This is a genomic window from Roseivirga sp. (assembly GCF_965216855.1).
GTDB lineage: Bacteria > Bacteroidota > Bacteroidia > Cytophagales > Cyclobacteriaceae > Roseivirga.
Genome location: NZ_OZ244204.1, coordinates 1,495,933 through 1,611,275, shown reverse-complemented (window position 1 = coordinate 1,611,275; position 115,343 = coordinate 1,495,933). Strand labels below are relative to the sequence as shown.

The 115,343-nt window shown below is 43.9% G+C and carries 91 protein-coding genes (2 of these 91 only partly in view); 51 read left to right on the top strand and 40 right to left on the bottom strand.

Annotated elements, in window-relative coordinates; all coding sequences use genetic code 11:
- The 11 genes from ACOOEY_RS07260 to ACOOEY_RS07210 all read left to right on the top strand — a co-directional run.
- Positions 1 to 1,098, top strand: partial view of a ComEC/Rec2 family competence protein gene (locus tag ACOOEY_RS07260; protein ID WP_420388007.1) — the 3' portion only. Its footprint begins 963 nt before the window's first position; 1,098 of the gene's 2,061 nt are visible here — the last part of the coding sequence; its start codon lies beyond the left edge, outside the window; it ends in the stop codon at positions 1,096 to 1,098.
- On the top strand, positions 1,095 to 1,868 hold the full coding sequence (locus ACOOEY_RS07255; protein WP_420388643.1) for an enoyl-CoA hydratase/isomerase family protein: 774 nt from the start codon (positions 1,095 to 1,097) through the stop codon (positions 1,866 to 1,868). Before ACOOEY_RS07260 ends, ACOOEY_RS07255 begins: the two co-directional genes overlap by 4 nt.
- A gap of 20 nt (positions 1,869 to 1,888) precedes the next feature.
- Complete coding sequence (locus ACOOEY_RS07250; protein ID WP_420388006.1) at positions 1,889 to 2,341, top strand: hypothetical protein; 453 nt, start codon at positions 1,889 to 1,891, stop codon at positions 2,339 to 2,341.
- A gap of 65 nt (positions 2,342 to 2,406) precedes the next feature.
- On the top strand, positions 2,407 to 4,341 hold the full coding sequence (locus tag ACOOEY_RS07245; protein WP_420388005.1) for a RecQ family ATP-dependent DNA helicase: 1,935 nt from the start codon (positions 2,407 to 2,409) through the stop codon (positions 4,339 to 4,341).
- A gap of 36 nt (positions 4,342 to 4,377) precedes the next feature.
- Complete coding sequence (locus tag ACOOEY_RS07240) at positions 4,378 to 4,962, top strand: hypothetical protein (protein ID WP_420388004.1); 585 nt, start codon at positions 4,378 to 4,380, stop codon at positions 4,960 to 4,962.
- Positions 4,963 to 4,973: 11 nt separating this feature from the next.
- The gene (locus ACOOEY_RS07235; protein WP_420388003.1) at positions 4,974 to 5,339 is read left to right on the top strand and encodes a carboxypeptidase-like regulatory domain-containing protein; all 366 of its coding nucleotides are present in this window, start codon (positions 4,974 to 4,976) and stop codon (positions 5,337 to 5,339) included.
- Positions 5,317 to 5,895 carry an NUDIX hydrolase gene (locus tag ACOOEY_RS07230; RefSeq protein WP_420388002.1) on the top strand — a complete coding sequence of 193 codons (579 nt, stop codon included), beginning with the start codon at positions 5,317 to 5,319 and terminating at the stop codon, positions 5,893 to 5,895. Before ACOOEY_RS07235 ends, ACOOEY_RS07230 begins: the two co-directional genes overlap by 23 nt.
- 37 nt (positions 5,896 to 5,932) lie before the next feature.
- Entirely contained in the window at positions 5,933 to 8,764 is a 2,832-nt protein-coding gene (locus ACOOEY_RS07225; RefSeq protein WP_420388001.1) for a FlgD immunoglobulin-like domain containing protein, read from the top strand.
- 51 nt (positions 8,765 to 8,815) lie between these two features.
- Positions 8,816 to 9,535 (top strand): tetratricopeptide repeat protein, encoded by a 720-nt coding sequence (locus ACOOEY_RS07220; protein WP_420388000.1) that lies wholly within the window; start codon positions 8,816 to 8,818, stop codon positions 9,533 to 9,535.
- Positions 9,523 to 10,500 (top strand): L-threonylcarbamoyladenylate synthase, encoded by a 978-nt coding sequence (locus ACOOEY_RS07215; protein WP_420387999.1) that lies wholly within the window; start codon positions 9,523 to 9,525, stop codon positions 10,498 to 10,500. The genes ACOOEY_RS07220 and ACOOEY_RS07215 overlap by 13 nt, the downstream gene beginning before the upstream one ends.
- 3 nt (positions 10,501 to 10,503) lie before the next feature.
- Positions 10,504 to 11,691, top strand: coding sequence for a phosphoglycerate kinase (locus ACOOEY_RS07210; RefSeq protein WP_420387998.1), 1,188 nt, complete (start codon positions 10,504 to 10,506; stop codon positions 11,689 to 11,691).
- A 92-nt stretch (positions 11,692 to 11,783) separates the two neighbouring features.
- Here the strand turns inward: ACOOEY_RS07210 and ACOOEY_RS07205 are convergent, their stop codons facing one another.
- Complete coding sequence (locus ACOOEY_RS07205; protein ID WP_420387997.1) at positions 11,784 to 17,117, bottom strand: gliding motility-associated C-terminal domain-containing protein; 5,334 nt, start codon at positions 17,115 to 17,117, stop codon at positions 11,784 to 11,786.
- Between the two features lie 213 nt (positions 17,118 to 17,330).
- Here ACOOEY_RS07205 and ACOOEY_RS07200 point away from each other — a divergent pair, with 213 nt between their 5' ends.
- Both ACOOEY_RS07200 and ACOOEY_RS07195 read left to right on the top strand, forming a co-directional pair.
- Complete coding sequence (locus ACOOEY_RS07200) at positions 17,331 to 18,365, top strand: type IX secretion system membrane protein PorP/SprF (protein ID WP_420387996.1); 1,035 nt, start codon at positions 17,331 to 17,333, stop codon at positions 18,363 to 18,365.
- Between the two features lie 14 nt (positions 18,366 to 18,379).
- Positions 18,380 to 19,627: a M48 family metallopeptidase gene (locus ACOOEY_RS07195; RefSeq protein ID WP_420387995.1), complete on the top strand. Its 1,248-nt coding sequence runs from the start codon at positions 18,380 to 18,382 to the stop codon at positions 19,625 to 19,627.
- Here the strand turns inward: ACOOEY_RS07195 and ACOOEY_RS07190 are convergent.
- Genes ACOOEY_RS07190 through ACOOEY_RS07180 form a run of 3 tightly spaced genes read right to left on the bottom strand, consistent with a single transcriptional unit; the run spans position 19,614 to position 23,483 of the window.
- The gene (locus tag ACOOEY_RS07190; protein ID WP_420387994.1) at positions 19,614 to 20,645 is read right to left on the bottom strand and encodes an NAD(P)H-dependent glycerol-3-phosphate dehydrogenase; all 1,032 of its coding nucleotides are present in this window, start codon (positions 20,643 to 20,645) and stop codon (positions 19,614 to 19,616) included. The genes ACOOEY_RS07195 and ACOOEY_RS07190 overlap by 14 nt on opposite strands.
- The gene (locus ACOOEY_RS07185) at positions 20,638 to 22,332 is read right to left on the bottom strand and encodes a 1-acyl-sn-glycerol-3-phosphate acyltransferase (protein ID WP_420388642.1); all 1,695 of its coding nucleotides are present in this window, start codon (positions 22,330 to 22,332) and stop codon (positions 20,638 to 20,640) included. The genes ACOOEY_RS07190 and ACOOEY_RS07185 overlap by 8 nt, the downstream gene beginning before the upstream one ends.
- Before the next feature lie 50 nt (positions 22,333 to 22,382).
- Entirely contained in the window at positions 22,383 to 23,483 is a 1,101-nt protein-coding gene (locus tag ACOOEY_RS07180) for an aminotransferase class I/II-fold pyridoxal phosphate-dependent enzyme (RefSeq protein ID WP_420387993.1), read from the bottom strand.
- A gap of 63 nt (positions 23,484 to 23,546) precedes the next feature.
- Here ACOOEY_RS07180 and ACOOEY_RS07175 point away from each other — a divergent pair, with 63 nt between their 5' ends.
- On the top strand, positions 23,547 to 24,512 hold the full coding sequence (locus ACOOEY_RS07175) for a lipid A-modifier LpxR family protein (protein ID WP_420387992.1): 966 nt from the start codon (positions 23,547 to 23,549) through the stop codon (positions 24,510 to 24,512).
- Here the strand turns inward: ACOOEY_RS07175 and ACOOEY_RS07170 are convergent.
- Complete coding sequence (locus ACOOEY_RS07170; RefSeq protein WP_420387991.1) at positions 24,502 to 25,353, bottom strand: alpha/beta hydrolase family protein; 852 nt, start codon at positions 25,351 to 25,353, stop codon at positions 24,502 to 24,504. The genes ACOOEY_RS07175 and ACOOEY_RS07170 overlap by 11 nt on opposite strands.
- Before the next feature lie 74 nt (positions 25,354 to 25,427).
- Here ACOOEY_RS07170 and ACOOEY_RS07165 point away from each other — a divergent pair, with 74 nt between their 5' ends.
- The 16 genes from ACOOEY_RS07165 (at position 25,428) to ftsZ (ending at position 43,072) form a co-directional block, all read left to right on the top strand.
- Positions 25,428 to 26,402, top strand: a complete 975-nt coding sequence (locus ACOOEY_RS07165; RefSeq protein ID WP_420387990.1) for a polyprenyl synthetase family protein — start codon at positions 25,428 to 25,430, stop codon at positions 26,400 to 26,402.
- Between the two features lie 471 nt (positions 26,403 to 26,873).
- On the top strand, positions 26,874 to 27,320 hold the full coding sequence (gene mraZ, locus ACOOEY_RS07160) for a division/cell wall cluster transcriptional repressor MraZ (RefSeq protein ID WP_420387989.1): 447 nt from the start codon (positions 26,874 to 26,876) through the stop codon (positions 27,318 to 27,320).
- Between the two features lie 6 nt (positions 27,321 to 27,326).
- The gene (gene rsmH / locus ACOOEY_RS07155) at positions 27,327 to 28,256 is read left to right on the top strand and encodes a 16S rRNA (cytosine(1402)-N(4))-methyltransferase RsmH (protein ID WP_420387988.1); all 930 of its coding nucleotides are present in this window, start codon (positions 27,327 to 27,329) and stop codon (positions 28,254 to 28,256) included.
- The gene (locus tag ACOOEY_RS07150; protein ID WP_420387987.1) at positions 28,237 to 28,614 is read left to right on the top strand and encodes an FtsL-like putative cell division protein; all 378 of its coding nucleotides are present in this window, start codon (positions 28,237 to 28,239) and stop codon (positions 28,612 to 28,614) included. The genes rsmH and ACOOEY_RS07150 overlap by 20 nt, the downstream gene beginning before the upstream one ends.
- Positions 28,604 to 30,709 carry a penicillin-binding protein gene (locus ACOOEY_RS07145; RefSeq protein ID WP_420387986.1) on the top strand — a complete coding sequence of 702 codons (2,106 nt, stop codon included), beginning with the start codon at positions 28,604 to 28,606 and terminating at the stop codon, positions 30,707 to 30,709. Before ACOOEY_RS07150 ends, ACOOEY_RS07145 begins: the two co-directional genes overlap by 11 nt.
- On the top strand, positions 30,709 to 32,175 hold the full coding sequence (locus tag ACOOEY_RS07140) for a UDP-N-acetylmuramoyl-L-alanyl-D-glutamate--2,6-diaminopimelate ligase (RefSeq protein WP_420387985.1): 1,467 nt from the start codon (positions 30,709 to 30,711) through the stop codon (positions 32,173 to 32,175). The genes ACOOEY_RS07145 and ACOOEY_RS07140 overlap by 1 nt, the downstream gene beginning before the upstream one ends.
- A 138-nt stretch (positions 32,176 to 32,313) precedes the next feature.
- Positions 32,314 to 33,528 (top strand): phospho-N-acetylmuramoyl-pentapeptide-transferase, encoded by a 1,215-nt coding sequence (gene mraY / locus ACOOEY_RS07135; protein ID WP_420387984.1) that lies wholly within the window; start codon positions 32,314 to 32,316, stop codon positions 33,526 to 33,528.
- Positions 33,529 to 33,530: 2 nt separating this feature from the next.
- A complete protein-coding gene (gene murD / locus ACOOEY_RS07130; protein WP_420387983.1) occupies positions 33,531 to 34,868 on the top strand; it encodes a UDP-N-acetylmuramoyl-L-alanine--D-glutamate ligase in 1,338 nt (445 codons plus the stop codon).
- A 49-nt stretch (positions 34,869 to 34,917) separates the two neighbouring features.
- Positions 34,918 to 35,295 (top strand): four helix bundle protein, encoded by a 378-nt coding sequence (locus tag ACOOEY_RS07125; RefSeq protein WP_420387982.1) that lies wholly within the window; start codon positions 34,918 to 34,920, stop codon positions 35,293 to 35,295.
- A complete protein-coding gene (locus ACOOEY_RS07120) occupies positions 35,292 to 36,449 on the top strand; it encodes an FtsW/RodA/SpoVE family cell cycle protein (RefSeq protein WP_420387981.1) in 1,158 nt (385 codons plus the stop codon). The genes ACOOEY_RS07125 and ACOOEY_RS07120 overlap by 4 nt, the downstream gene beginning before the upstream one ends.
- Position 36,450: 1 nt before the next feature.
- The gene (murG, locus tag ACOOEY_RS07115; RefSeq protein WP_420388641.1) at positions 36,451 to 37,563 is read left to right on the top strand and encodes an undecaprenyldiphospho-muramoylpentapeptide beta-N-acetylglucosaminyltransferase; all 1,113 of its coding nucleotides are present in this window, start codon (positions 36,451 to 36,453) and stop codon (positions 37,561 to 37,563) included.
- Positions 37,560 to 38,933: a UDP-N-acetylmuramate--L-alanine ligase gene (murC, locus tag ACOOEY_RS07110; RefSeq protein WP_420387980.1), complete on the top strand. Its 1,374-nt coding sequence runs from the start codon at positions 37,560 to 37,562 to the stop codon at positions 38,931 to 38,933. The genes murG and murC overlap by 4 nt, the downstream gene beginning before the upstream one ends.
- Positions 38,930 to 39,697, top strand: coding sequence for a cell division protein FtsQ/DivIB (locus tag ACOOEY_RS07105; protein ID WP_420387979.1), 768 nt, complete (start codon positions 38,930 to 38,932; stop codon positions 39,695 to 39,697). Before murC ends, ACOOEY_RS07105 begins: the two co-directional genes overlap by 4 nt.
- Before the next feature lie 8 nt (positions 39,698 to 39,705).
- Complete coding sequence (ftsA, locus tag ACOOEY_RS07100; RefSeq protein WP_420387978.1) at positions 39,706 to 41,016, top strand: cell division protein FtsA; 1,311 nt, start codon at positions 39,706 to 39,708, stop codon at positions 41,014 to 41,016.
- Positions 41,017 to 41,084: 68 nt separating this feature from the next.
- A complete protein-coding gene (locus ACOOEY_RS07095; RefSeq protein ID WP_420387977.1) occupies positions 41,085 to 41,441 on the top strand; it encodes a four helix bundle protein in 357 nt (118 codons plus the stop codon).
- Positions 41,442 to 41,509: 68 nt separating this feature from the next.
- Positions 41,510 to 43,072, top strand: a complete 1,563-nt coding sequence (gene ftsZ / locus ACOOEY_RS07090; protein WP_420387976.1) for a cell division protein FtsZ — start codon at positions 41,510 to 41,512, stop codon at positions 43,070 to 43,072.
- 286 nt (positions 43,073 to 43,358) lie between these two features.
- On the opposite strand, the gene ACOOEY_RS07085 is transcribed toward ftsZ, so the two are convergent.
- The 3 genes from ACOOEY_RS07085 to ACOOEY_RS07075 form a co-directional block, all read right to left on the bottom strand.
- Positions 43,359 to 44,441, bottom strand: a complete 1,083-nt coding sequence (locus tag ACOOEY_RS07085) for a DUF4221 family protein (protein ID WP_420387975.1) — start codon at positions 44,439 to 44,441, stop codon at positions 43,359 to 43,361.
- 160 nt (positions 44,442 to 44,601) lie between these two features.
- On the bottom strand, positions 44,602 to 44,826 hold the full coding sequence (locus tag ACOOEY_RS07080; protein WP_420387974.1) for a hypothetical protein: 225 nt from the start codon (positions 44,824 to 44,826) through the stop codon (positions 44,602 to 44,604).
- 291 nt (positions 44,827 to 45,117) lie between these two features.
- Complete coding sequence (locus tag ACOOEY_RS07075) at positions 45,118 to 45,645, bottom strand: NADPH-dependent FMN reductase (RefSeq protein ID WP_420387973.1); 528 nt, start codon at positions 45,643 to 45,645, stop codon at positions 45,118 to 45,120.
- A 248-nt stretch (positions 45,646 to 45,893) separates the two neighbouring features.
- On the opposite strand from ACOOEY_RS07075, the gene ACOOEY_RS07070 reads away from it, so the two are divergent.
- From ACOOEY_RS07070 to ACOOEY_RS07050, 5 genes are all read left to right on the top strand, one after another.
- A complete protein-coding gene (locus tag ACOOEY_RS07070; RefSeq protein ID WP_420387972.1) occupies positions 45,894 to 46,712 on the top strand; it encodes a purine-nucleoside phosphorylase in 819 nt (272 codons plus the stop codon).
- A gap of 296 nt (positions 46,713 to 47,008) precedes the next feature.
- The gene (locus ACOOEY_RS07065) at positions 47,009 to 48,223 is read left to right on the top strand and encodes a DUF4856 domain-containing protein (RefSeq protein WP_420387971.1); all 1,215 of its coding nucleotides are present in this window, start codon (positions 47,009 to 47,011) and stop codon (positions 48,221 to 48,223) included.
- Positions 48,224 to 48,266: 43 nt separating this feature from the next.
- Positions 48,267 to 49,367 (top strand): imelysin family protein, encoded by a 1,101-nt coding sequence (locus tag ACOOEY_RS07060; protein WP_420387970.1) that lies wholly within the window; start codon positions 48,267 to 48,269, stop codon positions 49,365 to 49,367.
- Complete coding sequence (locus tag ACOOEY_RS07055; protein ID WP_420387969.1) at positions 49,367 to 50,734, top strand: HTTM domain-containing protein; 1,368 nt, start codon at positions 49,367 to 49,369, stop codon at positions 50,732 to 50,734. The genes ACOOEY_RS07060 and ACOOEY_RS07055 overlap by 1 nt, the downstream gene beginning before the upstream one ends.
- Positions 50,715 to 53,186, top strand: a complete 2,472-nt coding sequence (locus ACOOEY_RS07050; protein ID WP_420387968.1) for a TonB-dependent receptor domain-containing protein — start codon at positions 50,715 to 50,717, stop codon at positions 53,184 to 53,186. The genes ACOOEY_RS07055 and ACOOEY_RS07050 overlap by 20 nt, the downstream gene beginning before the upstream one ends.
- Before the next feature lie 925 nt (positions 53,187 to 54,111).
- Here ACOOEY_RS07050 and ACOOEY_RS07045 read toward each other — a convergent pair.
- The 7 genes from ACOOEY_RS07045 to ACOOEY_RS07015 form a co-directional block, all read right to left on the bottom strand.
- Entirely contained in the window at positions 54,112 to 55,173 is a 1,062-nt protein-coding gene (locus ACOOEY_RS07045; protein ID WP_420387967.1) for a hemin-degrading factor, read from the bottom strand.
- Positions 55,166 to 55,981, bottom strand: a complete 816-nt coding sequence (locus tag ACOOEY_RS07040; protein ID WP_420387966.1) for a heme ABC transporter ATP-binding protein — start codon at positions 55,979 to 55,981, stop codon at positions 55,166 to 55,168. The genes ACOOEY_RS07045 and ACOOEY_RS07040 overlap by 8 nt, the downstream gene beginning before the upstream one ends.
- A complete protein-coding gene (locus ACOOEY_RS07035) occupies positions 55,981 to 57,060 on the bottom strand; it encodes a FecCD family ABC transporter permease (protein ID WP_420387965.1) in 1,080 nt (359 codons plus the stop codon). The genes ACOOEY_RS07040 and ACOOEY_RS07035 overlap by 1 nt, the downstream gene beginning before the upstream one ends.
- Positions 57,060 to 57,893 carry a heme/hemin ABC transporter substrate-binding protein gene (locus ACOOEY_RS07030; protein ID WP_420387964.1) on the bottom strand — a complete coding sequence of 278 codons (834 nt, stop codon included), beginning with the start codon at positions 57,891 to 57,893 and terminating at the stop codon, positions 57,060 to 57,062. The genes ACOOEY_RS07035 and ACOOEY_RS07030 overlap by 1 nt, the downstream gene beginning before the upstream one ends.
- Before the next feature lie 663 nt (positions 57,894 to 58,556).
- Entirely contained in the window at positions 58,557 to 59,639 is a 1,083-nt protein-coding gene (locus ACOOEY_RS07025; RefSeq protein WP_420387963.1) for an HmuY family protein, read from the bottom strand.
- Complete coding sequence (locus ACOOEY_RS07020) at positions 59,636 to 61,915, bottom strand: TonB-dependent receptor plug domain-containing protein (RefSeq protein ID WP_420387962.1); 2,280 nt, start codon at positions 61,913 to 61,915, stop codon at positions 59,636 to 59,638. Before ACOOEY_RS07020 ends, ACOOEY_RS07025 begins: the two co-directional genes overlap by 4 nt.
- 137 nt (positions 61,916 to 62,052) lie before the next feature.
- On the bottom strand, positions 62,053 to 62,670 hold the full coding sequence (locus ACOOEY_RS07015; protein ID WP_420387961.1) for a DNA-binding response regulator: 618 nt from the start codon (positions 62,668 to 62,670) through the stop codon (positions 62,053 to 62,055).
- A 330-nt stretch (positions 62,671 to 63,000) separates the two neighbouring features.
- Between ACOOEY_RS07015 and ACOOEY_RS07010 the strand changes: the two genes are divergently transcribed.
- Entirely contained in the window at positions 63,001 to 63,690 is a 690-nt protein-coding gene (locus tag ACOOEY_RS07010; protein ID WP_420387960.1) for an SDR family oxidoreductase, read from the top strand.
- 111 nt (positions 63,691 to 63,801) lie between these two features.
- On the opposite strand, the gene ACOOEY_RS07005 is transcribed toward ACOOEY_RS07010, so the two are convergent.
- The 4 genes from ACOOEY_RS07005 to ACOOEY_RS06990 form a co-directional block, all read right to left on the bottom strand.
- Positions 63,802 to 64,758 (bottom strand): Fic family protein, encoded by a 957-nt coding sequence (locus ACOOEY_RS07005; protein WP_420387959.1) that lies wholly within the window; start codon positions 64,756 to 64,758, stop codon positions 63,802 to 63,804.
- A 207-nt stretch (positions 64,759 to 64,965) separates the two neighbouring features.
- Positions 64,966 to 65,520 carry a hypothetical protein gene (locus tag ACOOEY_RS07000; protein WP_420387958.1) on the bottom strand — a complete coding sequence of 185 codons (555 nt, stop codon included), beginning with the start codon at positions 65,518 to 65,520 and terminating at the stop codon, positions 64,966 to 64,968.
- A 354-nt stretch (positions 65,521 to 65,874) separates the two neighbouring features.
- Positions 65,875 to 66,450 carry a hypothetical protein gene (locus ACOOEY_RS06995; protein WP_420387957.1) on the bottom strand — a complete coding sequence of 192 codons (576 nt, stop codon included), beginning with the start codon at positions 66,448 to 66,450 and terminating at the stop codon, positions 65,875 to 65,877.
- An 82-nt stretch (positions 66,451 to 66,532) separates the two neighbouring features.
- Positions 66,533 to 68,623, bottom strand: a complete 2,091-nt coding sequence (locus ACOOEY_RS06990; RefSeq protein WP_420387956.1) for an ATP-binding protein — start codon at positions 68,621 to 68,623, stop codon at positions 66,533 to 66,535.
- A gap of 765 nt (positions 68,624 to 69,388) precedes the next feature.
- Between ACOOEY_RS06990 and gldA the strand changes: the two genes are divergently transcribed.
- Together gldA and gldG are read left to right on the top strand one after the other, a co-directional pair.
- The gene (gldA, locus tag ACOOEY_RS06985) at positions 69,389 to 70,288 is read left to right on the top strand and encodes a gliding motility-associated ABC transporter ATP-binding subunit GldA (RefSeq protein ID WP_420387955.1); all 900 of its coding nucleotides are present in this window, start codon (positions 69,389 to 69,391) and stop codon (positions 70,286 to 70,288) included.
- Between the two features lies 1 nt (position 70,289).
- Entirely contained in the window at positions 70,290 to 72,692 is a 2,403-nt protein-coding gene (gldG, locus tag ACOOEY_RS06980) for a gliding motility-associated ABC transporter substrate-binding protein GldG (protein WP_420387954.1), read from the top strand.
- Between the two features lie 93 nt (positions 72,693 to 72,785).
- Here the strand turns inward: gldG and ACOOEY_RS06975 are convergent, their stop codons facing one another.
- Genes ACOOEY_RS06975 through ACOOEY_RS06965 form a run of 3 tightly spaced genes read right to left on the bottom strand, consistent with a single transcriptional unit; the run spans position 72,786 to position 76,604 of the window.
- Positions 72,786 to 73,700 carry an NAD(P)-dependent oxidoreductase gene (locus tag ACOOEY_RS06975; protein ID WP_420387953.1) on the bottom strand — a complete coding sequence of 305 codons (915 nt, stop codon included), beginning with the start codon at positions 73,698 to 73,700 and terminating at the stop codon, positions 72,786 to 72,788.
- A gap of 3 nt (positions 73,701 to 73,703) precedes the next feature.
- Complete coding sequence (gene cobA / locus ACOOEY_RS06970) at positions 73,704 to 74,459, bottom strand: uroporphyrinogen-III C-methyltransferase (RefSeq protein ID WP_420387952.1); 756 nt, start codon at positions 74,457 to 74,459, stop codon at positions 73,704 to 73,706.
- A gap of 3 nt (positions 74,460 to 74,462) precedes the next feature.
- The gene (locus ACOOEY_RS06965) at positions 74,463 to 76,604 is read right to left on the bottom strand and encodes a nitrite reductase (protein WP_420387951.1); all 2,142 of its coding nucleotides are present in this window, start codon (positions 76,602 to 76,604) and stop codon (positions 74,463 to 74,465) included.
- Between the two features lie 267 nt (positions 76,605 to 76,871).
- Here ACOOEY_RS06965 and dnaN point away from each other — a divergent pair, with 267 nt between their 5' ends.
- The 4 genes from dnaN to ACOOEY_RS06945 all read left to right on the top strand — a co-directional run bounded on the left by dnaN (position 76,872) and on the right by ACOOEY_RS06945 (position 79,597).
- Positions 76,872 to 77,993 carry a DNA polymerase III subunit beta gene (gene dnaN, locus ACOOEY_RS06960; RefSeq protein ID WP_420387950.1) on the top strand — a complete coding sequence of 374 codons (1,122 nt, stop codon included), beginning with the start codon at positions 76,872 to 76,874 and terminating at the stop codon, positions 77,991 to 77,993.
- Between the two features lie 76 nt (positions 77,994 to 78,069).
- Positions 78,070 to 78,486: an RrF2 family transcriptional regulator gene (locus ACOOEY_RS06955; protein WP_420387949.1), complete on the top strand. Its 417-nt coding sequence runs from the start codon at positions 78,070 to 78,072 to the stop codon at positions 78,484 to 78,486.
- Positions 78,487 to 78,602: 116 nt separating this feature from the next.
- Positions 78,603 to 78,881 (top strand): DUF2061 domain-containing protein, encoded by a 279-nt coding sequence (locus tag ACOOEY_RS06950; RefSeq protein WP_420387948.1) that lies wholly within the window; start codon positions 78,603 to 78,605, stop codon positions 78,879 to 78,881.
- Positions 78,878 to 79,597, top strand: a complete 720-nt coding sequence (locus ACOOEY_RS06945; RefSeq protein WP_420387947.1) for a phosphoadenylyl-sulfate reductase — start codon at positions 78,878 to 78,880, stop codon at positions 79,595 to 79,597. The genes ACOOEY_RS06950 and ACOOEY_RS06945 overlap by 4 nt, the downstream gene beginning before the upstream one ends.
- Here ACOOEY_RS06945 and ACOOEY_RS06940 read toward each other — a convergent pair.
- From ACOOEY_RS06940 to ACOOEY_RS06920, 5 genes are all read right to left on the bottom strand, one after another.
- Positions 79,594 to 80,304 (bottom strand): hypothetical protein, encoded by a 711-nt coding sequence (locus ACOOEY_RS06940; protein ID WP_420387946.1) that lies wholly within the window; start codon positions 80,302 to 80,304, stop codon positions 79,594 to 79,596. The genes ACOOEY_RS06945 and ACOOEY_RS06940 overlap by 4 nt on opposite strands.
- A gap of 45 nt (positions 80,305 to 80,349) precedes the next feature.
- Positions 80,350 to 81,084: a VIT1/CCC1 transporter family protein gene (locus ACOOEY_RS06935; RefSeq protein WP_420387945.1), complete on the bottom strand. Its 735-nt coding sequence runs from the start codon at positions 81,082 to 81,084 to the stop codon at positions 80,350 to 80,352.
- A gap of 64 nt (positions 81,085 to 81,148) precedes the next feature.
- Positions 81,149 to 81,826: a hypothetical protein gene (locus ACOOEY_RS06930; protein ID WP_420387944.1), complete on the bottom strand. Its 678-nt coding sequence runs from the start codon at positions 81,824 to 81,826 to the stop codon at positions 81,149 to 81,151.
- Positions 81,827 to 81,879: 53 nt separating this feature from the next.
- A complete protein-coding gene (gene murA / locus ACOOEY_RS06925; RefSeq protein ID WP_420387943.1) occupies positions 81,880 to 83,187 on the bottom strand; it encodes a UDP-N-acetylglucosamine 1-carboxyvinyltransferase in 1,308 nt (435 codons plus the stop codon).
- On the bottom strand, positions 83,188 to 83,838 hold the full coding sequence (locus tag ACOOEY_RS06920) for a DUF4290 domain-containing protein (RefSeq protein ID WP_420387942.1): 651 nt from the start codon (positions 83,836 to 83,838) through the stop codon (positions 83,188 to 83,190).
- Between the two features lie 444 nt (positions 83,839 to 84,282).
- Here ACOOEY_RS06920 and ACOOEY_RS06915 point away from each other — a divergent pair, with 444 nt between their 5' ends.
- On the top strand, positions 84,283 to 84,921 hold the full coding sequence (locus ACOOEY_RS06915; RefSeq protein ID WP_420387941.1) for a hypothetical protein: 639 nt from the start codon (positions 84,283 to 84,285) through the stop codon (positions 84,919 to 84,921).
- A 254-nt stretch (positions 84,922 to 85,175) separates the two neighbouring features.
- Here ACOOEY_RS06915 and ACOOEY_RS06910 read toward each other — a convergent pair whose 3' ends face one another.
- Both ACOOEY_RS06910 and ACOOEY_RS06905 read right to left on the bottom strand, forming a co-directional pair.
- Positions 85,176 to 87,440: an ATP-dependent helicase gene (locus tag ACOOEY_RS06910; protein ID WP_420387940.1), complete on the bottom strand. Its 2,265-nt coding sequence runs from the start codon at positions 87,438 to 87,440 to the stop codon at positions 85,176 to 85,178.
- Positions 87,441 to 87,617: 177 nt separating this feature from the next.
- Complete coding sequence (locus ACOOEY_RS06905; protein WP_420387939.1) at positions 87,618 to 88,706, bottom strand: glycosyltransferase family 4 protein; 1,089 nt, start codon at positions 88,704 to 88,706, stop codon at positions 87,618 to 87,620.
- A gap of 113 nt (positions 88,707 to 88,819) precedes the next feature.
- On the opposite strand from ACOOEY_RS06905, the gene ACOOEY_RS06900 reads away from it, so the two are divergent.
- The 8 genes from ACOOEY_RS06900 to ACOOEY_RS06865 all read left to right on the top strand — a co-directional run bounded on the left by ACOOEY_RS06900 (position 88,820) and on the right by ACOOEY_RS06865 (position 97,282).
- A complete protein-coding gene (locus tag ACOOEY_RS06900) occupies positions 88,820 to 89,422 on the top strand; it encodes a sigma-70 family RNA polymerase sigma factor (RefSeq protein WP_420387938.1) in 603 nt (200 codons plus the stop codon).
- A gap of 8 nt (positions 89,423 to 89,430) precedes the next feature.
- Positions 89,431 to 89,724, top strand: a complete 294-nt coding sequence (locus ACOOEY_RS06895) for a hypothetical protein (RefSeq protein WP_420387937.1) — start codon at positions 89,431 to 89,433, stop codon at positions 89,722 to 89,724.
- Positions 89,725 to 89,726: 2 nt separating this feature from the next.
- The gene (gmk, locus tag ACOOEY_RS06890; protein WP_420387936.1) at positions 89,727 to 90,299 is read left to right on the top strand and encodes a guanylate kinase; all 573 of its coding nucleotides are present in this window, start codon (positions 89,727 to 89,729) and stop codon (positions 90,297 to 90,299) included.
- Positions 90,300 to 90,302: 3 nt separating this feature from the next.
- Positions 90,303 to 90,878 (top strand): nicotinate (nicotinamide) nucleotide adenylyltransferase, encoded by a 576-nt coding sequence (gene nadD / locus ACOOEY_RS06885; protein ID WP_420387935.1) that lies wholly within the window; start codon positions 90,303 to 90,305, stop codon positions 90,876 to 90,878.
- Positions 90,879 to 91,009: 131 nt separating this feature from the next.
- The gene (locus ACOOEY_RS06880) at positions 91,010 to 93,607 is read left to right on the top strand and encodes a DUF5686 and carboxypeptidase regulatory-like domain-containing protein (protein WP_420387934.1); all 2,598 of its coding nucleotides are present in this window, start codon (positions 91,010 to 91,012) and stop codon (positions 93,605 to 93,607) included.
- A gap of 86 nt (positions 93,608 to 93,693) precedes the next feature.
- Complete coding sequence (locus ACOOEY_RS06875) at positions 93,694 to 94,350, top strand: ExbD/TolR family protein (protein WP_420387933.1); 657 nt, start codon at positions 93,694 to 93,696, stop codon at positions 94,348 to 94,350.
- A gap of 80 nt (positions 94,351 to 94,430) precedes the next feature.
- Positions 94,431 to 95,045, top strand: coding sequence for a thiol:disulfide interchange protein DsbA/DsbL (locus ACOOEY_RS06870; protein WP_420387932.1), 615 nt, complete (start codon positions 94,431 to 94,433; stop codon positions 95,043 to 95,045).
- 68 nt (positions 95,046 to 95,113) lie between these two features.
- Complete coding sequence (locus ACOOEY_RS06865) at positions 95,114 to 97,282, top strand: acylase (RefSeq protein WP_420387931.1); 2,169 nt, start codon at positions 95,114 to 95,116, stop codon at positions 97,280 to 97,282.
- Between the two features lie 53 nt (positions 97,283 to 97,335).
- On the opposite strand, the gene ACOOEY_RS06860 is transcribed toward ACOOEY_RS06865, so the two are convergent.
- The 11 genes from ACOOEY_RS06860 to ACOOEY_RS06810 form a co-directional block, all read right to left on the bottom strand.
- On the bottom strand, positions 97,336 to 98,688 hold the full coding sequence (locus ACOOEY_RS06860) for a cytochrome-c peroxidase (protein WP_420387930.1): 1,353 nt from the start codon (positions 98,686 to 98,688) through the stop codon (positions 97,336 to 97,338).
- Between the two features lie 160 nt (positions 98,689 to 98,848).
- Positions 98,849 to 101,512, bottom strand: coding sequence for an ABC transporter permease (locus ACOOEY_RS06855; RefSeq protein WP_420387929.1), 2,664 nt, complete (start codon positions 101,510 to 101,512; stop codon positions 98,849 to 98,851).
- Positions 101,502 to 101,843 (bottom strand): PadR family transcriptional regulator, encoded by a 342-nt coding sequence (locus ACOOEY_RS06850; protein ID WP_420387928.1) that lies wholly within the window; start codon positions 101,841 to 101,843, stop codon positions 101,502 to 101,504. The genes ACOOEY_RS06855 and ACOOEY_RS06850 overlap by 11 nt, the downstream gene beginning before the upstream one ends.
- Positions 101,844 to 101,997: 154 nt before the next feature.
- Positions 101,998 to 104,604 carry an ABC transporter permease gene (locus tag ACOOEY_RS06845; protein ID WP_420387927.1) on the bottom strand — a complete coding sequence of 869 codons (2,607 nt, stop codon included), beginning with the start codon at positions 104,602 to 104,604 and terminating at the stop codon, positions 101,998 to 102,000.
- On the bottom strand, positions 104,597 to 107,185 hold the full coding sequence (locus ACOOEY_RS06840; protein WP_420387926.1) for an ABC transporter permease: 2,589 nt from the start codon (positions 107,183 to 107,185) through the stop codon (positions 104,597 to 104,599). Before ACOOEY_RS06840 ends, ACOOEY_RS06845 begins: the two co-directional genes overlap by 8 nt.
- 1 nt (position 107,186) lies before the next feature.
- Positions 107,187 to 107,522, bottom strand: coding sequence for a PadR family transcriptional regulator (locus tag ACOOEY_RS06835; RefSeq protein WP_420387925.1), 336 nt, complete (start codon positions 107,520 to 107,522; stop codon positions 107,187 to 107,189).
- A 146-nt stretch (positions 107,523 to 107,668) separates the two neighbouring features.
- Entirely contained in the window at positions 107,669 to 110,338 is a 2,670-nt protein-coding gene (locus ACOOEY_RS06830; protein WP_420387924.1) for an ABC transporter permease, read from the bottom strand.
- Between the two features lie 3 nt (positions 110,339 to 110,341).
- A complete protein-coding gene (locus ACOOEY_RS06825; RefSeq protein ID WP_420387923.1) occupies positions 110,342 to 110,683 on the bottom strand; it encodes a PadR family transcriptional regulator in 342 nt (113 codons plus the stop codon).
- Between the two features lie 140 nt (positions 110,684 to 110,823).
- Positions 110,824 to 113,445, bottom strand: coding sequence for an ABC transporter permease (locus ACOOEY_RS06820; RefSeq protein ID WP_420387922.1), 2,622 nt, complete (start codon positions 113,443 to 113,445; stop codon positions 110,824 to 110,826).
- Positions 113,438 to 113,782 (bottom strand): PadR family transcriptional regulator, encoded by a 345-nt coding sequence (locus tag ACOOEY_RS06815; protein WP_420387921.1) that lies wholly within the window; start codon positions 113,780 to 113,782, stop codon positions 113,438 to 113,440. Before ACOOEY_RS06815 ends, ACOOEY_RS06820 begins: the two co-directional genes overlap by 8 nt.
- Positions 113,783 to 113,912: 130 nt before the next feature.
- Positions 113,913 to 115,343: the 3' portion of an ABC transporter permease gene (locus ACOOEY_RS06810; protein WP_420387920.1), read on the bottom strand. Its footprint extends 1,197 nt past the window's final position; the window shows 1,431 of its 2,628 coding nt (coding positions 1,198-2,628); the start codon falls outside the window, past its right edge; its stop codon occupies positions 113,913 to 113,915.

Below are 115,343 nucleotides of genomic sequence, written 5' to 3'. Positions count from 1 at the left end.
TTCAGGAAAGGTAACATCTACAATACCCTGGCACTTTCTGCCCTCGCGCTCCTGATTTATAACCCTTACCTGATTATGAGTGTGGGCTTTCAGCTTTCTTTTCTGGCTGTATTTGGTATTGTTTTTCTTCAGCCGAGGCTTTATCAACTCTGGCAGCCCCGGTTCTGGTTGCTGGATAAGGCCTGGGCGATAACTTGTGTTTCTATTGCAGCTCAACTAGCTACAGCTCCTTTGAGTATGTTGTACTTTCATCAGTTTCCGAGCTACTTTCTTATTTCCAACCTCTTTATTATTCCGGCCGCATTTGCCATACTGTCCTGTGGCCTTCTGTTGCTGGCCCTTTCCTGGCTACCTGCGTTGGACTTTTGGATAGGGAAGGCATTGACGTGGTTCGTAACTCTGGTTAATCAGACAGTGGAAGGAGTGAGCCGATTCCCGGGTAGCACGATTGAAGGGATCTACTTTTCCATTGCTGATACCTGGATAATCTATGCTCTGTTACTGGCTCTTATTGCCTTTTGGGTGAACAAGAAAAAGCAAATGCTGAGGTATGCCATCGCTTTGGCCCTGGCCTTTTCTGTTTCCCAAATTTCTCATTGGAAGGAATATGTCAACACTTATGAAGTCAGTGTGCTCGATGTCTCGGGCCAGTCGGCTATTGATCTCAGGTCCGGGTTTAACTTCAGCCTAATCGCTGACTCTTCCTTTCTTGCAGATAAGGCCAGCCAGCAGTTCAATCTTTCCGGTAAGCGACTATTGGCAGGGCAGGCCGTAGACGATCAAAACCTGCCAATAGTGAAGACCAGCTTTGAATTTGGTGAGCTGGCTGTTATTCATGGTCGGTCAGTGCTTTGGTTGAATAAAAAGGTGCGCAGTAAATCAGCCTTATCCATTGTTCCTGATGTACTGGTGATTTCCCATAATGCCATTGAAAATGAAGAGGAACTGGAGGCCTTCAGCCATTCCGGCCAAATCGTTGTGGATCGCACTAACTCCTACAGGACACAAAATACTTTGATGAAACTGGCAAAGGAAAAAAGCCTCAATATGCATGTTGTCGCCTTCAATGGCTATTTTAGCAGTCTATGGAGAAAATGAACTTTGTTGAATACACAGTAAAAGATAGAATAGGCACTATTACACTCAACCGGCCTGATAAGCGCAATGCGCTGAATGAACGGGTTGTGAGTGAATTAAAACAGGCCTTTGCCAGAGCAGCCGAAGATGACTCAGTCAAGGTAATTGTATTGGCTGCCAGAGGTTCCGCTTTTTGTGCCGGTGCCGATCTTGCCTACCTGCAACAACTACAGCAAAATACTTATGAGGAAAACCTGGCCGACTCGAGTCATTTAAAGGAACTCTTCTACCAGATATATACTCATCCTAAAGTAGTCATTGCCAAAATTCAGGGACATGCCATTGCCGGAGGTTGTGGTCTGGCAACTGTTTGCGATTTCTCCTTTGCAGTTGAGGAGGCCCAATTTGGTTACACCGAAGTTCGTATCGGGTTTATTCCTGCCATTGTTAAGGTCTTCCTGTTAAGAAAAATCGGTGAAGGCAAATCCAAAGAGTTGCTTCTATCCGGTGAGTTGATCACTGCTCAGGAAGCGAAAGGCTTCGGCCTGATCAATCATGTGGTTCAGCCCGATGAGCTTGATGAAAAAGTCAGTGAGTTTGCCAGAAAGCTGGTGAAGAAGAACTCAGGTCAGTCCATGCAGTTCACCAAGCAAATGATTGCTGCGGTACAGGAAATGGGACTGGAAGAAGGACTGGATTATGCTGCTGAGCAGAATGCTAAAGCCCGTGCTTCTGAAGATTGTCAGAAGGGAATTGCAGCTTTCCTCAATAAGGAAAAGCCCAGCTGGTAAACCATTAACAAAGGTCAAAAATGGACAACACGCAAAAGAAATATGACTCCATCGAAAAGGAGTACTTTCACTTACAGTCTGTCATAGAGTCTTTCGACTCCAAATCGCTGACCATAAAGGCATGGAGTGTCTCTATTGCAGGAGCCATAGCAGGTTCCAGCGCCTTTACTGACAACAGGATGATCATTCTCTTTGCTTCATTGGTCAGTCTCATGTTCTGGCTTATCGAAGCTTCATGGAAGACTTTCCAGTATGCCCACTACAAAAGGCTTTGGGAGATCGAAGCTTTTATGAGGGAAAAGGGCGGCTCGATTGATAACCTGCAGATTGGGGCTTCCTGGAGTTCATCGTATCATTCGGGTGGATTGAAGAGATTATTCAGAGTCATGTTTTGGCACCATGTCATGTTACCGCATGGAGCCATGTTCTCATTATTACTACTGGTTTACATCCTCCTGCAATACATTTTATAGCCTAAGCTTTTACAGATTTCAATGAGTGGCATGTTGGTTAGCTTGTTTTTGATAATTTCATCTTTATGAATCAGCCGATTGACATCCTGAAGCAGTACTGGGGCTATGAAGCCTTTCGTCCTTTGCAGGAAGAAATTATTCAGGCTGTCATCAATCAGCAGGATGTACTGGCCTTGCTGCCAACAGGTGGAGGTAAGTCTATTTGCTTTCAGGTGCCTGCCATGGCCATGGAAGGTTTATGCCTGGTCATTTCCCCACTGATCGCCCTGATGAAAGATCAGGTAGCACAGCTACAGAAAAGAGGTATCTCAGCAGCAGCCCTACATGCCGGGCAAGGGAAAAGAGAAATTGATTATCTGCTGGATAATGCGGCCAACTCTGATCTTAAATTTCTTTACTGTTCACCGGAGCGGCTGAAGTCGGAGCTCTTTCTAGAGCGGATCAGGAAGGTAGTTGATAAACGAGGGGTGTGTCTGCTGGCAGTCGATGAAGCTCACTGTATTTCGCAATGGGGTTACGACTTCAGACCAGCGTACCTCGAAATTGCTCAACTCAGAACTTTGCTGCCCGAAACTCCGGTGGTGGCTTTAACGGCTACCGCCACTCCCAGAGTGCGGAAAGATATTCAGGAGAAGCTTGAGTTTAAAAATCCACAAATCTTTACCAAGAGTTTTGCCCGACCGAACCTGTCCTACTCAGTTCGTTTTGAGGAGCATAAAGAGCGAAAGCTACTGGAAGTCTTGCAGAAGGTGGGAGGCTCGGCTGTGGTCTATGTAAGTACCCGTAAACACGCCAGAGAGGTCGCCCAAATGCTGGTGCAAAATCATATATCTGCCGATTACTATCATGCCGGCCTTACTTTTCAGGAGCGATCCATTAAACAGGAAGATTGGATTCATAACAGAACCCGGGTCATTGTTTCTACCAATGCCTTTGGTATGGGAATCGATAAGCCTGATGTGAGAGTTGTGGCTCACATGGACCTGCCCGATAATCTCGAAGCCTACTATCAGGAGGCCGGAAGAGCCGGGCGTGATGAGAAAAAGGCCTTTGCTGTACTTATCTGCAATCAGCCGGATGTAGAAAGATTACGAAAGAAGACAGAGCAGTCTCTCCCTGATGTGGATACGCTAAGGGATGTTTACCAAATGCTGGGTAATTACTTCCAATTGGCCGTGGGGAGTTGGCCTCAGGAAAGCTTTGACTTCGACTTTGAGCTGTTCTCCAAACGCTTCCAAAGACATCCGCTGGAGATCTTCAATGCCCTGAAAGTTTTGCAGGAGCAAGGTCTGATTCATTTGTCCGAAGCCTTCTTCAGTCCGAGTAAACTCAGGTTCAGTATTGACCAGCGAAAGATGTATGAGTTTCAGATAGCCAATGCACAGTTCGATCCACTCATTAAGGCATTGCTCAGACTGCATGGCGGAGAGCTATATCAGAATTTAGTCACGCTTCAGGAAAATAACCTGGCGGCTTTGCTGGGCAGTTCAGTGCAGCAGCTGAGAACCAATCTAAGCCATTTGGATCAGCGTGAGGTGGTTGAGTATGTTCCTCAGAAAGAGTTGCCACAGCTCAGTTTTCTTACTCCGAAACAGGCTATTGATCAATTAGCCATTGACCAGAAGGCCCTTCAGTCTAAACGCAGGTCGAAGATGGGGAAAATGGAAGCGGTTATTTCCTATCTCCACGAAGAAGAGGTCTGCCGTACCCGTTTATTGCTGGAGTATTTCGGTGAAACCGGTTACCAGAACTGTGAGGTATGCGATAACTGCCTCAGAAGACATAAGCATGAAAAGGACGATTATCACCGCTCGCATTATAAAAAGCAATTACTTGAGTTGCTGAAAAAGGATGATGACCTCAATGAAGAGGAACTGATCAAAATACTGGACCCTTCAGACAAATCTATATTTCTGGAAGTACTCTCAGAATTGATAGATCATGGCGATTTACACTACAATGAATTCGGCTACCTAAAGCTTTCCAGAAGTCATAAATAAGTCGTTTCCTTTCTGCCTAATCCTTACCTTTGGGCCATGAGTTTTTTCGATGATGTAGTAGGGAAACTATTTGGGAAGCAAGCTTCGAAGGCCGCATATATTCATGAAATGCTGGAGCGATCTGAGAAGGAGCTGGAGGCTTATGAACTTTGGCTGGTTGGGACAGAGAAGAGTGACCTGCTTCGGGAAATCGAAAGAGGCTACTACCTCAAAAAGCAGGGCATACTTTCAGAAATCGATGTGCATTTGCTGGATAGTAAATATGCCAATGGCTTTGCGGTGAGCTATAATCAGGCTATCGGAAAAGAAAGTTTCAGAAATATTTTTGACTACCTGAAAGATAAAGTGCTGGAGAACGGGTATAAACTGGCTCAGGGTGACCGGAGAATTCTGGATAAGGAGAATCATGAAGAAACCATCGAGAAATGGTATCTGAAGCCTATTTCGGAAGACCTGGAAAGTCAACTTGTCAATCAGAGATTCGGAAACGTACTGATTGAAAAGATTGATGTAGACAGAAAGCCCAGTTATATAAAATTCATGGCAAATGTCTACCAGGATCGTCAATATACAGTAGCAGAACCTTTTCAGGATTTGCTCGATAAAGTCTTTGAATCATAAACATGAAAAACATGAGAAAGTATTTGCTAATCGCATTACTCAGTGTGGCAGCTTTCGGCTTGAAGCAGGAGGCCCAGGCCCAGATTTTTAATACCAAATTGAAAATAACCGTAGTAGATGAGTTGGGGAATGTCATGGAAGGGGCCAAGGTGACCCTTTATGCCAACGCCAACGACTATAGAAATGAAACCAATCCGGTTCAGGAAACCATGATGACCAATAAGAAAGGCATCGTTACTTTTAAAAAGCTCGACAAGAAAGAGTATTATGTCAAAGTAATTAAGGGAGATAAAACCAATGCCGGAGGAGGTGAGATTATCTCAGACCTGGAACCTAAAAAGCTGAATAAAGCCAATGTCGTTATCTCAGAACTCTGACAGAACGAAATTAAGAAATCAATTATCGGCTTATGAGCCGATGAACCAATCAGAAAAGGCATTCCGTGAAAGAATGCTTTTTTTGCTTGATCACCACGACAACTGTTTCGAAAGAAGCCTGCTACATGCTCACTTTACAGCCTCTGCCTGGATCGTTAATCCTGAGATGACCCATTGTCTGCTGACCCATCACGCTAAGCTCGACCGATGGTTGCAACTGGGAGGGCATGCCGATGGAGATGCCAATCTTCAAAATGTTTGCCTGAAAGAGGTTAGGGAAGAATCCGGTTTGACGGACATAAGACTATTCAACGGGGAAATTTTCGATATAGACATTCATTTGATTCCTGAGCGTAAGGGTATTCCGGCTCATGATCATTATGATGTTAGGTTTCTGGTCATAGCTACCTTACAAGAGGCTCTTCAATTTAACCATGAAGCGAAAGATATGAAGTGGATTGAATTGCAGGAAGTGCATAACTTAACAGAAGCCAATGACTCTATTCAGAGAATGGTAAACAAAACATTAGAATTAAGCATTATTAATAAGACTTGACTGTACTCTGAGCCAATACCAGCGTTATATTTAACCGATGAATAAAGCCAAACTCTCCTTTCTTCTACTCAGTTCAGTTGTTGTTTACGTTCTGGTTTGCACAGGCTTGTTGTTTATTCCGGCACATCAGGAGCTTCCTCAGTTGGAAAACCCTGAATCCTCTTTCTTTCAGGAAGGGAATGTGCAGTCAAGAGCAGACTATGAGGAGCAGATGATTGTCGATCCGGTCTCCGGGTCCGTGCCACAAGACATCCGAAGAAAGGAACTGACCTATGCCCGTCAGGTAGAGTTTCAAAACGAGATACTCCGTACCCGTTTTGAAAAGGCAGGTGCCTCGCAAACCCAAATGAATACCTGGAAGGGAATTGGTCCCTATAATATCGGGGGAAGAACCCGTGCCGTGGGTATGGATGTTCGTGATGAAAATATTCTATTGGCCGGAGGGGTATCCGGAGGTATCTGGAAATCTACTGATCTGGGTACTACCTGGTCGAGAAAAGGAGAGGCCGGTCAGGTGCAGGGTGTAACGGCTATTGCACAAGATACCCGACCTGGCAAAGAGGATACCTGGTATTATGGAACTGGTGAGTTGGTGGGGAATTCCGCCAGAGCACCGGGAGCACCCTTCCGCGGTGATGGTATCTTTAAGACAAATGATAATGGTGAAACCTGGCAGCCACTGGCCAGCACGCAAATCAATTCACCTGGCTCATTTGGTTCACCTTTTCAATATGTCTGGGACATTGCCACCGGGCTCAACAACGGACAGGATGAAGTTTATGCTGCTGTATTTGGGGGAATAGTGAAATCAACCGATGGAGGCCAGTCATGGACCACAGTATTAGGTGCCGATCTACTGGGAGCTCCGGCTGGTACCGATTTGAATAATATCCAGTCAGTTTTTTATACCGATGTTCATCGGGCAGCTGACGGTGTGCTTTATGCCTCATTAAGCTCTGCCACCAATGACCCGGAGGCATTGTCACCTCTGGCAGGAGTTTATCGCTCAGAAGATGGAGTTACCTGGACCAGGGTCTTGAATCTGGCCAATGTTTTCAGCCGCAGAATCATTATCACCACTTCAAGGACTAATCCGGAGATAGCCTATTTTCTGGCCGACCGGGGAAGTGCAGGTTATGGACTTTGGAGATATTCGGTCACTTCAGGAGCTATTAGTTTCTCTACCAATGTACCTGACGGTTCCAGTGATATCGAAGCCTTTGAATCACAGTCTTCTTATAATATGGCCATAGGTATTCATCCGAACGACCCGAATGTGGTTTACATCGGAGGAACCAACCTTTACCGGTCAACAGATGGCTTTTCAAGCCGTAGAAATACCACCTGGATAGGAGGTTATAACCCGAATGATGGAGAGAATGAGCCTGACCTTTATCCGGAACATCACCCTGATCAGCATGACATTCTCTTCCTGCAATCCGATCCGAATAAGATGATTTCGGCCAATGACGGAGGGCTTTTCCTAACCAACAACAACCTGGCGGATGAAGTAGAGTACACTTCACTCAACAATGGCTTTGTGACCACCCAATTCTATTCGGCCGGGTATAGCCAATACTTTGAAGATGATTTTGCCATTGGTGGTACACAGGACAATGGCTCTATTCTCACCTTTGATACTGACTTTAGTGAGGGCCCCAATGGTCTGGGGATTATCGGGGGTGATGGTGGCTTTGTAGAAACCACTCCTTTCGGTGTTTACTACTACATGTCATTCCAAAACTCTCAGATTTACAGACTGACTTTCAATGCACAGGGACAGTTAACTTCTTTCGCCAGAGTAGATCCCATTGGTGGAGGTTCTGATCCCTCGCAACCCTACCTTTTTGTGAATCCATATATTCTCGATCCAAATAATGCCAACCGCATGTACCTGGCTGGTGGAGATCATATCTGGTTCAACCGGAACCTTTCACAAATCCCTTCCGGGTCACAAACACCCACTGGGGTAAACTGGACTCGCCTGGATCGAACCGAGATTGATCAGGGAATTATTTCAGCAGTGGAGGTTTCTACCCAGCCAAGGAATATCGTGTACTACGGTACCTCTAATGGTCAGCTTTTTAAAGTCTTCAATGCACATTCAGATGTGTATGATGTCTTTGAAATAACCAGTGCTGCCTTCCCTGAAAACGCCTACATCCGCAATATTTCTGTAGACCCTACCGATGCAGACCATCTGGTGGTTTCTTTCTCCAACTACGGTGTGCCGAGTATTTTCAGAAGTACTGATGGTGGGCAAACCTTTCAGGATATCTCTGGCAATCTGGAAGAGAACCCTGATGGTTCAGGGAATGGTCCTTCCGTCAGATGGGTAACCATTGTGCCGGTTGAAGGAGGTAGTCATTATTTTGCGGCTACTAGTACAGGCTTGTATTCATCTTTGCTTATTGATGGAGGCAATACGATATGGTTCGAAGAATCTCCCGATGTCATTGGCAAGTCAGTGATTAACATGATAGACTACCGAAGGTTTGACGGTAAAATGGTAGTGGCCTCTCATGGTCATGGTATGTACACCACCCAACTGCCCAATGTTACTCCGGAAGAACCGCTGGATGTGGGATCAGACTTTGTCTTTGAAAGCCTTTACCCGAATCCATTCTCAGATCAGGTAGGTATTAAACTGGTCTTGCCGGAAACTCAGTTTGTGGTGATCCGGATTTATGATTCATCAGGAAGTCAGGTCAGGATTATAACCAGTAATCTGGGCTTTGTTGGAGAAAATGAATTCTTCTGGGATGGTACTGATGTCTATGGAAATCCCGTATCTAACGGCATTTATTTGATTCGTGTCACCTATAAAGGAAGAAGTGAAGTAAGGCGAGCTATTCTTCAACGCAATTAATCTTTCCCAACTCTTTTAGTACTGCTATCTTTACGCCCTCAAACACGAACTATGGGCAAGTACATTAGCAGAATTATTATTGGTTTTATTTTGGTTCAGGGTTTTATGGCCTGTTCTCCATCTGAAGAAGAACTGGTTGAAGAAGGAAGAAACCTGATGGCAACCGAGCAATATCCTGAAGCCGTTAAAAAACTCAATGCTGCGCTGGACAAGAACCCGGAAAACTACACGGCCCTGAATGCCAAAGGAGTGGCCCTGTTGAGGCTCGGGCAGCTGGACGAATCGATCGAAGTATTCACCACTGCCATCAATGTTGATACCACTCAGTACCAGGCTTTCTTTAACAGAGGCAATGCCTTTAGAATCCTGGGAAGAGATAATGAGGCCATGCTGGACTATGACTATGTGATTAACCTGAAACCAGATGTGGTAGACGCTTATGTAAACAGAGGAGCAATACTCTTCAAGTACAATGAATTTGACCGCGCACTCTTCGATTTTGAATTTGCGCTGAGAATGGACCCCAATAATGCGCTACTCTATTTGAACAAGGGAAAAGCTGAGTTGAGAATTAATAATTCAGATGACGCTATTTATGATCTGAAAAAGGCCATTGAAATGAATCCGGGATACGGAGAGGCTTATTACTGGTTGGGTTTGGCCGAAGTAGCTTTGAATAACAGAACTACAGGTTGTGAGTATCTGACAAAGGCTCAGGAATTAAACTTTGAGGGCGCTGCAGAGGCAGTAGCTCAAAATTGTATGCAATAGTGGCACAAATTGGTACTGACATAGTACAAGCTAAACAGTTCCTGGAAGCAGGAGAGTTAGTGGCTATTCCAACCGAGACCGTCTATGGTCTGGCGGCTAATGCCCTGAATGAAGAAGCCGTAGCCAAGATATTCAAGGCCAAGAACAGACCCTCTTTCGATCCATTGATAGTTCATGTGAATAGCCTGGAAAGGGTCAGTCAATTTGTGGAAGAAATACCAGAGCAAGCTAAAAAGCTTGTTTCCAATTACTGGCCAGGTCCGGTGACTATTCTGCTTCGGAAAAAGGCGATTGTGCCCGATTTGGTTACCTCAGGTCTTGATTCTGTGGCTGTGAGGGTTCCCTCACATCCACTTACTTTAGACTTGCTGGCCTCTCTTGAGTTTCCTTTGGCCGCTCCAAGTGCCAATCCTTTCGGTTATGTCAGTCCCACAGAGGCAGCACATGTTGAGGCGCAATTGGGCAATCAGGTGAGTTATATCCTCGATGGAGGTACCTGCCGGGTGGGAGTAGAGTCTACCATTGTTAGCTTTCTTCATGAAAAACCGCGTGTCTTAAGGTTGGGAGGCCTGGCCGTGGAAGACATAGAAGCCCTGATCGGAGAAGTAGAAGTCAATGAACATTCCAGTTCTACGCCTGCTGCACCAGGCATGTTGAAAAGCCATTACTCACCCGGTAAATCGATTGAATTGATTAATGGGTTCGACTTCACCAGGGTCAGTGATTTTTCTGAACTTGGAACCATTGTTTTTGATACAATGCTGAAAGACATTCCGGCTGAAAATCAGGTGGTTTTGTCTAAAAGTGCTAATCTCGATGAAGCTGCGAGAAATTTGTTCTCAGCCTTGAGATTGCTGGATCAAAAACCGAATATTAAAACAATACTCACAGAGTACGTGCCCAACCATGGTTTGGGACGTGCGATTAACGACAGAATAAAAAGAGCAACCGCTAATAAAGATTGACCTATGAAAACCATCAACGACTTTGATTTTTCAGGCAAGAGAGCACTCATCAGAGTGGATTTCAATGTGCCTTTAGATAGTGATTTTAATATAACAGACGATACAAGAATAAAAGCAGCCGTTCCTACTATTCAGAAAATCCTGGATGAAGGTGGTGCGGTTGTACTCATGTCTCACCTGGGACGCCCTAAAGAGGGACCAGAAGATAAGTTTTCATTGAAGCACCTGGTGGCTCATCTGTCAGAGGTTTTCGGTAGAGCTGTTAAGTTTGCTACTGACTGTATTGGTGATGAGGCGGAAGCACTTTCCTCTCAATTGCAACCGGGTGACATCCTGCTGCTGGAAAACCTGCGATTCTACAAAGAAGAGACTGCGGGTGATGAGGATTTTGCCAGGAAACTTTCGGCTCATGGTGATATTTATATCAACGATGCCTTTGGAACAGCACATAGAGCGCATGCTTCAACTTCAATCATTGCTCAGTATTTCGAAGATAAAGGTTGTGGTTTTGTAATGCAGGCTGAGCTGGATAATGCTCAGAAAGTGCTGGACAATGCACAAAAGCCTTACACGGCCATTATGGGTGGTGCGAAGATTTCTGACAAGATTCTCATCATCGAAAGGTTGTTGGAAAAAGTAGACAACCTGGTGATTGGTGGTGGTATGGCTTATACCTTCTTTAAGGCTATTGGCGGGCAAATTGGTAATTCGCTGGTAGAGGAAGATAAGCTTGATCTGGCCAATGAGTTAATCAAAAAGGCCAAAAGCCTTGGTGTAAATCTCATGTTGCCAATCGACTCCGTTATCGCAGATGCTTTCAGCAATGACGCAAATATTCAGATTTGCATGAATACTTCTATCCCTGATGGCTGGATGGGTCTTGATATCGGACCGGAAGCCGCTGAGGTATTTAGCCAAAGCATCAAGGAGTCTAAAACCATCCTTTGGAACGGTCCAATGGGAGTATTCGAAATGTCTAAGTTTGCCGCGGGCACTAAGGCCGTAGCTGATGCTATTGTTGAAGCGACCAGGGGTGGTGCTTTCTCATTGATTGGTGGAGGCGATTCAGCTGCCGCTGTGAATACCCTGGGTTATGGAAATGATGTTTCCTACGTGTCAACAGGTGGAGGTGCTTTGCTGGAATATATGGAAGGTAAGGAGTTGCCGGGAGTAGCGGCATTAGAAGCCTAGTTACAAAAGCTTAATAAGAAAGGGCTGTCTCAAAAGTCTTGCCTTCAGTTGATGTGCAAGATTAGCTTTTGAAACAGCCCTTTTTTATGCTCTTATCTGATTACCGCTACGGCACCTTTTCTTTCGAATACGCCACGTTCCGGCTCAAATCTAGAAGTGAATCTGATCACATAAGGATAAGTTCCTAACGGTACCAATTCGCCATTGAATGTACCGTCCCACTTAAATTCGAGTGTATTGCTCTGATAAATCAGCTCTCCCCAACGGGTGTAAATGAAGATTTCAAAGTTGTCTACGAAGTCATTAGGGAATACTGAGAAGGTATTGTTGGGTTCCGGGCTGCTAGGTGCAAAAGCGTTTGGCGCAATGATTTCCGGATCACAGCTTTCGATGATGGTTACGGTATCTGTTCTCACACAACCAATAGCAGTCGTCATGGTAACCACATATTCGCCAGGCCCCATCACTTCCAGTGTCTGACCTCCCTGAGGATACGGCTGACCATCGAGTGTCCATTCATAAGTGTCAAAACCTCTGCCAGCCAGGAGTACCGGGTTGTTACTTCTGGTAGCGCAGTAGTAGTCAACCTCTGGTAAGAGGCCTTCAGGAATAGCTTGTCTTCTGATGTTAATGCTTCTTTCAATAAAACAGGTTCCGTTACTGATGTTTACTGTATAAGCTCCTTCATCCGTCACCTGAATTACAGCTCCCGTTTGTGCTATCGGTTGACCATCAAGTGTCCAGGTGAAGCTATTCGGGCTTCCGGCAGTTACGTCCACAGTGAGTGTTATAGGAGCGCCATCATCACAAGCCGGGCTTGAAGACAATGTGGCTTCAATTTCATCAGGAATAGTAATAGTCGAGCTCGCATTGCCATTACAGTTCAGGTTGTCGGCATGTCTTGCTGTTACCGTGTAGGTGCCCGATTGATTAACGGTGATGCTTCTGGTAGTAGCTCCATTAGACCAGTTGTAAGTATAAGTTGAACCCGGCTGAGGGTTTTGTACTTCGGCTTCTAAAGTAATTTGCCCTTCACAGACATCGCCAGTCTGATTAATCTGAACGATGGGCTGTATGGTCAAATCTACCACGACATCTTGTGTCACATCACATGAGCCAGGTGCTGAAGCAGTCACAGTGTAAGTACCACTCTGAGGGGCACTCACTGTACCACCAGCCGCAGCAAATCCACCCGGGCCTGTCCAGCTAAAAGTAGCTCCGGCTGTGGTGGAGGTGGCGGTTAAGGTAGCTGTAGCAGCACACTCCTCAACGAAAGGTTCGGTGGTCAGATCAACAGGCTGAGGCTCATTAATGACAATACCGGTCTGGCTTTGAACACAGCCTCCACTTGAAGTAATTTCCAGGTTGTAAGTTCCAGCGCTCAATCCACTCAATTCAAAATCAAAACTGGTGGCCGGAATAGCAGCATTGACTGTTCCAGATGTTGAAGTATTATCAGTGGTGTTTGTCAATACATAAGTAATTGGGAAAACATTGGCATCCAGAGACACGGTAATAGCTCCGGTAGGATTGGTACAATCTGCATCTGTCGGAGTTACAGCACTAATCGTGAAATCCGGAGGGTCATTCTGCACCTGAATATTGGAGACTGTATTTACACAGCCACTACTGTTATCTGTGAGTGTGACGGTATAAGTATCTGCTCCCAGATTGTTGATCAACTGAGTTGTTGGTCCATTAATTGACCCCTGTGTCACAACACCTGCTGAATTACCCGTTACCGTGTAGCTGTAACTTCCGGTGCTGGTCAGGTTAAGTTCGAAACTACCATTGGTAGCACCACAGGCAGGATTAATAATGTTTTGGGCGGTAGCCTGAGCTAATGGGTTCACTGTTACTCTCGTAGTATCATTCACGAAACACCCCACGGATATAGGGTCTTCAATTGAAACGACATAGAGATATTCTCCTGGTGTACTGCTGTCTACGGTTGCCCTTCGCTGGTTCGGCAGGGTCGTAGTAGAGTTGTCAGGATTAATGACAGTCCAGATATAATTGTTAGCCGTTACCTGTGGATCTAAGGTCAGCGGAGCATTCTGACATATGGTAGAGGCTTCGGGTAATTGTATTTCAAATGGTGGCCCCACGAATACTTCTCCCGAACTACTGCAGCCCAATGCATTGGAAATAGTAACTGTATAGATTTCCTGCTGAGTAACGGTGTAGGTCTGCGCTGTGGAAACCACATTGCCCTGGCTGTCAGTCCACTCATAAGTCAAGGTCGGATCGTTAGGAAGCCCCTGACGGGCATCCAATGTCTGAGTATCTCCCTCACATAAGGCAATGGCCTGAGGAATGGTCGGAGTCTCTGGTGTCCCTAATACTTGAATGGGTTGAACCAGTGTTGTATCAAAGCCACAACGGTTCGAAATGTTGAGTGAGATATTATACAACCCGGCCTGACTTTCTGTAAAGACATAAGCCGTGTCTTGTCCTTCGGCACTGAATATGGTGCTGTTATCGCTCTGGTCAGTGATAGACCAGACGAAAATATCTATATCTGAAGTACCGGACCCGGTCATTTCAATTCTCTGCTCCACACAAGTTTCATCAGGAGCGCTCATACCCGGCAATTGCTGAGGATTGGCGTTATTTTGAACAAAGTTCGGTAGGCCTAGTCGGGAATTTCCAACAGTCAATAATACACTTTGAGGAGTTAATGCCGAAAAGGCTGCTGTATCTTCATTGGCATTGATCTGACTTACAAAAGCTGAAGCGCCAGGGTTACCTGGGCTTTCTACGGCAACATATAATCCTCCATCAGGGCCGGTCTGAATCTGGCCAAAGTTGACATTCAATCCTGAGCTGGCCGCGATATTAGTTCTGGAAGCCAGACGGGTAGTTTCTGTCGACAAGGAATCAACCCGATACTCCAATACCCGACCTCCGGGAGAACCACCTGAACGGTTGTTCATGGTCACAAAGAGCTTATTGCCCCCGGTAGAGAAGTGGGCGTCATAAACCTCATCATTGGCCGGTCCACCTTCATTCAAATCGATTCTATATTCAAATTCAGACACCTCACCAGTGGTTTGATCAAAGCGGAATAGTTCGACATAGTCTTCCGTATCTTCTGCAATGGTTACCGCAATGCGCTGACCATCGGCAGAGAATTTCATTCCTGTCTGGGCAGTGTTGGCAAAGTTATAGGTGTGTATGCCTCCGGCTGAGGATAGGACGGGATTACCTATGCCATCGACTGTGATCGGATAGGACCTAAAGGTATGGTTGCCATATTCGTGTGCCAATAGCCAGAAACCACCACCCACCTCAAAGGCGGCCAGTCTTTCTGTATTATTGGCATAGAGTGTAATGTCTTTCAGGGTCACATCACCACGTCCATTGTCTGCCTTCATGTCGACAATCGCATACTTCAGCTCAAAGCTGTTTTCTCCATAGACCTCTTGTGTAGTAAAGACATAGTAGATGGTTTCATCTTCCGGTAAAGGGATAATCATCACGGATTGAACAGCCGTGCTATCTCCGCCTATTTCTGATCCATTGGGCATCTTGCCGTTCTCACGATTCCAGACAGAGGTTCCATTGGTGTAGAACAGGACATCGCCATTGGCATCTGATATGGTGGATGTCCCCGCGGGAGCATTCATGGCATGGGCTTCTGTAATACTTCGCGGAGGTGGATCGAGCCCCTCTTCCTCATTAAAGTCTATGCCGGCCCCGTTCCCGAAATACCAGATGTTGGCCGTTTGTCCTTCGTCACCATAAACGGTTACTCTTCCTGTACCATAAACCGGACAGCCACCACCTGTAGGGGTTACAACTACCCAGTAATCGCCTGATTCTGTTACATCAATGGTTTGTGTGGTTTCACCCGTACTCCAGAGGTATTCATAGGAGTCGGTTCCTCCACTGCCACCTCCTCCGGTGCCACCACCACCTCCACCACCTGAGCTTTGTGGTTCAGCATCGAGTGTCAGGACTTCACCGGGACAAATGGTAGTATCTGGTAAAGAAAGCTGTAAATCGTTCTCTTCAATATTGCCCGTAATGACTCCCGGATAGGTGAGTCCGTTAATTTCTACCGACACGGAACCTGTGAGTGGCCCGGCCTGATCGAAAGTAATGATGGGTGCAAATTGTTCTGACTGAATGCCCAGTGAGCTGAAATCCCACAAAACGCGACTAGGAATAGCCGTTGGCGGGTCGATGATAGGATAGAATTGTATGGGTGTATTCTGGCAAAGACTGCCGGCCTGCACGCCAACTGTAATGGTCGGCTGCAAATTTCTTTGTGGGCTGAACTGGCTGAAGTAGTCAGACTGCGGATCTACTCCATCGAATAAGGCTGCCTCGTAGTCAATAAGATTAACTGCACTGTCCGGAGCATTGATTCGGTTCAGTTGCATAACCCCACCTCCTGTTTCACGGGTAATGTGGTAAATGGTGCTGTCAGGGGCAAGTTGCAAACTAAGGCTTTCACCGGTAGGGTAGGTGTCTACCGTTTCTACGGCTGCTTCAGGGCGTGTATCCGTTACATCGAATCTATAGAGCCCTCCTTCTGTTCCGTTTCTGCTGAAATAGACAAACTGCCCCGAGAAAGACCATCCGGCTGATCCGCCATAATTCTCTGTCGCATCGAAAGAGTTAAGGATACTGCGTGAGAAGGTCAGGGTAGGGCCTGGTCCGCCACCTTCGAGAAACTGAATGATCTGAACATTGGCAGCGTTTGAGGGAATAATCGCGATTTGTCCTGTTCTGTTATGATAGGCGAAATGAGCAGCATCAACATCAACTGTCAGGTTGAGATTGCCAGCTGCATCAAAAGTCCCTCCCGGAGCAGGAATGGAGTAAAGTTCAAAAACTCCGGTAGTGGCGTCTTGTGTTAACAGCCAAAACTCAGTCATGTCGCTGGAGCCGATCACCAGCATACCATCGCCACGATTCGTAATTCCAGTTGAAATATTTTTCTCTGCAGGTCTTACCGCTCCTGATGGAGGCCCATCTACACGGTTGCCCTGTACTTCCATGTCAATGACTGTATACAATATTTCGCCTGCGGCATTCCTATGGAAGATATATTGTTGGTTTTGGAAGAGAGCACCCGGAACCGGGCTGGTGGCTAAACCTTGAATGGCAGCCGGGTCAGTGAAGATATTGTTTCCATCAGGCATGATCTGATGGGTGCCATCATAGATATTTACACCATCTGAATAGAACATCAGATCTCCAGTAGTGGGGTCAGTCGCAGTGACTTTTTCACCAATATTATTCTGAGCTACCTTGCCCTGACTGATGATGGGGGTGGCTGCCGGAGACTTGCCAAAGATCAAAGCCTGATCATTACCCGTGAAATACCAGTTATGTTGGGTATAATTCTGTGCTGTCAGCGTGAAAGTTTGGAACAGTACAGTAGCTATTAAGAGAGTTATTTGCTTCGCAGACACTTTATAATCTTCTTCTTATCAACAACGGGCGAAAGGGTACCCCTTATACGAGGTTCTCAAGGTTTTTATTATATTCAGCCCTTCATTACAATGCCCTAAGATAACGGAAATCTTGTACGTGGGAACGAGGTATTTAATGTGAAAAATGAAAATTACTCAAACTATCATATAATAGTGACAGGGTTTCTTTCCGTTTAATTGTTAAAAAATAAGATGCGTAAAGCCGGCATACTTTTATTTGTGTTCATTCAGCTGATATCTATAGGTGAGTTAAAAGCTCAGGATCCTCAGTTTTCGCAGTTTTATGCTGCTCCTTTATACATTAATCCGGCCTTTACGGGAGCATCAGGTTATACCCGTCTCGGGGTGAATTACCGTAATCAATGGCCTAACCTTCAGTCTTCTTTCAAGACCTTCTCCTTCTACATGGATCATTACATGTACCGAGTCAATAGCGGCATTGGGTTGATAGTGACTACAGACAGAGAGGGATCGTTTGGTTTACGGTCTACCACTATCGGAGGAAGCTATGCCTATCAACTGAAAATCAATGATAATCTGGTGTTCAGACCGGGGATTCAGTTCAGTAGCGTGAACAGGAGTTCAGGCTTTGGGTTTATTTTTACCAACCAGATCGATCCGGTAACCGGAGCCATTGATCCAACCGTCACAGATCCTTCGGTGGTTGATAAGGATCTGAATGTAAGTTTCGGAGATATTAGCGTAGGTGGAGTACTCTATTCCAGAACCCTGTTTTTAGGAGCAGCGGTGCAGCACCTGACAGAACCTAACCAGTCAATTATTGAGGAGGACAGTCCACTGCCTCAAAGATTAACGATTCATGGAGGTTTGAAGATTAACCTCGGACATGGCCCGCTCAGAAGAGACCTTACCTATACTTATGCGGAAAGAAGTATTACACCGGTTTTCCAGTATAAAACACAAGGAAGCTTTTCTCAGCTGGATATTGGCGCCTTCCTGCATCTTGAACCTATTAACCTGGGTGTGCAGTACAGAGGTGTACCTTTTAAACAGTTCAACAACTTCCCGAACAACGAGGCAATTATCTTTTCCCTTGGAGTAACTACCAACAATTTCAATATCGGCTATAGTTTTGATTACACTATTTCCGATTTAGGAATTGAAGCAGGAGGTGCTCATGAATTCTCTATGTCGTATTTCCTTGATTTCAATAAGCCGGTTAAGGTGCCAAGGGACAGATGGAGAATTCCTTGTCCTAAGAACTAAAAATCATTCTTCCTATGAATCCGAATGAATGGCTTTACCTTATCCTTGGTATTGTATTGATTGATTATGCAATTGATCAAACGCTGGACTTTCTGAATTTAAAGCACTCCAAATCTGCGGTGCCTGACAAGCTTAAGGATCTTTATAACGAGGAGGAGTATGCCCGCTCTCAGGAATATCAGAAGGCAAAATCTAAGTTTGGCTTTATCACCTCAGCGTTTAGTACTGTACTCACGGTTGCGGTTTTGTCATTAGGAGGCTTTGGCTGGCTCGATGAATTTTTGAGACCATATATCTCCGATCCCATTTTGCTTTCCCTCGCCTTCTTTGGTGTGCTTTTCGTCTTGTCAGATTTGGTCAATACTCCATTCTCATATTATGCCACCTTTGTGCTGGAAGAAAGGTTTGGGTTCAACAAAACCACACTGAAGACTTTTATTACCGATAAGTTGAAAGGCTATTTGCTGACCGTTATTGTCGGAGGGGTACTGGGTTATGCTCTCCTCTGGATCGTACATCAACTGGGTGAATTCTTCTGGCTTTACGCACTGGGCCTGGTGTCAGTGTTTATGCTGATCATGAATCTATTCTATACTTCATGGATTTTGCCTTTGTTCAATAAGCTTAAGCCGCTGGAAGATGGCGAATTGAAAGAAAAAATCATGAGCTATGCCAAAGGAGTCAATTTCCCGCTCGATAATATTTTTGTAATTGATGGCTCCAAAAGGTCGACCAAGGCCAATGCTTTCTTTTCCGGCTTAGGTAGAAAGAAGAAGATCGTGCTATATGATACGCTGATTGAAAAGCAATCGGATGAAGAACTTGTGGCGGTCTTGGCGCATGAAGTGGGGCACTTTAAAAAGAAGCACATCGTCCTCAGTCTGGTGTTGAGTATAGTGCAAATGGCCATTACTTTCTATGTGTTATCGCTGTTTGTGTTTAGTGAGAACCTGTCGGTTGCATTGGGAGGAAGTGAAATGGCGGTTCACCTGAACTTCATTGCTTTTGGTTTGCTTTACACACCTATATCGAGAGTTACTGGGTTGTTGATGAATGCCTTGAGCCGAAAGAATGAATTTGAAGCTGACGCCTATGCTGTGCAGACTTATGCTGCTCAGCCCTTGATGGAAGCTTTAAAGAAACTTTCCGTGTCATCACTCAGCAACCTGACTCCACATCCGGCCTATGTGTTTGCACATTATTCCCATCCGCCATTGCTGGCTCGGTTGAATGCGATGGAATCCTTAGCTAAAGAAAGTTGATATCGATATTGCCCTGATATCTCATCAGGTAATTGACACCCTGTTCAGCAGTCATGTCTTCGAAGAGAATCTTGTGCAGGGTCTCTGTAATCAATGGCTTGAGTCCCTGGCTATCTGCTAACTGCTTAACGATTTTAATGGTGTTAACCCCTTCAGCAGTTTCTTCTAATTCCGATAGTGCCTGATCCAGTGTAGCGCCCTGACCAATTTTATGGCCTAAAGTATAGTTGCGGCTGTTCGTACTGGTTGTAGTAGCCACCAGGTCACCAATGCCAGCCAGACCAATGAATGAACTGATTTCGCCACCCAGCGCTCTCCCCAGGTAAATCATTTCCACTAAGCCACGGCTTACCAGAAGACCTCTGGAGTTTTCACCCAGTCCTAAACCGGAGAGAATACCGGAAGCAATGGCTATAATGTTCTTCAAAACGCCACAAAGCTCTACACCCCTCAGGTCCGGGTTACCATACACCTGAAAGTTTTCTGATCTGAGTAAGGATTTACCCTTTGTAATTACTTCGGTAAAAGGAGAGGCGATTACCGTAGCGGCAGGATGACCCAAAGAAAGCTCAGAAGCCAGGTTAGGACCCGCCATACAACCTACGCGAACTACCACGGTTTCTTTGCGGATCAACTCACTCATGGTGAACAGGCAATCCTTATTCAATACAAAGTCATGGCTCTTCTTCTCAGGAAGCTCAAGATGCAGCCCCTTGGTGCCGTGAATCATCATGTGGTAAGGTCTTAAATGAGGGGCCAGTTCTTTGATCATGTCCCGGAAGCCAGAGGAAGGGATCACCGGGAATAATACATTACACCTTTGTGGAAGCTCTTCCAGTTGATTGGTGACCTCAATATTGTCTGCTAATTTCTGATTGGCAGAGATTCTGGTTTTGTTGATCTCTGCATAAGTTTCAGGATTTCTGGCGTAGAGTAGCACCTTTACATTCTTAGCCAGGATGTTTGATACGGCTGTACCAAAACTACCGGCACCAATAACTCCAACTAATTCAGACATACTTTTCAAGATTATAGCCTACCAGACGGTTGTGATAATAATATAGCAGATTCAGGTCATGCGTAATCAAATCACCCTTCTTGTTCTTCATTAATGGCCTTTTTGAGTGGTACATGCCCACATTCTTTAAACCATGATCAATGATTTTATCGACTTCTCCAGTGAGGTAGGGAGAAACGCCAATTTCACCGGCATTATACATGCGGTGCACCTTTGCCAGCACTTGTTCGAAGGAAGCTCTGAATTCATCATAAGGAATAAAGAGGTCTTCTTCGGGCAATCTGAGCAGGTTATATAAATCCAGTTTTTTGAATTGTCTCTGGAAGATGATAAAGGCAGTGAAAGCCACCAGATGACTGGCAAATACCTTGTTGATTCTATGGTATTCTTCAACGATGCGCTCACTCAACATACGGGTGTATTCATCTTCTCTTTGAGTATTGGAAGAGATGATTTTACCATCCTGAGTGAAGTATTCCTGCGTGTCTATAATGCGGCCATGCTTGTCGTAGCTCTGGCCTTGCTCGTCTACATAGTTGCCGAGCACGTCCATGGCCTTACCAATGGAAACAGAGATGTCAGACCCCTTGGTAAAGAATTTGACCAGAAAGGCTGAGATTTTATAGGAGGTAGAGTATTCATCGTTCTCTACATAATATCTTTCCTGTCCCTGAAGCTTAAGGTATTGCCTGATCAAACTCGGAGCTTCCAGCACAAAGTTGTAGTTCAGTGTTACCGGAACAACAAATATCTTTTCGAGCGCATCACGCTTTCCTTTTTGGTAGTTAATTCTTTGGGCCTCAATGGCGGTGCTCAGCAAACCAAGTTTCAATCTTTTCTCTATTTGGCCCGAACGAGATCTTGTACCTCCCGGGAAGAATAAACTATGACAACCTCTTTGAATGGCCAGGCTGGAGTAAGTCTTCAGCGTTTCGAGGTAAAGCATGTTCTTCTTTCTTCGGTCTACCTTATAGGCACCAAGGCTATTCATAAAATAGGCGAATATCTTGATGTTGAACAGGTTCAGTCCGGCTCCATAGATAAAGGCAGGAAGACCAAGGGTGCTGATTACCCAGCCAATAAGGATCGAGTCCAGGTTACTGAAGTGAGTTGGAACCATGATGATGGTCCCTTTTTTGGCCAAAGTTCTGAGTTGCTCCACTTCACCCGTGATATGGATCTTATCTTGTAAAGTGTACTGGGTACTGAAGATTGACCAGAAACCTCTGGCTCTCGAAGCATTTAATAGTCTGGCGAAACCAAAAGTCACAATGGAGCGAGCCATACGGTAACGAGACTTCTTGAAGTTGCCGGCAATTTCTTCGGCATATCGAGTGACGATCTCATTCAGGATTTGATCCAGCTTTTCCGTTTTCTCTTTCTCGTCTTCAGAAGTAGCAATGGCCAGCAACCTCTCTTTGACTGAATTGAGGAAGGCAGATTCATCGGCAGGGTCTACTGCCCAGGGGTTTCTCTTGATTCTGAGTTTTTCCCTGAAAAGGGTGGTTTCAATTTCTTCAATGAGTGCATCGGTCGATTTGTTGGCGGCTTTGATCCGCTTGATGCTCTCTTCTGCAACATCCTGTATGAAGGCAGCCCTGTTTCTGCTTAGCGCTACTACAGGCCACTCATTAATACCGCCTGGAAGTACTTGGTCGTATTTCTTTTTAGTGTAGTCTTTCGAGATGGATTGCATTCAGTATGAACTCAGAAATTAAAAGCTAACGACATTTTCTTCTATGTCAAAGCTTTCAGTTGATCACAAAGTAAAACAATTTCTTCTTCTGTATTAAAGGTGTGAAGGCAAATCCTCAAACGTTCCGTACCTTCTTTCACTGTCGGACTCAGGATAGGGCGGACGTCAAAACCCGAGGCTTGTAATTTTTCTGCCGCCAGCCTGGTCTTCCGGTTTCCACCAATTTCAAAGGACTTAATAGCTGAAGGGCTTGAGTGTCCTGGCTGTAACTCATTGAACAGCTCAATCTTAGACTGAATATTCAATTGCAGACTTGGATGAGTTTGTAAGAATTCAAAAGCTGTTTTAATAGAGATCAGTTCGAAGGCCGAGGGAGCTGTGGTATAGATAAAGGGCCTTGAAAAATTAATCATGAATTCCCGGGCTATTTTAGAGGTGGCTATGGCAGCTCCATGAATTCCCATCCCTTTTCCAAAAGTATACACCACGGCAAAGACCCCTTCATTGAGCATCAAGTCATTGATCAGGCCGGAACCATCCTTTCCCCATAAGCCCGTGCTGTGTGCTTCATCGACTATGAGCCGGGCTCCGGTTTCCTTGCAGATAGTCGCAATTTCCAGAAGAGGTGCCATATCCCCGTCCATAGAGTAGACTGACTCACAGGCGACATAAGCCTGTCCTTCGGATTGAGCCAGCTTCTTTTTGAGATCATCCAGGTTATTGTGAAGAAATGGTAGGCGTTTGGCCATACTTAATCGGCAACCATCTTTGATACAGGCATGAGACAGCTCATCATAAATGATCGTGTCTCCCCGCTGGGGAATAGAAGAGAATAGAGCCATATTGGCCATGTAGCCTGAGTTGAAGACAAGTGTGCTTTCAGTATTGAAGACCTGGGCCAGAAAGGATTCGGTTTGCTCAGTAATGTCTTGATTGCCTGTGATCAGTCGGGATCCGGTAGAGCCATTCGGATAATCTTCTTTCTGGTAGGCATCCAGAATCAGCCTTTTTAATTCCGCTGAACGCGCCAGTCCCAGGTAGTCGTTGGAAGAAAAATCTCTCAGATTTGGGTTGTTGTTTTTCAGTGTTCTGAGCGATTCGTCTTCTCTTCTCTTGTTTAGCTTGTTTTCCAGGTGATCCATTTCTTGGTTTTGGGTGGCTCAACAAAAAAATAATTACCACTTTTGCCACCAATCTACGAATACATGAGATTACTCGGGGCAATAGTTGTTGCATCTTTTCTTTTTACTGTCAGGCTCGATGCTCAAACTGAATACCGCAATCGTGGGTTTTCTATTGCCAATGAAAACGATGTCTATTTGTTGTTAAGCTACGACCGCTATTACTCTAATGGCATCTTCCTCGATTATCGTTTTTCCCCCTACCTGAAAACAGGTGATACCGAGAGCACAAAAAGAGTTTTTCGATTTGGATTGATGCATCGTTTCTGGACTCCCCAGGATGTTACTATTGTCAATTCCGAGCACTATTGGAGGCCCTATGCAGGAATGCTCAATCTTAATTTCAGGTCGGCAGAGTTTTACGGACTAAATCAGCGATTTGAATATGGCCTTGATCTTGGGGTGATGGGTAGGGTTTCCGGAGCTGAGGCCTTTCAGGAAGGATACCATAAGGTGTTCGGCTTTCCAAATCCTCAGGGCTGGGATACTCAAATTTCCAATGGGTTAATTATTGACTTGAAGCTGGAATACAACCGACAGTTCATACTCAGGCCGGGTAAAATAGATATGATCAGTTCCACTCAGGCTTCTTTGGGTAATGGCTTCACAAATGCCAGGCAAAGAATAGACTTCAGGTTTGGTAAACTTCAAAACCTTCGGCACAGTGCTTTATTCAATGCATTAATAGGAGAAGGGAGCGATCAGGTGGTAACCCATACCTACTTCTTCCTGGGTTACGGTCTGGAGGTAGTCGGGCATAATACTACAATTCAGGGCCATGTCTTTGGTGATGAAAGTCCGCTGACCTTTGGAGTTATTCCATGGGTAAGGCATTTAAGAATCGGTTTTGCTACCAATTCAGAGACCAGTACACTCAAATTCACCTATAACTGGTTGAGCAAAGAAGTGAAAGACAGCCAGGCTGGAAGACATGCCTATATTGGCTTTGAGCTCGACATCCGTCTGCAGCCTGCCAAGCCTAAGCTTTAAAAAAGTCAAGCGTCTTTCTCATGGCATTTTCAAGGTCGCCCGGTAGTGATGGCTGGTTGAAAGGGTGTGTAGCTCCAAAAGTGTGAGAGGCCTTTTCAATGATATGTAATTCAGCATCCGGTTTCCATTCCTTCAACTGAAAAGCAGCATTGATATTTACCGTTTCGTCATTCGTGCCATGTACAATCAGCATGGGTTGGCTGGTTTTGTCGAGCGCTTTCTCTATGACAAACCGATCGTCATTTTTAAGAAAGTCTTCAACAAACTGATAGTACATAGGATACACGACTCCGGTTCTTGAGTTTTTGACCTGAATCACTCCATGTGTTTTCCAGTACATCAATTCAGCTTCTGAAAAGAAGGAGCTAAAGTCGTGCACTGAGGCCCAGGTAGCCAGCTTTTTAATGCGCGAATCTTCAGAAGCTTTAATGATAGAAATGCCACCTCCCCGACTATGTCCGATCAGATATATCTGCTGAAAGTCATAACCGAAGGTTTTCTGTTGCTCTTCCTGACCCAAAAAGTGAAGCAATCGATCAAGATCATCCAGCTCTTTGCTGAAGTTATTGTAGCCAAAGGCCTCTGTGTCTGTAATTTCATTTAAATTATCAGGAACTACTCCATTAAAGGAGAAGTTGAACTTGCATAAACAAAAGCCCTCAGAGGCTATTTGCTCAGATAATAAAGGCCAGGGTCCCCAGTCTTTAAAGCCCTTGAAGCCATGGGCCAGAAGCACTAAAGGCTGATTGGTTTTTCCGGCTTGAAAAGTAATATCTGCAGTTAATGGTTTCAGGGGAGAGTTGCCCGGAATAAGTATCTCTTTATTGGTCAGCTGATGCACCTTGTTTATTTGAATTTACAGTTATGTTTTTGCGGTTGCTAGTTTAACTATTATCATTGTACCACTCAAGTCCAATGGCCCTTCAACTTAAAGAAATACAGGCTCCCATAGCCTCCGAAATGGTCGATTTCGAGGAGAAATTCAGGTCTTTCATGAAAAGCAAGGTCTTTCTGCTCGATAAAATCATGAGCTATATTGTGAAGCGCAAAGGCAAGCAAATGCGACCGATGTTTGTTTTCCTTTCTGCCGGTACATCAGGCCAGATTTCCGATCGAACCTACAGAGGGGCGTCTCTTATTGAGCTGCTGCATACAGCTACTTTGGTACATGACGATGTGGTAGATGACTCCAACTTTCGAAGAGGGTTCTTTTCTATCAATGCTTTATGGAAGAATAAGATAGCCGTTTTGGTAGGAGATTATCTCTTATCCAGAGGGCTTCTTTTGTCGGTAGATCATGAGGACTTCGATTTGTTGAAAATCGTGTCAGAGGCCGTGCGTGAAATGTCGGAAGGAGAGTTGCTCCAGATGGCAAAAGCACGTAACCTCGATATTACCGAAGATATCTATTACGAAGTTATTCGTCAGAAAACGGCATCACTCATTGCTTCATGCTGTGCAGTTGGAGCGGCTTCCTCAGGGGGAGACCAGGCTTCTATTATCAGGATGAGGGAATTTGGTTTGAATGTGGGTATGGCCTTTCAGATCAAAGACGATCTTTTTGATTATGGAACCAACGAAATTGGTAAACCACTGGGTATTGATATCAAGGAGAAGAAAATGACTTTACCATTGATTTATGCCCTGAACAAGGCTTCTAAATCAGATAAAAGAAGAATCAAAGGTATTGTCAAGAGTAACAAGCAAACCAATAAGAAAGTCCAGGAAGTCATCGACTTTGTAAAAGCTTCAGGAGGTATTGAATATGCCAAAGAGGTGATGCAGGGTTACTATGACAAGTCACGTGAACTGCTGCTTGAATTTCCGGAATCTACTTACCGCCAGAGCCTTCTCGACCTCGTGCAATTTACCATTGAGCGTACTAAATGATAACACCTGCCAAGGTTAGTCGGCAGGTGTTAATGATTAGTAGTTTAAGTATTTGTTTTGCTGATGAAGTTGTCAGTAATCCTCCACCAATTCCAAGACAACTCTATAGAATAATCACCTTAGTTGAGGTTGTTTTTAAGGCGGAAAAGAGGTCCCCTGCCTTGCCTAACCAAGCCCCATTCCGTTAGAAATTCTTTGTTTCAACGGAAGAGCTGGGGAAACCTCCCACCATCTTCCACCTTTCTCCCTAAGCTATTCTTTTTCTTAAGTATGTTGTCTCATTGTGATTATAACTTATTGATTATCATGTGATTGTGGCTTGCATGCTTGTTGGTAGTTGCTGATAAATTTTGCCTTCAATTGAGCCTGAATTCGTAGAATTTTGTAAATTTTCTGGCAAAGTGGGAAAAAAGGGAAAAAAGTGGGGTGAAGTGGAATGTTTTTCTATCTTTGTATTAGTTCAGGTGTGTAATGACCTTTTTTACTGGAGAATATGATTGTAAGCTGGATGCCAAAGGAAGGCTTGCTTTACCTGCAAAGGTGAAGTCGGCATTGCCTGATGTGGCTACTCAGGAACTCGTCTTAAGACGAGGCTTTGAGTCGTGTCTGGTTTTATATCCGATGATCGAGTACAAAAAGATTATCAACCGCGTTCGGTCTTTGAGTGAATTCAACGAGGAGTACAGAAGATTTCAAAGGAGCTTCTTTAGGGGTAACCTGGAAATTGAGATGGATGGCTCGGGAAGAATTAATATTCCTGCAAGGATGATGAGTTTTGCTTCGTTGGAAAAGGATGTGGTCTTAGTGGGGTTGGGGAATCGTGTAGAAATCTGGAATCCTGATCTGTATGAAGAAAACCTCATCAATGACACTTCGGAATACTCAAAACTAGCCGAAAAATACTTGGCTGAAGATTAACAAGTAATGGCTGAATATCATGTGCCCGTAATGCTGAAAGAATGTATCGATGGGCTCAATATCAAACCTGACGGAATTTATGTGGATGTGACCTTCGGTGGAGGTGGGCATTCAAAAGAAATATTGACGCATTTGTCTGAGGCGGGAAGGCTCTTTGGTTTCGACCAGGATGTGGACGCGAAAGTAAATGCTGAAGCTATAGAAAATCGTTCTTTCACATTTGTACAAGCCAACTTCAGGTATTTGAAGCGCTACCTCAAACTACATGGCATTACTCAGGTAGATGGAATTTTGGCTGATCTGGGGATTTCTTCTCATCAAATCGATGAGGCAACACGTGGCTTTTCTACCCGTGGTGATGCCGATCTCGATATGAGAATGGATAGATCAGCTGCAAAGTCTGCCAAGACAGTCGTCAATGAGTATGAGGAAAAGGAGCTTCATAAGATACTGGGGATCTATGGTGAGATTAAAAATGCCCGTTCAGTCGCGGCAGCTATAGTCTCTGAAAGATTCTCAAAGCCTTTTCAGACGACTTTCGATCTGATAGACCTGTTGAAAAAGTTTGCGCCCAGGGGTAAAGAGTTTAAGTACTATGCTCAGGTTTTTCAAGCCATTAGAATCGAGGTGAACGATGAGATGGGGGCTTTGGAGGATTTTCTGATGCAAAGTGCTGAAGTGCTAAAGCCGGGTGGTCGATTGGTAGTCATGAGCTATCATTCTCTGGAAGACCGCATGGTGAAGAACTTTATCAATAAAGGGAAGGTGTTTGGCGAAGTGGAGAAAGATTTTTTTGGAAATGAATTGAAGCCCTTTAGGGCTGTGAATAGAAAGCCGGTAACGGCAAACCAACAAGAACTAACAGAAAACAGCCGATCGAGAAGCGCCAAGCTCCGGGTGGCTGAGTGTATTGAAAATGGCAGAAAACAGGTTTAAGATTAAATCGGAAAATCAAGGCTCGAAGAAAGGATTCTTCGGGTTTTTGGCGTCCGGTTTGAAATTAGGCAAAGCTTTCGAAACTGGTTTCCCTGTTAAGTATCTGCCCAAAGTTGTCTTCGCTGTTCTGTTGGGAATCATCTACGTTTGGAACAACCACTATGCTGAAAGATCGACCCGTGAATTGGATCGACTGGAAGAAGAAGTGGAAGATTTGCGTGCTGATGTTACTACGCTCGAAGCTGAGTATATGTACAACAGCAAACAATCTGAAGTAGCCAAAAAGGTCAAAGACCTTGGTTTGGAAGAGAGTAAAGAGCCGCCAATCAAAATCATTGTAGACGAAGATGAATATTAAGCACTCTATACTGCTCAGGGTTCGAATAGCTTTTTTGGTAGCGGTATTGTTTGTCTTGGCCGTTATCTACAAGCTGGTAGAAGTACAAATGATTGAAGGCGATCAGTGGCGCGAAATGGCTGCCCAGAATAGCCTTGACTATAAAACGATTAAAGCAACCCGAGGTAATATCTATGCTGCTGGAGGTGATCTGCTTGCCAGTTCACTCCCCTTCTACAAGTTGGCATTTGATCCCTCGCTGGTTGATGATGAGACATTTACGTCTAATATAGACTCCCTTTCACTCCTATTGTCGAAATTTTTCCGAGATCATTCTTCAGACTACTATAAGAAGAAGATCTCGGAGGCTCGACAAATGAAAAGTCAGTATATGGTGCTCAACCGTAAGCTGGTGAATTATCAGGAGAAGCAGGAAATACAGGCCTGGCCGATTTTTCGATTAGGCCAAATGCAGGGAGGGGTCATTTTTGAAAAGGAAGACGACAGACACAGGCCTTTCAAGTTGCTGGCTAGGAGAACCATTGGCTATATCAATGAAGATGGTGTTGGAGTAGGTATTGAAGGAAGCTTTGACGATTACCTGGCAGGCCAGGACGGAGAGGGGCTTTATCAGCGAGTGGCCGGTGGAAACTGGAAGCCGGTGAATGCCGCTACCGATGTGCGACCTGTTGATGGATATGATATCCATACCACCATTGATATCAACCTTCAGGATGTTGCTCAAAATGCGTTATTAAGAGCCTTAACCACTTATGATGCGGTTTACGGATCAGTTGTGTTGATGGAGGTCAAGACCGGTGAAATTAAGGCGATCTCTAACTTAACCAGAACGGAAAGCGGCTATTATGCCGAATCGTATAATCATGCAGTAGGCACCAATAATGATCCCGGCTCTACATTCAAACTGGCTTCTATGCTGGCGCTTTTGGAAGCAGGTAAGGTAGACTTAATGGATAGTGTAGATACCGGAGATGGTACCATTGAGTTCTTCGATGGTAAGCTCAAGCTGGTAGATGAGAAAAAAGGTGGCTATGGTAAGTTGACTGTTCAGGAGGTATTTGAAAAATCTTCCAATGTGGGGGTTTCTAAATTGGTTACTGAGCATTTCGGAGATAATCCTCAGGAGTATGTAGATATCATTAAGTCTACAGGTTATGGCAAAATGTTGGGCTTTCAGCTCCTGGGAGAAGGAGAGCCTTTGATCAAAGAGCCTTCGGATCCTAGTTGGTCAGGTTCTTCATTGCCATGGATGTCTGTGGGGTACGAGACCAGTTTAACACCGCTTCAAACACTTGCTTTCTACAATGCAGTGGCTAATGATGGTAAAATGATTCAGCCGATATTGATCAAGAGTATCAATCGTGCTAATCAGCCGGTAGAGACTTTCGAGGCCAAAGTGTTGAATAAGAAAATTGCTTCTGATGAAACGCTGGAGAAACTACGCATTATGTTGGAGGGAGTGGTTGAAAGAGGGACCGCCAAGAACATTAAAAACGACTACTATAAGATTGCAGGGAAAACAGGAACTGCTCAGCGATTAGTCAATGGTCGTTATTACTCACAGCAATTCTATGCCTCGTTTGCTGGTTACTTCCCTGCAGACGACCCAATGTACTCCTGTATTGTGGTGATCGATTACCCCAGAGGGTGGAACCGCTTCGGAGGTGATGTGTCTGCTCCTGTATTCAAGGAAATAGCGGATATGATCTATGCGCAGAACCTTGAAATCCACGAGTCATTCACTCCTCAGTATACAGCAGCCAATAACGGAACCTTCCCGGTAATCAGAGCGGGCAGGTTGGAAGAATTGAACGAGTTGTGTAACGAATTGGGAATTTCAAACTACCCGTCAGAAGAGGCTTCTGAGTGGGTGAGAAGTTCGGTAAATAATAATGCCATTATCTGGCAGAAGAATCATGATGATACAGGATTGGTACCCAACGTGCAGGGCATGACTTTGCGCGATGCGGTGTACATCCTTGAAAATAGTGGGTTAAAAGTTTCGATATCAGGTAACGGCCGGGTGAAAAGACAGTCGGTCGGTCCTGGTACTCGAATAACCAAAGGTGGAACCATCAAACTAGACCTTGGCTAATGGCAGCATTGAAAGACATATTATATAAGGTGTCGCTTCAGTCGGTTTCCGGTGATATGGAAACGGAAGTAAATGCTATTGCCTTTGATTCCAGAAAGGTGGAAAAAGGGTCAGTCTTCGTGGCTGTATCCGGTACTCAGGTCGATGGTCATGAGTATATCGACATGGCATTGGAAAAAGGTGCTGTGGCGATTGTTTGTGAAACCCTTCCAGAGAATCAGGTAGAAGGTATAGCCTATATTCAGGTGGATGATTCTTCGAAAGCATTGGGTTTCATGGCTTCCAATTTCTTTGGTAACCCTTCAGAGAAATTAAAACTGGTTGGAGTAACAGGCACAAATGGTAAAACCACTTGTGTGACATTGCTCTATCAGCTATTCCGTTCGCTCGGATATAATACCGGATTACTTTCCACGGTAGAAAACAGAATTAATGATGAGGTGCTTCCGGCTACCCATACTACTCCGGATGCTATCGCTATCAATGAGACTTTGGCACAGATGGTCGCCAAGGGCTGTACTCATTGTTTTATGGAATCAAGCTCTCATGCGATCGTGCAAAACAGAATTGCAGGATTGAAATATGAAGGAGCCGTATTCACAAACCTTTCACACGAACACCTGGACTATCATAAAACATTCGATGAGTACATTAAAGCGAAGAAAATGCTGTTCGATGGGCTACCATCGACAGCCTTTGCTTTAGTGAATGCCGATGATAAGAGAGGAGCCATCATGCTCCAGAATACCAAAGCTGCCAAGCATAAATACGGTTTGAAATCTATGGCCGCATTTAAGGCGAAGATACTTTCAAATACTCTTCAGGGACTTGAGTTAGACATTGACGGAAAGAACGTTTGGTTCAAACTTATAGGTGATTTCAATGCCTATAATCTGTTAGCTGTCTTCGGAACAGCCGTACTGCTTGGTGAAGATGAAACGGAGGTGCTTGAGCAGCTGTCCAATGTGAACCCGGCCCCGGGCCGTTTTGAGCAAGTCATTACCAATACAGGTATTACTGCCTTAGTAGATTATGCACATACGCCCGATGCATTGGAAAATGTGCTGTCAACTATTCAGGAGTTCAGAACAGGAAACGAGACGGTAATTACTGTGGTGGGCTGCGGAGGTAACCGGGATAAAGAGAAAAGACCAATCATGGCGAAAATCGCCTGTGATTTGAGTGATAAAGTAATACTGACTTCAGATAATCCGCGCTTCGAGGAGCCTGGAGCTATTCTGAAAGATATGCAGGCAGGCGTAACGCCTTCTAACTTTAAAAAGACCCTGGTCATTGAAGATAGAAGGGAAGCAATAAAAGCTGCCTGTAGTATGGCTGAGCCCAATGATATTATTCTGGTGGCCGGCAAAGGACATGAGACATACCAGGAAATTAAAGGCGTGCGTAGCGACTTTGACGATCGGAAGATACTCAGTGAAATGTTAAACCTGATGAATCAAAAGTGATGTACGATATGCGATTTACGATTTGCGATTTGGGATTTACGAATGACAACTTAACAGGAACAGTTATCGGTACTGAAGACATCGTAGATCAAAAATCTAAGATCATAAATCATAAAACCAGAAACGGAGAACTGTAAAGTGCTATACTACTTATTCGACTTTTTAGATAGAGAATTTGACCTGATTGGAGCTGGTGTATTCCAATATATCTCCTTCAGGGCGGGTATGGCTGTGCTTGTTTCCCTTTTGATTACCATCACGTTCGGAAAATCTCTCATTACTATGCTGAGGAAGAAGCAGGTAGGAGAAACTATCCGTGACTTAGGTCTGGAGGGTCAAATGCAAAAGAAAGGTACACCAACAATGGGTGGACTGATCATTATTGCAGCGATTGTTATACCAACCCTGCTCTTTGCTAAACTGGAGAATATTTATGTGATCCTGCTGTTGGTGACTACGCTCGTGTTGGGAGCCATTGGCTTTCTCGATGACTACATTAAGGTATTTAAAAAGAACAAAGAAGGGCTGGCTGGTCGATTTAAAATTGTGGGTCAGGTGAGTGTAGGTCTTATTGTTGGTGCAACGTTATTCTTTAGTGATGATGTTGTAGTACGAGAGTTCAGTGAAACACCTACTGAGATTCAGGCAGGTGAGCAGACAGAGGTCAGTTTTACTGATTCAAAGTCAACCACCACGACTATTCCTTTTGTAAAGAATAACGAGTTGGATTATAGTAAACTGAATCCGACTGAAAATGACCTGATTACTGCAGCGATCTACATTTTGATTGTCATCTTCTTCGTTACGGCCATTTCAAATGGAGCCAACATTACGGATGGTATTGATGGTCTGGCGGCAGGTACTTCGGCAATTATCGGACTGACTCTGGCCATACTGGCCTACATTTCAGGTAATGCCATATTCTCGGATTACCTCAATGTAATGTTCATCCCTAACTCTGGTGAACTGGTAATATTCTGTACTGCCTTTGTTGGAGCCTGTGTAGGTTTCTTATGGTACAATTCTTATCCGGCACAGGTGTTTATGGGAGATACAGGAAGTCTTTCACTCGGAGGAGTAATTGCTGTATTGGCCCTGGTACTTAGAAAAGAACTTTTGATTCCAGTATTGTGTGGAATCTTCGTGATAGAAAATCTCTCTGTTATTCTGCAGGTGAGTTATTTCAAATACACTAAAAAGAAATATGGTGAAGGCAGAAGAATCTTCAAGATGTCTCCGCTTCATCACCATTATCAAAAGATGGAAATCCCTGAACCTAAAATCGTGACGCGATTCTGGATCGTGGGTATTCTGTTGGCAATTATAACCCTGGCAACCTTGAAACTGAGATAAGCTTGAAAAGAAGATTGGTCATACTAGGCGCTGGAGAAAGCGGAATCGGAGCTGCTTTGCTTGGAAAAGTAAAAGGCTATGATGTTTTCGTGTCTGATGCTGGATCGATCAAGGAGCAATATATCAAAGAGCTTCAGGATAGTCAGGTTGAATTTGAGTCAGGTAAGCACAGTACGGAGCGGATACTTCAGGCTGATCTCGTAGTGAAAAGTCCTGGTATACCGGAGAAGGCTGAATTGATTAAAAAGCTGAGAGCTAATGGAAATCTCATCATTTCTGAGATTGAGTTCGCGGCACAGTTTACCAAAGCCAAACTCATTGGTATTACAGGAACCAATGGTAAAACGACAACGGCCATGCTCACATACCATATCCTTAAAACCGGAGGATTTAATGTGGGGCTGGCAGGAAATGTAGGAACCAGTTTCGCCCGTCAGGTGATGACTGAAAACTTCGATTGGTATGTACTCGAATTGAGCAGTTTCCAATTGGACGATTCTTACGAATTGAAATTAGAAATAGGAGTCTTGTTGAATATCACTCCAGATCATCTGGATAGATACGACTACGACTTTCAAAAGTATATCGCATCGAAGATGCGCATATTTCACCTTGTACACCTGGGACGTCATGCTGTCTATTGGCAGGATGACCCCCAAATCGGGGAAGGCATTGTTAAAGCCACTAGTGGCCTCAATGTACATCCCTTTTCGCTCAGCGGAGACGCTGCTGAGATAACTTATATACAAAATGATAGGTTGTTTTATGTCCCTAATGGTATTGAGGTATCTGCCCCCAGAGCAGATATCTCAATCAAGGGACTACACAATGCATTGAATGCTGCGGCTGCGGGCAATGCCGCATTGTTGGCAGGAGTTTCTCCTAAGGCTTTGCTGGAAGCGCTTAAAACGTTCAAGGGAGCCGAGCATAGACTTGAGTCAGTTCGTGAGCTCAATGGAGTAGAGTATATCAACGACTCTAAAGCAACCAATCTTGATTCTGTAAAGTATGCCCTCGATGCTTTCGATAATCCTATTGTATGGATTGCCGGAGGAGTGGATAAGGGCAATGAATATAACCTGGTAAACCAATTGGTTCAGGATAAGGTGAAAGCTTTGATTTGCCTGGGAACGGACAATTCGAAGCTCATGACTTCATTCGAAAACCTGGTACCTGTCATTAGGTCAACCGATGATCTGATTCAGGCGGTGCGCTGGGCAAAGGAATTGGCTGAGCCCGGAGACACAGTGTTGCTTTCTCCGGCATGTGCAAGTTTCGACTTGTTTCAAAATTATGTAGACAGAGGAAATCAATTCAAGCGTGCCGTATTGGCACTCTGATTTGGGATTTATGAATGTTGAATGACGATTGAGTTTTAGTAGACACGATATGATCAAACGCCAAAGGCAATATGTACTCAATATTTTGAGAATGATTGAGGAATTGCCAAAGGGATACTCTTGCGGTGTAATTGGTCGACAACTGACCAGATGTAGTACATCTGTTGGTGCCAACTATCGTGCTGCTTGTAGAGCAAAATCATCAGCAGACTTTATCAATAAACTGAAGATAGTTGAAGAGGAAGCCGATGAGTGCTTGTACTTCATGGATTTGTTAACGGAGTTAAAGGGGACAGACCAGCCGTTGCTGAAAGAATTAATCAAAGAAGGAGATGAGATTTTAGCCATGGTTGTGGCTTCTGTCAAGACTGCTTCGGCTAACAGGAATATCAAAAATCAAAAATCGGAGATCAAAAATCTGATATGAATAAGATTAAAGAATGGACAGACAAAAACATTCAGGGTGACCCGGTCATCTGGCTGGTAGTCATTTGCCTGTCTGTTTTTGGTATTCTGGTAGTTTACTCTGCTACGGGCTCATTGGCCTATAGAGCAGGGGTCAATACAGAAAAATACTTATTGAGACATGCCATCATGGTAGGGCTATCACTCTTTGTCATGTGGGTCGCTCATAAGATTGATTATAGATATTATTCAAAGCTGACGCATATAGCACTTTTGCTTTCAGTGCCTTTATTGCTCTATGCATGGTTGTTCGGATCAAGCATTAACCAAGCCTCCAGATGGATTGATTTGCCATTTATTGGGATTCAATTCCAGCCGTCCGATTTGGCGAAACTGGCCCTGATCGCGGCTTTGGCTACCATGTTAGCTAAGCGCCAGCAGAAGATAAATGACTTTAAGGAATCTTTAATTCCAATACTGGCTTGGTGTGGGGGCATTTGTGCCCTCATCGCCATGACCAACATTTCAACCGCTGTCCTGCTTTTTGCCACCTGCATGTTGCTCCTTTTTATTGGGCGTGTGCCCGTCAAATACCTGGCGATGCTTATGGTGGTGGGCGCCTTTGCAGGGTTGATTGCCATGAAAGTTGGACAGAGAGGAGAAACTGCATTGAGTAGAATTGAGTCCTTCCTTCACCCAACAGAAATACCATATCAGGCCAAGGTAGCCAATATGGCCATGGCCAGTGGTGGAGTGCTGGGTAATGGACCCGGAACCAGTGTACAACGCAACTTTCTACCAGAAGCCTACTCTGATTTCGTCTTCGCGATCATTATCGAAGAGTATGGTTTGATTGGAGGGATTTTCGTGCTCTTCCTTTATCTGGTATTACTGTATAGAGGAATGCGTGTGGTAGCGAATAGTGACAGGGCATTTGGAGGACTGCTTTCGGCTGGGCTCACCTTTGCGCTGGTGATTCAGGCATTGGTAAATATTGGAGTTGTGGTGGGCTTAGGACCGGTAACAGGTCAGACGCTTCCATTGATAAGCATGGGAGGAACATCCCTGCTATTTACCGGGCTTAGCCTGGGTATTATTCTCAGTGTAAGCCGTGGAGAACAAGATGACTTTTCAGCCGTGAGTGGCGAAATGAAGAATACAATAAGAACAGCATAAGATCGAAAAGAAGGAACCATATCGATTGATTATAAGCGGTGGAGGCACCGGAGGACATGTGTATCCAGCCATAGCCATAGCCAATGCGTTTAAAGCTCGCTTCGAAGATGCCGAGATTTTATTCGTTGGGGCTAAAGGTAAAATGGAGATGCAGAAAGTACCCGAGGCCGGATATACCATCAAAGGCTTATGGATCAGCGGGCTTCAGCGTAAGCTGACCCTCGATAATCTATCCTTCCCATTAAAGGTGATCGACAGTCTTGTTAAGAGCAAGAAGATCATCAAGAGATTCAAGCCTCATGCCGCTGTTGGAGTGGGAGGTTATGCTTCCGGTCCATTGTTGAGAATGGCGGTAAAGAACAGAGTTCCGGCCATTGTGCAGGAACAGAATTCTTATGCCGGTTTAACCAATAAGGTGCTGGCTAAAAAAGTACAAAAGGTATGTGTGGCCTATCCGCATATGGAAAGGTTTTTCCCTGCAGAAAAGGTTGTGTTAACCGGAAATCCGGTAAGAAAAGACATTACCGAACTGGCCGACAAGAAGGATGTAGGCATGACGCACTTCGATTTGCGAAAAGACATGCCGGTATTGCTCGTACTGGGAGGAAGCTTGGGGGCCAGAACCCTCAATGATAGCATCATCCACAATGTCGAAAAGCTGGTAGATGCTCAGGTTCAGGTGATTTGGCAATGCGGTAAGTTCTACCATACTGAAATGCAGGATAAACTGGCCAGGGTTGAACACAATGGACAGATAAGACTCTTTGAATTTTTGAAAGAGATGGATCTGGCCTATGCAGTAGCAGATGCGGTTATCAGCAGAGCCGGAGCTCTGTCTGTTTCAGAGCTCAGTATTGCAGGTAAGCCAACGGTTTTTGTGCCTTCGCCCAATGTGGCTGAAGATCACCAAACCAAAAATGCCATGGCTATGGTAAAGAATGAGGCCGCCATATTGGTGAAAGATACTGAAGCCAGAAAGGTGCTCATCGACACTGCCATTGACTTATTGAAAGATGAAGACAAGAAAGCTCAATTGAGCAGGAATATAAAGGCTATGGCCAAGCCAGATGCCGCCAATGAAATTGTAGATGAAATTGTAAAACTCATCGCGTGAATTTAGAACAGATACATAACGTCTATTTTGTCGGTATTGGAGGTATCGGCATGAGTGCTTTGGCCAGATGGTTCAGGCACAATGGCAAAAGTGTGTCTGGCTATGATCGCACCGCCACAGAGTTGACCGACAGACTGATTCAGGAAGGAATTGATGTTCACTTCACAGATGATGTTCAACTTATCGATCAGGCGGTAAAGGAAAATAAGGAACAAACCCTGGTCATTTATACGCCAGCCATTCCTAAAGACCATTCAGAATTGAATTGGCTCAGGGAACAAGGCTATGAGGTGTTGAAAAGAGCACAGGTATTAGGAGTAATTACCCAGAATATGCGTAGCGTGGCAGTTGCAGGAACGCATGGCAAAACGACCACCTCGTCAATGGTAGTGCACCTGTTGAAAGCTTCAGGTTTTGATGTTGCCGGATTTCTGGGAGGAATCAGTGCCAATTATGACACGAATATGATCCTTAATGAAACCAGCGAAGCCATAGCCGTAATTGAAGCCGATGAGTTTGACAGAAGCTTCCTGACTTTGCACCCCGAATGGGCAGTGGTGACGGCAGCCGATGCTGATCACCTCGATATCTACGGACACAAAGATGCCTTGAAAGATTCATTCCGTGAATTCATCAGCAAGGTGAAGAAGGAAGGAAAGCTCTTCGTGAAAAATGAACTGGCCAAAGAACTGGTGACCGATGAGCAGCTCAACCATGAAGGATATGCGCTGACAGATGCATCCATCACCGCTGAGAATATTCGCTTTGAGGATGCTTCGTTCATCTTCGACTATAAAAATGGTGAGCAGGTAATTGAAGGAATTCGACTCAATGTGCCCGGCTACCATAATGTAGAGAATATGCTGGCGGCTATTTCAGTGAGCAGACATTTAGGAGCTCAGGAAGATGCCATTAAGAAAGCAGTTGAGAGCTACAGAGGAGTAAAGAGAAGGTTTGAATTCATCATTAAAAGAGAAGACCTCATTTTTATTGATGACTATGCCCACCATCCAGTAGAAATCACTGCACTACTCAGGTCTGTGAAAGATCTGTTTGCCGGCAGAAAAGTAACGGCTGTTTTCCAGCCTCACCTTTTCAGCAGAACGAGAGACTTCGCAGAAGAATTTTCAGCCAGCCTTTCGTTGGCCGATGAAGTGATGTTGCTGGATATCTATCCGGCCAGAGAGCTTCCAATTGAAGGGATTAGTTCTCAGATGTTATTGAACAACATCACTTGTGAGAGAAAAATGATTTCAGGTAAAGAAGACCTGATCGAAAATATTAAAGCCTGGCAGCCCGAAGTCTTACTGACGGTAGGCGCGGGCGATATAGATAAATTGATTCAACCCCTAAAAACTGCATTGTCATGAAACAGAAAGAGACCGTGCTTAGAATATTGGGAATTGTATTGGGCTGTGTGATCCTGATCGTATTAGCCAGTTCAGTCAAAAACCGCGATATGGGCTACCACATGGAAGATATCGATGTGGAGATCGAAAACGCCTACGAGAACTTCTTTGTAGATGCAGATGATGTGATGGCACTCATCATGCAGGGAGAAGGAGATTCTATTCTCGGAGATGGGTTCAATCGGGTGAGCCTGAAAGATGTAGAGTCGCGCATTGAATCGCACAGCTTTGTGAAAGACGCAGAGGTATACCGAGACCTCAAAGGGCATTTGGTAGTAAAGGCCAGACAGAATAAGCCGGTAGCCCGACTGATGTCGAACCGTGGAGATAATGCCTATATCGGAGAAGACGGAGAAATGCTTCCGGTCTCCAGTAAATACACGGCCAGGGTGCCGGTAGTAACCGGCCAATATGTAGATCAGCTGATGGAGTTTGCCTCAGTGGCCGATGAAGAATATGCCGCCAAAGTATTTGAGCTGATCAATTTTGTGAATGCTCACAAGTTCTGGACGATGCAAATCGGTCAGATCGATATTTCCAGTAAAGGCTATATCGTCATGTACCCTCAGGTGGGTGACCAGCGACTGGAGTTCGGCTATGCAGAAGATATTGAACGGAAGTTCAAAAAGCTTGAGATTTTCTTCAAGCAGATAATGCCAACCAAAGGTTGGAATACATATTCCAAGGTGAATGTAGAGTACAAGGATCAAATAATTTGTGATTAATCAACGCCATGCAACACAACAAAATAGTAGTAGGACTCGACATAGGAACAACTAAGATTTGTGCCATAGTCGGAACAAAAAATGAGTATGGAAAGCTCGAAGTATTGGGAATGGGAAAAGCCATTTCCGATGGGGTGATCCGTGGTATTGTGACCAATATCGACAAGACAATCATCGCTATTGAAAAAGCCATTGCCGAAGCAAGCGAGCAGTCAGGCATTGAAATCAATGTGGTGAATGTGGGTATTGCAGGTCAGCATATTAAGAGCTCTATCCATCATGGTAGCATTACCAGAGACAGGGTAGATGATGAAATTACGGTAGAGGACATTAACAGACTCACCAATGATATTCACAAGATAGTCATGCCTCCTGGCTGTGAGATTATTCACGTTATGCCGCAAGACTACATTGTGGACTATGAAGATGGCATCAAAGATCCTGTAGGTATGTCAGGCGTTAAGCTCGAAGCAGATTTTCATGTGATTACTGCTCAGACTAATGCCATAAGAAATATCAATAAGTGTGTAAAGCGTGGTGGCTTAGAAATAGAACATCTTATCCTCGAACCATTGGCATCGAGCCTTTCGGTATTGAGTGATGAGGAAAAAGAAGCAGGTGTTTGCCTGGTAGACATTGGTGGTGGTACTACTGACATTGCCATTTTCCATGACAGCATTATCAGACATACAGCTGTTATCCCGTTTGGCGGTAATATCATTACTACTGATATCAAAGAAGGGTTGAAAGTGATGCAGAATCAGGCAGAATTACTGAAAACCAAATTTGGTAAAGCTATTGCCGAAGAGGCGAACCCTAATGAAATCGTATCGATCCCAGGCTTAAGAAACAGACCTCCAAAAGAGATATCGATCCGTAACCTGGCGCACATTATCGAGGCCAGAATGGAAGAGATTATCGAGCTGGTGCATGCAGAAATTATTACTTCAGGCTATGCCAATAAGCTGGCCGGAGGTATTGTGATCACCGGTGGTGGTTCACAACTCGCCTATGTGCAGCAGTTGTTTGAATACATGACCGGAATGGATGCCAGAATCGGATATCCAAACGAGCACTTAGGTAAATCCAAGATTGAAGCTATCAAAAGTCCAATGTATGCCACTACGGTAGGCTTGGTGCTTTCTGGTTTCAGAGCCATCGATGAAAGAGAAAACCGCTACAATGAGAATAAGTCTCATGCTGGTGGAGTGAAGAAAGAAATGAGAGGTCAGAAGAAAGGTGCTGAATTCTTCAGCAAACTCATCGACAAGACCAAAGGCCTTTTGATGGATGATTTCCATGATAAAGGGGAGTATTAGGACCGAAGTCGGAAGACCGAGGACGGAAGCCGGAAAACTGAAGAAATAAGAACTGAAACGAATAGACGATGAGTTTCAAATTTGAAAAACTATTAATCTGGCAAAGAGCCATGGATTTGGGAGAAGAGATAAACGAATTGTCATTGACTTTTCCTGACAGAGAAAGGTTTAACCTTTCATCCCAAATCTTAAGAGCTTCTGATTCAATTGCTCTGAATATTTCAGAGGGCTCAATTGGTCAGTCAGATTTAGAGCAGAAAAAGTTCATTGGTTATTCCATTAGGTCTTTGGCAGAAGTTGTGACTTGTATTTACAAAGCAAAAAGAAGGAATTATATAAACGAAGAGCAATTTGAAGGCTATTACCAATCACTGTTCCACTTGATGAACATGTTGGTGGCTTTCAGAAACAAAATAAAAAAGTAACAGGGGAAAAGCTGGGTTGGTAAGACTTCCGTCTTCCGTCTTCGGCCTTCCGACTAAAATAAAACGACATGGCAGACTCATATATGTTTGAACTTCCAAAACACCACAAATCAATCATCAAGGTGATTGGTGTTGGCGGTGGCGGAAGCAACGCAGTAAATCACATGTTTAATCAAGGTATTAAAGATGTGGAATTCGTAGTGTGCAATACAGATGCACAGGCTTTAAAAAGCAGTCCTGTTCCTAACAGACTGCAATTGGGAATTGGTCTTACCGAAGGACTCGGTGCAGGAGCCAATCCTGATATTGGGAAAAACGCGGCTATTGAGAGCAAGGAAGAAATCAGAACCATGCTTTCAGATGATACCAAAATGGTATTCATCACTGCCGGAATGGGTGGAGGTACCGGAACAGGTGCTGCTCCGATCATCGCCAAGATTGCGAAAGATATGGATTTGCTCACCGTAGGTATTGTAACCGCTCCATTCAGTTTTGAAGGCAAGAAAAAGACAGAAGCAGCCAACAGAGGAATCGCAGAATTGAAAGAAAACTGTGATACCGTTTTGGTGATTCTCAATGATAAACTTCGTGAAGTTCATGGTAACCTGCCAATTAGTAAAGCCTTCGGAGAGGCAGATAATATTCTGACCACAGCTGCTAAAGGTATTGCCGAAATCATAACCGTACCGGGTTATGTGAACGTGGACTTTATGGATGTTCAGACAGTAATGAAAGGAGCGGGAGCTGCCGTCATGGGATCAGCCACTGCAGATGGTGAGGGCAGAGCATTGCGTGCCGCTGAAATGGCCATCTCTTCACCACTGTTGAACAACAAAGATATTAATGGTGCAACTAAGATTCTCCTCTCCATTATTTCGGGAGAAGAGGCAGAGTTGCAAATGGATGAACTGACAGAAATTACAGAGTACATCCAGGAAAAAGCTGGCGATGATGCAGAGGTGATTTTCGGTCATGGTATCGATTCAGATCATGGTCAGAACATTAGCGTCACAGTTATTGCAACAGGTTTTGAGGCTCCGGAATTGAAGACTCGAAGCAGTGAATCAACTAAGAAGGTTATCGATCTGGAGAGCAATCGCGAGATTGATCTCAGAGACGAAGATTCTCTTTCACCTAAACACTTACAGACAAACCTTTTTGACCGATCTGCTGAAACTCCTCAAGAGGAGCCTCAGCCTGAAGCTAAACCTCAACAGGAAGAAGAGGACGATGATATGACCTCGGGTTATACCTTCCTTTCTAAACTGGCGAGTAAATATGAAATCGAAGAGTTTCCAAGAAGTGCCGATCCTGATGATGAGATCGAGGAGCGTAACCGCTCTTTAGACAATGACTTTTACGAAGAGAAGAATAAGAACTTCCTCGAGATGAAACGTCAGAAACTTCAGGAGCAGGCAAGACTGAGGGAAGAAAGATTGAGAGGTTCTTCAGGTCAGGGAATGAGCAACGATGATTTCAAGGATAAGCTTGAGATTCCTGCTTATCAGAGAAGACAGGTGAGATTGAGTGAGAATACACCTTCATCTGAGCGAAATATTTCCAGATATAACCTGAATGACGATGATGAGATCATGGGCGACAACAAGTTCCTCCATGATAATGTCGACTAAAGACAAATAATTTTAACTTAATCAACGGTTGAAAGTTGAGACGTGTAATTAGACAGCCTACTGCCATGGGCTGTCTTTTTTTGTCAAGAATACCAAGCTGCCTTTGATGTCTCTGCAGATTGGCCGCTGAGATTGAAGCCTGAGATGCTGAAATAAACCTGCCTGCCGGCAAAGGCAGGTTCAGCATGACGCTTTTGGCTGCTAAGAGAATGTTGGCCACCATCGGTGTCTTCACCGATGGACAGCTGAGACTGATGATCAGCTTTTTGCCATCATTGAGCTTCTGTCAATATTTATATGCGCCTGGATCAGTCACCAGGTTGAGGTAAGCCAGATAGTCTTCATCTATTTCTTCGGCTACAAGGTCGAATGCAACATCTTGTATCCAAAGCCCATCCTCTGAAATGAGCAGAGGAATTTCTGTGTTTCTCGTAATGGGGTAAATATCCGCCTCAACTTCCAGGGAATACTCATTTATGATCTGCATTCCTACGGTCCAAAAGCCACTGGTAAAGTTAACCTGCTCGCTTTTCCTGATATCCGGCATCTGATAAAAACGATAGAATTTATGTCGGAACCTGTCAAACTTGAGTGTGCTAAAAGACGGAGTAGTATAAATGAGTTTGAGTTCTTCCTGATCGGTGAATGAACCTGCAGGAGGTTTAATTGTAAGTCCGGGTCTTTCTATGGTAAGGATATTGAATTCCTGTTGTTCTGCATGATAGCGATAAATCTTGTTGCTGGCTCTAAATCCAAGGATAGGGTTTTGATTAGCGTCAAAAGTCAAATAGGGGTAGTTAAAAGAGAAAGGCCATGTTACCCTGTATTCGTCAGGATAGAGTCGGAAAGCAGTTTGGGTCTTGTGCTTTAGATTCAGTTGAACCAGTGAAATCCCGCCATTGGAAATGGGAATGCTGGGTTGAATGTAAGGGACGGTCGCTATCCAGGCTATTGAGTCTCCGATTACTGTAAATTCAGATTGAATATCGGTAACCATGGTATAATCACTGAACTCGAATTGATATCTGGTAATACGCATCGATGGACTGAATAAGTCCTGAATTCTGCTGATTTGATTCTTGTACTTGTCGATTGTGTAGATGTTGGCCAGGTCGTCTACATAAATCATATCAATCTTGCCCGGACTGTCTGGTCCGGAAAGTGGTAGACGTCTTGAATGGATGAGTTGTTCAGTCTTAAAATCGTATAAATAAATGGCATTGGTGAACTCATTGATATGAAGCAGATACTCTTTACCGTTACCATCCAAATAAGTAGTGGTGTAAGGAGTCTTATAAGTAGTTAGTGAGTCGAGAGGGAATAGCTTTTTATAAGCTCTACGTTCACTCAAGGTTGGACCGTCCTCCATAGTTGAATGGTTTACAGACTCAGGCTTGCAGGCAAAACACAGGCATAAACATATAGCTGTGACACTTTGGAAAAGCGATCTCATATATGATTGAGGTTGGTGAATGAGGGCTTTGAGACTGTTTTGTCTCAAAGCCAAATTCAGAGATTTAATTTTCAAGCTATTTCACTGCTACTACTTCACCAGTCCAGCAGGTATCTCCTTCAAAATCACAATGAATAACTTCTACGGTTTCTGTGATTAGTTTCGATCCCATCCAGTATTGCCTTGTAGCCAGAAAATGAGTGAACTTCTTGACTCCGGTGCTTTTGGCCTGAGGATAAACGGTTACCACTGATACAACCAGTAGGGCCGTTACGATTGAGAGTTTTCTTATCGCTTTCATAGCAGTAAGATAGAATAAATAAAAATCTAAAAGAATAAATAATTATTACAAAAGTATAATTATCTGAAAACTCATACTTAGTAGAATGATTGGTTTCTCAAAGGGGCCTTCGCTCGGTAAATCAGGATGGAGAAATTGTGGTGATCTGTTATGACTCGCTAATTGTGATCAGGTGCGGTAGTCAGGCCTGAGCTGCTGAAACGAGCCTGCCTGCCGGCAAAGGCAGGTTCAGCATGACGCTATGGGAGTTGAATATCGTATACCGAACCAACCCGGTATAAAGAAATAGAATTAGAATTTAACCAGCTTCTCTGCCTGTTGATGGAGCAGTGTGTTATATAAAGCGTTCGTCAGTTTTTCACCGTCCCAGTTCTTCTCAATACCGGCCAGTTTTGGTTTTAATGCCAGCACATGCATGCCCAGGTAATTAAAAATATCAGTCAGGTGCGACATAGCAATGAGTCCACCCTGCACTCCGGACGATACACCAATAAGCGCCCCTTTCTTGTCTCGGACTCCTTCAGGGTATTTGAGTCCATCGATGAAGGCTTTCACCACACCAGGGAAAGAACCATTGTATTCAGGAACAACGAAGACCAGTTTCTCAGACGATTGTACCTTTTCACGGATCTCATTGAAAGTACTGTTCTTACCATTGTTCTCATAAAGAGCAGTTCCGGTAAAATCTGAAGGCAAATGAGCAAGATCAACGATTTGCGTTGGCCCCTCATAGTATTCTGTCAGAATGGTTTGATAGTACTGAGCGATTTTAGCGCTCATCGAATCTTTCCTGTTGGTACCTACTACTATTGTAATCATCACTTCTAATTCCCTGCAAACTTAAAGTCATTAACACAATTGCACGACTTCAGTTTAAATTATTTCACATGTAGATACAGATAATTGAATTGTTGGGGAAAAGGTTCTCCAATCGGCATTATTTTGCGCAGTCGGTCAGGTATCGGGATGATTTTATTTCTATTATTACAGCCTGAGAAATCGTAAGGCTTTTCTGGTCTGAACAAAAGGGAGAGCCGTGATAATCGATTAAACACTATCTATTAGCTATGACATATACAGAGAAGGTTCACGAGTCAGTGGCATATATTCAATCGAAGACTGAAGTAAAACCTCAGTTTGGTATTATCCTGGGAACGGGCCTTGGCGCACTGGTAGATGAAATCAATATAGTGACTGAAATTCCCTATGATCAGATTCCTCACTTTCCGGTTTCTACTGTAGAAAGCCATCATGGTAAACTCATTTTCGGTGAACTTTCCGGTAAACAGGTGGTGGCTATGCAAGGCCGTTTCCACTATTATGAAGGCTACAATATGAAAGAAGTAACCTTTCCCGTGAGAGTGATGAAGCTACTTGGCATTGAGAAGCTCTTTATCAGCAATGCGGCAGGAGGAGTCAACCTGAGTTATCAGGTAGCCGATCTGATGATCATAGAAGACCATATTGATCTGACTAAGGAAAACCCATTAACCGGAAAAAATCTCGATGAATTCGGAGGACGCTTTCCCGATATGAGTGAGCCTTATGAAAGGAAGATGATCGATGAGGCTTTAGAGATAGCTAAAGCCAATGACATCCCCTGCCATGAAGGAGTTTATGTGGGAGTGAGTGGTCCCAACCTCGAAACCAGAGCGGAATATAGGTTCATAGGAAGAATTGGGGGAGATGCTGTTGGCATGTCAACTATTCCAGAAGTCATAGTCGCCCGACACATGGACTTGCCCGTTTTTGCGATATCAGCTATTACGGACCTTTGCGACCCCGATCATCTGGAGAAAGCTGAAATAGCCAATATACTGGCAGCTGCATTTAAGGCTGAAAAGGGTATGACCAGGATTATAAGGGAGTTGATCAGGAATCAGTAGACCAGAGAAATCAGGATAAAAAGGTATTGTTGTTTTACAGGTGGTGATAATATCGTCTGTTTCCAATCTAAGCGCAGCCGAAGAATCTACCGGATTGACACGCTTTGACAGCGCTTTCATGTTCTTTTTGAAGGTGATCTTAATGGGATTTTTCCCCGATGCCGTAAATCATAGTGCTTTCTATTCTTATTTAGAATAATTAAAAATAAGTTAGCCTAACACTTGTTGGGATGAGCGGTCTGCATTACTTTTGCGCTCTGTTTAAAATCAATCTAAATAAAAATAGAAAATAAAAGATGACCAGAAACTATCCATTGGCCGTTTTATTCCTTGTTTTAGCACTCTTCTCTTGTGACGATAATGAAGGGTTACCTGAAGTAAATGCTCCTTCGACTTACACTTTTGAGCGTAACGGACAGAGCACCGTGTCGTTCTCCGGACAGACAACCAGAATAAAAATGGCAGAAGAACTGAGCTCAGCCTTTTTGGATTTTGACAATACCACTGAAGCCCTTTTACTGGAAATGTTCAGAAATGACGATGGCCAGGGAGGCGATGTAAATCCTTTTCAGGATGCTGACCTCAACGCTGCCACAAAGAGCATTAAGAGCAAAGTGGCTGCTTCTCGAGATCTTTTCTCTACCAATGCAACTGAGTCAGCTGAGATCAAAGCGCAGTTCGAAAGCTGGATTTCAGGTCAGATCAATGAAATATATCCTAACAGAAACCAATTGGCTACTGCAGGTAATGCAGGTCAGCTGGCCGATGGTACCTCAACCCGCTATGTCAACGCTAAAGGGTTAGAGTATAATCAAGCCTTCACAAAATCTCTGATCAGTGCGCTGATGCTTGATCAAATGGTGAATAACTACCTCAGCACTGCTGTTTTGGATGAAGGTTCAAACCAGGAGAATAATAGCCAGGGTGTATTGGAAGATGGTAAAAACTATACCACCATGGAGCATAAATGGGATGAGGCTTATGGCTACCTGTTTGGTAACGCTTCTAATCAGGCCGATCCACTGACTGAACTCGGTAGTGCCGATGGTTACCTGAATAAATACCTGGGCAGAGTAGAAGGAGACGATGACTTTGCCGGCATAGCACAAGATGTTTTCAATGCCCTGACCCTGGGAAGAGCCGCGATTGTGGCCCAACAATATGATGTGAGAGATGCACAAGCTGCAATCATCAAGCAAAAGCTATCGGAGATAATCGCTATCAGAGCTGTGTATTATCTGCAGCAAGGAAAAATTGCCCTGGAAAATGAGCAGTACGGTACGGCATTTCATGACCTGTCTGAAGGCTTCGGCTTTGTTTATGGTTTGCGATTTACTCATAACTCTCTTTCAGGAACCAGTTTCTTCAGCAGATCAGAAGTAGATCAGATGATTGATGACCTCTATGCATCAGCTAACGGTTTCTGGGACCTTGATGCGGCTACTCTCGATGCCATTTCAGCCAGTATTGCCAACAAGTTTGACTTTACTGTAGCTCAGGCAGGAAATTAATTTCAGAACAATTGACCTGAACAAATCATCAATTATAGCAATCATGAAGAAGTTAGTAAGTCTGGTTTTAACACTCGCCCTAATCGCAGCCTGTTCTTCATCAGATGGAGATCCGACTGAAGTGGCAGACAATTTCGATAGAAGTGCCATGCTGGTCAATTGGGCCGACAACATCATCATTCCTTCTTATGAAGCTTATGCATCAGCCGTCACAGACTTGAAAGTTTCAACAGATGCCTTCAATGCTCAACCTGATTTGACCACTTTGGAGTCGCTTAGAGGCGAATGGCTTAATGCTTATTTAGCCTTCCAGCGGGTTTCCATGTTTGAGATAGGTCCGGCAGAAACCATTAGCCTGAGGAACTACACCAACATTTACCCTGCAGATGGCGGTGAAATTGAAAACTTTGTGGCTTCAGGAGATTATAACCTGGAATTGCCAAGCACCATCGATGCGCAAGGTTTTCCGGCACTCGATTATTTGCTATTCGGTACTGCCAATACAGATGCTGAGATATTGGCAAAACTCAGTACTGCCGGCTATGCCGATTACCTGAGTGCCCTGGTCAACCGACTGCAGTCTCTGGCCGATCAGGTTTTGAGTGAATGGAAGGGCGGATACAGAGATACTTTTGTGGCCAATAGTGGTTCTACAGCCAGCAGTTCAGTGAATAAGCTCGTAAACGACTACCTGTTCTATTATGAGAAGAGCCTGAGGGCAGGTAAAATCGGTATTCCAGCCGGAGTATTTTCAGGTAGTCCATTGAGCGACAGGGTAGAAGGGCTTTACAGCGAAGTGTATTCTAAGCAGTTGTTCAATGCCGCCCTAGATGCCACCATTGATTTCTTTAGAGGAAAGCATTTTGGTTCAGCCACCACCAGTGAGAGTATAGAACATTATCTACAGTACCTCAGCGAGCTGAACAGTACAGACGACCTCAGCATATCTATCCTCAATCAGTTTGAAGCAGTAAGAGCTGTTGCCGATCAACTGGACGATAATTTCTTTGCTCAGGTTGAAAGTGATAATTCTAAAATGCTTCAGGTATATGATGAATTGCAGAAGAATGTGATTCTGATGAAGGTAGACATGTTTCAAAAATTGAATGTGCGCATTGACTATGTCGATGCGGATGGCGATTGATGAATCAACGACTGAAAACATATTTTAACCAAAATACAGAGGCTGCTCCATTGGCAGTCTTTCGCATTTTCTTTGGGTTGATGATGTGCTTCAGTATCATCAGATTCTGGGCGAATGGTTGGATCGATAAACTCTACATTCAACCCGGTTTCTTCTTTTCCTATTACGGTTTTGAGTGGGTGAAACCTCTGGGCAACTGGACCTATCTGTTCTTTGTTATTTGTGCTCTATCCTCTCTGGCAGTGGCCTTTGGGTACAAGTACCGGGTGGCCATAGTCAGCTTCTTCATCAGCTTTACCTACATCGAGCTGATGGATAAAACCACCTACCTCAACCACTATTACTTCATCAGCCTGCTTAGCTTTCTGATGATCTTTTTACCCGCCAGTCATTACTATTCGGTCGATGCCTGGCTCAATCAAAAGATCCGGCATCAGTTCATTCCCCGTTGGACGATCGACAGTATCAAGCTGCTCCTGGGGATAGTTTATTGCTATGCCGGACTGGCTAAACTCAACTCTGATTGGTTGGTCCATGCTATGCCATTGAAAATCTGGCTGCCCGGACGCTACGACCTGCCTTTGCTGGGTGATCTGATGCAGCAGGAGTGGGTACATTATGGTTTCTCCTGGGCCGGAGCTGCCTATGACCTGGCCATTCCCTTTCTGCTCTTATACAAGAGAACCAGGCCTTTTGCTTTTGTGATGGTGGTGGTCTTCCATGTCTTAACCCGGGTACTCTTCCCTATCGGCATGTTCCCATATATCATGATTGTGAGTTCACTTATTTTCTTCGATGCCTCACTGCATCAGAAAATACTGGCTACCCTGTCGAAATGGATTAAAGTGCCATTCGAAATCTTTCAAAATAACACTGTATTGAGTCAAAGTGCCTGGGATGGAAGGCGCTACAAAAGGAGGCTGATCATGGCCTTCTTCACCATCCAGTTACTCCTGCCTTTCCGTCACTATATGTATCCCGGAGAACTGTTCTGGACCGAAGAAGGCTTCCGCTTCTCATGGCGCGTGATGCTGATGGAAAAAGCCGGTTATTCCAATTTCAAAGTGGTGAACAAACAAACCGGAGAGCGTTTCTATGTCGATAACAGCGACTTCCTGACCTCCTTCCAGGAAAAGCAGATGTCTTTTCAACCTGATTTTATACTGGAATATGCTCACTACCTGAAGAAACATTTTGAAAGTCAGGGACATGAAAATATTGGGGTATATGTAGAAAGCTATGTAGCACTGAACGGTCGCAAAAGTCAGCCCTACATCGATCCCGAAATAGACCTCACACAAGAAAAAGAATCATTCAAACACAAAAGCTGGATACTTCCATTCAACGATGAAATTAAAGGTCTATAGTTTATTACTGTTTTTGGTAACGGCCACCAGCCTTCAGGCTCAGATTAAGATTACAGGGCAGGTGAAGGATGCGGCCACCGGAAAAATCATCGACCGGGCTGAGATCTTTAATAAGGTGACTACTGAAATCAGTGGCACCAATGCTGAAGGCCTTTATGAGTTGACGGTAGACTCTGCCGGAACCTATCCACTGGTAGCCTTTGCCTTTGGCTATGTGGTGGTGGATACGCTCGTGAACGTGCAGGGTCCATTAACTCTCAACTTCAATCTGAAGGAACTTTCAACAGAACTTACCGAGGTGGAGATTACTCAGGCCAGGGAAGAAGTGTTCAACATCAGTCGCCTGCGTCCGGTAGAAGGTACTGCCATTTATGCCGGTAAAAAATCAGAAGTAGTATTGTTGAACGGACTGGTAGGGAATCTCGCTTCTAATAATGCCAGACAGGTATATGCTCAGGTAGTCGGACTGAATATTTATGACAGTGAGGCCGCTGGTTTACAACTGAGCATTGGAGGCAGAGGATTGGATCCCAACCGCACCTCTAACTTCAATACCAGGCAAAATGGCTACGACATCAGTGCAGATGTGCTCGGGTATCCTGAAAGTTACTACACCCCTCCGGCCGAAGCGCTCGAAGAAATTCAGGTGATCAGAGGAGCAGCCTCCCTGCAATATGGCACTCAGTTTGGCGGCCTGATCAATTTCAAAATGAAGAAACCTAATCCCGACAAACCGCTGGAATGGGTAAGCCGACAAACCCTGGGCTCTTTTGGTCTGTTCACCTCATTCAATAGCCTGAGTGGCACCAAAAACCGATGGAGCTACTATACCTACTTCAACTATAAAGAGGGAGATGGCTTCAGGCCTAATTCAGGTTTTGAATCGAAAAACTTTTATGCGCATCTGGGCTATGAACTTTCAGAGCGTACCCAGATTGGCTTGGAATATACTTACCTCAATTACCTGGCCCAGCAGGCAGGAGGTTTGACAGATGCTCAGTTTCAGGCAGACCCTACTTTCAGTAATCGCCAAAGAAACTGGTTCAATGTAGACTGGAACCTCTTTAACCTGAAACTGGAGCATGAATTCAGTGATCGTACTGACTGGAGCTTTAATCTGTTCGGCTTGAGTGCTGCCAGAAATGCAGTAGGCTTCAGAGGAGACGTAACCAATCTTAACTCCAATCCTGTGACCGATATAGATGAGCAGGCCAATGATGGGAGCTACGTTAACCCAAGAGACCTGATCAGGGGAGATTTCAATAACTGGGGAGTGGAAACCCGACTGCTAACCCGGTACGATTTAGGCAAGTATCAATCAGTTTTTTTGATCGGCTCGAAGTTTTACAAGGCCAAGAATTCGTCTGTGCAGGGACCGGGAACTAATGGTACAGATGCCGATTTCAGCTTAGCGATTGATCGTTATCCCGATTACCCCAACCAGTCAGACTTTGATTTCCCTAACCTGAACGCTTCGGTCTTCGCAGAGAATATTTTCTACCTGAACGATAAGATTTCACTTACCCCCGGCTTCCGCTTTGAATACATAAAAACCGAAAGTGCCGGAATCTACAACAATGTGGTTTTCGACAATGCCGGCAATCCCATTTCCAACCAGCAGCTGACGGACAACAGAAGCCTGGAAAGATCATTCTTCCTCTTCGGTCTGGGCTTCAGCTATGACCAGTCTGATGACCTGGAAGTATATGCCAATATTTCACAGAACTACCGCTCCGTGACCTTTAGCGATATCAGAACCGTTAACCCAAGTTTTATTATCGATCCGGATATCCAGGATGAAAGAGGTTATACCGCTGATTTTGGTGCCAGGGGGTCATGGCGCGATGTGCTATCTTACGATGTGGGAGGTTTCACCATGATTTATGACGACCGCATTGGTATTATCCTCGATGACAGGGCCAATCGGCTGAGAACCAATATCGGAAAGGCCCTGATTGTAGGAGCAGAGGCTTTTGCCGAGTGGAATCTGGCCAGAACTTTTCAGTGGGATCAAAAGACTATACAGTCCAGTTGGTTTGTCAATACGGCTCTTACTACCTCGGAGTATATCGATTCAGAAGAGAATAATGTGGCCGGAAGGGAAGTGGAATTTATTCCCGCTGTCAACCTGAAGACAGGTTTTAGATTTGGCTATAGAAACCTGATGCTGAACCTTCAATATACTTATCTCTCCGAGCAGTTTACCGATGCGGAAAATTCATTGGTGCCCGAGGCAGGTGATGCCAGAAATGGATTGATCGGTCAGATTCCTGCCTATAGTATTATGGACCTCTCGTTGTCTTACAAACTGGGTCGGTGGAAGGTTGAAACAGGAGTCAACAACCTGTTGGATGAAAGTTATTTTACCAGAAGAGCCACTGGTTACCCCGGTCCGGGAATTATTCCGTCTGATCCCAGAAGTTATTACCTGACCTTGCAATTGAAGTTGTAAGCTGACTTTTAGGGTTTCAGAGCTGTGGTGATTGAGTACCGTCACCCTGAACTCGTTTCAGGCTCTCACGGTGAGTGAGCCAAGTCCGAGATGCTGAAACAAGTTCAGCATGACGATGATGGAGGTATTTGAGTCTGAGATGCTGCAATAAATTCAGCATGACGGTTATGGAGGTGTCTTGGCATGGAGATACCTGACTAAGTTCGGCTTTGTGCTGGATGGTTGGAGTCTTGAGAAGCCCTCGCTACCATCGGTGTTCTCACCGATGGACAGCCACTGTTGATGGTATCGTTATTCTGAGCCTGCCTATGTCGGTAGGCAAGCTCGTTTCAGGGTCTCACGGTGAGTGAGCTAAGTCTGAGATGCTGAAACAAGTTCAGCATGACGATGATGGAGGTATTTGAGTCTGAGATGCTGAAATAAATTCAGCATGACGTTATGGAGGTGTCTTGGCATGGAGATACCTGACTAAGTTCGGCTTTGTGCTGGATGGTTGGAGTCTTGAGAAGCCCTTGCCACCATCGGTGTCCTCACCGATGGACAGCCACTGTTGGTGGTTGTGTTTGATCAGGCAATGGTGAGGCAGAGTTGCAGAACTGTGGCAACGTAAGTTTTTTTATTCCCTTTCGGTACCGTCACCCTGAACTCGTTTCAGGGTCCCACGAGGAGTGAGCCAAGCCCGAGATGCTGAGACGAGCTCAGCATGACGATTACGAAGGTATTTGGATATGAGTTGCTAAGTCTGTCTTTACCGTCACCCTGAACTCGTTTCAGGGTCCCATGAGGAGTGAGCCAAGTCCGAGATGCTGAAATAAATTCAGCATGGCGATGATGGAGGTACAGAGGTCTGTGTGTTAGATAGCAGATAGGGAAAGCAGGACGAAGACATCATCAACACCTCCGCCCTTTCATTAAACAGTCTGATTTAGCGAGTCAATTGTTTAACCAAATCTTTCCACTCAGTCAATTCACTCTGACCTGGTTTTCTAAGACCGAAAAACTGAGCAATCATTTCGCCTTGTTGATCAAATAGTTCGACAGAGGTCACCGTACCATCTTTGGTAGGCTTTTCCACCACCCAGCTGTTGTGAATCAGATCCGTTCTCAGGTGCAGGTTAAAGTCAGGATCCATTACATTGATCCACTGCTGCTCACCTCTCTCCAGGGGCACAATGCGCTTTACCACATCCTGATGAATCTGCAGGTTGCCATGGTTTCCTGCGAAAATCATAATGGGCAATTCAGTGGCTGAAGCCTGCTCCAGAATGGTCTTAACAGCATGGTTGGCAATGCGTCTGCTGAATTGACCTTCGGCCAGCTCCAGTGCATGCTCGCGATGAACCTTGTGCTTTCTGAGCATAGGGAAGAAGTCGTGTGTGTCTTCGAGCCCGGCCCAGTCGTTCAGGAAAGTCTCCTGGTCGATCTGCCGCTCATACTGAACAGGCTCAATTGCAGTGACTTCCAGCTCAGTCGATTGGTTATTGGACTTAAAATCATGAATCAGGTCCTGATAGGCCTGAAAGTCAGACTCTTTTTGGAGGTAAATCTTCGTAATAGCTGTACCCGCTTTATCAAATACCTGAATGCTATGCATCTCCCGGTCGCCCTTGTCCATGGTATTAGCAAAGGCAAGGGCCCAGTTCTTAAAAAATACGCGGCTTTCAATCGGTCCGATAACAGTAGCCATATGGTGGTTGCCAGACCCGAAGGTGCCCACCTTTTCGAATGCTCCTTTGTGCTCCAATACACAGGCGTCATTACGGGTGAGACTCATTACCTTTCCCAGCTTTTTAAATCTTTTCAGTAGCTCGTCCCACGGACCTTCCAGTCTTATAGTATCAATTCCGACACCGGTGGCCAGTAGTTCTGCTTCGCTTACTCCCAGCTGCTGAGCGGCATCTCTGATACGTACACGAGGGTTTTGAGCTTGAAACGCTTCATAGCGTTCTCGTAAAGTGCTGGCGGGGGCTTGTATAGTTTCAGGCATAATTCGTCTGTTTTAAAGGTTCTTCTGTAAATGTTTTTGGAATAGAAATGATGACCTGTTTTCCGGTCTTGGGTTCTGTGAAGATTTCAACCGGATGGTCAAACACCTTCTCAATGTTTTCTTTTGTCAGTACTTCGTTGCATAGGCCCTGATGAATGATCTTTCCGTTTTTCATCAGTACAATATCATCAGCATATTGGGCGGCCAGATTCAGGTCGTGCAATACTGCGACAATGCCCATGTTCTGTTGACAAAGGTTTTTGGCTGTATTCAGCAGACCATGTTGATGATGAATATCCAGATCGGAAGTGGGTTCATCCAGTAGCAGGTATTTGGGATAGGTAGTTTTGCCCCAGACCTGAGCCATGATTCTGGCCAGTTGAACACGTTGTTGTTCTCCTCCGGAAAGCGTCTGGTAAATGCGCTTTCGGTAAGAGCCCAGCTGATTATGTTTGATGACTGCATCAATGACTGCATCATTCTCCTGTTTGGAGCTCTTATGGGCAAAGCGACCTACTTCAATAATCTGCTCAATGTTATAGGGAAAGCTAATGTGGGTATGCTGAGGCATTACCGCCCGCATTTTAGAAAGGTCGGTGGTGTCGATTCCCTTCAGGTTTTGTCCGTTCAGAAGCACTTCGCCCTGTTCGAAAGGTAGTTCTTTGGCCAGGGCTTTCAGCAGGCTGCTTTTCCCTGCCCCATTCGGACCAATAATGGCGGTGAACCTGCCCGGTTTTACTTCCATACTGCATTGATGCAGAATGGCTTTCTTACCGATATGAAATGAGATATTTTTACTTATAAGCATCAGATCAGATTTTTTCTTTTAGCAACGGTTAACAGGTAAATGAAGAAAGGCGTCCCCACGCTGGCGGTGATGATCCCGATGGGTAATTCTGCAGGAGCCACTGCAGTGCGGGCTACAATATCAGCCAGAATTAGCAGGAGCGCTCCACCAATGGCAGAACCCGGAATCACAATGCGGTGATCAGAGGAAATAGTCATTCTGATGATATGAGGAATGACCAGACCCAGAAAGCCAATGACTCCGGCAAAGGCTACTGCTGTACCCACAGCTACCGCGCTCAGTAGGACCACACGCTTTTTAACCCGTTCAACATTCACCCCGGAATGATAGGCTTCTGACTCACCAAGGGCCAGTGCATTCAATGACCTCGCATAATGACAAAGTCCTGCAATAGTACCCAGTATGGGGAGTGTAATCACATAAATCTTAGTCCAGGTAGCACCGCTGAGGTCACCCAAAGTCCAGAAAGTGAAAGTCCTGAGCTGTTGTTCATCCGAGTAGAAGATGGCCAGACCAATGATGGCACTGGCCATAGAGGTAATAGCTACACCGGCCAGTATTAGGATGGTAATGCGTACCTGCCCCTTGTAATTCCCTAGTTTCAGGGTAATATAGGTAGCGATGGCTCCACCGAAGAAGGCAAAAGGAGGCATCAGCCATTGTTCCAGGTTGGCGGGTATATCGCCCAGAAATGCTTCTAAGCCAAGAATGATAAAGATGGCACCCAGGGCCGCACCACTGGAAACACCAATGATACCGGGTTCAACCAGTGGATTTCTGAATAGCCCTTGTAATGCAGCTCCACTGACACCCAGGGCCGCACCAATCAGGACAGTGAAAAGCAGACGTGGAAGCCTGAAGTCGGTGAGCACCAGGCTTTTGGTGACGGCCACTTCTGTACTGCCAAGCCCCAGCTGATTGAGAAAGATGTGCATCACATCCTTTAGAGAAATATCTACAGCCCCAATGGTGAGGGAGATAAGAAATGAGGTACATAGCAAAAGAGCCATGCCCCCAAGCTGATGTCGGCTGGCAAGTCGTTTAGGACTTAGGGACAGGCTGATTTTTGCTCTATTCATTATTGCTCTTCATGAATTTGTTCAAAGAGTTCTTCGGCAGCCTCGGCCAGTCTTGGCCCCCAATTGGTCAGTTTTACACCGTCAATGGCAATGATCTGTCTCTTTTTACCGGCAGTGGTTTGGGCAACACCAGGTATCTTCAAAGCGCCATCAATACCACCAATGCTTTCCAGACCTGACTCAAAAAAGAGGATGTAGTCGGGGTTGGTGCTGATGAGTGATTCGATATTCAGCGGTTTGAAGCCATTGATTTCCGGTACGGCATTTCGAGCTCCGGCCAGGCTGATGATACTAAATCCCGTATCTTCTCCGGCTACCATCATGTTACCCATGCCACGGTTGTAGACACAGAGAACTTTAGGCTGGTAGGGGAGTGCCTCCACCCTTTGCTGAAGGTCTTTCAGTTTTCCTTCCAGCGACTGAATAAGCTCTTCACCCGCCTTTACCTTGTCAAGAGCTTTGGCAATAGTTCTGATTTTTTCAACTGTATTATCAAGGCTATGCTCATTCTCTATCTGGATGAGGGTTAGCCCGGCCGCTTCCAGTTGAGCAATGACAACATCTTTTACATACTCCTTTTCCAGAATGATGATGTCCGGAGCCATGGCTATAATGCCCTCGGTATTAATGCCTGTTCTGTACCCGATTGAAGGTAGCTTCTGCATTTGTGGAGGATAGGTAGAAGTCTGGTCCGTGGCCACGATCTGATCACAAAGTCCCAGAGCACATACAATCTCTGTCGAAGAGCTGCCTCCGGTGACAATTTTTTGGGCATAGACCTGTGTATTCAGGCCTGTCACAATGAGGAATAGAGCTATGCTGAGTTTTTTCACGGTTTTTTGCTTTGTTGTTTATTTAGATTTAGTCTAAATAGTTCACAAATCTATTCCTCAGGTATTACTGTTGCAATCACTAATACTAGTAGTTATGCTGGGTGGAGAGGCTGTCACTTGTGGCTTTCATCATCCTTTGCCTGACTTTGCCGTCATCCTGAATTTATTTCAGGATCCCTAAGTGAAGTGGCTAAGCCGAGTTCAGCATGACGCTTATGGTTGTGCGGGGGAGATGCAGAAACGAGCCTGCCTGACGGCAAAGGTAGGTTCGGTATGACGCTGGATGGTTGGGGTCTTAATAAACTCTTGCCACCATCGGTGTCCTCATCGATGGGCAGCTGTTGCCAGGGTTTGTATTTGTTCTAATCATGAGGGGGTAGGTTCAGGGTCTCACTTTGAGTTGGCTAAGTCTGAGATGCTGAGACGAGCTCAGCATGACGGTTGTTAAGGTGTTTGGGTCCGAGATGCTGAAATAAATTCAGCATGACGGTCATGGAGGGGGAGGTTGAGATGCTGAAATAAACCTGCCTGCTGGCAAAGGCAGGTTTAGGATGATGCTGGATATGGGATGGTTAGGGGCTTTTTTCCCAATACAACAAAAGGCCGCCCGAAGGCAGCCTCTTGGATTCGCACTATGAAGTATAATCTCAAACGTGTATGGGGTTATTCAACAATCTCATATTCAAACTGCGGATGTCCTCTTTCTCCTGAGACAGGGTCTGTCATTCTGGTGAAACGCAGCTTATAGTAATTATCTCCGGCATCTTTAATGACATAGAATATGTCCGTCTTTACACCTGTCTCCTGGTCAGAGCCAGGTTGGGCGACAACGCGCCAGTCGCTGCCGATAGCCGCTCTTGACTCGTCAAATTCCACTGTAGCAAGGTTAGCGGCTACAAAGTTTTCGTAAGTCACATCGCTGGTGATGGCTACTGTAGCTACTTCTACCCGACCTTCGTTCGTCAGAATGTAATCCTTATAGGCATAAGGGATTCGGGTACTGGCATCAATGGGAAGCAGGTTAGTGAATATGCTAAAGACCAGGTCCCACTCTGTATTGGCAGGAGCCACATTCACTTCACCCTGTTCGAAGCTCACAAAGACAAAGTCATGATCTGACGATTTGTTGATGGTCAGCTCCTCAAAAGTGCTTGAGTTGATATCAGCGTGCTGCAAAACATAAGCACCGTTGTTTTGAGTTATTCTGATTTTTTTCCAGCCTCTGGCACTGCCATCAGGGTTTTTTCCGCGATTGATGATATAGACGGGGTTTTCTGAATCGGTAGCAGAAACGGCAGCTATCGCAGTGCTGTTCAGGTCACCTGAAGGATCATCCATCCAGGTAGCTGCTTCCGGCAGCCAGGCAGGAGGAGGGCCGAATAAGCTGGCGAATATGGCGTCTATATCCAGCTTGGCTCCCCAACCTACCGTATCTTCTGCACTTACCGTGGTCATGTCATTGAAATCCAGGTCGGTGGCCAGGGCAGATGTTGAATTGTTCAACAACACCCGGAACGATGAACCGGAATAAAAGGCCAGGTCGTAGCTGTTTCGGGCCACGGCAACCTGTGACTCTTTGGAAAGGTCGATAAAGACCTGATTGGGCTGTGATTCTCCTCCTACCGCTGGGGAGATGACTGCACTGGCAGTGGGTTGTTCTTCTATTGGTCCGTCATCTTCGGAACAGCTGAATAGTGTGGCCAACGCAATGGCGGCCAATACTGATGTTTGCTTTAGTTTGATCATTTTAAGCTTAGGTTATAACTGATTTTCAGGAAATAAGATCTGCCGTAAGCGAGGGCTACAGAGCTACCCCCGGAATGAGCACCACTGCTCACCCCGGAGTTGCTCACTCGCTCGACATTGAATATGTTTCTTGCTCCCAACAGGAGCTCAAGGCTTTTACTGATCGGATGGTTAATGGTCGCATCCAGCCAATGATAGTCATCTATGGCGCCAATGCTGACTTCGTCTCCTTCTACAAAATAGGATTGCAGACGCCCGGTGTATTTATAATAGAGATGGAAGGAGGTTTTCCATTTGGGAAGCTGATAGCTCAGGTTGGCATTGACCTCGGGTGAAAAGAAGAACTCATCCAGTTCACCCTCTGTCTCAGCCAATCGGTTATAGCGTCCGATGTAAGACATGCCGATGTTGGCACTTATAGAACCTACTAAGAATTTCTCGCTCAATGTAGCTCCCAGTGTTTTGAATCGGTTGATGTTGATGTAGGAGGCGCTGGTAATGTCTTGCGGATTGGTACCAATGGCAATTTGATCGCTGATGTCATTGAAGAATAGGTTCAGATCACTTTGAATAGGAGTTCCGGCCAGAGAAAAAGAAGTGAGTAGATTCAGTCCCAGGTGATTGGAGGTTTCCGGCTTCAAATCTGGGTTGCCGTAAATTCGGTGGTTTGAATCAACAAATTCGAAGTAAAGCTCTCTCACCGATGGAGCTCTGAATCCCTTACCATAAGAGAATCTCAAATTGGTTTTGTCGCTGAGTTGCTGTTTTATCTGCAGGGCAGGTACTACCTGATTACCGAAGGCGCTGTTGGAGGTGAATCGGGCTCCCGGACGTATGGTGAGTTGAGCCGAAGGCTTCCACTCCAGTGATGTGTAAGCCGAATACTCTTCAATGCTCTGCTCCCCTTCGGCTATTCTTCCGCCACCGACATCTTCCAGCGAAATCTGATAACCGATTTGCACATCCAGTTGAGAGGCAGGAGCCAGGTAACCGGCACCTCCGAATTCCCAGACCTGATAAGTACTGGTGTCCTGGTCGCCAGTGGCGGTGGTAAGCCGTTCTTCTTTGGTGACGAGGTTTTTGGCAAAGCGAGATTTTTCTCTTCGGAAGTCGGAGTAAGAAGCGAAGAGATTGTATCGGTCAAGGAAAGGCAGTGAGCCTTCAGCCTGAAGTTGTTGCGTCAGGCGCTGGCTGTGATAGTTTTCATCGATGGCAAAGGGTTGAAATTCCCCGGTTGAAGTATAATTGCTTTGAGACTGACCGAAGTCCTCGATCAACTCATCCAGCACCTCGGCCCGGTAGAAAAAGGTATGGTTGGCTGTTTCATACTTAATGAGACCACTACCCGTCCACTGATTTTTGGGGTTCCATTCATGGGTGCGACCTGGTGCATTGCCTTGAAATCCCTGGAAGTCATTGTGCTGTCCGTGAAGAAGTACCGACCACTTTTTGCTGAATTGATGATTGACTTCCAACGACTGGATATGCTTTCCTTGGGTCGGGCCAACTTCAGTTCCGGCACTTTCAGACTGTATAAAGGTTCTGATCTCAGTTTGATGATCGAAGTCTTTTCGGGTGATCAGGTTAATCACTCCCGCCAGGGCATTGGCGCCATAGTTTACGGCCATGGGACCTTCGACAATTTCTATCCTGTCGATTTGTTGCAGGTTGATTTGGCTGAGGTCTGCCGCGTTGCCATTACCGTTTCGGTTGACCAGCGGGACGCCATCGACCAGTATTTTCACATTTTGACTGGAAATGCCCTGCAATCCGATTCCTGAACTACCAATTGCCAGGTCCTGAGTGATGCGCAGGTTCAGCTGGGTTTGTAGTGCCTGTTCAAGGTTGATAGCACCTCTTTGCTCAATTTCCTTTCGGTTAATGGTTTGCACCCTGAAGACAGAGTTTTTGACTGACTGGGGACTGAACTGCCCGGTAACAATGACATCGTCTAGTTGAGTACTTACCGGCAGAAGGCGATACTTTTTAGAAACAGGGGTGGTTATCGTGTCGGTGAAGGTTTCATAGTTGATATGAGAAGTGCTAATGATCAAGGGGAACTCCAGTGTAGGGAGTGTTATTCGACCCTGTTCATTAGTAATGCTCCTTAGTATTCGTTCAGTATTGACGGATTGAAAACTGACAGTGAGGAAGGGGACAGGCTGACCATCATCGGAACTGATGAAAGTAAGTTCCTGAGCAGACAATTGTGCGGTAAATAGCAGGCAGAACAATAAGCTGATGATTCCTCGGTTTTGCATCTTATTTAGATTCATTCTTAATAGTTGCAAAGGTATTGGGCGCTTATCGACCCTGAAATAGCTAGTGCTAGTAAAAGACAATCACTAGTACTAGTAGGTGAGGGGGAATTTTGAATGTTGATTGTCGAATGTTTGGTACCCGGTACTCAATACTACAGCGTCACCCAGCCCTGTCTCAGGGCATAGACAATCAGTTCGGTAGGAGATTTAAGTCCCAGTTTTTTGAGCACGTTTTTGCGATGGGAGTTCACGGTGTGGATACTCACATTGAGTTCAGCGGCAATATCTTCAGAGGAAAACCCTTTGGCTACATAGCGGATCACCTGCATTTCCCTATCCGACAGCTCCATTGGGTTAGGCAGGTCCTTGTGGGTGATGATGTCGATGACTCTTTCACAGTAGAATTTACCACCTCCGATTACCGTATCGATGGCGGCCTTTACTTCCTGGTTGGAGCATTGCTTGGTGATAAAGCCTTCAATGCCTTGGTTAATGTACTGCCGGATGACCAAAGGATCATCGTCTTCGGAAATGATCAGGGTCTTCAGTTGAGGTAGTTTGGTTCTGATCCTTTCCAGCGTTTCTGCCTGAATGTTTTGCTGGCCTTTGTATTCTATGACTAAAAGAGAGGGCGAGAGCTTGTTCAATTGCTCTTCCAGATTCTTCTCAGTATTCAGTATATGAGTCTGCTGCACCGCCTGGTTTTGCTCCAGAAGCTGCCTGACACCCTCACGGGTGAGAAACTGTGGGTCGTAGATGGCGGTGTTCAATCTTATTCTTATTTAGACTGATTAAAAACAATGCAAAAGTAATGGATAAAACGATAGCTGTGTAATGCTTTATCAATTTGTTTGGCCTTTCATCAATCAGATATGCCATCTGATGCTGAACATACCACTTTTCCGAAGCTAAGGTTGGTAACTATTGAGAGGTTATAGCCCCAGAGGGGCCTGATGTCATTACCTAAGCAAATGGCATTCTTTGAGCTCCGTAAGAGCGACATCCTTTGAGAGGTGACTGATCAGAGAAGATGCAGTGATTTCGGGGTAGATTTTTTACCAACTTACGAACCTTCTTTGCTTACATTTCATTTACATCACATGGAATTGAATGGAAAACTCGCAATAGTAACCGGTGTCAGTAAAGGCATCGGTCTGGAAACAGTAAAGACCTTATTAGAGGCCGGTATGGTAGTGGCCGGGTGGGGAAGAAGCAATAATGATATTGACCACGAAAACTATCATTTCTTTCAAACTGATGTGGCTGACTGGGACAATGTACAGTCATCGGCTAAAGCCACTAAAGAGCAACTGGGTAAAGCCTCGGTGCTGATTAACAATGCCGGATTTGGTGTGCAGGGACTGATCCACGAAATGGAAGTGGAAGACTGGAGAGCCATGTTCGATGTGAATGTACACGGATTGTTTTACTGTATTAAGGTGGCTGCTCCGGATATGATTGAAATGGAAGAGGGTCATATTGTGAACATCTCATCTATTGCCGGAACCAATGGTGTTAAAACCATGAGTGGCTATGTAGGTACAAAGCATGCCGTGACGGGAATCGGTCATTCCATTTTTCAGGAGCTAAGAGACCATGGCATCAAGGTGACTACTATTTATCCGGGGAGTACTAACACGCACTTCTTCGATAAGATCGAGTTTGCCAACGCCAACAACAATATGATGCGTCCGCAAGACATTGCCCAAACCATCCTTAGCTCACTACAAACACATCCGAACTACCATGTAGTAGATGTGGAGGTAAGACCGCTGAAGCCGAAGGGTTAGGGGGGAGATGTCAGATGTCAGACAGTAGACTTTTAGATACCAATCGAGGTTGACTTGGCACCCCTTTGGGGGGAAGTGGGTTGGAGAGTCGGAAGATGGCAGACGACTAGCTCAAACATATCGATAAGTGGTTAGCCTTTTGTCTCCTTGTTTCAGTAGCATACCTTCCATTACTCCGAATTTTAGGTCTCTACTGGCTGTGGCTGATGAAATCTCCTTAAAATGAACGAGGTAATCCTGGCGGCTAAAGTCTTTGCCCTGAATCACTTCTTTGAAGATTATAAGCCTGTCCATGTTAGTAAGAGCAGATCGTTGGTTTTTGGTAACTTCTTCAAGTGCCTCATCAATCACTCCTAGCATAAATTCAATAAATGGAGTAGCTTTTCCCACTTTATCCGAATCACTAAGGGCTTTGTAGTAGTTCTCCTGTTTCTGTTTGATAATTGTTTCAATAGGGAGAAATTCAAAAACAGGTGAGAACTTCATCAGAATAAGGGTTTGCCAGAGCCTGCCCATTCTTCCGTTTCCATCAGTAAAGGGGTGAATGAACTCCAATTCATAGTGGAAAACACAACTCTTGATCAACTCAATCTCTTTGGAGGTTTTCAGGTACCCAAACAGGTTTTTCATCAGGTCACTCACCATATGACCAGGAGGAGCTAAATGCTGAACTTTTGAACCTTTGACGACACCTACATTCTTTGTTCTGAAGTTGCCTGCATTTTCGATCAAACCAACCATGAGCATGTTATGGGCCTTAAGAAAGTCTTTAATGGATAGGGGGTTGAGGGAATTGATCTGATCGTAAACAACAATCGCATTTTTAACCTCCAGAATATCCTGAGCTGGTGCTATTACCGGCTTGCCTTCTAAAATGGCCGTGATTTGCTTCTCGGAAAGTGTATTACCTTCAATCTCCAAAGAAGACTGAATGGTTCTGATACGGTTTTTTTTTCGGAGTTCAGTAGGTGGCTTAGTGAGATGAGTAGCGTTAATAACCCCAATTTTTTCAGAAATAGTGGAAACCAACTTTAAAATAGCAGGCGATATTTCATAAGGCGGTTTCATAATAGTATCATATGATACTATCAAAGGTAGAGATTAATTGATGACTGTGTGCTAAAATTTTATTTGAATCGGTATAGCACGTTGATTATCAGGGGTTGATATATTTTTGGGGCATAAGGTCTCAGCGAGACGCTAAGATTAGAGGGGAGGTAGATGTCAGACAACAGACGCTAGACTTTAGACTTCTTAGTGTTTGGAACATGGTACTTATTCAGGTCTTGGTGTCTCGCTGGGACCTGAGTGAGTATGACTCGAACTATTTGTGGAAGAGTTATACAGGAACGTTTTTAGTATCTCATTCAGACTGTTGATCTGTCTGTCTTCTTCCTGGATGGTTGACCGATAATTGCTAATGATTTGTCTCGTGACGGTTTCTGCCTGGGTCAACTGCTGATTTCTCAGCCTTATTTTTCTCGTCATACTACTGATATACAGCAGAGTTAGACCTGAAATTAAAATCAGGGTAGAGAAAAATCTAAGGAAATCGTAAAGGGCTTCTTGAATTTTGACATCAAAAATCCCACCTATGAGGCTGGGAAAAATAAGCGTTACAATGGCGAAAATTGACAAGGATATCCCTACGATCCATAACAGGCCTCTTTTTAAAAACAGGTAAGTGGAGTTGATGCTACGAAAAAATTTAGTGTCCAGAAGCTCTTCATTGAGTAGTTCCAGTTCCTTTGCTTTCTTTCTCAGCTCATTCTGTCTATCAATCTTTTTGGACAGTAACTGAGCAATTTTATCTCTTTCTTGCGTGTTCATTTTTGTTTGAAATAGCCTTGTGTTTAACTATTACCTACCGAATATATCTATTTCAAAGTCAAAATGGAACTGATAGGATACATTGATTGGGTACCAGAGGGTGTATAAAAGTAATTGCAAGAGATGAAAGAGCAAGTCTGGACAATGTCATAAACTTCCCGAATAGATTACTAGACATAACGATAACAGATCATCTTCCTAGGCAAGGAAATTACCTCAGGTCCGATGCAGGATGCGGAGAGGTTGGAGTTTTTGTATGGGGTATTGGGGAGGTAGTTGAGTTTGTCTAGTAGTTGTGTAACAAGTCTCAGTATCCGGCTAAGACTAGAGAAAGGTGCCTAGAGTGCTTGACGATTATTCGTCTTCGATTTTTATTAGATTGTCAAATTGTTCTTTTGAAAGAAGCAGAAAGTTCGTTGTTCTATAGGTGTTTTTGCCTACAGATTTGAGAAAGTTCAAGTAATTCAATATTCGCGCAAATGCCTTTAATGTACTTTCTGTAAAAGCTACACCGATTCCAATTCGTCCTAAAGAACATGCATTCACAACGCTTCCCATAATATGTTTTTTAGAGTTCTTATTTTCTATTTCAATGGATAAGAAGCATCTGGAATTTCTGTTGATTCTTAATAATTCTTCAAAATCCATAAAGGCCAATTTCGGAGCTAATTCCTTCATGTTGGAATTATGAATTTCAAATGCCTGAGATAGAAAGTCCTTAACGATTTTGTTGTTATCGATTATTAAATCGTATTCGTGATTAATGTTAGGGCCTGGGCCAATGTTAAATGGTCCAACCGCTATGTCGACCCTTGGTGAATATTGAGTTCGATCTCCACGAAAGGAAATCCATTCTGAAACTACGTCTAAGCCGGGCATTTTTTGACTAAGAGGATGGATTAATTGATCTTGGTAATCTTTGGTTGTCATTCGAAGCTGTAAATATGTAGACTAACGGTTTGGATAAACGAAGTATTACACATTGGTTTTATGATTGTGTCGTTTGATAATTCTATTCTTCTTCAGTTTCTGGTTCACTTATCTCAGGTACTTCAAATATCATAGGAACATTTGACTTTAGAGCTTTGCCTGCAGCAATTGCTTGTCTAAACTTGAGGTTTGGAAGAACATTTGCTATACCTTGACCAAAATAGTTTGAGAGGAATTCACTGCTGGTTTTATCAAATTCTTGAAATGAAATAATTGTATTGCATTGAGTCAGAACTGTTTTTGAAACATTGGCAGTTCTTTGAGCGATTACCATTAGTCCTACATCATATTTACGTCCTTGCAGTGCAATTTGAGCAATACTGTTAAGCAAAGATTGAGAGGATTTGTCGGCTATGCCAACAAAATTCCATTCTGGAATTACTGTGTGAGCTTCTTCAAGAACGATACAAACTTTATGACCAAAACACTTTTGAGATTTGGCTATCACGAATAGAGCTTTGAATAGTTGTCTAGTGTACTCTAAGATGCTTGCGGTATTTGAGACATCAGGGAGTTCAAAAATGCTTATCCTAGAATCCTCAGACTTTAAAAAAGTTTCTAGAGCATCATTCAAAGTGGTCTTTATGAACTCATCAGCTTTCTTAAGCTTTTCCTTATCCTGCTGGTTACCGAATTTTTCCAACTCATTTGAGATCCACTCGAATGTTTTATAGAGTTCATCATCCTTGTCTTCGCTAACAATTTTAACTGGGGTTGAGTCTGCAAATTTTCCTTTGTATTCACCCGTAAAGTCAATACAGATAACTTTGATAGTCTCATCCTTTAGATATTCCCTAATAAGATTTCGCGCAAATATAGATTTACCTGTTCCAGTTACACCAAGAACTGCTGTATGGTGAGTAAGTGCTAATTCTTTGTCTATAATGACCGGGAAATTTGTATTGGGGATATGTCCAATCTGGAATTCTGTAGCTGCAATTTCAACATCCTGAATTTGGGAAGAAATGTAGACTGGAGAGTTTATTTCGGGAACCCATCCAAATTGTTCAAATCTAACTTTATTATGATTCCAGGTTCCTAGTTGGATTGCTTCACCAACAATTAAGCCTGTTTCATTTTTATTTTCTAATTGCTCAATTCTAGTTATGCCTTCAACAATTTGATAGTAAACAGATGCGGCTTTAACTCTGACTTCTAGAAGTTGGCCATCTTCGACAGAGGCTCTGGAGTTATAAACAAACTTGATTTTTTGAATGGAAGAGTTTTCTGTAACTATTCCTACAAATGTATCTAGATATTCATTCTCAGGGACTTCTGATATCTTGTAGATTATATCATCAGTATGCCCTTGAAGTATTGGCTTATTATCAAAAATCTTGTTGATTTCAACAGACGTAAGAACTTTTATCCATTGTTGCTCATTTAATAGATAAGTATCCAGAATTATGCCTTTTCTAATTTGACGAGCATCATCAATTGAGTAAACAAATTCAACAAAATCGAAGAGCTTGATTGTCTGTTTTCGTTCTGAAAATAGTTTAACCAGAAAAGTGTTTTTTGATTGAACTCCTAAGATGGACCCAAGTGCATTTTCATGTTTTTCAATCTCGTTAGGTTCAAACAGTTTATTGAAGATAACAGCAAGGGCTGGAATGTTGAGTATCATAAAAACAACCCAATACATTAGCAATGCATTAAAACCATCACTGGCTAGTCCAAATTGATTTAAAGCACCCCAGAGAAAGAAAGCAGAGAAAAGTGTTTGAGGTTTTCCAATCTCCCTGTTTACTCTAGAAAAAAATTGTATTCGCGTTTTCTCTTGAGACAAGGGTTTATTTCGCGTCCACATTAATATGTAACTGCTTCCAGCAAGGTATAAGGTTATTCCAAGAAAAAGCCAAAAGACCCAATTCCTATTTTCTTCTGAAATTAGTAGCAGAGATATTCCTGCGGTAACAGCATTTATAAAAATACTTGAGTCCTTAGAGAAATGTGGCTGATCAATTAATGAAAGTAGAATCAGTAGTAAGAATCCTGAAGTGAACCAAAAGTCGTTGAGTATGAAATTAAAATCATTTGTAACGAATCTTCCAACCCCAATTAAAAGTAGTAATGAGAGTCCCAGAAATATCAGCCTTGTTCTCTTGTTCATTTTTTGTGTCTTTATTTAAATGCTCCCCAGTGTTAAGTTCTATATACCTCAGTGCAGCACTTATGCTCAATTAAGGTTGTAAAGAATCATTTTAGCATACCCAATATATAGCTAATGCTCCCACATAAAAGTTAGTAATTGTATTGTGTGTCAGTGAAGTGGTAATGAATATAGGGAAAAAGGTTTAAAGTTGATGCCCTCCTCCGTCCTCCGGAGACCTCCTCCAGAGGAGGACACTAGCCGCAGCATTATCTGCCCATTCACGATTAACTGATAATTAACTCTTACGCCACCCTCCACTCAAGCTTGCGTCTGCAGTCCCCCTGACCTCTAAAGGGGCAGTACCCTATCTGATCCTTGACTGTTTTCTGGTTTCCGTTTTCTGATAACTCTCCCCGTAGTCAAGAACTTGCGTCTGCAATTCCCCCTCCAGCCCCCTAAAGGGACAGCACTGCATCTGATCCTTGACTGATTTCTGGTTTCCGTTTTCTGATAACTCTCCCCGTAGGCAAAAAATTGCGTCTGCGATTCCCCCTGACCCGTGAAGGAGCAGTACCCTATCTGATCCTTAACTGATTTCCGGTTTCCGTTTTCTGACAACTGACCCCACAATCAAAAACTTCCACCCCCTGTCTTTTGACCTCTGACTTCTAGCTTCAAGCCACCCGCTTCCGGCTTCCAGCAAAATCTGAAATCTGACTTCTCACATCTGACATCTTCCTTTATCTTTGACAATTCATATCACGAAAGCACGTTCATTCATCAATGTCAGTAAAGGTTGCTGAGCTTACTAAGATTTACGGATCGCAAAAAGCGGTAGACACTATCTCATTCTCCGCTCAACCCGGTGAGATTCTGGGCTTTCTGGGCCCCAATGGTGCCGGTAAGTCCACCACCATGAAAGTGGCTATGGGCTTTATTCCTCCATCGGAAGGAACCGTTGAGGTTTGTGGTATCGATGTAATGAATCAACCGGTGGAGGCCAGAAGGAAGATTGGCTATCTGCCAGAAAATAATCCCCTCTATCTGGATATGTATGTGCATGAATACCTGCTTTTTATGGCAGCCGCGCATGGCATGAAGGGTAACGAGGCCAAGGCCAGGGTAAAGGGGATGGTAGATCGTTGTGGCCTCACTAAAGAACAGAATAAGAAAATCGGTATGCTTTCCAAAGGCTATCGGCAAAGGGTAGGGCTGGCACAAGCACTGTTGCACGATCCCGAAGTGCTGATTCTGGATGAACCTACTACGGGACTCGATCCTAATCAATTGGTGGAAATCCGCAAGCTGATTAAATCTATCAGTCAGGATAAGACGGTTATTTTCAGTACCCATATTATGCAGGAAGTGAAGGCGCTCTGCGATCGGGTGGTGATTATCAATCAGGGTAAGATTGTAGCTAATGATACTTTAAAGAACCTAATGGGTAATCGGGTTTCACTCAAGGTAGAGTTCGAATCTGCCATAGACCAAAAGGCATTGGAGGCCCTGGGTCAGGTGGAAAGCATGGACGCTCACCAGTACGTGATCTCAACCGCATCGGGTCAGGATTTAAGGGCTATTCTCTTTAAAATGGCCAAGGAAAATGACTGGGTGATTTTGAGCATGAGTCAGGAGAGTCAGGATTTGGAAGAGATTTTTCACCAGTTAACTCAGGCGAACTGATATGTGGGCAATTTACCATAAGGAGATCCGGCAGTTTCTGAATTCACTGATCGCCTATGTGGTGATTGGGGTCTTTCTCACCGGTATTGGTTTGCTCATGTGGGTATTCCCTGAAACCAGCATTATCAACTATGGCTTTGCCGATATGGAAAGCCTTTTCTCCCTGGGGCCATTTGTCTTTATGTTCCTGATTCCGGCCATTACCATGCGTATGCTGGCGGAAGAGCGCAGGGCAGGTACCATAGAATTGTTGCTAACCAAGCCGCTCACGGAGTGGCAGATTGTGCTGGGTAAATACCTAGCGGCTTTTACACTGGTTGTGCTTTCCGTTATTCCTACGCTGGTTTATTTCTATTCGGTTTATCAACTGGGTAATCCCGTTGGTAATCTCGATGTGCCGGGTATTATAGGTTCCTATATTGGTTTGATCCTGCTGGGGGGTGTGTTCACCGCTATCGGTCTGGCAGCCTCTGCCTTTACGGAAAACCAGATTGTTTCTTTTATTCTGGCCGTATTCCTCTGCTTTTTCCTTTACACTGGTGTCAGTGCCCTGGCGGATATGTTCAGTGGACAAACGGCAGTATATATAGAAGACTTAAGCTTAAGCTTTCACTATGATGCATTGAGTCGGGGATTGATTGATACCCGCGATGTGACCTTCTTCTTTTCTACCATCATCTTTATTCTGATCATCACCCACTGGAAGATTATTTCCAGAAAGTTGAGTTTTAAGCCTATCCGCTCCAGACTGTGGAAGCGAGTGGTTCTGGGAATGCTGGCTTTACTGGTTTTTAATATCCTGGCCGCCAATTTCTTCTACCGCTATGATTTAACTGAAGATCAGCGCTATACGCTGAAGCCTGCAACGAAGGCTTTACTCCGTCAGTTGGATGAGCCTATGACCATTGAGGTACTTCTGGCAGGTGATCTGCCCGCGGGTTTTGAGCGCTTCAAACGCTCCATTGAAGAAACCATCGAAGAGTTTGATATCTACAAACCGGGTATGATCAACTACTTCTTTACTGATCCTACCGGAGCGGATGATGCTCAAACCAGGAACGAGAATATCAATTATCTGATGCAGAATGGATTTGAACCGACCCGCGTTTTTGACGTGGAGGATGGGCGCCAGATTGAAAAGATTATTTTTCCCTATGTGATTGTACGCTACGGTCAACAGGCTGCAGGGATTCTTTTGTTTAAAGGTGGAAATGAAGGAAATGTCAGTATCAACCAGGCCATAGAGAATGTGGAATTCGAAATGGCGGTGGGTTTGCAACGCCTGGCCGGATTGAACAGAAAGACCATCGGGATGGTGAAAGGGCATCGGGAACTGGATTCTCTGAACATTGCGGGCTTCATGAGTGAAATGGTCCAGTACTTCGATATGAAGTCTATGGAGCTGACATCGGAAATTTACCCTAAGGACTATGATGCCTTAGTCATTGCTAAACCACTGACTGCCTTCAGCAGAGGAGAGAAGTATATACTGGATCAGTATATCATGCATGGCGGAAAGGTGATGTTCCTTATGGAGGAATTGCAGGTAAACATGGCGCAGGCGGCAGGCATGGGTACCCTGGCCACTCCTGTTGAGCATAACCTGGGCGATTTGCTTTTCCGCTATGGGATTCGACTGAACCAGAACTATATCCAGGACATTCAGAACTTTGGACGTTATCCTGTGGTGGTGGGGGAAGAAAACGAAGTCATTAACCTACCCTGGCCTTTCTTTGCTGAGGCCAATCAATTCCCGGAGCATCTGATTGTGAAAAATATGGATGGCGTTTACCTGCGCTTTTTCAGTACCATGGATACGGTAAAGGCGGAGGGAGTACAAAAGACTCCACTCATGTTTACTTCAGAATATACCAGGGTACTTCCGGCTCCAGCTCCGGTGGCCTTTGAAGACTATGCCAATCAGCCGGACCCTGCGCAGTTCACCGGAGGCCCGCAGGCCGTAGCTTATCTACTGGAAGGAAAATTCACCTCCCTTTTTAAGAATAGAGTATTGCCTGATACAGTTGATCAGACTTCATTCTTTGAGGAAAGTATGCCTACCAAATTGGTTGTGGTTTCTGACGGTGACTTTATTCGCAATGAGTTGAACCTGAGAAATGGGACACCTTATGAATTGGGAGTGAATCCGTTCAGAGAGGAGGGTGAGAAGGTGCGCTATGCCAATAAGGACTTTATGTTCAATGCACTGGCTTACCTAACCGATGAAAACGGTCTGATTACTTCCAGAAATAAGGAGGTGACTTTGAGGCCTTTGAATAGGGTGAAAGTTCAGGAGGAAAGAACCTTCTGGCAGGCGCTTAACCTGGCCGGACCATTGGTAATTCTGGTGTTGTTCGGCATACTGCGCGATGTGATCAGAAGAAGAAAGTACGCCCGTTTCTAATTGACCGTCATCCCTGTGCAGGCGGTGGTCTTCAACAGCCTATGGAAAGGAAGTAAAATTCCCGCATTCGCGGGAATGATGTTTTAGAGGAGATTAGTACTTCTCTGTATTGTTGTCAATTTCATCGGCCCAGGCCAGAATCCCCCCTTTAAGGTTATAGAGGTTTTCGAAACCATGATGATTCTCCAGCCAGGAAATTGCATCGCCACTTCTTTTACCGCTTCGGCAATGCACTACAACCTGCTTGTCTTTGGCAAATTTGTCTACGTTTTGAGGAACAGTACCGAGTGGAATCAACTCTCCACCTATCTCAGCTATTTCAGCCTCATAAGGTTCACGTACATCTATTAATTGGAAATCGGCTCCGCTGTCTTTTAGCGCTTTCAGTTCTTTTACAGTTATTTCCTTCATATTCATTTTCTTGTTGACGGTATTTTTGGAAACCAAATCCGAAGTTAGTTGATTCAGCTTTCTCACTTTGTAACCGAAGTTACCTTTTAATTCATCACGAATCACCTTCATTTGTTTCAAAAGTTCATCGATTTCTTCAGGAAGTGCTTCGTTCAACACTTCCTTGAGTCTTTTGGCAATAGTGGGTGATTGGCCATTGGTGGAAATACCAATCTTCAAATCTCCCTTGCTGACGATGCTTCCCAGATAGAAGTCACAGAGTTCTGGCGTATCGGCCACATTCACCAATATGCCTCTTTCCTTCGCTTCCTGTTGAATGGCCAGGTTAGTGTCGTGGTCTTCCGTGGCCACCAGAACCAATTGCATGCCCGTCATGTCTTCCGGAAAAAAGGCGCGTTCAAACAGGGTCACTTCCCGATGTTTTGCGGCCAATGATTTGATCTCCGGCAAAATGGTTTTACCGACCAAAGTGACCTTCGCATTAGGGCTGCTTTTCAGGAGAAATGACAGCTTTTCCAGTCCTACATTTCCCCCACCAACAATCAGCGTATCGAACTGATTAACTTTTAGAAATACGGGATATAATTCATTGGCCATGACCTACAGCGTTTGAACTTCCTGTATGATTTGGGTGAAGGGCTTACCAAGACGAACTACTTCACCCACAATGATGATCGCAGGAGAGGCTATATTGGCTGAATCGGCAAGTGCTTCTATATCCCTGATAGTGCCACTCACTATTTTCTCATTAGCGAGGGTGCCGTTTTGTATAATCGCTACCGGTTTGTCTTCCTGTCCATATTGACGGAAGGTGTTACAAATCTCCTTCAGTTTCTTCGTGCCCATCAGTATCACAATGGTGGCAGTAGATTGTGCGGCCAATGCGATATCCGGGGTCAATCCACCTTCTTTTGTGGTGGCTGTCACTACCCAGTAGCTTTGACTGAAACCTCTTGAGGTCAGGGGAATTTGTTGCAGGGCAGGGACAGCATGAGCGCTGCTGATCCCTGGAACGATATCGGTCGGTATGCCGAAGCTTCTTGCGTATTCCAGCTCTTCATAACCCCTTCCGAAAATGAAGGGATCACCACCTTTCAACCTTACCACATGGCCTTTTTCCTGCGCAAAGTGGACGATCAGCTCATTGATGGTTTGTTGGGTATGACTGTGTTTACCTACTCTTTTCCCTACATAGATTTTCTCTACGCCTTTTCGGGCATAGGAGAGTAGGGCTTTGCCAGCCAGGTCATCATAGAGAATGACATCGGCTTCGGCAATGACTTTGAGTCCCTTAACGGTGATAAGATCAGGATCGCCCGGACCGGCACCTACTAAACTTAATTTAGGTTGAATCATGGTTTAGGCTTTGTAAAAATCACTGATCACTAGTTTGTCTTCACCCTGAGCAGCCAGTTGAGCTCCTCTGAATCTTCTCACGGCTTTGAGGAAAGCAGCAGCTTCTTTTACATAAGAGAAGGCAAAGTCCTCTTCAGGTTCCTGCTGTTGCATTTTCAACACATGGGATTTGAAATCTCCTGTAAAACTGAAGGAGTCGTTTGAACCGAACTGTTCGGTAAAGCTTTCCAGTATACCGATTTGGGTGTTGCACTTTACATCCTCGCTCAGAAGCAGGGCTTTCGCACCAATGACAAAGGTGGAGTAGGCATTATAAATGGCATCGGCCCAGGCTTTTTCCTCAAGTCCCTCTTCTGCCCAGTTCAGTCGCTCTTGTGCTTCATCGATGATGGTACCGATAACATCCAGCATCACACTGGCACATTCTCCCACACCAATTTCAGGCACAAACTTTTCTTCTTTCCCCCAGTCTATGTATTCCTCCTTTTGCAGGGTTTCTGTTTCAGCCAAAGGTTTCAGTAAATGATAGAAATGCATTTTGCCCAGGCGCTGAAAGAAGTCGTTGAAATATTCGCCTTCCAGCTTTTCTGCTTCATAATGATGAAGTAATTCAGCAAGGGCTGTAGGAATTCTTTTGGTCGGAAGTTTGATCACTTTCTCAGCAATGAAGCCTTCACCCTCCGGTGAAACCCCGCCACCAATCACCACCTGCATGGCTGGTATAACCAGTCCCTCATGCTTGATAGAACTTCCGTGGAAACCGATGTTGGCGGCCATATGCTGTCCACAGGCATTCATACAGCCACTGATCTTTATTTTGATGTTGGCTTCATCAACAAGGTTTTTGAAATCAGAGGCCAGCAGACTTTCCAGGGCGTTGGTCAGTCCGGTACTATTGGTTACTGCCAGGTTACAGGTGTCGCTTCCGGGGCAGGCAGTGATATCATGAGTGCTGTCAAAGCCAGGTCTGGCCAGATTGAGCTCAGTCAGACTTTGGAAGAAATAGGGGAGTAATTCCGGTCTCACGTACTTGAGTAATAGTCCCTGATTGGCTGTTACCCGGATATCATTAGCTGCATATCGTTGCACCAGGTCGGCCAGTTTTCTGGCCCGTGCAGAGTCAATGTCGCCAAGTGGTACCCTGACCCAGACCCCGTAAAAACCCGATTGTTTCTGCTCGAATGTATTGGTGCGCTTCCAGTCTTCGAAAGATGGCCAGTCCTCGGTTTTCACCTCCGGAATTGTTTTTTCTTCCGGGATAATAACATCGGTTAAAGATTCATCGATACTGTGTTGGGCAGATTTTAAAGTCTTGCGCTCTGCTTCTACCAGCTCCATTAGTTTTTCCAGCCCAATCTTCTTCAGGAGGAATTTTAGTCTGGCTTTGTTTCGGTTGGCCCGCTCACCGTATCGGTCGAAAACCCTGATCAGTGCTTCAGCAAAGGGAATGATTTCTTCTGCCGGAAGGAATTCATAAGCCGTCTGAGCTGTCATGGCCTGAGCACCCAAGCCACCACCAACAACTACCTTAAAACCTCTGACTGATTGGTTATTCTTATACTGAAGCAAGGGAATAAAGCCAATGTCGTGGAAGTAGGTCATGGCAGTATCGCGCTCGTCAGAAGTAAACGCAATCTTCATTTTCCTCCCCATATCCTGACAGATGGGGTTCCTCAGGAAGAAGTGGGTAAGAGCATGAGCATATGGACTAACATCGAAGGGTTCATTGGGGTTGATACCTGCATCTGGAGAGGCTGTTACATTTCTGACGGTATTCCCACATGCTTCGCGGAGGGTGACATCACTGGTTTCCAGGTCGGCCCAGAGGGCTGGAGAGTCACTTAGCTTTACAAAGTGTAATTGTATGTCCTGTCTCGTAGTGAGGTGGAGGTTACCGGTAGCATAACGATCAGAAGCATCGGCTATAGTGACCAATTGCTGAGGAGTAACCTTTCCATAGGGGAGTTTAATCCGAATCATTTGAACTCCTGCCTGCCTTTGTCCATAGACACCACGGGTCAATCGGTAGAGTTTAAATTTGTCTTCGGCAATTTCTCCCTTGTTGAACTTGTCTATTCGGGAGGCCAGTTCTCGGATGTCTTTCTGAGCAGCCGGGTTAATGTTTTTATGCAATGTGAGGCTCATAATGTGATGCTTTTTCCAATGAGATAATTGACTCTACTTCGCAAGTTTAAGTAAAAGAATGTAAAGTCTACCAAAAAAGTAGGGTAATAATATAAAGATGGTTCCCTTGAAATTTGAATGGTTTATTGAATCTGTCTTGCAGGTGACCGGGGGATATGTGCTAATCTGGTCTGTTGTTCGCCTCAAAATCCTTACATTTAATGGGTGGAATAGATTTTATTTTTAATTTTATCCGCTTATTAAAACCACTCAAAAAATCGACCTTCTATGAAGTTTATAGTTTCTTCAGCTGAACTTTTGAAACGCCTGTCAAATATCAATGGCGTAATCACAACCAACCCGGTTGTTCCCATTCTCGAGAATTTCCTATTTGAGATCAACGATGGCCTGTTAACAGTAACTGCTTCTGATCTTCAGACATCCATGATCACTGAGATCGATGTTGAAGCGAAGGAAGATGGCAGTATTGCTGTTCCTGCCAGAATATTGATGGATACACTCAAGAACTTACCGGAGCAGCCTGTGACTTTCAGCATCGATAATGAGACTTACAGTGTAGAGATCAACTCAGATAATGGTCGATATAAGTTGGCTGGCGAAAATGCTACCGACTTCCCTAAAGTTCCTGAAGTCACTGACGCGTACTCTGTAGATATGTCGACTGACGTGTTGAGCAGTGCGATCAATAATACCATCTTCGCTACTTCTAACGATGAGTTAAGACCTGCAATGACGGGTGTGTTTGTGAAGTTGGGAGATACCAATACGACTTTTGTTTCAACAGACGGTCACAGACTGGTGCGCTACAGAAGAGTGGATGTAGCGACCGATTCTGGTATGTCTATCATTATCCCCAGAAAGGCCCTTAACCTGTTGAAGTCGACTTTACCTTCAGAAAATGTGAACGTGGTGGTGGAATACAATGCATCGAATGCTTACTTCCACTTCAACAATATTAAAATGATCTGTCGTCTGATTGACGAGCGTTTCCCGGATTACGAGAACGTAATTCCTGCAGAGAACCCAATCGAGATGACGATTGAAAGAAACGAGATTCTTGGTTCATTGAAACGTATTTCAATTTACGCTAACAAGACTACTCACCAGATCAGACTGAAGATCACCGGAAGTGAGCTGACTATTTCGGCTGAAGATCTTGACTTCTCTAATGAGGCCAAGGAAACTCTGGCCTGCGAGCACGAAGGAGAGGATATCGAAATCGGATTCAACGCGAAGTTCCTGGTGGAAATGTTAAGCAATATTCATTCAAAGTCCATTACGCTACAGATGTCTGCCCCTAATCGTGCAGGTCTGATCATTCCTAAGGATACGGATGAAAGCGAAGATATTCTTATGCTGGTTATGCCGGTAATGTTGAATAATTATTAATGTTCTATATAATTGAATGAAAAGGGAGCTTCGGCTCCTTTTTTGTTTAAAGGCCAAATTTTGACGATTATTACGAATGCTCTCTAAGAAAACACAGTACGCCTTTCATGCGCTGACTTACCTTGCTGAGAACCAGGATAAGGGCCCTGTATTAATTTCTGAAATCTCACAGGAGCGTAAGATCTCACTCAAGTTTCTGGAAAACATCTTATTGGAACTGAAAAAGGCTGGAGTACTCGGGAGCAAAAAAGGAAAGGGTGGAGGATACTACCTCATTAAGCCACCGGAAGAAGTAAAACTCGCCAGAGTGATTCGTATGCTGGATGGTCCCATTGCTTTGCTTCCCTGTGTCAGTCTCAACTACTATGAGAAGTGTGAGAACTGTGTGGAGGCAGTTTGTGGCCTGAACCGTGTAATGGCTGAAGTCCGTGACAACACGCTCAAAGTGCTGGAGAACAAAACCCTCGCTGACGTTCTGAGAAACAAGGAGTAATACCATTTCACTTTCATGTTTTGATCGACTGCTTGGCCAGGCAGTTGGTAATTTTTTGAACTCCTGGAAAAATTTCTCCGTTAAAAGTCTACTAAAATGGTAGGATATATATAGATTTGAAACTCGAATCTATTCTGAACAAGACAAATATGCTGGTAGATACGCTGATCAACGGAAAAATAGAAGAGTCAAAAAAGGTGGATAGCAACCTGAAAAGCCTGCTTAAGACCATAAGCTGGAGGGTTGTAGGGACTATAGATACCATGGTGATTTCCTACATCATCACCGGAGACTTTACCACTGCTTTTTCCATTGGATCGGTTGAAGTAGTTACCAAAATGATCTTGTACTACCTACATGAAAGAGTTTGGGCAACCGTAAAAGTGAGAAAATGAATCAGGCAATTATCAACCAACTTATAGAAGAAATAGAAGGAAAATCACTGGAAGAGTCACTCAGCATTGTGGCTAAGGCTTTTCCCGGAGGAGTCAGATTCTCATCCGCTTTTGGCCAGGAGGATCAGGTGATTACCGATGCCATTTTCCGTCACCATGTAGATGTGGAGGTGTTTACTCTCGACACCGGCAGGTTGTTCAAAGAGACTTATGAACTGATAGACCAGACGCGAGCCAGGTACAAACAACCCATCAAGGTATATTATCCAAAGGCTGAAAGGGTAGAGGCCATGGTCAATGAAAAGGGCATGAACAGCTTCTATGAATCAGTTGAGAATAGAAAGCAGTGTTGCTTTATCCGCAAAGTGGAACCTTTAAAAAGAGCACTGGCAGGAGCTAAGGTTTGGGTAACCGGTCTGCGGGCCGACCAGTCAGAGAACCGTCAGAACTTTCAGTTATTGGAATGGGATGAGGGAAATCAGGTCATCAAATTCAATCCTATATTACTTTGGTCTTACGAAGAGATGCTGGACTACCTGAAGCAATACAAAGTACCTTATAACAAGCTGCACGATCAGGGCTATATCAGTATTGGTTGTGCACCGTGTACGCGGGCTATTGAACCGGGAGAGCATCCGAGAGCTGGTCGATGGTATTGGGAGGCCTCACAAAAGGAATGTGGACTGCATGAGGTAAAGACAGTAGCTGCTTCTTAATGCATTTTCAATTCCAGAGACTCGTCAAGGTCCAGGGCTAACTCATAGGTTTCTGTGTAGAGTTTGTTGAGTTGCTGCTCGTTAGCGAGCAGGTTAACAACGAGATTCTTGAATTCAACGCTTTTGATTTTGTCGTATGTGAGGATACGCTCTTCACCAAAGTCTACATCTGAAACCAGAAAGTCTGAGTAGTATTTTTCCTTAATACGGACATAGTAGTCAACTACTTCGCGCAGTTCCAGGTACTTGCTTTTAAGGGTAATGAGCTCACTTTTAATATCAGAATTTCTATTGGTGTAGTTGGTATTCAGGTAGAAGTTGATGGCTTCTAACTGTACCAGTGGCTTAATGGTTTTGTTGATATTAAAGAGGTATCTGCTGATATAGTCATCTTCCAGTAATCCTCCAGAGAAAAGTATTCTGGCCAATTCGCGAGTATCCTCTTCCTGTTGTTTCCTGTCTAAAACCATACTCGCGAAGTACTCCATATTGGTCTCATTCTCCCGATGTACTTTCTCAATAGCAGCTCGTTCGAGTTGAAGGTCTTTCTTGTCTTCATACAGCACATTGAGTTGATATGCGACCGTAATACCGAAAATAATGAGTACTACTTCCATCAGGTAAGTAAAGACATCACGTCTCCTCAATTTACGTGAGGCGGATGACCTTGCTTTATTTAGCCTTCTGGATGTTCCTATTTTGACCATATTGATGTGTACTTCAAAAAGACTGGCTCAATTTACAAAAGCTGCTTAAGCTATCATTTTCTCTAACAGGTCGCCAACAAAATAGGCTAATACTGCGGCTGACCCTCCAAGGAATAATGTTTCTAATGTACTTCTGAGTTTATTGGCATGGGTCACGTAGCTCTTGGCAAAGCCAATTCCTGCAAATGTAATAAAAGTGAGTGCAGATGAATAGACAAACAGGTCACCCGAAATTCCCCGGCCTGCATAGTCCATTACATAGACGATGAGCGGGATAAAACCCAGAATCAGGAATGAAATGAAGGTGACAAAACCCATTTGCAGGGGGGATTTGGATTCTTCACTCATCTCCAGTTCTTCTTTCATCATCACGTCCACCCAACGGTCTTTGTCTTCTGTGATCTTATCTACTACCTGCTCCAGCAATTCACCTTCGAACCCCTTGGCCTGGTAGATTTCTCTGATCTCTTCTCTTTCCTTTTCCGGCAGATTATCTACTTCCCAATACTCAATAGCTTTGTGCTTCTCATAGTTCTCCTTCTCGGATTTAGTAGAGAGGTAGCTGCCTACTGACATGGCAAATCCATCAGCAAACAGGTTGGCAAAACCCAGAATCAGGACGACAGAGCTTTCCAGGTGAGCACCTGCAGCTCCGGCTACCACGGCAAAGGTGGTGACAGAACCGTCAATACCTCCATAGATAAACTCACCTATATAATCCTGAAACTTTGAGAACCATTTATTTTCACCATGCAGGTGGGATTCATGATGTTTTGCCATAGAGCTAAGCAATAATTAGGGTTAATTCTTTCTCTTTCAGTATGGAAATGACTGAAGGTCTAAATTAGCCATTTTTATCATTTAAAGCGGCAATGGTCAGGTCTTGTACTCTGATAAGCCTGTCATAAGACTCCTTATACAATCGGTTTTGTTCTATTTCATCCAGAAACAGGCTCCAGATGTCGTTTCTAAACTCCGTACTTCCCAGCTTATTGGTAGAAAGCACTTTGCGATTGACAAAGTCGACTTCGTCTTTCAGGTAGTCGAAGAAGTACTTGGTTTTCTTTTCCCAATAATGATCTGTGATGTCGTGCAGTTCCTGATAAAGATTTCGGAGGGAGATAAGTTCTTCTGAGAGTTCAGGTCTGTTATAGGTGAAGTTGCTACTTAAGTAATAGGCTAATGATTCCTGTTGTAGGTCAGGGGTAGAGATTCTTTGCAGGTCGAATATATAGGCTTCCAGACTATCCGGATTATTACCGAAAGGAGAGTCGAGAATGGTCAGCAGTATTCGCGTGTTTTGCTCCATACTGCTGCGATAGGCCTGAAGGCTTTCAAACTCTTCCAGGTTCAGTTCGTTTTCGAGCCTTAACTTCTCGATGGCATTTTTCTCCTGCTTCCTCTCTACCTTGTTTTCATAGTAAACCTGAGCCTGAAAGGCGATGGTTATACCCAAAATCACAACGATTAATTCCATCGTGTAGATGGATATGATCTTGCCACGTAATTTTCCTCTGATCATGCAACTCCTCTTTTGTTCTGCTGAAAGACGAGCTGCTTTTCAAAAGATTACAGTTAATCCATTCTTTCGATCTTGGCTCCTAATGCCTTGAGGCGTGTGTCAATGTGCTGGTACCCTCTGTCTATTTGCTCTACATTATCAATAATAGAACGGCCTTCGGCCGACAGGGCAGCAATCAGGAGTGCCTGACCTGCTCTGATGTCAGGTGAGGTCATACGGATGCCTTTTAACTTCTGCTGTCGGTTCAAACCAATTACTGTGGCACGGTGAGGGTCACAAAGAATGATTTGTGCTCCCATGTCAATCAGTTTATCGACAAAGAAGAGACGGCTTTCGAACATCTTCTGATGAACCAGTACAGTTCCTTTAGCCTGAGTGGCTACTACCAGCACAATACTTAACAGGTCGGGGGTAAGCCCCGGCCAGATCGCATCGGCAATGGTCATGATGGAACCGTCAATGAAGGTCTCTATTTCATATCTCTCCTGCGAAGGGATGAAGATATCATCTCCCCGGAATTCCATGTCAATACCTAACCTTCTGAAAGTTTCAGGAATAATTCCCAGCTCAGGAATCTGGCAGTCTTTAATGGTGATTTCTGATTGGGTCATGGCTGCCATACCAATGAAGGAACCAATCTCGATCATGTCTGGCAGCATGGTGTGATCAGTTCCACCCAATGCATCCACCCCTTCAATATGAAGTAAGTTTGAGCCAATACCTGTGATTTTAGCACCCATGCGGTTGAGCATTTTGCTCAATTGCTGCAAGTAGGGTTCGCAGGCGGCATTGTATATGGTAGTTTTTCCTTTGGCCATTACAGCGGCCATGAGAATGTTGGCCGTACCGGTAACAGAAGCTTCGTCAAGCAGCATATAAGTACCCTTGAGCTGAGAAGCATCAATATGATACATGCCGGTTTCTGCTTCGTAAAGGAAGCGGGCCCCTAATTTCTGAAAACCAATGAAGTGAGTGTCCAGTCTTCTTCTCCCGATCTTGTCTCCTCCCGGTTTGGAGATTTTTCCTTTACCGAATCTGGCCAGGAGGGGACCGAGGATCATAATAGAACCTCTTAAGGAAGAAGCTTTCTTTCGGAAGTCCTCTGTTTCGAGGTAGTCTATGTCTACATTTTTGGCACAAAAACGATAGCTTTCATTGCTGAGGTATTTTACTTCAACACCCAGGTCAGAGAGTAACTCAATTAGTTTATTAACATCCCTGATATCCGGAACCTTATGAATGGTAACCGGCTCGGGAGTTAAGAGTACTGCACAAAGAATTTGTAATGCTTCGTTTTTGGCGCCTTGTGGAATTATTTCTCCTGAAAGTCTGGCACCACCTTCAATGATGAAAGAGGACATTTAGTTTCTGCGTCTTTTTTGGTTTCTTCTTCTGTTGTTATTGTTATTGTCGCGATTGTTGTTGTTTCTGTTAGAACGGTGAGACTCTTTGATATTGTTGTTGAAGAGACCGAACTCTTTCACCTTTTCAATGTCTATATCCAACTGTCCGTTAGAGAGCTCTTTGATCTGTTTTAAGATGATTTCATCATCGATATTATCCTTGTTCCAGGTATTGTAGAAGGACTTCATCAGTCGGCCGATATGAATAATGGCAGATTCTCGTGTTTCAGGATCTTCCATAGCGATAGCCTGCTCAATCATGATCTCGACACTTCTTCCGTAGTGCATGTATCTGATGTTTGAGCTCTTGTAATGAACCTTTTGTGGTTTTTTACCAATGGCTTCTTTATCAGGCATAGGGAACGGAGCGTCTACCTCAAGATCGAAATTGGCGATCAGGTAAAGGTCATCCCATACTTTTTGATCATAGTCCTGATTCCCTCTGATGTTAGGGTTAATTTGCTTCATGAGGTCAGTCAGAGTCTGCGCATAAGCACTTCTTTTCTCCTTATCCTCTATTGTTTTAATGTGGTTAACCAGCTTTTGGATATTGCGACCGTACTCCAGCAGTTTTACTTCAGATCGCTCGGTATTATATTCTAATCCCATATAATAATTGTTCTTACCTACAAATGAAGCTAAAATAATCTAATTTCTGAATTAACAGCTTGATTGATTAGCCGTCTTTGATGATTCAACTTAGGTTGATGAGGGAGTTAATACTCAATGAGTCTTTTGAAAGCATTAAAAAAAACGGTGTATCGATCCAATATTCTTCTTAGGCTTTTTCAGTGAGGTTCATGAGTTCCTGAAACTGAGGTTTAGTGAACGTTGTGCTTTAATAAATACTTTTTATTTTTATATTTAATTTGTAAATAGTTTTAATTTTAAACGCTATTTAAACCAAAGCTCTGCTCGATAAGTCAGCAAGTCTTTAGGTTCAATATTTGGGGCTGCATTACAGATACGCAAGGTATGTGCAATGCAGCCTTTTTTATGCTTTGGATTTGTAAGTGGAGCGATAAATTATCCATTAACCAAATTAAAATCACTATGAAAAAAGTTGTATTCAAATTCTCACGTGGGCTGGTTGGTTTCTTTACTCTAAAATTGAGTTTGTTGATCCTTGTCTTTGTTGTAGTTTCTTGTCAGGATAATATGAGGCCTAATTACCACTTTGACCAGAATGTTATTGACGAGTATGCTTCATTTGTTCAAACAGGGCTATTTTCCTCAATGAGCCGTTCACAGGCGAGCATTGAGGAAGGTAGCGTGACTGAACAGCAGGCCAAAGCTCTTATGAAAGACTTGACCGAAAGATCAATGAGTTTCTTACGAGGACTTGGGTTTTCCGAAGAGGATATTAATTCTGAATTGGGTGGCATTAATAGTCCAAGCACCTCTGTAGTTGCCTTGATACTTTTGGAGAACATTAAGACAGATCAGTTGACCTCTTCAAAAAATATCTGGATCAATCAAGCTTATGCCAAAAGTGACGTATGGGGTTGTATTGGTGAAGCTTTTGGTTTTGCAGCAGTGGGTTATCTTCTAGAATATGGTATAGAAGAAGCCATTGAGCATTATGGAAAAAAGGGCCTGATCAAAGTCCTTGGAAAGGCTGCTGGTAAGACGCTGGGGTGGATAGGCCTCGCGGTGGCAGCATATGAGTTTGCAACTTGCATGGCCGAGTAGTGATGAGAATGACAGATATATTAATCCTGGTATTGGGTGCTTCTTTGATATCCTATTTTCTGAGTTCGATTATTGTTAATCGGGTGATGAAGGTGGCAGGGAAGTCAGTCTTGACCAAGGGAATTGTGGTTGTCTCGTTGCGTGTATCGTTTGCCTTGATTGGAATTGTGGTTACGTATTTTCTGATGAATCTTTCCTTTTAAACACTCAATCGAACCATGTCTTTCTTCATTTGATATGGTTCGATTTTCGGTCTATTCCACAATCCTCAATTTAGCGAAAGCCAACAGTAGCGTTTTTTCGCCAAAGTCTTCAAAGATTACAATAGCTTTTCTATTGGCTCCCTGAGTATCAAGCTTCTTTACTCTTCCAAATCCGAATTTCGGATGTTCCACTTTCATGCCTTCAGTCAGGTTAGATGTATCGCTTGGACGGAAGTCAGCAGAAGGCTTGTGATACTGTAGAGGTTTCTTGGCTACGGGCTTTTTCTGTGAAATCAGATTACGTGCAAAGCTTGATGAAAAGCCAGGAGGTTGCTCATTTCTGCCCAACTTAGGTTCCCTGCTGCCATAACGAGTATTCACGAAAATGTAATTAGGGTCTACTTCCTCAATGAACCGGCTTGGTTCACAGTTAATTAACCTGCCGAAGCGATAACGGGAAAGTGCATAAGAAAAATATAAGTTATCCTGTGCCCTGGTAATGGCTACATAGAAAAGCCTTCTCTCTTCTTCCAGGTCGGCCCGGCTGCTTAACATCATTTGTGAAGGGAATAAATCCTCTTCGAGTCCCACCACAAACACATTCTTGAATTCCAGACCTTTGGAGGCGTGAATGGTCATTAGTGATACGAAGTCATTGTCATTCGGATCATCATTATCCTGATCGGTGAGGAGTGCAATATCCTGCAGAAAGGCACCCAGGCTTTTATCTTCTACTTCTGGCGTCTCGACAAATTCCTTCATGGCATTCAGTAATTCCTGAACGTTTTCATATCTGTTAAGGCCTTCTACTGTTTTGTCTTCGTAAAGCTCTTTCAGTAAGCCGGAGCTTTTGGCTATGTGGTTAGCGGCTTCGTAAGCATCTTTAGAGTCGACATAGATTTTGAAGCTCTTTACCAGCGTGACGAAGTCACTCACTGCATTGGCAATTCTACCCGGAAGGAAAGAGTCGATATTGGTGAGTACTTCCCACAGAGGAATGTCATGTTCGAAGGCCGCAACCACAATCTTTTCCACTGAAGTAGGACCAATTCCTCTCTTGGGCAGGTTGATGATCCTTCTGAAAGATTGCTCGTCATTGGTATTGATAGCGAACCTGAGGTAGCCCATGAGGTCTTTGATCTCCTTTCTCTGATAGAAAGAGAGTCCCCCATAAATCTTGTAAGCAATTCCCGATTTACGGAGTGCCTCTTCAATAGCCCTTGACTGGCTGTTGGTTCTATATAAAACCGCGAAGTCTCTATTCTGATAACCGTTTTGAGCTTTCTGTTCGAAAACTGCGGAGGCCACGAAACGCCCTTCCTCATTATCCGATATGGACTTGATGAGTTCAATTCGGTTACCTTCTTTATTAGCGGTCCAGACCGACTTTTTAAGTTGTCCTTTGTTTCTTGAAATTAGTGAGTTGGCGGCTTCAACAATGTTTTTGGTAGAACGATAATTCTGCTCCAGTTTAATCACCTTCAAATCAGGAAAGTCCTTTTCGAAATTGAGTATGTTCTCAATGTTGGCTCCCCTAAAGGCGTAGATTGACTGTGCATCATCTCCCACCACAGCGATGTTCTGACTGACAGCCGAAAGTTTCTTGGTAATGAGGTATTGTGAAACGTTAGTGTCCTGAAACTCATCGACCAAAACATACTTGAACCTGTGCTGATACTTATTCAACACATCGATATGGTCTCTGAATAAAATGTTGGTATTGAGGAGTAGATCATCAAAATCCATTGCATCCGCTTTGAAGCACCTTTGGCAATAGGTCTTGTAAATTCTTCCCATCTCCGGTTTTTGAGCAGCCGCATCGTCAGCTGCATAGAGCGGGTTGTTGATGTACTCTTTCCATTCTACTAATCTGTTTTTAGCTCCCGAAATACGGTTGAGCACCACATTGGGTTTGTAGACTTTATCGTCAAGGCCAAACTCCTTGACTATGGTTTTGATCAGTGATTTGGAATCATCTGTATCGTAAATGGTAAAGTTGCTGGGATAACCTAATCGGTCCGCTTCTGCTCGCAGCATTCTGGCAAAAACAGAGTGGAAGGTTCCCATCCATAGATTTCTGGCATTAAGGCCCGCCACTTTTTCAATCCGTTCACGCATTTCACGGGCAGCCTTATTGGTAAAGGTCAGCGCAAGAATGTTGAAAGGGTCAACTCCTTTTTCCTTGATCAGGTAAGCAATGCGATAGGTAAGTACACGTGTTTTACCAGAGCCTGCACCAGCAATAATCATGGCTGGGCCTTCGGTGTTCACTACACCTTCGTATTGTGGTTCATTAAGGGTTGAAAGATAATCCATTCAGCACAGAAGCTTCTCTAATTCAAGACAACAAGTAAGTGTCGGCCGGAGAAACCGGAGACCTTACAGTATAATAGAGTGCAAGTTAAGACTAGAATCTGTTTTATGACAAATCAGTCGAAAGTTTCGAGACTCAAATTCAATAAGTTTAATCAGATCACTGATTAGGAGTAGCTACTATCTCTTAGTGATGAGTGATTGGAAGTAAGCCTCGTAGTTACTAATCGTGTTTTCGATATTGAATGTTTGTAAAGCTGTGACTTTACCGTTCTCAATCAGCCTGGTTCTCAAGGAGGTGTTTCTTCGTACTTCCTTTATCAGTTCTGCAATTCTTTCAATATCGCCATCTTCGAATAACAATCCATTTTCTCCATCCTGAATCAGGTCAAGGTTACCGGCATAGGCAGTGGCAATTACCGGGGTTTCCAGAGCCATGGCTTCAAGAAGAGATTGAGAGAGGCCCTCCATAGTAGAAGCCAGAATGTCGGCATGGAAGATCTTATAGTAAGGTAAGATTTCGGTGCCTTCCACATGACCTTCAAAATGGAGCTCATGTGCAGCGGTATAGCTGTCAATGATCCCCCTCATTTCATCAGTTGCCTCGATACCGCAGAAAATCATTTTGAGAGGCTCATCAATAAGCTTGAGTGCCTTAATGATTTGAATTTGATTTTTGATACGCGATACACAACCTAGTACGAAATCGTCTGGAGAAATATTGAACCTGGCCTTCAACGATTCCACCTTCATTGAGTCAATGTGATCATATTTCTCAATGGGTGTTCCGTTGTGAATGACCTCAATGTTCGAATCCTTAATACCGAGTTTAACAAGGCCTTCTTTCACTTGTTGGCTCACAGCCACAATGCCATCGGTCCACTTGTTATAAAGAAAAAGTTGAAGAGGCCCTCCCATACTCATAGGCATTTGCCTTCTGGTATGAACAATTTTGACACCTAGCCCATATCGCTTATTGGCAAAAATGCTGGTATACCGGTCGTGGCTCGATTGTGCATTAATCAATTCGATCTGGTGCTCCTTTACTACATCACGTATCTGCCTCCAGTTCTTAAAGTCGAATTTACCTCCGAAGGTCATGGGTATGCGATGCACTCCAGAGTCTTCAACCAAATCCCATAACAGACTCTCTCTTCTGATACCCAAAAAAACTTCATGACCACGATTAGCCAGGCCTTTGGCCAGATAGGCGATGGAATTGGTCGATCCGGCCATATCACCCTGATATGTAAGGAATAGTATACGCAAACGTCTTTTTTTAATCTGTGGGGCAAACTTACAACAAATAGGCTTTTGTGTTGTATGTTTGTGCTCGGTGTCAGATTCATGGGCACTGCTGTTTTATTTCTTAATTTTGACGCATGTCGGAAGAAACCACTCAAGAGCAGGAAGCTCGTAGACAGGACTACTCAGAAAAAGAGAAGACGGAGATCTTTGATGGGGAATTTATGCCTCATGTGGATTCGATGTACAACTTTGCTTTCAGGCTTACCTTCGATGAGGATGATGCTAAAGACCTGGTGCAAGACACTTACTTGAAGGCTTTTAGGTTTATCAATTCATTCGAACGAGGAACTAACGCAAAAGCATGGTTGTTCCGCATTTTGAAGAACAGCTTCATCAACGAATACAGAAAGAAAAGTAAGCAGCCTAATAAGGTTGATTACAATGAAGTTGAACAATACTACAACTCTGACGATGTAGATGCTAATATCACTACTGACCTGAGAGTTGAAACAGTGCAGCATATGATTGGTGATGAAATTTCAGGAGCCCTGAATGGTATTCCTGTTGATTTCAGAACTGTAATAATATTGAGCGATTTGGAGGGCTTTACCTATGAGGAAATGTCGAAAATTCTCGATATTCCAATTGGGACAGTAAGGTCAAGATTGCACAGAGCCAGAAACATGATGAAAGATAAGCTGGCCAGCTACGCTAAAGAAATGGGGTATAACAAATGAGTGAAACAATGTCGGAATTCTCAGTTTGGTTTAAAGACACATTTAAGAAATGCTATTGTGAGCAGGGTAATTTGATCGATGAAGAGCGTTTTGCTGAAATTGTTCAGCTGGTTTTGGACAATGAGGCCGATGAGGAATCACGTTCCTTGTTTGAGCAAAAGATCAGATCCTGCGTGAAGTCGAACTTCACCTACGAAAAGGAAAAGACAATTAAAGAAGAAATTAAAAAGAAGCTTTGCGAACATAAAGCTGAGATGCCAATTAATCTGGTAGCTACCATTCGCAATAGTGTAGACCTTTAAGCATGTCATCCGGAAAGGCCATTATTTTCACTGCACCATCCGGTTCAGGAAAAACTACCATAGTCAAGCATCTATTGGCTAACAATCCTAATCTGGCGTTTTCTATCTCTGCTTCTACCAGAGATAAGCGCGGAAGAACAGAAGAAAACGGAAAAGACTACTACTTCCTCACTAAAGAAGAATTTAAAGCCAAAATCGATGCTGATGAGTTCATCGAATGGGAAGAGGTATATACAGGAAACTATTATGGTACTCTAAAATCTGAAGTTGAGAGACTTTGGGCCGAAGGCAAAACAGTTCTGTTTGATGTCGAGGTGAAGGGTGCCATGAATCTCAAAAAATACTTTGGGGATCAGGCACTGGCCATTTTTGTGAAGGTACCATCGCTCGAAGAGTTGAAAAAGAGATTGACCGGTAGAGGCACCGAATCTAAAGAAAGCCTTTCGCAGAGATTATACAGAGCAGAGTTTGAGCTCACCTTTGAAAATAAGTTTGATGTCACACTACTCAACGAGAACCTGGAAGATTCCTATAGCAAGGCTGAGGTTTTGGTTGATGAATTTCTAAATGCATAAGCTTTGAGAATAGGTCTGTTCTTCGGTTCATTCAATCCTATACATATAGGTCATCTGGTGATCGCAGATGTAATGGCTGATCAAACAGACCTCGAGCAGGTATGGTTTGTGGTGAGTCCGCTGAACCCCTTTAAAAGTAGCAGTACCTTGCTTCATGAGTTTGACAGATTAAAGATGGTAGAGTTGGCCATTGCTGACAACTACAAATTCAAGGCCTCTGATGTGGAATTCAATATGCCCAGGCCCAGTTACACTGCTGATACTTTAGCTTATCTGTCAGATAAGTATCCTCAACATGATTTTCAACTAATCATCGGGGAAGACAATCTGGTACACTTCCATAAGTGGAAAAACTATGAATCAGTGCTGGAAAATTTCGGCCTCTATGTATATCCAAGACCGCAGGTAGATAAGTCTAAAATCAAAGTGAAGCATCCACATATCAAGTATGTAGATTCTCCTATGCTCGATATCTCAGCTACCTTCATTAGAAATTCCATTCGCAATGAGCACTCAGTTCAGTATTTATTGCCCTCTCCCGTAATCGATTATATTCGATTTAAGAAATTTTATATATAGGTCGCTGGTTTTTCAATTATCTCAGGCATACCTTTTCACCGTTTAAAGCGTCTATGTTCTGAAGACTCAAAATTAGAACAGGATAGCTAATTGGTCTCTATTTTGCTTAAAAGTTCAAAACTCAAACCATCATGCTTCGAACCTCAACATTCACCATCTTATTCCTGTCCATCTGTGGTCAGCTTTTGGCACAAGGAATAAAAGGTACCATTAAAGACAATGAAGGAAACCCTATGCCATTTGCTTCCATCTATGTGAAGCAGGCGGGTACCGGAACAAGCTCTAATCTGGAAGGTAGCTACGAGTTGCCTTTACCTGCCGGTACTTACGATGTAAGTTTCCAGTTCATGGGTTATGCTTCCCAACAAAAACAAATCAGGGTGGGTAGCGGCTATACTACCTTGAATATTACACTTTCTCCTCAGGTGTATGATCTGCCAACAGTGGTAGTGTCTGGTAAGGCGGAAGATCCATCCTATACAATTATGCGTAAGGCTATCGCCAAAGCCAAGTATCATTTGCTGCAGAATGATTCCTATACAGCTCAGGTATATATGAAGGGTACAGGTCAATTGACCAAAGTGCCATGGTTCTTAAGAAAAACGCTTGAAAAGGAAGGAGTAGATACCAGCAGAGTATTTACATCAGAGTCAGTTAGTGAGATTTCATTCCAAAGACCCAATACCTTTACAGAGCGTGTCATTTCAGTGAGGGCTTCCGGACAAGACCTGGACAATGCCAATCCTAACTCATACATCAATAGTAGTTTTTACTTGCCCAAAGTGGTCAATGCCATATCGCCATTACATCCAAGAGCCTTTGCTTACTATAAATTCCAATATGAAGGTAGCTTCAGAGAGAACGGCTACGAGGTGAACAAAATCAAGGTAACCCCAAGGTCCAAAGGAGATGATGTTTTTGAGGGTGAGATATACATCAGAGAAGACTTCTGGAATATTTACTCCCTTGATCTGACTACCAGCCTGTATGGTTTCGAAATACGGATTCAGCAGATATTAGCGCCAATTGAAGGAGAGGTTTGGATGCCTGTGACACAGCAAATGGATTTCTCAGGTCAGATTTTCGGAGTGGCTGGAAAGTATACCTACCTCGCTTCTTTGTCTAATTACGATGTAGTGCCAAACCCGGACCTGGATGCTTTGGTCACTTTGGTTGATGAAAAGATAGAACCAGCACCAGAAGAAATTCAGGCGATAAAAGATAAGAACCTCGATGAAGGGATGGAGAAGGTGTTTGAGGAAGACAAGGAGGTTTCCCGAAAACAGTTCCGCAAAATGATGAAGGAATATGAGAAGCAGGAACTGGAAGAAACGGAAGAACCCGATTTAATCTCAGACTATAGTTTCAGGATAGATTCATTAGCCGCTAAGAAGGATTCGCTTTACTGGGAGTCAATCAGACCGGTACCCTTAACTTCGAAAGAAGTGGCGAGCTATGTGAAGGATGATAGTACTTATGTAGCAGAGAAGATTAAAGCAGAAGCTGATTCAAGTAAAGTAAGAAATGGACAGAAGTTTAAGCCGGGTCAGATCTTTACCGGAAGTTATTACAAACTGGGTGACAGGCTGAGATACGATTTCCCGGGCTTTTTGCAGCATACCCAATACAATGCAGTCGAAGGGTTAAACCTCACATTTACCGGCACTTTTCAATGGAGAGATGATACAACCACCCGATTAAGGATATCGCCATTTGTGAGGTATGGTTTTGCCAGCGAGCAATTGTATGGTAAGGTCGAAAGCGTTTTTGGAATTGGACAGTCGGAACAGAGGAGTACATTCAGAGTGTCTGGAGGTAGCTATGTAGAGCAATTCAATCCGGATATAATCGATCCATTCGTCAACTCGCTGTATACATTGCTACTCGAACGAAACTATATGAGGCTTTATGAGAAGCAGTTCGCCAAAGTTAGTTTTGCCAGAAGGTTTAAGTATCGTTATACGCTGGGCGCTTCTATAGAATATGCCAATAGAAGTGAGTTGTTCAATAACACTGACTATAAAATCATTGACCGCGATAACAGGCGCTTTGACCCCAATGCTCCTACGAATTTTGAAAACGCGGCAACGGGATTTAATGATAACAAAGCTTTGATTTCCAGCTTGACGCTCAGAGCAAGGCCCTGGGTTAAATTCAGAAAGTATAATGGCAGGCTCATTCCTATTTATGAAAGATCTCCTGAATTCAGGCTGACTTATCGAAAGGGGTTTGATGCCTTTGGAAGTGATGTCGATTTCGATCACCTGGAGCTTGGCCTGGATGCGGATATCCGCCTGGGAGTTAGAGCTATAATCGATGTAAATGCTGAGGTTGGTAAGTTCTTTGGCAACCCTACACTTGAATTCATGGACTATAAACACTTCAGAGGAAATAGATTAGAGGTAAGCCCCATGGATGTGACCGGAAGCTATAGAATGTTGGATTACTACAAGTATAGCACCGCCCAGGAGTATGTGTCGGTACTTAGCCACATACGATTCAGGAAACTGGCATTAACCCATATTCCGGGTGTCAGACTTATGGGAATCAAGGAAAATCTATTTGTGAATTATCTCAATACTCCGACTTCTGAGAACTATATGGAAGTAGGATATACGATAGATAATATCTTCAGAATCTTCCGTCTGGAGTTGGTACAGTCGTTTCAGGGATGGAAGGCCAAGGACTTCGGAGTAAGAATAGGAGTGTCCTCATTATTCAATAATTAAGATGGTGACAATTTTTATTGCGATTTAAAACGTTTGCTTTAAAACTAATTAATTAGTTAATTAACTATGATTTTAATTTTAAAGCCATGTCATTTCGAAAAAACAGACCAACCCAAGAAGTCAATGCAGGTTCAATGGCTGATATAGCCTTTCTGCTGCTCATCTTTTTCCTGGTTACCACGCAGATTGCCACCGATAAGGGTTTGCCAATGATATTGCCACCAAAGTCAGATATAATTGATGAGGCACCATTAAATGAAAGGAATGTGCTCAACGTGCAGGTTAATTCATATGATAGGTTATTGGTGGAAAACGAACCGCTCGAAGATATTTCTGAGTTGAGAAATTTAGTCTATGACTTTGTGCTCAATTTTGGGCAGCCTGGTGAAAAGAAGAAAGTGGATGATGTGAGCGATCAGGAAGTGTTTGCCAGTCTGCCGATTTCCATGAAGAACTATATTCGGGCAAACTTAGGAAGCCAACTCTCTTCCGATGGGCCAAGCAAGGCCGTGGTATCCATTAAAACGGACAGGGGCAGTAGTTACGAGAAATATATTGAAGTGATGGATGAAGTATTTGCTGCGTACTATAAAATATATGGAGAAAGGGTAGGGCTGACGGCAGAGGAGTATCGAAAGCTGAACAGAAATGACCCTGAGCAAAGGTATTTATACGATGAGGGGAAGAGAGGAATCAATAAAGCCATATCACTGGCTGAGCCCACCAGGCAAGAAGGTAACTGATTATACCTTATTTCGGCTTAAAGTTTGTTTTGTCTTCATTTAGAAAGGCATTTGCCTTACTTTCGCAAAAAATGAGAAAGATGAAGAAGCTCGCTTTAACCTTCCTGTTTGTTTTTATTGGTACTGTGGCATTGGCTCAGACTAGCTTTAAAGAAGGCGTTCACTATGACGTGGTCTCTGAGAAGAAGTCAGACAGGCCCATGGTTAAAGAGTTCTTCTCACTATACTGCGGACATTGCTTTCAATTCGAACCGTTCATTGACTCTCTACAAAAGACACTTCCAACTGAGGTAAGCTTTTCCCGATCACATGTAGACTATATTCCGAGAGACAACAAGCCTGTCAGTTTTGGTATAGTAAAAGCCTACAACATGATGCTCGATCTGGACATGGAAAAAGAATTGAGGCAGGCCTTTTTTGCAGCAATCCACTTGGGTGAGGAACCAATTGATACTGAAGAAGAGATCAAACAAATCTTTCTGGCACATGATGTAGAGGCTGCTAAGTTCGATAAACTCTACAACAGCCAATCAGTAATTGATAGGGCTCAAGCCATGGCCGACCTTTGGGTGAAAAGAGAAATTTCCAGTGTGCCGACTCTGGTTGTTAATGAGAAGTATAAAATCAACATGGGCTCTCTTAAGAGTATGGCCGAGCTAATTGAGATTACAGACTTCCTGCTGAAGCAACAATAAATCCCATTCACAAAATAGCTATTGCACCTTTACATTTCTTCTGACAATTTGAGGGAAACCTTAAATGAATGAAGAAGCTATATTTTCTTTTGATCCTTGCATTGGCCTTCAGTTGCCAGTCAGGTCCCCAAACTGAAGTTGAGAAGTGGGAGGAACAAGCCTCACGTGTCGAAATTATTCGTGACGATTTTGGAGTTCCTCATATCTATGGCAAAACCGATGCGGATGCTGTTTTCGGTATGCTCTATGCACAATGCGAAGATGACTTTCCTCGGGTAGAGCGAAACTACTACTGGGCCATTGGCCGCCTTGCGGAGGTAGAGGGAGAACAAGCGCTTTATTCAGATTTAAGAGCTCGTTTATACATGACCATTGATGAGGCTAAGGACGAATATGAAAAGGCTCCTGACTGGTTGAAAGAACTTTGTCAGGCTTATGCTGATGGTATCAACTACTACCTGCATACTCACCCCGAAGTTCAGCCAAAAGTGTTGACACGCTTTGAGCCATGGTTCCCTATGTTCTTTTTCGAAGGGTCAATAGGCGGAGACATTGAAAGCGTTTCTACACGAGGTATTGCTTCCTTCTATGGGCAGGGAGAGGATATGGCCATGACCGACTTAATCGAGAAAGAAGACTTTCTGAAGGAGCCTCGTGGGTCAAATGGGTTTGCTATTGCCGGTGAGCACACCGCCTCGGGTAATGCCATGTTGTTGATTAATCCCCATACCAGCTTTTACTTCAGAGGAGAGTCTCAGGTGGTGAGCGAAGAAGGTCTGAATGCCTATGGTGCGACTACCTGGGGACAGTTCTTTATCTATCAGGGCTTCAATGAGAAAAATGGCTGGATGCACACTTCCACCCGTGTTGATTTCAAAGATGACTTTTTAGAGACGGTGGAAGAGCGCGATGGAAAGCTTCAATATAAGTATGGAGATGAGTGGAGAGATGTCTGGACATCTGAAGTCACCTTGAAATACAAAGACGGTGATGAAATGAAGGAAAGAACCTTCCCATTGTATAGAACACATCATGGTCCTATTACTGGCAAGTCAGGCGATCAATGGGTGTCTACCGCTTTGAACTGGGAGCCGGTTGATGCACTAATTCAATCATATACCAGAACCAAGACCAATAATCACGAGGAGTTCTGGGAAATGATGCGGATCAGACGTAACTCTTCAAATAATACAGTGTATGCCGATGCTGATGGAAACATAGCTTACTATCATGGCGATTTCATTCCAAAGAGAGACCCGCAATTTGATTACTCAAGACCTGTGGATGGTTCTGATCCAAGAACTGACTGGCAAGGGATGCATAATCTGGAAGATATTATTACCATTGTAAATCCGGGTAATGGTTGGATACAGAACTGTAATTCCACACCATTCACTGCAGCTGCAGAGTTTAGTCCAAAGCAGGAGGATTATCCTTTCTACATGGCACCGGATGAAGAAAACTTCAGAGGGGTGCATGCTGTCAGGGTATTGAGTGAGGCCAATGACCTGACTCTAGATGGACTGATTAACCTGGCCTACGATCCTTACATCCCGGCCTTTGAAAGAGTGATTCCGGGTTTGGTGCAGGCATTGGATAAGAACCCTGCCAAGAAGCGTCAGCTCAAAGAAGCTTATGACATATTGAAAGCCTGGGATTTTGCCACAGGTAAAGAGTCTATTGCCATGACTTTAGCTCAGTTCTATGGAAATGCCTATTACAGAAGCGGAGAAGTGCCTCGTCAGGGTAATGGTATGGAGCGTTTTGAATACCTGGGTAGTGGTCTGGCGGATGCCAAGAAAATCGAGATTTTCGAAGCGGCACTCAAGCAAATTGAAGATGACTTCGGCACCTGGAAACTTCCATGGGGAGAGTACAACAGATTCCAGCGTCTTTCGGGAGATATAGATCTGAAGTACGATGATGATCAGCCGAGTATTGCGGTAGGCCTGGCCTCTGGTCGATGGGGCGCATTAGCTTCTTTTGGAGCCAGAAGTTATGACACTAAAAAGATCTATGGTTCTTCCGGAAACAGCTTCATTGCCGTTGTGGAGTTTGGTGATAAAGTAAAAGCGAAAAGCATGTTGGCCGGAGGTCAAAGCAATGACCCCAACTCTCCGCATTTCGATGATCAGGCACAGCGCTATGCTGATGTAGAGTTTAAGGATGTGGCCTATTACAGAGAAGATGTGGAGGCAAGAGCAGAAGAGAGCTATCGTCCGGGAAAGAGAAAGTAAGCCTAAGAGTAGGTGACAAAAAAGGCTAATCAGTTCTGATTAGCCTTTTTTGTTTATTGACAGCCCAGGTCTTGCCGGGTCTTATCATCATTGTTAGGTACACAACCACCGGAAAAAACGGACTCCGGAGCATGTCTGTCAAGGTTGGCATCAAACAGCCCATTAGTTAAGAAGCTTACCAGGTCCCCAATTTCATCATCGGTAAGGCCTAGTGGCACAAACTCCTCAGCGAGGTTCGGGTGTCCTGCCAGGTTACTTCTTTCAACTGTAGCATTGTTCTTGTATCGAATCACGGCCTCAATAGATTCAAAAGTACCTCCATGACCAAAGAACTGATGGTCTTTCAGGTTATACAGCTGTGGTGTTTTGAACTTGTATTCATCTTCAGCCCTTTTCGTGAATCCACCTCTTCCTTTTGAAGCTTCCAGTGCTGCCGGAATTGAATGATCGGTATTAATGGCATCGAGGTCGCCCATGCCTAAAGCGTAAAAATCCATATCATTCAGTGCCGGACTGGAGTGACAAGACACACAGTTTCCTTTACCGAAAAATACAATAGCTCCTCTTTTGTCAGCGAGGCTTAATTCTTCAGTTTGTCCTGAGAGCCACTTCTGAAAAGGAGCTTCATTGGAAATAATAGTTCGCTCGTAAGCGGCCATAGCTAATCCAACACCTTTGCTGGAATATCGGTCATTGTCAGTCATAAGAGGAAATGCCTCGTCTAATAACTGCTTGTAATTAGGGTAGGTGTTAAAGAAATCGTCATCAACTCCAAGCCTGTGTACATCGAAACCAGCAATAGCCTGAGATTCAATGCCTTCAAAACCCAAATGATTCACTTCTTTCGGTGTACCGGCAGCCCATTCATTTTGGGTTCCGGCATTGGTGCCTGTTCCACCAAACTGACCATTCCAAAGCATTACATCCTGAAAAGCCAGATTGAGTGCCGGAGGAGTTCTGATTGGTTGGATATCCAGATCATTGTCTGCATAGTTCGATTGTACAGTCCTGCCTTCCCCGAATTGACCGAAACCTTCACCGCCTTCACCCAGGCCTTGCTTTATTCCCGCCTGAAATCCTGCACGCGACTGGTGGCAGCTGGCGCATGAGTAAGTGTTCAGGCCTCCAGCCAGTTTAGGCTTGCGTCCTAAAGCGGTTTCATGGAAGAAGAGCTTTCCTAATTCCACTTTTTTGGCAGTGATCGGGTTATTAGGATCTGCCGGAATACTTTCCAGATTATCCGGATTGGGGAGGAGGTAATAGCTAATATCTCCTGTTGGAGATTTACTCTCTAAGAGTGCCGTTAATTCGGCATCGAGCACAGATGGAGACTCTAATCCATCATCATCCTGACATGACAGGATAACAAGGCACAGCAGGAGTGCCCTAAAAAATTGCTTTTTCATAGTTCACAGCGTTGAAGAAGGAACTAACCTACCATTATTCTATGATATGTGAACAGGCTTTTGATGTTTTCTATTTCCTTGAAAAGTAAAGAAATATAAAAAGCCGGCTAAGTAATATTCTGAGATATACTTAACCGGCTCTTTGAGTGGTTATATCTGATTATTCCGTACGGAGGTTTTTTACCGGATTAGCCACTGCAGCTCGGATAGAATGGTAGCTCACTGTAATCCAGGCAACCACAAGGGCAACTGAACCGCCAATAAGGAAGGATACCCAGGTATCAATCATTTCAATACGATAGGCAAAACTTCCGAGCCATTGTCCCATTACCCAAACAGCAGCTGGTATTGAAAGAACAAGGGCTACTATAATCAACTTGTTAAAGTCTTTAAGAAGTAGCCAAACCACCTTTTGCGAACTGGCACCCAATACTTTCCTCACCCCGATTTCCTTGATACGATTGCCAATCATAAATGTAGCCAGACCAAACAGTCCGATACATGCGATCCAGATGGCTATACCTGTAAAGATGAGAAACATGTCGCCCGACCTCTTTTCATTATGGTAAAGATCATCCAGGCTGTCGTCCAGGAAACTGTAAATGAAAGGTTGGTTAGGGGTCATCTTTTGCCAGATTTCTTCTGAACTGGCCAGAATATTTTGCGATTGAGAAGGGTTTATCTTTAAGGCCAGATTACCAATGTTTCCACCCTGAGCACTTTCACGGCTAAAAATGGCCAATGGTGTGATTTCGGTGTGCAGCGATTTATAGTTGTAGTCTTTAATGACTCCAACTATCTCGTAAACAATATCACCCTGTGGATTATTGGCACCTTGTACGTTAATGATTCTCTTGCCCAATGGATCATCCTGAATGCCCAATGCTCGTGCTCCACTTTGATTAACAATGAGAGCAAGTGTGTCCTGGAAGTCTTTTGAGAAACTTCGGCCTGTGGCAATCTCTATGCCCATGGTTTCAATATAATCATCACCGAAAACTGCGCAGTTTAACGCAATGGATTCGTTGGTTCCGGCAGGTCTGAATGAGGCCCCGAAGTAAACGTTATTGCCTGGCATGGCAGAAGTCATACCTACCTGGGAAACCCCAGGAATGGCGCTCAACTCGTTCTTGAAAGTTTCAATATCCTGAACTCCAAAAGCGCGTTGAATGGTCATTACATTCTCGCGGTCAAAACCCAGGTTTCTGTTTTGCAGGAACCTCATTTGTTGTCCGACAATGAGTGTGGAGCATATCAATACAATAGAAATGAAGAACTGGAAGACTACCAGTCCATTTCTGATCCAATAGCCCTGTTTGCTCTTGATAAGTTTGCCTTTCAATACGACTACCGGTTTGAATGAAGACAGAACGAAGGCTGGATAAATGCCCGCCACAAGTCCCAGTGCTAAACTGAAAACCAGTGTCAACCCAATATTGACAGGAGTGGCCATGGCTAAAATATCGATCTGCTTATCCAGATAATTATTGAAAGGAGGGAGTGCCAGATAAACCATGATCAGACCGATGAGAACACTAATGGTGCTCACTAAGACTGACTCAATAATGAACTGGCTAATGAGTGACTTTTTCTCAGAGCCTAAAACCTTTCTGATTCCTACTTCCTTCGCTCTCTCAGTAGATCGGGCCGTGGCAAGGTTAATGAAGTTAACCGCTGCCAGGGCCACAATGAAGATGGCTATAGATAGGAAGATATAGACATAGGTAATATTTCCATTCGGTTCGAATTCGGCTTCTAGTTGAGATTTCAGATGTATGTCGGAAACAGGCTGAAGGAAGTACCTGTATCCATTGCCGCTGGCCTTGTATTCTTCGAATGAGATGCGCTGATTTCTTTCAATCTGGCCTGCTGCATAGTTCTCGACTATCTCCTTCATTTTTTCATTGATGGTCTCCGGAGATACGCCTTCACTAAGCCTGACGTAATTGTGGACAGAGAAGTTGACGAAGTTCGGTTGCTGAAAGAAGGCCAGGGCTTCCAGATTGATTAGGAAGTCAAATTTGAAGTGAGTATTCTTCGGTGTATTTTCCACCACTCCGGTAACTACCAAATCGCCTAACCCCGTTTCGAGTACTTTGTCCAAAGGACTGTCATTACCGAAATATTTTTCGGCCATTTGTTCGGTGATGATCACCGAGTTGGGCACATTGAAAATGTTCTCAGCATTGCCGTCCAATAGTTTCATTCCGAAGAACTGGAAGAAATTGGCTTCACTGGCGATGATGTTATTTTCGAGAAAGGTCTCATTGTTGTAAGTAACCGTTACCCCAAAGCCAGCGGGAAATATCCTGGTGAAATCTTCTACCTCTGGAAAGTCAATAGCTGCTTGTTCAGCAATCGAGAATGGGGTGACTGCGTAATGTGAGGTGTGATCCGGATAAAAACGATCTAATGCTACGCGGTAAGTTCTGTCCTGATCAGGATGATAGTTGTCGTAATTAGTTTCACTGTTTACATAGAGAAGCAGAATTACACATACCGCTATACTTACAGCTAATCCGCCAATATTAATGGCAGTGTATAGCTTGTGTTTTAGCAGATTTCTGAGCGCTAGTTTTGCGTTGATTTTAAACATGCTGTAGTGGATTGAATTGTTGAGTTTTAACCTTTTGATGACCGAGGGTCTGACCATTTTCAGTACCTCTTTTTTATATGTTGCTTTGGCCTTTGAAAGGCCGTCTGTTTCAACCTGTTCGTAGAATTCCTCTTCAAGATCTCCCTGTAGTTCATCAAAGTATTCATCTCTGCAAAACCACCTGAAAAGCCTCTGATAAAAGGATGGAGGACTGATTTTACCAGGCATACTGAAGCTCGAGCCTTACTTCTGGTATCTGATTCCAAAGTCGGTCGCGAGTAGCCTTGGCCTCATGCAAAGCCTCTTTGCCCTTATTGGTTACTTCATAGTACCGTTTTGGTCGACCACCTCTTGCCTCACTTGCTTCACCGGGTCTGGACGATAGAAAGCCTTTGTCTTCCAGTCGGCTAAGTGCTGTATGTAAGGCACCGCGACTGATGTTTCTATTGCCTTCCTGAATGATTTGTCGCTTAATAGTTACGCCATAGGCGTCATCTCCAAGCACCAGGATAGAAAGCAATGCCAACTCTTCGAACTCACCTAAATTTGTTCCCTTCATTTTATCTAGTTCTAATTTGTAGACGCAATGTATAAAATAAAGTTCTAAAATGTAGACTTGGTATTGGTTTGAATGTGTCGATGTAATAATGAAAAGGCTCCTTTCTGCCATTAATCAAGAAAGGAGCCTTTATGATTGCCAGAATTGTCAGGCCTTATTCATTTCTTAAGTTGGATGCGGGGTTCATTCTGGCTGCTTTTGTGGCCTGTGATCCGATGGTTATTATGGCGACAATAATAACCAGTAGGGCCCCGCTGGCCAGTTCCCAGAAACCAACCGTCATCACATATTCCATATTGTTCTGCAATGTTGAACGGAAAATATAAAGAGCTCCGGGTATGGCAATGGCTGTTGCTATTATCAGAATAATCAGGAAGTTTCTGGAAAGGAGGCTCAATAAATTATAGTAGGTAGCTCCCAGTACTTTTCTGATGGTCAACTCTTTTACTTTGGATTCAGCTGTATAGACAGCCATTCCTAAAAGACCTAAAATGGAGATGCCAATGGCCACTATCGCCAGTAATCCATAAGTCTTCACAGATGAAGAAAGCGTTTGGTAGGTACGCTCAATATCTTCTGAAAAGAAAGAACCTTCCAGGTCATGGTCTGTATCTACTGTTTTCCACGCCTCGTCTAACTTGGCCATGGTATTGGGTAGGTTGTCTGTGTTAAGCTTGAGGTTGATATAGAATAATCGACCTTCCCCCTGAATGAATGAGAAAGGTTGAACGTCATTGTAGATGGTGCCATAGTGAAAGTTTTTCACCACACCTACGATCTCTCTTTCTTCATTATAATACTTAACCCTTGTGCCGATTGCTTCTTCAGGACTTCCCAGGTTGAATTTCTTAATGAACTCTTCATTCACAACCATCTGCTTTTTCTGTATTTCATCATCGAGGTTGTTACCAGCAATCAGTTGATGTCCGAGATTGACAATGTAGTTTTCGTTGACCCGAATGCTGTAGACATACATAGAATCCTGTTGGCCGATTACCTTGGCCTGGTCTGAATTGAGACTGCCTGTGCTGGGCATAAAACCCGAGCCCGAAATCTCTTCCACTTCAGGTACCTGACTGAAAGCAGCTTCCACCAGTTTGAAGTCATTCTGATGCAACTGCACATTGAAGATAGATTCCGTTTGATAACCCAGGTCGAAGTTTAGTGCATATTGATACTGCTTATAGCTCAGTGTTACCAGGACGGCAAACCCGATGGATAACACGAATTGAATACCTACCAGGAATTTCCGAATGTTCACGCCACCTGTCACTTTCATACTGGTGATTCCTTTTATGATTTGAACAGGTTTAAATCGTGTCATGATTAGCGATGGAATACATCCTGCCAGGAAGCCAATGAGTACAGCAAAGACGAAGAAATAGAGGTAGGAATTTAGTGTAAGGTCTAAAGTAGTGGTTCTGGATATGTAATAATTGAGACTAAGAAATTCTGGTTTAATGAGTCTGAAAAGGAAATAGGCAAATACCAAAGAGAGCAAAGAAACCAGTACAGCTTCTGTGATAAACTGAGTAAATACCTGGGTTCTTTTAGCTCCAACCACTTTCCTTACCCCAATCTCTTTGGCTCTTTTTAAGGAGCGTGCGATGGAGAGGTTCGCATAATTAAAACAAGCTGAGAAGATGACAATGATGGTCAGAATAACCATGGCATCTATGTTCTCCTTGGGGACTACCGTTCCTACCTGATTGTATTTGCCATCTCCCGGGAATATTTCGGCAAGTCCCTCATACCTAAGCATTATCTCATATCGGGTGATGGCTTCATTCTCTTTTTGAGCAATTTCATTCAGGACCTGATCAAAGGCTTCGAAGTCGAAGTTCTCTTGCACTTTAAAATAAGCGTAGCTACTCCACATGGTATTCCAGTCAAAAATATAGCTGTAGCGCTCAGCATTTTCCAGTGTACTCATCGAGCCTAGAGCCTCAAATTGCAGGTGTGAATTCTTAGGTATTTCGGCTAATACAGCTGTGATCTTGAACTGGCTATCCCCTCTTTTCAATACTTCTCCTACTACATCATTCGTATTGAAGATTCTTTGCGCCAGACTCTCAGTAATCACAACAGAATTAGGCTCCAAAAGGGCATTGGACAAATCACCCTGAATAGCAGGAAAGCTGAATATTTCGAGAAACTCAGGGCTCACATAGTAACCTTGATAGCTATAATTAGCCTCATCAGTTTTGAAATCCCCATTGAAGCCTTTAAAGACAGTGGCGACTGACTCCAGTCCTGGCACTTGTTCTCTGATGAGGTTTCCGGTCTTGACTGAAGTGGAGGCATAAGGTTGCGAGTTTCCATTTGAGTTGACCATCACATTATTTATTCTGTAGATTCTATCCTTATCGGCATGAAACTGATCGTAGGAGTTAATCTCTGTAACGAAAGCAATGGTAATGAGGGCTACAGCCATACTCATGGCCAGGCCGAAAATGTTAATGACCGAGAAAAGGCGATTGCGCGACAGGCTTCTGAAAGCAACCAATAGATAATTTTTAATCATAGCGATGTTGTTGTTATTCCGGAGTAAACCAGATTGAGATTTGAATTTTTTGAAGACCGATGGTCTGAGCAAGCGGAGTACCTCAATAGTGTAAAGTCTCCTGGCTTTACGCAGACCGTATTTTTCACTGTTATTAAAGAAGTTCTCCTCCAAATCACCCTGCAACTCCTCATAGAAGTCTTCATGGCAAAACCAGGCCAGTAAGCGGGTAGGATATTGAGGAGGAAGTTTATTCATTTCGTAATGTGGTTGATGGATTTTTTCTGGCCGTTTTCCATGTCTGAGTACTAATTACCCCAACCAGCAGGAAGCAAAGAGACAGGAGGCCAAGAGTAGCCTGAGTTATGCTGAATTGTATTGGTAGCCTTGAGGCATTTCCTACCAATTCACCAAAAACCAGAAAGGCTAGCGGGCTAGCGACAAGGCCCGCCAATAAGGTAGTTTTAAGGCTTTGGCTATTTAGATAAAGGCAGATTTTCATGGTGCTGGCTCCTAATACCTTTCTGATGCCTATCTCTTTAATTTTGTTTTCTGCGGTAAAGACGGCTAAGCCAAATTGTCCCAGGAAAGCAATGCTGATAATGCAAAAACCTAGGAACCCAAAGACTTTACCAACAGCTTCAACTTCTTCGAAGCTGGTTTTTAGCAGGTTGTTGAAGTACCGTGGCTCAAACTTCTGTTCAGGATAAATTCTTTCCCAGGCTTTACTCATAGCAGAAATGGTCTCAGTGTTGTTTATCCCGTTTAGCCTTGTGACCAGCTTCGAAGGGTTGTCTCTGTTCCGAAGAATGATATAAGAAGCCTGAGATTTGTCGTAAGGTCCGGCCATGATTAAATCATCCAGGACTCCCTTGACTTGATATTGATTTTTGGGCCCGAATGTAGAACCAACTGCGTTTTTAGGGTCGAGACCAAGAGTGATGGCTGCCGATTTGCTGATAACCGCTTCATTATTGAGCCAGTCATTGTCGTTAGCACTAAAGAACTCTCCGTTTACCATTTTGGGTTGAAAGACCTCCCCGAATTCGGAGTCAGTAAAGGCCACATAGATCCAGTTATCATGACTGGATTCGATGCTGTCATTTATTGAAATGATTCCTTCCAGCCCCATGCCAGGTAAATTGCTGGTGAGCGATAAAGCCTCAATTGCTGGTATTTTCTTCAGCTCATTAATAAGTAAACGGGCACTCTTTCCAGGTTTTTCAATGACGATGATGTTTTCCTTGTTCGCTCCTAAATCTTCATTAATTAAGTTCTTATTATGGTTCAGGATATGCATTACCAGAAATAGAACGAAAGCCGATAAGCTCAACTGGAAGAATATGATGATTTTTCTTATCGCGAAGAGGTTGAATGTTTGTCCTTTAGACTTTGATCTGAAAAGTGCAAGAGGAGAGATCTTGGAGAAGTAGATAGAGGGGCTGATTCCTGCAAATACTCCGGTGATCAGGCTAAAGACAAAGAGTATCACCAGAAGTCCAGAGTTTGGCAATGGCATAAAGACTGATTGGAGTTCTGGAACTACCTCGCCTATAAACGGAGCGAAATAATAGAATATGGTCAGTCCAACACCGTATCCTAAAATGGCAAATATCATTGTCTCTGCCAGAAATTGTTGGGCTATCTGCCATCTGGTGCTTCCGTTAACCTTTCTGATTCCTATTTCTTTGGTTCTCTGAATGGCTCTGGCCATTGAAAGGTTAGCATAGTTGAAACAAGCCATGAACAGCATGATGGTGATGAGAACACCAAAAATGTAAACTGTTGAAAAATCGGGGATGATGCTTAGTTCCTGATAGATTCTGTTCTTTGTAAAGGCTATGCTGGTAAGGTGTTGAAGTCTCAGGTGCTGCCGGGCTGTGATATGAGAAATGTTGTTGGTTTCTTTTGAAATGGCTTCTAACTTTTGACTGATCTGCTCAGGAGAACTTCCGTCCAATAATTTAATATAAAGGTAGTGGGAGGAATAGGGCTGCCATAATTCGCCTTTACGTAGTTCATAAGCTTCAATATTGCCAATTACTTCAAAGTCGAAGTGGGATTTGCCTTTCGGGGATTCGATAACTGCTCTGATTACATGGCCGTCTGTAGTGACTTTACCAAGTGGACTTTCCCCGCCAAAGAGCCTTTGTGCTGCGCTTGCTGTAATGGCGATGGAATTAATATCTCTGAATACATCATCTATGTTTCCCGAAAGCGTAGGAAATGAAAAGATGTCGAAAAAATTACGCTGGGTATAATATCCTTGCAGGCCAATCTCACTTCCTGATATTTCTATTTTTGGACTAAAGGAGTTTTTAACCTGAGTGAGTGATTCCAAATCAGGTAGCTCTTCCCTTATTTTTTCATACAGGCCAAAGGCGGTGGTAGCGTAGTGTGTTTGAAAGTCTTCGTTCTTGGTGATCTGTGTAGTGATTCTGAATATACGCTGATGATTCTGATGCTGTCTATCCAGGCTATAACCGGTGTAAAGTATATTAAGCATGAAGATACAAACAGCAATGGCGGCTCCAAGCCCAAGAATATTGACAAGACTAAATACTTTGTTTCTCCCAATGTTTCTTAATGCCAGAATAAGATGCAATTGAAATAATGAGAAGTGATTGCCAGAGTTGTTTTGCCATTTGAAATTCAACACGGAAGGACGCACCATTTTGATTACTTCTTTTCCGTAGAGCTGCCTGGCCTTTTTGAGTCCGTGCCTTTCAATATTCCTGAGAAATGATTCCTCAAGGTCGCCCTGTAGTTCTTCAAAGTAGTCTTCAGAGCAAAGCCATTTGAACAGACGTGTCCAGAATTGTGGTGTTTGCCTGGCCATCTTAGCTCATTTTATTTAATGCCACTTTAGGAACGCTGCTCCATAAATCTTCTCGCAATGCTTTGGCTTCTTCCAATGCACTTTTTCCAAGGTTGGTTACCTGATAAAAGCGTTTGCGTCTGCCGCCTCTTTCAGCAGTGGCTCCTCCATATTCTGAGCTGATAAAGCCCTTCTCATCAAGCCGGGTAAGGGCAGTATGTAGAGCGCCTCGGCTCACACTTCGGCCGGTTCTTTTTTCGATTTCTTCCTGGATGCTCACGCCATAGGCATTGCTGTCCAATACCAGAATGGTGAGTAAAACGACTTCTTGAAACTCTCCCAGATAGGTGCCTTTCATGTATTTAATTCTTAAATGGAGATGAAATATATAGATTAAATTCTTAAATGAAGACTAAATAAGTAATTTCTTAATGAGTCAAACTGAAAATGCCATCATGGATGATTCCATGATGGCATTATCGGATCGGTTAATATGTTTCCTGTTTACTCGTTCCTAAGGTTTTTGACAGGATTAAGTTTGGCTGCTTTTAGGGTCTGAGCTGAGATAGTCAGCCCTGCAATTAATAAAAGCAGGACCATTGGTGAAACGAATAACTTAAATCCGATATCAATGTGGAAGGCGAAATTCTGAAGCCATTGATCAATGCCAAAATAGGCCAGGGGTATGGCTATTACGTTGGCAATGACGATCAGGAAAAGATACTTTCTTGAGAAGAGTAAGGTGATATTGCCACTACTTGCTCCAAGCACCTTTCTAATCCCAATCTCTTTAGACCTTTGGGTTACCATAAAGGAGGCGAGACCAAGTAGCCCTAAGCAGGCAGCAATAATAGTGAAGAGAGCAAAGATTTTGAACATAGACAAAAAGGTCTTGTCTGACTCGTACTGTCTATTGAAAAAGTCGTCAAGAAAGTAATACTCCATTGGGTTGCCTGGTAGCCTTTCCTGATAAGTCGATTCGATTTGACTGATGGTCTCACTCAGGTTTAACTCATTTACCTTGAAGGAAAAGAAGTCTCCTGATAGTGGTCGATACATAAACATGGCCGGACTGTAATTTTCATGCATCGATTTCCAATTATGGTTGCTCATTACTCCCCTGATGCTCACTGTGTCGCTGCCAAAAATCATGTGCTTACCAACGGCTTCTTCCGGACTGCCTAGTTTATGATCTTCCACAGCGGCTTCATTAATGATTACACCATAGGGGCCACCTTCTACGACAGAGGAGAAATCTCTGCCGGCAACTGTTTTCAGGCCGTACAAATCCATGAATTCCTCATCTACCCAGGTAATTTCAATGCTTTTATTCTGAGTCTGATCTGTTCCGGAAGCTCTTACCTCAGTTCCCCAGTTGTATCCGGCTCCGGGAATACTTCTAGATGAAGAAAAATGCTCTACGGCTGAAATGCTTTTAACTTCATTCTTGAAAGCCTCAACTTTAAGTCTTGTAACATCTACCTCAGGGCCTTTGACAATCAGTACCTGGTCTGTGTCGATACCCTTATCCATTTTTTGCATAAAGCTCAGTTGGTTCGAAACTGCAAAAGTTCCTGCTACCAGTAAGCTTGAAATAATGAATTGAAATACTACCAGAGATTGACGTAGATCGAATCTTTTGCCCATTTTGGTAGATTTGATTCCTCTCAATGCCTGGATGGTTTTAAAGGAAGACATCACCATTGCAGGATAGAATCCTGCTAATATTGGCCCAAATACTAGCAGACCGGCAATAGTGAACAAGATTGCCGGGTTAGAAAAGTCAAGTGAAATGTTTTGCCCAACCACACTTTCCAGTTTAGGAGCCAGGAAAAAAACCAAGCCTATTGAAAGGGCCAGGGCTAGTGTATTAATCCAAAAGGCTTCTACAAGAAACTGACTCATTAGCTGCCCTCTAAGTGCTCCCATGGCTTTCTTCACTCCAACTTCGGTATGTCTTTCAGAGGCTTTAGCAGTAGACAGGTTAATAAAGTTGATCCAGGCGATCACTAAGACAAAACCGGCTATAATCAGCATAAAGTAAACGGAGGTAGGGTCTGCGGTCTTAGCTATATCATTTCCTGTGACCTCAGAATGGAGATGAATGTCCTTAATGTTTTGAAGTGATAACTCCTGGGCAATTCCTTCGGACTCAAGAGTCTCCCCGACATAATTAGACATCAGGTCTTTGATTTTAGCCTCAACCTGCGCTTCGGAGCTATTTTGATTGAGCTGTACATAAAGGAGGAAATTGCTCCAACCCCAACCTGCATCGTCTGATTGATATTGAGAATCCAGCATTACAGTAGCGATAGGAAGTAGTAGGTTAAAACCTATGTGAGAATTCTCAGGATAGTCTTCAATGACTCCACTAATAACAAAATTACCATTGGCCCAGCCTCCATTAACACTCAGTTCCTGGCCTATGACAGAGTCTGTGTAATTGGCTCCGAAATACTTCTCTTTTAAGGATTTGGAGATGACGATTGAACTGGGATCGTTGAGGGCAGACTCGCGGTTGCCTTCCAGAAACTGGAGGTTGAACATGTGAATGAAAGAAGGTTCAACAAAGACAATTTCACTTTCCGACTCTCTAAATGATTTGTTTACATCTTCGGGCATACTGACAATGGCCCCGCCATAAAAGGGATGGAATTCTGAAATGCGTTCAATCTCTGGTGTGTCTTCTGCTAATGCCGGTCCCAGATTATATCCGGAATAGTGGCTGTTGTTTAGGACTTCACCGCCTTGAACAGTAGAAGTATGTACCCTGTAGATACTTTCGGCTAGTGGGTTTTGATTTTCGAAGCTGAATTGAAAGCTCACATATTGGGCAATCATCAAACAGGCGGCTATACCAATGGCCAGTCCGGCTATGTTAATGAATGAATAGAGTTTATGCTTACCGAGGTTTCGGAAAGCAATTTTGGTGTTGATACCAATCATACTATTGAAATTTTGAGTTTTGAATATTGACCTGATAGCGAAGGGTCTGAAGAAGCGAAGCACATCGAAATAATAAGCGATAGTCGCACTTCTCTTTCCCTTCTTGTAGTACCTTTTGTTAAAATCCTCTTCTATATCACCCTCAATATCCTCGAGTAATTCTGGTTTACAGAACCACCTGAGAAACTTCAGGGGGAGACGAGGAGGTATATGACCTTTTAATGACATAGGTTAGTATGAAGTTTTCATTTGCAAAACCTGCTGAGGTATGGCCTTCCAAAGCTCTTCTCTCTGAGCTCGCGCTTCCTCCAGGGTCTTCAGTCCGTAAGCAGTCATTTTAAAATAGCGCTTACGTTTGCCTCCTCTGATTTGTGTGGTTTCGCCAAAATGACTCTCAACCAGCCCTTTCTTTTCCAGGCGATTAAGTGCGGCATGTACGGTGCTTAGTGTAACCTTTCTTCCGGTTTTAGCGAGAATTTCTTCTTTGATACCAACACCATAAGCTTCAGGGTATAAGATGCCAATAGTGAGCAATACCAGTTCCTGAAATTCGCCCAAGTTCGTTCCTTTCATTGTATTTAATTCGTAAATGACGATTAAATGTATGTAATAAAATTCGTAAATGACGATTTTATCTGGCGCTTTTTTGCATAAACCAAAAGACCCGATGCCTTTTACCGGCATCAGGTCTTTAAATGGAAGGTGTTAATGGTTTACTCGTTTCTGAGAGTAGAAGCAGGGTTAGAGCGTGCTGCTTTCCAGATTTGTGAGCCAATGGTAAGGAGGCCAATAGCAAAAATAAAGAGGACTCCCAGCCCCAATTCATTCAGCCCAATGGATATGCGATTTACCTGGTCGGCAAGAACTATCTGGTCAAAGATGTAATATGTACTTGGTATGGCAATGATTGCCGCAATGAGTAGCAGGAGCATAAATCCTTTGACCAGTAATTGTACCAGACTACTTTCAGAAGCTCCCAATACTTTTCGAATACTTATTTCTTTTAGGCGTGTCTCAGCTGTATAAACGCCCATTCCCAGCAATCCCAGCACAGCAATTGAAATGCTCACGATGGCCAGGAAACTGACTATAGTGAACATAACTTCATATTCCGAATAGGCTTGCTCAATATAGTCGGAATAGAACCGGGCGTTAAAAGGATGAACTTTGTCGAAATCGTCCCAGGCAGCTCTCAACTTATCCATAGTGCCCAGAAGGTCCGATGTTTCCAGTTTCAGGTTGATGTGTTGAATATCAATCAGGCGTTGTCTGAATCCAAAACACTCTATCGGTTGGTCAATTCGGTCGTAATGAAAGTCTTTTACCACACCTACAATAGTCAGCATATCGGGCCCAACCTTTAATTGTTCCCCTATGGCCTCCTGAGGGCTACCGATATTAAAGCGCTTTAGGGTCTGTTCATTGACAATGATTTCTGATTCCTTTCCGGAGAATGGACTGACCTGAAAATTAGAACCTGCAATGATTTCATGTTTAAGCATAGGCAGGTAGTTCTGGTCTATGGAAGAGTAATATAGCGTAGTAGAATCTAGCGGGTCTTTATACTTCAGATTGTCGCCCCATCTTTCACCTGTACCCAGGATCATAGCCGATAAGGCTGTTTGTTTAACTTCGGGGATACTTTCAAAGAGGCTTTTGACCAAATCCGGCTCATTGCCGGCTAACCGTACGTTGAGAATCTTATCTCCGTTAAAGCCTTTGTCGAAGTTCATCGCATACCTGAATTGGTTAAAGGCAATATGAGCTGATATGATAAAGATGAGGGTCAGGGTGAACTGGATGACGATAAGTATTTTTCTTACACTCACATTGGAAAAAAGCCTTGTCTCGGCATTGGTTTTCAGTACCTGAATGGCCCTTAATCTTGATAGTACCCAGGAAGGCATAAAGCCCGCGGTAAGTCCGACTATCAGAGCAAAGGCAATAAAGAATAAAGCATTGTCTAAGGTTAGCTCAAGTTTGAGCATTCCCGACATCTGACCATTGAGGTTAAGAAAGAGTGGCTTGATGATTAAGAAAATAAAGTAGGAGAGAACCAGAGAGAAGATGGAAATAATACAAGCCTCTGTAGTAAACTGGGAGAATATCTGCGACTTTCTGGCGCCCACTACTTTTCGCACACCCACTTCTTTGGCTCTCCTGAGTGATCTGGCTATGGAAAGATTGGTGTAGTTGAATCCTGCAGACAGAATAACGACAAATGAGAGTAAGCCCAGAATCCAGAGTGTTTTGCTGCCCATAGTAACTCCGGGTTCATTGTACATCGAAGGGCCAGTCATGATATCGAGTATAGACTGGCTTTGAAGCTGAATAGTCAGGTGTTCTTCTCGCGAGTTCTGATCGTCACTGATGACATCCAGACCTGCCTGAATATTTTCGATTGAATAGTCCTCCTTCACCTTGAAGTAAGCGAAGTTCATCCACATGTTTTGCCAGCTTAACCATCCGTTCGGATTATCCTGCATTCTGGGTTCTTCGAAGGTGATCATTGAACCGATAATGGAAAATTTTAGGTGTGAATTGAAGGGAGGCTTTTTTACTACTGCAGTGACCTGATAGGGGACGTCTCTTTTCATGACCGTCTTACCGACAACGTTCAATTCATTGAAGATTTTCAAAGCAGTTTCATCAGTAATAACAAGGCTTTGAGGTTCTGATAGTGCTGTAGAAGGGTTGCCATAGAGTACTTCGAATGAGAAGACATTGAAGAAGTCCTGGTCGGCCCAAAAGCCACTGAGTACATATTTTTCATTGTTGTAATCGAAATCACCACTGAAGTTTCTTCTCATCAGTGTGACTGCTTCAACCCCGGGGACTTCTTCTTTCAGGCGTTTTCCGGCAATGATAGAAGTGGAGGCATACATTGAGGGCTCCTCCATATCCAGGTATTGGTAGGAGTTGGTAATCCGATAGATATCACCAGCTCTGTCATGGAATTTATCGTAGCTTTTGATTTCCGTTAGAATGGAGATCATCAACAGGCAGACTGACATACTAACAGCCAGACCGAATACATTAATAAAGGAGAACAGCTTGTTCCTGGCTATGCTCCTCAGGGATGTTTTGAAATAATTACTAAACATAGTTGTTGTGAATTTTGAGCTTGACATTTGTTTTATGGCGAAAGGTCTGAAGAAGCGGATTACCCCCCAGAGGTAGAGTAACCGGGCTTTCTTTAAACCTTTCGATTCTATATGATCATTAAAGTCTTCCATAAGATCTCCCTCAATGTCCTCCAGTAGTGAAGGCTTACAGAACCAGCGCAAAAAGCGTCTGGCCAGGGAGGGTGGAAGATGATGTTCCTGCTTAGGCATGATTTATTTTTAGAGGCAGGGCCGCATCCGGAATCATTTGCCAGATAGCCTCGCGTTGCTCCCGAACATCGGCCAAAGTCTTGGCTCCGAAAGCTGTAATCGAAAAGAACTTCTTACGTTTGCCACCCCGTTTACTGGTGGCTTCTCCCATTTCGCTCTTTATCATTCCCTTATCCTGAAGCCGGTTCAGGGAGGCGTGCACGGTGCTGAGGGTAACTGACCGACCTGCCAGCTGTTTAATCTCATTCTTAATGGCTACTCCGTAGGCTTCAGGATGAAGTGCTCCAATTGTGAGTAATACCAACTCTTCGAATTCACCAATATTTGTTCCTTTCATGTGTATTAAGTTCGTACTTGTCGATTAAATGTAGTTAATATTTCGTATTTGTCGATTTAATATGAATCAAAAAGGTCATCAACTGTAATAGCTGATGACCCAATCGTTAGAATTATTGTATTGAAATGTGCTACTCTGTTCTCAGTGTATTGGCCGGATTGGCTTTGGCAGCTTTCCAGGTCTGGCTTCCTATAGTTACGAAGCCAATGATGAAAATAATGATCACCCCTAAAGTCAATTCTACAATACCGATTGGAGCACGATAGGCTTGCTCTGCTAATATCACCGAGTCGAACAGGAAATAGGTTAGCGGCAGGGCAATAGCGGCTGAAATTACCAGAAGCAACATAAAGCTCTTAGACAGTAGTTTAACCAGGCTTTGTTCAGAAGCACCCAGTACTTTTCTGATACTTACTTCTTTTAGTCTGGTTTCGGCTGTATAAACGCCCATGCCTAAGAGACCGAGGGATGCTATGCAGATAGTAAGGAATGCCAGAAAGCCGATGATGGTGGAGAGTATGGAGAACTCTTCATAGGCTCTTTCAATATTATCTTCATAAAAACCACCCCTGAATTCATGAATTTCATCGAATCCGTCCCAGGCGGCTTTGATTTTCTCCCGGGTAGCTACTATGTCATTGGATCTCAATTTCAGACTTAAGACATAGGCTTCCTGTGGATTATGTCGAAAGGCGAAGGGACTGATTTCTGACTGGATGGTTTGATTGTTGAAGTCCTCAACAACCCCAATAATCATCAGGTCCTCGTTGTCGAATTTCACAATCTTACCAATTGCCTCTTCAGGTGTACCAAGGTTGAATCGTTTGATGGCTTTTTCATTCAGAATAATGCTCTCTTCCTTTTCGACCGCATCTTTTGCCGGAAAGTTCGACCCCGCCAGGAATTGATGCTGAAGCATAGGGATATATCTATGGTCTATTCTGGAGTAGTAGACCGAACCTGAGTCCAGCTTATCTTCACTAAACATTTGTGTGCCCCAGGTACTCCCCACGCTTAGTACATGTGAGGTTCTGGCGATTTGTTCTATCTCAGGTATTCTTGAGAAGAGTGCCTCAATGTCCGCAGGATCATTTCCCTGAAGGTTCACATTAAGAATGTTTTCGGTATTGAATCCAAGATCATAGTTCATGGCATACTTAAATTGCTTATTGGCGATGGAGGCGGCAATAATGAAGATGAGTGACAGGGTGAACTGAACTACCAGCAGTGTTTTTCTCAGGGTAATTCTGGAGAACAGCCTGGTGTTAGTATCGGCTTTTAATACGCTTATGGCTTTAAGCTTTGAAAGGAATAACGCTGGTAGGAGACCGGCCAGCACCCCAACAAGAAGAGCAAAGAGTATAAAATATATAATCTGACTCGCATTGGTCTGAAGTCTCAATATATCTTCGACCTGAGGGTTGAGGCTAAGAAATAGTGGTTTAATCAGGTAGAAAAGAAAATAGGCTATAATTAATGAACCAAGAGAAATGATACAGGCCTCAACAATGAATTGGTTGAATACCTGTCCACGTTTGGCACCTACCACCTTTCTGATCCC

Bases quoted from the DNA above. Each gene is read 5' to 3' on its own strand.
- ACOOEY_RS07255 (WP_420388643.1), top strand. From the start codon at position 1,095: ATGAACTTTGTTGAATACACAGTAAAAGATAGAATAGGCACTATTACA.
- ACOOEY_RS07250 (WP_420388006.1), top strand. From the start codon at position 1,889: ATGGACAACACGCAAAAGAAATATGACTCCATCGAAAAGGAGTACTTT.
- ACOOEY_RS07245 (WP_420388005.1), top strand. From the start codon at position 2,407: ATGAATCAGCCGATTGACATCCTGAAGCAGTACTGGGGCTATGAAGCC.
- ACOOEY_RS07240 (WP_420388004.1), top strand. From the start codon at position 4,378: ATGAGTTTTTTCGATGATGTAGTAGGGAAACTATTTGGGAAGCAAGCT.
- ACOOEY_RS07235 (WP_420388003.1), top strand. From the start codon at position 4,974: ATGAGAAAGTATTTGCTAATCGCATTACTCAGTGTGGCAGCTTTCGGC.
- ACOOEY_RS07230 (WP_420388002.1), top strand. From the start codon at position 5,317: ATGTCGTTATCTCAGAACTCTGACAGAACGAAATTAAGAAATCAATTA.
- ACOOEY_RS07225 (WP_420388001.1), top strand. From the start codon at position 5,933: ATGAATAAAGCCAAACTCTCCTTTCTTCTACTCAGTTCAGTTGTTGTT.
- ACOOEY_RS07220 (WP_420388000.1), top strand. From the start codon at position 8,816: ATGGGCAAGTACATTAGCAGAATTATTATTGGTTTTATTTTGGTTCAG.
- ACOOEY_RS07210 (WP_420387998.1), top strand. From the start codon at position 10,504: ATGAAAACCATCAACGACTTTGATTTTTCAGGCAAGAGAGCACTCATC.
- ACOOEY_RS07200 (WP_420387996.1), top strand. From the start codon at position 17,331: ATGCGTAAAGCCGGCATACTTTTATTTGTGTTCATTCAGCTGATATCT.
- ACOOEY_RS07195 (WP_420387995.1), top strand. From the start codon at position 18,380: ATGAATCCGAATGAATGGCTTTACCTTATCCTTGGTATTGTATTGATT.
- ACOOEY_RS07190 (WP_420387994.1), bottom strand. From the start codon at position 20,645: ATGTCTGAATTAGTTGGAGTTATTGGTGCCGGTAGTTTTGGTACAGCC.
- ACOOEY_RS07180 (WP_420387993.1), bottom strand. From the start codon at position 23,483: ATGGATCACCTGGAAAACAAGCTAAACAAGAGAAGAGAAGACGAATCG.
- ACOOEY_RS07175 (WP_420387992.1), top strand. From the start codon at position 23,547: ATGAGATTACTCGGGGCAATAGTTGTTGCATCTTTTCTTTTTACTGTC.
- ACOOEY_RS07165 (WP_420387990.1), top strand. From the start codon at position 25,428: ATGGCCCTTCAACTTAAAGAAATACAGGCTCCCATAGCCTCCGAAATG.
- mraZ (WP_420387989.1), top strand. From the start codon at position 26,874: ATGACCTTTTTTACTGGAGAATATGATTGTAAGCTGGATGCCAAAGGA.
- rsmH (WP_420387988.1), top strand. From the start codon at position 27,327: ATGGCTGAATATCATGTGCCCGTAATGCTGAAAGAATGTATCGATGGG.
- ACOOEY_RS07150 (WP_420387987.1), top strand. From the start codon at position 28,237: ATGGCAGAAAACAGGTTTAAGATTAAATCGGAAAATCAAGGCTCGAAG.
- ACOOEY_RS07145 (WP_420387986.1), top strand. From the start codon at position 28,604: ATGAATATTAAGCACTCTATACTGCTCAGGGTTCGAATAGCTTTTTTG.
- ACOOEY_RS07140 (WP_420387985.1), top strand. From the start codon at position 30,709: ATGGCAGCATTGAAAGACATATTATATAAGGTGTCGCTTCAGTCGGTT.
- ACOOEY_RS07125 (WP_420387982.1), top strand. From the start codon at position 34,918: ATGATCAAACGCCAAAGGCAATATGTACTCAATATTTTGAGAATGATT.
- ACOOEY_RS07120 (WP_420387981.1), top strand. From the start codon at position 35,292: ATGAATAAGATTAAAGAATGGACAGACAAAAACATTCAGGGTGACCCG.
- ACOOEY_RS07105 (WP_420387979.1), top strand. From the start codon at position 38,930: ATGAAACAGAAAGAGACCGTGCTTAGAATATTGGGAATTGTATTGGGC.
- ftsA (WP_420387978.1), top strand. From the start codon at position 39,706: ATGCAACACAACAAAATAGTAGTAGGACTCGACATAGGAACAACTAAG.
- ACOOEY_RS07095 (WP_420387977.1), top strand. From the start codon at position 41,085: ATGAGTTTCAAATTTGAAAAACTATTAATCTGGCAAAGAGCCATGGAT.
- ftsZ (WP_420387976.1), top strand. From the start codon at position 41,510: ATGGCAGACTCATATATGTTTGAACTTCCAAAACACCACAAATCAATC.
- ACOOEY_RS07085 (WP_420387975.1), bottom strand. From the start codon at position 44,441: ATGGAGGACGGTCCAACCTTGAGTGAACGTAGAGCTTATAAAAAGCTA.
- ACOOEY_RS07080 (WP_420387974.1), bottom strand. From the start codon at position 44,826: ATGAAAGCGATAAGAAAACTCTCAATCGTAACGGCCCTACTGGTTGTA.
- ACOOEY_RS07075 (WP_420387973.1), bottom strand. From the start codon at position 45,645: ATGATTACAATAGTAGTAGGTACCAACAGGAAAGATTCGATGAGCGCT.
- ACOOEY_RS07070 (WP_420387972.1), top strand. From the start codon at position 45,894: ATGACATATACAGAGAAGGTTCACGAGTCAGTGGCATATATTCAATCG.
- ACOOEY_RS07065 (WP_420387971.1), top strand. From the start codon at position 47,009: ATGACCAGAAACTATCCATTGGCCGTTTTATTCCTTGTTTTAGCACTC.
- ACOOEY_RS07060 (WP_420387970.1), top strand. From the start codon at position 48,267: ATGAAGAAGTTAGTAAGTCTGGTTTTAACACTCGCCCTAATCGCAGCC.
- ACOOEY_RS07055 (WP_420387969.1), top strand. From the start codon at position 49,367: ATGAATCAACGACTGAAAACATATTTTAACCAAAATACAGAGGCTGCT.
- ACOOEY_RS07050 (WP_420387968.1), top strand. From the start codon at position 50,715: ATGAAATTAAAGGTCTATAGTTTATTACTGTTTTTGGTAACGGCCACC.
- ACOOEY_RS07045 (WP_420387967.1), bottom strand. From the start codon at position 55,173: ATGCCTGAAACTATACAAGCCCCCGCCAGCACTTTACGAGAACGCTAT.
- ACOOEY_RS07040 (WP_420387966.1), bottom strand. From the start codon at position 55,981: ATGCTTATAAGTAAAAATATCTCATTTCATATCGGTAAGAAAGCCATT.
- ACOOEY_RS07035 (WP_420387965.1), bottom strand. From the start codon at position 57,060: ATGAATAGAGCAAAAATCAGCCTGTCCCTAAGTCCTAAACGACTTGCC.
- ACOOEY_RS07025 (WP_420387963.1), bottom strand. From the start codon at position 59,639: ATGATCAAACTAAAGCAAACATCAGTATTGGCCGCCATTGCGTTGGCC.
- ACOOEY_RS07020 (WP_420387962.1), bottom strand. From the start codon at position 61,915: ATGAATCTAAATAAGATGCAAAACCGAGGAATCATCAGCTTATTGTTC.
- ACOOEY_RS07010 (WP_420387960.1), top strand. From the start codon at position 63,001: ATGGAATTGAATGGAAAACTCGCAATAGTAACCGGTGTCAGTAAAGGC.
- ACOOEY_RS07005 (WP_420387959.1), bottom strand. From the start codon at position 64,758: ATGAAACCGCCTTATGAAATATCGCCTGCTATTTTAAAGTTGGTTTCC.
- ACOOEY_RS07000 (WP_420387958.1), bottom strand. From the start codon at position 65,520: ATGAACACGCAAGAAAGAGATAAAATTGCTCAGTTACTGTCCAAAAAG.
- ACOOEY_RS06995 (WP_420387957.1), bottom strand. From the start codon at position 66,450: ATGACAACCAAAGATTACCAAGATCAATTAATCCATCCTCTTAGTCAA.
- ACOOEY_RS06990 (WP_420387956.1), bottom strand. From the start codon at position 68,623: ATGAACAAGAGAACAAGGCTGATATTTCTGGGACTCTCATTACTACTT.
- gldA (WP_420387955.1), top strand. From the start codon at position 69,389: ATGTCAGTAAAGGTTGCTGAGCTTACTAAGATTTACGGATCGCAAAAA.
- gldG (WP_420387954.1), top strand. From the start codon at position 70,290: ATGTGGGCAATTTACCATAAGGAGATCCGGCAGTTTCTGAATTCACTG.
- ACOOEY_RS06975 (WP_420387953.1), bottom strand. From the start codon at position 73,700: ATGGCCAATGAATTATATCCCGTATTTCTAAAAGTTAATCAGTTCGAT.
- cobA (WP_420387952.1), bottom strand. From the start codon at position 74,459: ATGATTCAACCTAAATTAAGTTTAGTAGGTGCCGGTCCGGGCGATCCT.
- ACOOEY_RS06965 (WP_420387951.1), bottom strand. From the start codon at position 76,604: ATGAGCCTCACATTGCATAAAAACATTAACCCGGCTGCTCAGAAAGAC.
- dnaN (WP_420387950.1), top strand. From the start codon at position 76,872: ATGAAGTTTATAGTTTCTTCAGCTGAACTTTTGAAACGCCTGTCAAAT.
- ACOOEY_RS06955 (WP_420387949.1), top strand. From the start codon at position 78,070: ATGCTCTCTAAGAAAACACAGTACGCCTTTCATGCGCTGACTTACCTT.
- ACOOEY_RS06945 (WP_420387947.1), top strand. From the start codon at position 78,878: ATGAATCAGGCAATTATCAACCAACTTATAGAAGAAATAGAAGGAAAA.
- ACOOEY_RS06940 (WP_420387946.1), bottom strand. From the start codon at position 80,304: ATGGTCAAAATAGGAACATCCAGAAGGCTAAATAAAGCAAGGTCATCC.
- ACOOEY_RS06935 (WP_420387945.1), bottom strand. From the start codon at position 81,084: ATGGCAAAACATCATGAATCCCACCTGCATGGTGAAAATAAATGGTTC.
- ACOOEY_RS06930 (WP_420387944.1), bottom strand. From the start codon at position 81,826: ATGATCAGAGGAAAATTACGTGGCAAGATCATATCCATCTACACGATG.
- murA (WP_420387943.1), bottom strand. From the start codon at position 83,187: ATGTCCTCTTTCATCATTGAAGGTGGTGCCAGACTTTCAGGAGAAATA.
- ACOOEY_RS06920 (WP_420387942.1), bottom strand. From the start codon at position 83,838: ATGGGATTAGAATATAATACCGAGCGATCTGAAGTAAAACTGCTGGAG.
- ACOOEY_RS06915 (WP_420387941.1), top strand. From the start codon at position 84,283: ATGAAAAAAGTTGTATTCAAATTCTCACGTGGGCTGGTTGGTTTCTTT.
- ACOOEY_RS06910 (WP_420387940.1), bottom strand. From the start codon at position 87,440: ATGGATTATCTTTCAACCCTTAATGAACCACAATACGAAGGTGTAGTG.
- ACOOEY_RS06900 (WP_420387938.1), top strand. From the start codon at position 88,820: ATGTCGGAAGAAACCACTCAAGAGCAGGAAGCTCGTAGACAGGACTAC.
- ACOOEY_RS06895 (WP_420387937.1), top strand. From the start codon at position 89,431: ATGTCGGAATTCTCAGTTTGGTTTAAAGACACATTTAAGAAATGCTAT.
- gmk (WP_420387936.1), top strand. From the start codon at position 89,727: ATGTCATCCGGAAAGGCCATTATTTTCACTGCACCATCCGGTTCAGGA.
- ACOOEY_RS06880 (WP_420387934.1), top strand. From the start codon at position 91,010: ATGCTTCGAACCTCAACATTCACCATCTTATTCCTGTCCATCTGTGGT.
- ACOOEY_RS06875 (WP_420387933.1), top strand. From the start codon at position 93,694: ATGTCATTTCGAAAAAACAGACCAACCCAAGAAGTCAATGCAGGTTCA.
- ACOOEY_RS06870 (WP_420387932.1), top strand. From the start codon at position 94,431: ATGAAGAAGCTCGCTTTAACCTTCCTGTTTGTTTTTATTGGTACTGTG.
- ACOOEY_RS06865 (WP_420387931.1), top strand. From the start codon at position 95,114: ATGAAGAAGCTATATTTTCTTTTGATCCTTGCATTGGCCTTCAGTTGC.
- ACOOEY_RS06860 (WP_420387930.1), bottom strand. From the start codon at position 98,688: ATGAAAAAGCAATTTTTTAGGGCACTCCTGCTGTGCCTTGTTATCCTG.
- ACOOEY_RS06855 (WP_420387929.1), bottom strand. From the start codon at position 101,512: ATGCCTGGTAAAATCAGTCCTCCATCCTTTTATCAGAGGCTTTTCAGG.
- ACOOEY_RS06850 (WP_420387928.1), bottom strand. From the start codon at position 101,843: ATGAAGGGAACAAATTTAGGTGAGTTCGAAGAGTTGGCATTGCTTTCT.
- ACOOEY_RS06845 (WP_420387927.1), bottom strand. From the start codon at position 104,604: ATGAATAAACTTCCTCCTCAATATCCTACCCGCTTACTGGCCTGGTTT.
- ACOOEY_RS06840 (WP_420387926.1), bottom strand. From the start codon at position 107,185: ATGGCCAGGCAAACACCACAATTCTGGACACGTCTGTTCAAATGGCTT.
- ACOOEY_RS06835 (WP_420387925.1), bottom strand. From the start codon at position 107,522: ATGAAAGGCACCTATCTGGGAGAGTTTCAAGAAGTCGTTTTACTCACC.
- ACOOEY_RS06830 (WP_420387924.1), bottom strand. From the start codon at position 110,338: ATGTCATTAAAAGGTCATATACCTCCTCGTCTCCCCCTGAAGTTTCTC.
- ACOOEY_RS06825 (WP_420387923.1), bottom strand. From the start codon at position 110,683: ATGAAAGGAACGAACTTGGGCGAATTTCAGGAACTGGTATTGCTCACT.
- ACOOEY_RS06820 (WP_420387922.1), bottom strand. From the start codon at position 113,445: ATGCCTAAGCAGGAACATCATCTTCCACCCTCCCTGGCCAGACGCTTT.
- ACOOEY_RS06815 (WP_420387921.1), bottom strand. From the start codon at position 113,782: ATGAAAGGAACAAATATTGGTGAATTCGAAGAGTTGGTATTACTCACA.